Annotated in this window: 113 protein-coding genes and 1 pseudogene (2 of these 114 running past the window's edge); 45 read left to right on the top strand and 69 right to left on the bottom strand. The window is 60.4% G+C overall.

The annotated features are described in order from the left end of the window. On the top strand, positions 1-318 hold the end of the coding sequence (locus AAFN47_RS14985) for a tripartite tricarboxylate transporter permease (protein WP_499810052.1). It extends 1,182 nt beyond the left edge of the window; the window shows 318 of its 1,500 coding nt (coding positions 1,183-1,500); its start codon lies off the left edge, out of view; it ends in the stop codon at positions 316-318. Between the two features lie 10 nt (positions 319-328). On the opposite strand, the gene AAFN47_RS14980 is transcribed toward AAFN47_RS14985, so the two are convergent. From AAFN47_RS14980 to AAFN47_RS14970, 3 genes are read right to left on the bottom strand one after another with little or no spacing between them, the layout of a single operon-like run. Further along, positions 329-1,480: a hypothetical protein gene (locus AAFN47_RS14980; protein WP_499810051.1), complete on the bottom strand. Its 1,152-nt coding sequence runs from the start codon at positions 1,478-1,480 to the stop codon at positions 329-331. Between the two features lie 43 nt (positions 1,481-1,523). After that, positions 1,524-2,867: a FecR family protein gene (locus tag AAFN47_RS14975; RefSeq protein WP_499810050.1), complete on the bottom strand. Its 1,344-nt coding sequence runs from the start codon at positions 2,865-2,867 to the stop codon at positions 1,524-1,526. A gap of 37 nt (positions 2,868-2,904) precedes the next feature. Then, complete coding sequence (locus tag AAFN47_RS14970; RefSeq protein WP_499810049.1) at positions 2,905-4,209, bottom strand: hypothetical protein; 1,305 nt, start codon at positions 4,207-4,209, stop codon at positions 2,905-2,907. Positions 4,210-4,381: 172 nt separating this feature from the next. Here AAFN47_RS14970 and AAFN47_RS14965 point away from each other — a divergent pair, with 172 nt between their 5' ends. The 4 genes from AAFN47_RS14965 (at position 4,382) to AAFN47_RS14950 (ending at position 9,459) form a co-directional block, all read left to right on the top strand. Next, the gene (locus tag AAFN47_RS14965) at positions 4,382-6,580 is read left to right on the top strand and encodes a CHASE2 domain-containing protein (protein WP_499810048.1); all 2,199 of its coding nucleotides are present in this window, start codon (positions 4,382-4,384) and stop codon (positions 6,578-6,580) included. Between the two features lie 142 nt (positions 6,581-6,722). Further along, the gene (locus tag AAFN47_RS14960) at positions 6,723-7,505 is read left to right on the top strand and encodes a crotonase/enoyl-CoA hydratase family protein (RefSeq protein ID WP_499810047.1); all 783 of its coding nucleotides are present in this window, start codon (positions 6,723-6,725) and stop codon (positions 7,503-7,505) included. A 128-nt stretch (positions 7,506-7,633) separates the two neighbouring features. Further along, positions 7,634-8,140: a TRAP transporter small permease gene (locus AAFN47_RS14955; protein ID WP_499810046.1), complete on the top strand. Its 507-nt coding sequence runs from the start codon at positions 7,634-7,636 to the stop codon at positions 8,138-8,140. Then, entirely contained in the window at positions 8,137-9,459 is a 1,323-nt protein-coding gene (locus tag AAFN47_RS14950) for a TRAP transporter large permease (RefSeq protein WP_499810045.1), read from the top strand. Before AAFN47_RS14955 ends, AAFN47_RS14950 begins: the two co-directional genes overlap by 4 nt. A gap of 16 nt (positions 9,460-9,475) precedes the next feature. On the opposite strand, the gene AAFN47_RS14945 is transcribed toward AAFN47_RS14950, so the two are convergent. The 3 genes from AAFN47_RS14945 to AAFN47_RS14935 form a co-directional block, all read right to left on the bottom strand. Then, positions 9,476-11,320, bottom strand: a complete 1,845-nt coding sequence (locus tag AAFN47_RS14945; RefSeq protein ID WP_499810044.1) for a feruloyl-CoA synthase — start codon at positions 11,318-11,320, stop codon at positions 9,476-9,478. Between the two features lie 218 nt (positions 11,321-11,538). Then, positions 11,539-12,306, bottom strand: a complete 768-nt coding sequence (locus AAFN47_RS14940; RefSeq protein ID WP_499810043.1) for an SDR family NAD(P)-dependent oxidoreductase — start codon at positions 12,304-12,306, stop codon at positions 11,539-11,541. Further along, positions 12,296-12,793 carry a MarR family winged helix-turn-helix transcriptional regulator gene (locus tag AAFN47_RS14935; protein ID WP_499810042.1) on the bottom strand — a complete coding sequence of 166 codons (498 nt, stop codon included), beginning with the start codon at positions 12,791-12,793 and terminating at the stop codon, positions 12,296-12,298. The genes AAFN47_RS14940 and AAFN47_RS14935 overlap by 11 nt, the downstream gene beginning before the upstream one ends. A 111-nt stretch (positions 12,794-12,904) precedes the next feature. Between AAFN47_RS14935 and AAFN47_RS14930 the strand changes: the two genes are divergently transcribed. Then, positions 12,905-13,939 (top strand): isopenicillin N synthase family dioxygenase, encoded by a 1,035-nt coding sequence (locus AAFN47_RS14930; protein WP_499810041.1) that lies wholly within the window; start codon positions 12,905-12,907, stop codon positions 13,937-13,939. Positions 13,940-14,088: 149 nt separating this feature from the next. Then, on the top strand, positions 14,089-15,273 hold the full coding sequence (locus tag AAFN47_RS14925; RefSeq protein WP_499810040.1) for an alpha-hydroxy acid oxidase: 1,185 nt from the start codon (positions 14,089-14,091) through the stop codon (positions 15,271-15,273). Between the two features lie 6 nt (positions 15,274-15,279). Here AAFN47_RS14925 and AAFN47_RS14920 read toward each other — a convergent pair whose 3' ends face one another. Beyond that, on the bottom strand, positions 15,280-16,743 hold the full coding sequence (locus tag AAFN47_RS14920; RefSeq protein WP_499810039.1) for an ArnT family glycosyltransferase: 1,464 nt from the start codon (positions 16,741-16,743) through the stop codon (positions 15,280-15,282). 292 nt (positions 16,744-17,035) lie between these two features. Between AAFN47_RS14920 and AAFN47_RS14915 the strand changes: the two genes are divergently transcribed. Then, positions 17,036-18,304, top strand: a complete 1,269-nt coding sequence (locus AAFN47_RS14915; protein WP_499810038.1) for an outer membrane protein — start codon at positions 17,036-17,038, stop codon at positions 18,302-18,304. A 74-nt stretch (positions 18,305-18,378) separates the two neighbouring features. Here the strand turns inward: AAFN47_RS14915 and bfr are convergent, their stop codons facing one another. The 9 genes from bfr to AAFN47_RS14870 all read right to left on the bottom strand — a co-directional run bounded on the left by bfr (position 18,379) and on the right by AAFN47_RS14870 (position 25,680). Further along, on the bottom strand, positions 18,379-18,864 hold the full coding sequence (gene bfr, locus AAFN47_RS14910) for a bacterioferritin (RefSeq protein WP_499810037.1): 486 nt from the start codon (positions 18,862-18,864) through the stop codon (positions 18,379-18,381). Then, positions 18,830-19,141, bottom strand: a complete 312-nt coding sequence (locus AAFN47_RS14905; protein ID WP_258571260.1) for a (2Fe-2S)-binding protein — start codon at positions 19,139-19,141, stop codon at positions 18,830-18,832. The genes bfr and AAFN47_RS14905 overlap by 35 nt, the downstream gene beginning before the upstream one ends. A 428-nt stretch (positions 19,142-19,569) precedes the next feature. After that, positions 19,570-19,917, bottom strand: a complete 348-nt coding sequence (gene hmuQ / locus AAFN47_RS14900) for a heme-degrading protein HmuQ (RefSeq protein WP_499810036.1) — start codon at positions 19,915-19,917, stop codon at positions 19,570-19,572. A gap of 24 nt (positions 19,918-19,941) precedes the next feature. Then, positions 19,942-21,261 carry a cell envelope integrity protein TolA gene (tolA, locus tag AAFN47_RS14895; RefSeq protein WP_499810035.1) on the bottom strand — a complete coding sequence of 440 codons (1,320 nt, stop codon included), beginning with the start codon at positions 21,259-21,261 and terminating at the stop codon, positions 19,942-19,944. A 56-nt stretch (positions 21,262-21,317) separates the two neighbouring features. Continuing rightward, positions 21,318-21,725, bottom strand: coding sequence for an ExbD/TolR family protein (locus AAFN47_RS14890; RefSeq protein ID WP_499810034.1), 408 nt, complete (start codon positions 21,723-21,725; stop codon positions 21,318-21,320). A gap of 4 nt (positions 21,726-21,729) precedes the next feature. Beyond that, positions 21,730-22,119 (bottom strand): ExbD/TolR family protein, encoded by a 390-nt coding sequence (locus AAFN47_RS14885; protein WP_499810033.1) that lies wholly within the window; start codon positions 22,117-22,119, stop codon positions 21,730-21,732. Then, the gene (locus AAFN47_RS14880) at positions 22,109-22,825 is read right to left on the bottom strand and encodes a MotA/TolQ/ExbB proton channel family protein (RefSeq protein ID WP_499810032.1); all 717 of its coding nucleotides are present in this window, start codon (positions 22,823-22,825) and stop codon (positions 22,109-22,111) included. The genes AAFN47_RS14885 and AAFN47_RS14880 overlap by 11 nt, the downstream gene beginning before the upstream one ends. A gap of 85 nt (positions 22,826-22,910) precedes the next feature. After that, positions 22,911-23,360, bottom strand: a complete 450-nt coding sequence (locus AAFN47_RS14875) for a hypothetical protein (RefSeq protein ID WP_499810031.1) — start codon at positions 23,358-23,360, stop codon at positions 22,911-22,913. A gap of 205 nt (positions 23,361-23,565) precedes the next feature. Continuing rightward, positions 23,566-25,680, bottom strand: a complete 2,115-nt coding sequence (locus AAFN47_RS14870; protein ID WP_499810030.1) for a TonB-dependent receptor domain-containing protein — start codon at positions 25,678-25,680, stop codon at positions 23,566-23,568. Between the two features lie 241 nt (positions 25,681-25,921). Here AAFN47_RS14870 and hemP point away from each other — a divergent pair, with 241 nt between their 5' ends. From hemP to AAFN47_RS14845, 5 genes are read left to right on the top strand one after another with little or no spacing between them, the layout of a single operon-like run. After that, positions 25,922-26,101 (top strand): hemin uptake protein HemP, encoded by a 180-nt coding sequence (gene hemP / locus AAFN47_RS14865; RefSeq protein ID WP_499810029.1) that lies wholly within the window; start codon positions 25,922-25,924, stop codon positions 26,099-26,101. Positions 26,102-26,111: 10 nt separating this feature from the next. Then, positions 26,112-27,176: a hemin-degrading factor gene (locus tag AAFN47_RS14860; protein WP_499810028.1), complete on the top strand. Its 1,065-nt coding sequence runs from the start codon at positions 26,112-26,114 to the stop codon at positions 27,174-27,176. Between the two features lie 42 nt (positions 27,177-27,218). Further along, on the top strand, positions 27,219-28,082 hold the full coding sequence (locus AAFN47_RS14855; protein WP_499810027.1) for a heme/hemin ABC transporter substrate-binding protein: 864 nt from the start codon (positions 27,219-27,221) through the stop codon (positions 28,080-28,082). Continuing rightward, the gene (locus AAFN47_RS14850) at positions 28,082-29,185 is read left to right on the top strand and encodes a FecCD family ABC transporter permease (RefSeq protein WP_499810026.1); all 1,104 of its coding nucleotides are present in this window, start codon (positions 28,082-28,084) and stop codon (positions 29,183-29,185) included. The genes AAFN47_RS14855 and AAFN47_RS14850 overlap by 1 nt, the downstream gene beginning before the upstream one ends. Before the next feature lie 13 nt (positions 29,186-29,198). Next, a complete protein-coding gene (locus AAFN47_RS14845; RefSeq protein ID WP_499810025.1) occupies positions 29,199-29,987 on the top strand; it encodes a heme ABC transporter ATP-binding protein in 789 nt (262 codons plus the stop codon). On the opposite strand, the gene AAFN47_RS14840 is transcribed toward AAFN47_RS14845, so the two are convergent. From AAFN47_RS14840 to AAFN47_RS14820, 5 genes are all read right to left on the bottom strand, one after another. Beyond that, a complete protein-coding gene (locus AAFN47_RS14840) occupies positions 29,938-30,225 on the bottom strand; it encodes a hypothetical protein (RefSeq protein ID WP_499810024.1) in 288 nt (95 codons plus the stop codon). The two genes, AAFN47_RS14845 and AAFN47_RS14840, sit on opposite strands and share 50 nt — an antisense overlap. Beyond that, positions 30,222-31,376: an aromatic ring-hydroxylating oxygenase subunit alpha gene (locus AAFN47_RS14835; protein WP_499810023.1), complete on the bottom strand. Its 1,155-nt coding sequence runs from the start codon at positions 31,374-31,376 to the stop codon at positions 30,222-30,224. Before AAFN47_RS14835 ends, AAFN47_RS14840 begins: the two co-directional genes overlap by 4 nt. Before the next feature lie 101 nt (positions 31,377-31,477). After that, the gene (locus AAFN47_RS14830) at positions 31,478-32,371 is read right to left on the bottom strand and encodes a LysR substrate-binding domain-containing protein (protein ID WP_499810022.1); all 894 of its coding nucleotides are present in this window, start codon (positions 32,369-32,371) and stop codon (positions 31,478-31,480) included. A 79-nt stretch (positions 32,372-32,450) separates the two neighbouring features. Further along, a complete protein-coding gene (gene hutC, locus AAFN47_RS14825) occupies positions 32,451-33,140 on the bottom strand; it encodes a histidine utilization transcriptional repressor HutC (RefSeq protein WP_499810021.1) in 690 nt (229 codons plus the stop codon). A 3-nt stretch (positions 33,141-33,143) separates the two neighbouring features. Beyond that, positions 33,144-34,517: a formimidoylglutamate deiminase gene (locus AAFN47_RS14820; protein ID WP_499810020.1), complete on the bottom strand. Its 1,374-nt coding sequence runs from the start codon at positions 34,515-34,517 to the stop codon at positions 33,144-33,146. A 79-nt stretch (positions 34,518-34,596) separates the two neighbouring features. Here AAFN47_RS14820 and hutI point away from each other — a divergent pair, with 79 nt between their 5' ends. From hutI to AAFN47_RS14780, 8 genes and pseudogenes are all read left to right on the top strand, one after another. Next, positions 34,597-35,814 carry an imidazolonepropionase gene (gene hutI, locus AAFN47_RS14815; RefSeq protein WP_499810019.1) on the top strand — a complete coding sequence of 406 codons (1,218 nt, stop codon included), beginning with the start codon at positions 34,597-34,599 and terminating at the stop codon, positions 35,812-35,814. Between the two features lie 4 nt (positions 35,815-35,818). Next, positions 35,819-37,360: a histidine ammonia-lyase gene (hutH, locus tag AAFN47_RS14810; RefSeq protein ID WP_499810018.1), complete on the top strand. Its 1,542-nt coding sequence runs from the start codon at positions 35,819-35,821 to the stop codon at positions 37,358-37,360. After that, positions 37,357-38,169, top strand: a complete 813-nt coding sequence (hutG, locus tag AAFN47_RS14805; RefSeq protein ID WP_499810017.1) for an N-formylglutamate deformylase — start codon at positions 37,357-37,359, stop codon at positions 38,167-38,169. The genes hutH and hutG overlap by 4 nt, the downstream gene beginning before the upstream one ends. A gap of 28 nt (positions 38,170-38,197) precedes the next feature. Next, entirely contained in the window at positions 38,198-39,871 is a 1,674-nt protein-coding gene (gene hutU / locus AAFN47_RS14800; RefSeq protein ID WP_499810016.1) for a urocanate hydratase, read from the top strand. Between the two features lie 185 nt (positions 39,872-40,056). Further along, a complete protein-coding gene (xdhA, locus tag AAFN47_RS14795) occupies positions 40,057-41,529 on the top strand; it encodes a xanthine dehydrogenase small subunit (RefSeq protein ID WP_499810015.1) in 1,473 nt (490 codons plus the stop codon). Between the two features lie 2 nt (positions 41,530-41,531). Then, entirely contained in the window at positions 41,532-43,859 is a 2,328-nt protein-coding gene (gene xdhB / locus AAFN47_RS14790; RefSeq protein WP_499810014.1) for a xanthine dehydrogenase molybdopterin binding subunit, read from the top strand. Positions 43,860-43,862: 3 nt separating this feature from the next. Beyond that, positions 43,863-44,672, top strand: a complete 810-nt coding sequence (gene xdhC, locus AAFN47_RS14785; protein WP_499810013.1) for a xanthine dehydrogenase accessory protein XdhC — start codon at positions 43,863-43,865, stop codon at positions 44,670-44,672. Between the two features lie 147 nt (positions 44,673-44,819). Beyond that, positions 44,820-45,458, top strand: a pseudogene (locus AAFN47_RS14780) (MBL fold metallo-hydrolase); the annotation flags it as partial. Positions 45,459-45,551: 93 nt separating this feature from the next. Here the strand turns inward: AAFN47_RS14780 and AAFN47_RS14775 are convergent. Further along, positions 45,552-46,472, bottom strand: coding sequence for a LysR family transcriptional regulator (locus tag AAFN47_RS14775; protein WP_499810012.1), 921 nt, complete (start codon positions 46,470-46,472; stop codon positions 45,552-45,554). A 111-nt stretch (positions 46,473-46,583) separates the two neighbouring features. Here AAFN47_RS14775 and AAFN47_RS14770 point away from each other — a divergent pair, with 111 nt between their 5' ends. Both AAFN47_RS14770 and guaD read left to right on the top strand, forming a co-directional pair. After that, complete coding sequence (locus AAFN47_RS14770) at positions 46,584-47,825, top strand: urate hydroxylase PuuD (RefSeq protein WP_499810011.1); 1,242 nt, start codon at positions 46,584-46,586, stop codon at positions 47,823-47,825. A 2-nt stretch (positions 47,826-47,827) separates the two neighbouring features. After that, complete coding sequence (guaD, locus tag AAFN47_RS14765; protein ID WP_499810010.1) at positions 47,828-49,144, top strand: guanine deaminase; 1,317 nt, start codon at positions 47,828-47,830, stop codon at positions 49,142-49,144. A 275-nt stretch (positions 49,145-49,419) separates the two neighbouring features. Here guaD and AAFN47_RS14760 read toward each other — a convergent pair whose 3' ends face one another. The 5 genes from AAFN47_RS14760 to AAFN47_RS14740 are packed head-to-tail and all read right to left on the bottom strand — an operon-like array spanning position 49,420 to position 54,164. Next, a complete protein-coding gene (locus AAFN47_RS14760; RefSeq protein WP_499810009.1) occupies positions 49,420-50,772 on the bottom strand; it encodes a sulfatase family protein in 1,353 nt (450 codons plus the stop codon). A gap of 1 nt (position 50,773) precedes the next feature. Next, positions 50,774-51,589, bottom strand: a complete 816-nt coding sequence (locus tag AAFN47_RS14755; RefSeq protein ID WP_499810008.1) for an ABC transporter permease — start codon at positions 51,587-51,589, stop codon at positions 50,774-50,776. Next, positions 51,580-52,350 (bottom strand): ABC transporter ATP-binding protein, encoded by a 771-nt coding sequence (locus AAFN47_RS14750; RefSeq protein WP_499810007.1) that lies wholly within the window; start codon positions 52,348-52,350, stop codon positions 51,580-51,582. The genes AAFN47_RS14755 and AAFN47_RS14750 overlap by 10 nt, the downstream gene beginning before the upstream one ends. A gap of 36 nt (positions 52,351-52,386) precedes the next feature. Continuing rightward, a complete protein-coding gene (locus tag AAFN47_RS14745) occupies positions 52,387-53,367 on the bottom strand; it encodes an ABC transporter substrate-binding protein (RefSeq protein ID WP_499810006.1) in 981 nt (326 codons plus the stop codon). Positions 53,368-53,390: 23 nt separating this feature from the next. Beyond that, complete coding sequence (locus AAFN47_RS14740; RefSeq protein ID WP_499810005.1) at positions 53,391-54,164, bottom strand: helix-turn-helix domain-containing protein; 774 nt, start codon at positions 54,162-54,164, stop codon at positions 53,391-53,393. A 118-nt stretch (positions 54,165-54,282) separates the two neighbouring features. Here AAFN47_RS14740 and AAFN47_RS14735 point away from each other — a divergent pair, with 118 nt between their 5' ends. Then, positions 54,283-55,740, top strand: a complete 1,458-nt coding sequence (locus AAFN47_RS14735; protein ID WP_499810004.1) for a sulfatase family protein — start codon at positions 54,283-54,285, stop codon at positions 55,738-55,740. 9 nt (positions 55,741-55,749) lie between these two features. Beyond that, on the top strand, positions 55,750-56,712 hold the full coding sequence (locus tag AAFN47_RS14730) for a formylglycine-generating enzyme family protein (RefSeq protein WP_499810003.1): 963 nt from the start codon (positions 55,750-55,752) through the stop codon (positions 56,710-56,712). Here the strand turns inward: AAFN47_RS14730 and AAFN47_RS14725 are convergent. From AAFN47_RS14725 to add, 9 genes are all read right to left on the bottom strand, one after another. After that, positions 56,709-58,322 carry a cisplatin damage response ATP-dependent DNA ligase gene (locus tag AAFN47_RS14725; protein WP_499810002.1) on the bottom strand — a complete coding sequence of 538 codons (1,614 nt, stop codon included), beginning with the start codon at positions 58,320-58,322 and terminating at the stop codon, positions 56,709-56,711. The two genes, AAFN47_RS14730 and AAFN47_RS14725, sit on opposite strands and share 4 nt — an antisense overlap. Continuing rightward, positions 58,322-59,332: a ligase-associated DNA damage response exonuclease gene (locus AAFN47_RS14720; RefSeq protein ID WP_499810001.1), complete on the bottom strand. Its 1,011-nt coding sequence runs from the start codon at positions 59,330-59,332 to the stop codon at positions 58,322-58,324. Before AAFN47_RS14720 ends, AAFN47_RS14725 begins: the two co-directional genes overlap by 1 nt. Positions 59,333-59,478: 146 nt before the next feature. Further along, entirely contained in the window at positions 59,479-59,841 is a 363-nt protein-coding gene (gene uraH / locus AAFN47_RS14715) for a hydroxyisourate hydrolase (RefSeq protein WP_499810000.1), read from the bottom strand. After that, positions 59,842-60,333, bottom strand: coding sequence for an ureidoglycolate lyase (locus tag AAFN47_RS14710; protein ID WP_499809999.1), 492 nt, complete (start codon positions 60,331-60,333; stop codon positions 59,842-59,844). Then, positions 60,333-61,364, bottom strand: a complete 1,032-nt coding sequence (gene alc, locus AAFN47_RS14705) for an allantoicase (RefSeq protein WP_499810097.1) — start codon at positions 61,362-61,364, stop codon at positions 60,333-60,335. The genes AAFN47_RS14710 and alc overlap by 1 nt, the downstream gene beginning before the upstream one ends. Before the next feature lie 18 nt (positions 61,365-61,382). Then, entirely contained in the window at positions 61,383-61,877 is a 495-nt protein-coding gene (gene uraD, locus AAFN47_RS14700) for a 2-oxo-4-hydroxy-4-carboxy-5-ureidoimidazoline decarboxylase (RefSeq protein ID WP_499809998.1), read from the bottom strand. Positions 61,878-61,879: 2 nt separating this feature from the next. Beyond that, entirely contained in the window at positions 61,880-62,788 is a 909-nt protein-coding gene (puuE, locus tag AAFN47_RS14695; protein WP_499809997.1) for an allantoinase PuuE, read from the bottom strand. Between the two features lie 248 nt (positions 62,789-63,036). Continuing rightward, entirely contained in the window at positions 63,037-63,573 is a 537-nt protein-coding gene (locus AAFN47_RS14690) for a nucleoside deaminase (RefSeq protein ID WP_499809996.1), read from the bottom strand. 134 nt (positions 63,574-63,707) lie between these two features. After that, on the bottom strand, positions 63,708-64,691 hold the full coding sequence (gene add, locus AAFN47_RS14685) for an adenosine deaminase (RefSeq protein WP_499809995.1): 984 nt from the start codon (positions 64,689-64,691) through the stop codon (positions 63,708-63,710). Positions 64,692-64,930: 239 nt separating this feature from the next. Here add and AAFN47_RS14680 point away from each other — a divergent pair, with 239 nt between their 5' ends. The 7 genes from AAFN47_RS14680 (at position 64,931) to AAFN47_RS14650 (ending at position 72,863) form a co-directional block, all read left to right on the top strand. Next, positions 64,931-66,223, top strand: a complete 1,293-nt coding sequence (locus AAFN47_RS14680) for an NAD(P)/FAD-dependent oxidoreductase (RefSeq protein WP_499809994.1) — start codon at positions 64,931-64,933, stop codon at positions 66,221-66,223. A gap of 59 nt (positions 66,224-66,282) precedes the next feature. Next, entirely contained in the window at positions 66,283-66,603 is a 321-nt protein-coding gene (locus tag AAFN47_RS14675; RefSeq protein WP_499810096.1) for an ArsR/SmtB family transcription factor, read from the top strand. After that, the gene (locus AAFN47_RS14670; protein ID WP_499809993.1) at positions 66,600-66,803 is read left to right on the top strand and encodes a YgaP family membrane protein; all 204 of its coding nucleotides are present in this window, start codon (positions 66,600-66,602) and stop codon (positions 66,801-66,803) included. The genes AAFN47_RS14675 and AAFN47_RS14670 overlap by 4 nt, the downstream gene beginning before the upstream one ends. Before the next feature lie 43 nt (positions 66,804-66,846). Then, a complete protein-coding gene (locus AAFN47_RS14665; RefSeq protein ID WP_499809992.1) occupies positions 66,847-67,839 on the top strand; it encodes an efflux RND transporter periplasmic adaptor subunit in 993 nt (330 codons plus the stop codon). Continuing rightward, complete coding sequence (locus AAFN47_RS14660) at positions 67,836-71,033, top strand: efflux RND transporter permease subunit (RefSeq protein ID WP_499809991.1); 3,198 nt, start codon at positions 67,836-67,838, stop codon at positions 71,031-71,033. Before AAFN47_RS14665 ends, AAFN47_RS14660 begins: the two co-directional genes overlap by 4 nt. Positions 71,034-71,095: 62 nt before the next feature. After that, on the top strand, positions 71,096-71,854 hold the full coding sequence (locus AAFN47_RS14655; protein ID WP_499809990.1) for a class I SAM-dependent methyltransferase: 759 nt from the start codon (positions 71,096-71,098) through the stop codon (positions 71,852-71,854). A 70-nt stretch (positions 71,855-71,924) separates the two neighbouring features. Next, positions 71,925-72,863 (top strand): bifunctional helix-turn-helix transcriptional regulator/GNAT family N-acetyltransferase, encoded by a 939-nt coding sequence (locus AAFN47_RS14650; RefSeq protein ID WP_499809989.1) that lies wholly within the window; start codon positions 71,925-71,927, stop codon positions 72,861-72,863. A 46-nt stretch (positions 72,864-72,909) separates the two neighbouring features. Here the strand turns inward: AAFN47_RS14650 and AAFN47_RS14645 are convergent, their stop codons facing one another. From AAFN47_RS14645 to AAFN47_RS14620, 6 genes are read right to left on the bottom strand one after another with little or no spacing between them, the layout of a single operon-like run. Next, positions 72,910-73,572 (bottom strand): hypothetical protein, encoded by a 663-nt coding sequence (locus tag AAFN47_RS14645; protein ID WP_499809988.1) that lies wholly within the window; start codon positions 73,570-73,572, stop codon positions 72,910-72,912. Continuing rightward, the gene (locus AAFN47_RS14640; RefSeq protein ID WP_499809987.1) at positions 73,569-74,378 is read right to left on the bottom strand and encodes an IclR family transcriptional regulator; all 810 of its coding nucleotides are present in this window, start codon (positions 74,376-74,378) and stop codon (positions 73,569-73,571) included. Before AAFN47_RS14640 ends, AAFN47_RS14645 begins: the two co-directional genes overlap by 4 nt. Beyond that, complete coding sequence (locus tag AAFN47_RS14635; protein WP_499809986.1) at positions 74,378-75,874, bottom strand: tripartite tricarboxylate transporter permease; 1,497 nt, start codon at positions 75,872-75,874, stop codon at positions 74,378-74,380. Before AAFN47_RS14635 ends, AAFN47_RS14640 begins: the two co-directional genes overlap by 1 nt. After that, positions 75,871-76,362, bottom strand: a complete 492-nt coding sequence (locus AAFN47_RS14630) for a hypothetical protein (protein ID WP_499809985.1) — start codon at positions 76,360-76,362, stop codon at positions 75,871-75,873. Before AAFN47_RS14630 ends, AAFN47_RS14635 begins: the two co-directional genes overlap by 4 nt. Positions 76,363-76,374: 12 nt before the next feature. Then, entirely contained in the window at positions 76,375-77,367 is a 993-nt protein-coding gene (locus AAFN47_RS14625) for a Bug family tripartite tricarboxylate transporter substrate binding protein (RefSeq protein ID WP_499809984.1), read from the bottom strand. Positions 77,368-77,394: 27 nt separating this feature from the next. Then, a complete protein-coding gene (locus AAFN47_RS14620) occupies positions 77,395-77,970 on the bottom strand; it encodes a DJ-1/PfpI family protein (RefSeq protein ID WP_499810095.1) in 576 nt (191 codons plus the stop codon). A gap of 358 nt (positions 77,971-78,328) precedes the next feature. Between AAFN47_RS14620 and AAFN47_RS14615 the strand changes: the two genes are divergently transcribed. Then, positions 78,329-78,967, top strand: a complete 639-nt coding sequence (locus tag AAFN47_RS14615; RefSeq protein WP_499809983.1) for a LysE family translocator — start codon at positions 78,329-78,331, stop codon at positions 78,965-78,967. A 102-nt stretch (positions 78,968-79,069) separates the two neighbouring features. Further along, positions 79,070-79,879 (top strand): tetratricopeptide repeat protein, encoded by an 810-nt coding sequence (locus AAFN47_RS14610; protein WP_499809982.1) that lies wholly within the window; start codon positions 79,070-79,072, stop codon positions 79,877-79,879. Positions 79,880-79,934: 55 nt separating this feature from the next. Here the strand turns inward: AAFN47_RS14610 and phnN are convergent, their stop codons facing one another. From phnN to AAFN47_RS14570, 8 genes are all read right to left on the bottom strand, one after another. Continuing rightward, the gene (gene phnN, locus AAFN47_RS14605; protein ID WP_499809981.1) at positions 79,935-80,555 is read right to left on the bottom strand and encodes a phosphonate metabolism protein/1,5-bisphosphokinase (PRPP-forming) PhnN; all 621 of its coding nucleotides are present in this window, start codon (positions 80,553-80,555) and stop codon (positions 79,935-79,937) included. Further along, positions 80,555-81,694 (bottom strand): alpha-D-ribose 1-methylphosphonate 5-triphosphate diphosphatase, encoded by a 1,140-nt coding sequence (locus AAFN47_RS14600; protein ID WP_499809980.1) that lies wholly within the window; start codon positions 81,692-81,694, stop codon positions 80,555-80,557. Before AAFN47_RS14600 ends, phnN begins: the two co-directional genes overlap by 1 nt. A 29-nt stretch (positions 81,695-81,723) precedes the next feature. Next, on the bottom strand, positions 81,724-82,431 hold the full coding sequence (locus AAFN47_RS14595; protein ID WP_499809979.1) for a DUF1045 domain-containing protein: 708 nt from the start codon (positions 82,429-82,431) through the stop codon (positions 81,724-81,726). Positions 82,432-82,606: 175 nt separating this feature from the next. After that, entirely contained in the window at positions 82,607-83,953 is a 1,347-nt protein-coding gene (gene phnE / locus AAFN47_RS14590; protein WP_499809978.1) for a phosphonate ABC transporter, permease protein PhnE, read from the bottom strand. Between the two features lie 3 nt (positions 83,954-83,956). Further along, complete coding sequence (gene phnE, locus AAFN47_RS14585; RefSeq protein WP_499809977.1) at positions 83,957-84,820, bottom strand: phosphonate ABC transporter, permease protein PhnE; 864 nt, start codon at positions 84,818-84,820, stop codon at positions 83,957-83,959. Positions 84,821-84,890: 70 nt separating this feature from the next. Continuing rightward, on the bottom strand, positions 84,891-85,799 hold the full coding sequence (gene phnD / locus AAFN47_RS14580) for a phosphonate ABC transporter substrate-binding protein (protein ID WP_499809976.1): 909 nt from the start codon (positions 85,797-85,799) through the stop codon (positions 84,891-84,893). 58 nt (positions 85,800-85,857) lie between these two features. Continuing rightward, positions 85,858-86,682, bottom strand: a complete 825-nt coding sequence (phnC, locus tag AAFN47_RS14575; protein WP_499809975.1) for a phosphonate ABC transporter ATP-binding protein — start codon at positions 86,680-86,682, stop codon at positions 85,858-85,860. Positions 86,683-86,968: 286 nt separating this feature from the next. Continuing rightward, positions 86,969-88,369 (bottom strand): mechanosensitive ion channel family protein, encoded by a 1,401-nt coding sequence (locus tag AAFN47_RS14570; RefSeq protein ID WP_499809974.1) that lies wholly within the window; start codon positions 88,367-88,369, stop codon positions 86,969-86,971. A 214-nt stretch (positions 88,370-88,583) separates the two neighbouring features. Between AAFN47_RS14570 and AAFN47_RS14565 the strand changes: the two genes are divergently transcribed. From AAFN47_RS14565 to AAFN47_RS14555, 3 genes are all read left to right on the top strand, one after another. Next, positions 88,584-88,976 carry a hypothetical protein gene (locus AAFN47_RS14565; RefSeq protein ID WP_499809973.1) on the top strand — a complete coding sequence of 131 codons (393 nt, stop codon included), beginning with the start codon at positions 88,584-88,586 and terminating at the stop codon, positions 88,974-88,976. Positions 88,977-89,085: 109 nt separating this feature from the next. Beyond that, positions 89,086-90,105 (top strand): DUF1775 domain-containing protein, encoded by a 1,020-nt coding sequence (locus AAFN47_RS14560; protein ID WP_499809972.1) that lies wholly within the window; start codon positions 89,086-89,088, stop codon positions 90,103-90,105. A 5-nt stretch (positions 90,106-90,110) separates the two neighbouring features. Beyond that, positions 90,111-90,710 carry an SCO family protein gene (locus AAFN47_RS14555; RefSeq protein WP_499809971.1) on the top strand — a complete coding sequence of 200 codons (600 nt, stop codon included), beginning with the start codon at positions 90,111-90,113 and terminating at the stop codon, positions 90,708-90,710. 5 nt (positions 90,711-90,715) lie between these two features. Here the strand turns inward: AAFN47_RS14555 and AAFN47_RS14550 are convergent, their stop codons facing one another. From AAFN47_RS14550 to phnG, 7 genes are read right to left on the bottom strand one after another with little or no spacing between them, the layout of a single operon-like run. Beyond that, positions 90,716-91,327 (bottom strand): DapH/DapD/GlmU-related protein, encoded by a 612-nt coding sequence (locus AAFN47_RS14550; RefSeq protein ID WP_499809970.1) that lies wholly within the window; start codon positions 91,325-91,327, stop codon positions 90,716-90,718. Next, positions 91,327-92,034 carry a phosphonate C-P lyase system protein PhnL gene (phnL, locus tag AAFN47_RS14545; RefSeq protein ID WP_499809969.1) on the bottom strand — a complete coding sequence of 236 codons (708 nt, stop codon included), beginning with the start codon at positions 92,032-92,034 and terminating at the stop codon, positions 91,327-91,329. Before phnL ends, AAFN47_RS14550 begins: the two co-directional genes overlap by 1 nt. Before the next feature lie 4 nt (positions 92,035-92,038). Then, positions 92,039-92,815 (bottom strand): phosphonate C-P lyase system protein PhnK, encoded by a 777-nt coding sequence (gene phnK / locus AAFN47_RS14540; RefSeq protein ID WP_499809968.1) that lies wholly within the window; start codon positions 92,813-92,815, stop codon positions 92,039-92,041. Beyond that, positions 92,812-93,705, bottom strand: a complete 894-nt coding sequence (locus tag AAFN47_RS14535; protein WP_499809967.1) for an alpha-D-ribose 1-methylphosphonate 5-phosphate C-P-lyase PhnJ — start codon at positions 93,703-93,705, stop codon at positions 92,812-92,814. Before AAFN47_RS14535 ends, phnK begins: the two co-directional genes overlap by 4 nt. Further along, entirely contained in the window at positions 93,702-94,820 is a 1,119-nt protein-coding gene (locus AAFN47_RS14530) for a carbon-phosphorus lyase complex subunit (protein ID WP_499809966.1), read from the bottom strand. The genes AAFN47_RS14535 and AAFN47_RS14530 overlap by 4 nt, the downstream gene beginning before the upstream one ends. A 1-nt stretch (position 94,821) precedes the next feature. Then, positions 94,822-95,460, bottom strand: a complete 639-nt coding sequence (gene phnH / locus AAFN47_RS14525) for a phosphonate C-P lyase system protein PhnH (RefSeq protein WP_499809965.1) — start codon at positions 95,458-95,460, stop codon at positions 94,822-94,824. After that, positions 95,460-95,942 (bottom strand): phosphonate C-P lyase system protein PhnG, encoded by a 483-nt coding sequence (gene phnG / locus AAFN47_RS14520; protein ID WP_499809964.1) that lies wholly within the window; start codon positions 95,940-95,942, stop codon positions 95,460-95,462. Before phnG ends, phnH begins: the two co-directional genes overlap by 1 nt. A gap of 81 nt (positions 95,943-96,023) precedes the next feature. Between phnG and phnF the strand changes: the two genes are divergently transcribed. Next, positions 96,024-96,779: a phosphonate metabolism transcriptional regulator PhnF gene (phnF, locus tag AAFN47_RS14515; RefSeq protein ID WP_499809963.1), complete on the top strand. Its 756-nt coding sequence runs from the start codon at positions 96,024-96,026 to the stop codon at positions 96,777-96,779. A 150-nt stretch (positions 96,780-96,929) separates the two neighbouring features. Here phnF and AAFN47_RS14510 read toward each other — a convergent pair whose 3' ends face one another. Beyond that, complete coding sequence (locus tag AAFN47_RS14510; RefSeq protein WP_499809962.1) at positions 96,930-98,108, bottom strand: NAD(P)/FAD-dependent oxidoreductase; 1,179 nt, start codon at positions 98,106-98,108, stop codon at positions 96,930-96,932. Here AAFN47_RS14510 and mnmC2 point away from each other — a divergent pair. After that, positions 98,107-98,823, top strand: a complete 717-nt coding sequence (gene mnmC2 / locus AAFN47_RS14505) for a tRNA (5-methylaminomethyl-2-thiouridine)(34)-methyltransferase MnmC2 (RefSeq protein WP_499809961.1) — start codon at positions 98,107-98,109, stop codon at positions 98,821-98,823. The genes AAFN47_RS14510 and mnmC2 overlap by 2 nt on opposite strands. Here mnmC2 and AAFN47_RS14500 read toward each other — a convergent pair. The 4 genes from AAFN47_RS14500 to AAFN47_RS14485 form a co-directional block, all read right to left on the bottom strand. Then, entirely contained in the window at positions 98,820-99,677 is an 858-nt protein-coding gene (locus AAFN47_RS14500; protein ID WP_499809960.1) for an ABC transporter permease, read from the bottom strand. The two genes, mnmC2 and AAFN47_RS14500, sit on opposite strands and share 4 nt — an antisense overlap. A gap of 3 nt (positions 99,678-99,680) precedes the next feature. Further along, on the bottom strand, positions 99,681-100,949 hold the full coding sequence (locus tag AAFN47_RS14495; RefSeq protein WP_499809959.1) for an ABC transporter permease: 1,269 nt from the start codon (positions 100,947-100,949) through the stop codon (positions 99,681-99,683). A 71-nt stretch (positions 100,950-101,020) separates the two neighbouring features. Further along, positions 101,021-102,115 carry an extracellular solute-binding protein gene (locus AAFN47_RS14490; RefSeq protein ID WP_499809958.1) on the bottom strand — a complete coding sequence of 365 codons (1,095 nt, stop codon included), beginning with the start codon at positions 102,113-102,115 and terminating at the stop codon, positions 101,021-101,023. A gap of 104 nt (positions 102,116-102,219) precedes the next feature. Continuing rightward, positions 102,220-103,314, bottom strand: a complete 1,095-nt coding sequence (locus AAFN47_RS14485; protein WP_499809957.1) for an ABC transporter ATP-binding protein — start codon at positions 103,312-103,314, stop codon at positions 102,220-102,222. Between the two features lie 463 nt (positions 103,315-103,777). Here AAFN47_RS14485 and AAFN47_RS14480 point away from each other — a divergent pair, with 463 nt between their 5' ends. From AAFN47_RS14480 to AAFN47_RS14455, 6 genes are all read left to right on the top strand, one after another. Beyond that, complete coding sequence (locus AAFN47_RS14480) at positions 103,778-104,593, top strand: ABC transporter ATP-binding protein (RefSeq protein ID WP_499809956.1); 816 nt, start codon at positions 103,778-103,780, stop codon at positions 104,591-104,593. Then, positions 104,590-105,294, top strand: a complete 705-nt coding sequence (locus AAFN47_RS14475; protein ID WP_499809955.1) for an ABC transporter ATP-binding protein — start codon at positions 104,590-104,592, stop codon at positions 105,292-105,294. Before AAFN47_RS14480 ends, AAFN47_RS14475 begins: the two co-directional genes overlap by 4 nt. 12 nt (positions 105,295-105,306) lie before the next feature. Then, the gene (locus tag AAFN47_RS14470) at positions 105,307-106,299 is read left to right on the top strand and encodes a branched-chain amino acid ABC transporter permease (RefSeq protein WP_499809954.1); all 993 of its coding nucleotides are present in this window, start codon (positions 105,307-105,309) and stop codon (positions 106,297-106,299) included. Continuing rightward, positions 106,299-107,576 carry a branched-chain amino acid ABC transporter permease gene (locus tag AAFN47_RS14465; protein ID WP_499809953.1) on the top strand — a complete coding sequence of 426 codons (1,278 nt, stop codon included), beginning with the start codon at positions 106,299-106,301 and terminating at the stop codon, positions 107,574-107,576. Before AAFN47_RS14470 ends, AAFN47_RS14465 begins: the two co-directional genes overlap by 1 nt. 80 nt (positions 107,577-107,656) lie before the next feature. Continuing rightward, entirely contained in the window at positions 107,657-107,899 is a 243-nt protein-coding gene (locus tag AAFN47_RS14460; protein WP_499809952.1) for a type II toxin-antitoxin system Phd/YefM family antitoxin, read from the top strand. Beyond that, positions 107,899-108,339 (top strand): type II toxin-antitoxin system VapC family toxin, encoded by a 441-nt coding sequence (locus AAFN47_RS14455; RefSeq protein ID WP_499809951.1) that lies wholly within the window; start codon positions 107,899-107,901, stop codon positions 108,337-108,339. Before AAFN47_RS14460 ends, AAFN47_RS14455 begins: the two co-directional genes overlap by 1 nt. Positions 108,340-108,343: 4 nt before the next feature. On the opposite strand, the gene AAFN47_RS14450 is transcribed toward AAFN47_RS14455, so the two are convergent. The 7 genes in view from AAFN47_RS14450 to AAFN47_RS14420 are tightly spaced (at most 27 nt apart) and all read right to left on the bottom strand, a layout consistent with a single transcriptional unit that may run on beyond the window. Further along, on the bottom strand, positions 108,344-108,955 hold the full coding sequence (locus AAFN47_RS14450; RefSeq protein ID WP_499809950.1) for a flavin reductase family protein: 612 nt from the start codon (positions 108,953-108,955) through the stop codon (positions 108,344-108,346). A 27-nt stretch (positions 108,956-108,982) separates the two neighbouring features. Further along, positions 108,983-109,783, bottom strand: coding sequence for an SDR family NAD(P)-dependent oxidoreductase (locus AAFN47_RS14445; protein ID WP_499809949.1), 801 nt, complete (start codon positions 109,781-109,783; stop codon positions 108,983-108,985). Further along, on the bottom strand, positions 109,780-110,667 hold the full coding sequence (locus tag AAFN47_RS14440) for an amidohydrolase family protein (protein WP_499809948.1): 888 nt from the start codon (positions 110,665-110,667) through the stop codon (positions 109,780-109,782). The genes AAFN47_RS14445 and AAFN47_RS14440 overlap by 4 nt, the downstream gene beginning before the upstream one ends. Next, positions 110,664-111,227 (bottom strand): carboxymuconolactone decarboxylase family protein, encoded by a 564-nt coding sequence (locus tag AAFN47_RS14435; protein ID WP_499809947.1) that lies wholly within the window; start codon positions 111,225-111,227, stop codon positions 110,664-110,666. Before AAFN47_RS14435 ends, AAFN47_RS14440 begins: the two co-directional genes overlap by 4 nt. Further along, positions 111,224-111,871, bottom strand: coding sequence for a glutathione S-transferase family protein (locus tag AAFN47_RS14430; protein ID WP_499809946.1), 648 nt, complete (start codon positions 111,869-111,871; stop codon positions 111,224-111,226). Before AAFN47_RS14430 ends, AAFN47_RS14435 begins: the two co-directional genes overlap by 4 nt. Next, positions 111,868-113,178, bottom strand: a complete 1,311-nt coding sequence (locus AAFN47_RS14425; RefSeq protein ID WP_499809945.1) for a TRAP transporter large permease — start codon at positions 113,176-113,178, stop codon at positions 111,868-111,870. The genes AAFN47_RS14430 and AAFN47_RS14425 overlap by 4 nt, the downstream gene beginning before the upstream one ends. Next, positions 113,175-113,192 carry the 3' end of a TRAP transporter small permease subunit gene (locus AAFN47_RS14420; RefSeq protein ID WP_499809944.1) on the bottom strand. It continues 507 nt past the right edge of the window, so the window shows 18 of its 525 coding nt (coding positions 508-525); its start codon lies beyond the right edge, outside the window; it ends in the stop codon at positions 113,175-113,177. Before AAFN47_RS14420 ends, AAFN47_RS14425 begins: the two co-directional genes overlap by 4 nt.

Raw genomic sequence — 113,192 nt, 5'->3', positions numbered from 1 at the left:
CCGGCGATCCTGGCCTTTATCTGCGTCGGCGTATATTCCATCCGAAACTCGGTATTCGATGTGGTTGCGGCGACGATGTTCGGCGTTGTCGGACATTTCATGCGTCGTCTCGGCTTTCCGCCGGCGCCGCTGCTGCTGGGCCTGGTGCTTGGCCCCTTTCTGGAGCAAAACTTCCGCCGGTCGCTGATGCTGTCGCGCGGCGACATCATGACGTTCGTGGAGCGCCCCATTAGCGGCGGCATCGTCGCCGTGACGGTTCTCGTCGTCGTCTACATGTTCTGGAGCGATTTTCGCAGATCCCGCCGCAGCAAGGTTTGAACGCCCCTTTTCACTGCTCCGCGCCAAGGCGGAACTGAAAATCATCGAGCACGATGCGTTCGTAATTGCCTGAACTGAATTCCAGTCTCGTAATGCGCATGTAGTCAGCGCTGAAGAACACAGGCCCGTTGTCGCTGAGGCGCAACCGGTCGGAATAGGCGAGATCGGCGCCGCGCCACGCTTTGATAAAGACATCGTCCTCTTCGCCTCTCGGCCAGGCGACGCCGATATATGTTCCGATGAAATCAAACGGCTCCTCGCTGGCCATCCAGGCTGGAACGCCGGAACTGTTATAGGCGACATATTCCGAACTCGTGGTCAGGTTCACGTAACCGGAGCCGGAGTAGAAACGGTTGTGCACAGCGATCCAGTTTCGCCATTCGAGGCCGCCATAGCCGGTTGGAATCTCGAACAGGCTGTCGGAAATGACAAGATCGTCGAAACCGAGCTTTTGCGCTACCGAATCTTCCGGCGGCGGCATCTGCTGCTCCAGGACGCTTACCGACATAGTCACAGCCCCGTATTCCACGGCGACCGGCCTTAGCGAAACCGTTGCGCCGTCCGCGTCCCTTATTTCGACAACCCAATTGCCTGGTTCAGCGACAAAACGATAGTTCCCCTTGGTGTCCGTGGAGACCGCGTGGTAAGCGCCATCCGGTCCCAGAGCGAGCACCTCGTAATCACCAGCGTCAGCGTCGCCCTTGGCGACAAAACGACCACGAACCGACAAAATCGGCACGACGCCAATCGGCGCGCAGGTTTCCACCGGCGTCAATCCTCCACCGGCGTTCGCCCGTTCGACGAATTCGTATTGCTGCTGATCTGTGTCCGACAGCGATTTCCAGCCCTTGGGATAGATGGCACGCAAGCTGTAAACGCCCGCTTCGTAGATCTCGGCGTCCTTGTTTCCAATCGACGTAACGAAGTTGGCGAATCCGTCGATATTGGACCGCACTCCCGTAATGCTGCCATCGGGCCGCTCAAGTTCGATCGGCAGGCGTCCGTACGGACGATCGCCCATATCGAACTTTCCGTTCCGGTTCATGTCGCGATAGACGTAGCAGGAATGTTTCCAGGACTCCCGCGTCCCGGCCTCGGCTACCGGCTGAAGTGCGCCAGAACTCAGTAAAACAGCAAGTGCGGCGCCAGGTAGAGGCTTCATGGCGACTCGTGGCCGAAGCAAGACCGCAGAAACCTGTGCAACATCAGTCGGAAGAGCGATTGCGACCGCGACCGAATCCGCCTTCGAAGCGACCGCCGCCGCCGCCGAATCCGTCGAAGCCCCCGAAACCTTCGCCAAATTTACCGCGACGTCCGAAACCGCCTCTCCTGCCGAAACCTTCGCCGTTTGCTTCAAAACCGCCTTCCTGGCTTTGGAAGGTGTTGGGAGCATCATTGGCAGAGAGGCTCGGGACGTCGCTGATGATCACACCGCCATTCCCCTCGTTGCCCTCATTGCCGTAGTTTCCGTAATTACCTTCGTTGCCGTAGTTTCCGTAATTACCTTCGTTGCCGTAGTTTCCGTAATTACCTTCGTTGCCGTAGTTGCCGTAATTCCCTTCATTGCCTTCATTGCCTTCGTTGCCAAAGTTCCCTTCGTTGCCAAAGTTCCCTTCGTTGCCTTCGTTTCCAAAGTTCCCTTCGTTGCCGAAGTTGCCTCCGTTTCCGCCGCCATCGTCCTCGTTGACGGCCTGGGTGTCGAAAAACTCGTCGGCGAACTGATCGTTCAACGGAGAGCCAACATCATCCGGCGTATTGAAATAATCCTGCCCGGAAGCCTCCTCGCCGGAAACGTCGTTGCCGTCATAGGACGGTCCGTCTCCCGGACGCGTGCGCAGATACAGGTTGAGATAGGACAGGATGTCGCCGTTGATCTTGAAGGGACCGATCGGACGCAAACCCGGGCCTGGTACGAACACGCCATAATTCGGCGTCGAAATCGTCTTTTGACCAGCGCTGTTGCCCACCGTGATGATGCCGGTGCGGGTCAGCACATTGGTTCCGTGGCCCGGTCCGCGAAGAACCGCCAGAAAAGCTTTCTCCGGGTCGGCGTTTCCGACCGAAAGGCCGGAAAGCTGCGCAAGGTCGATCGCATCCTTGCCCACGATTCCTTCCATCATGGTGCCGCGGATTCCGATCGTGCCGGATGGAGTGGCGATGTTTGCATTGCTTGGATTTGCCTTGCCGATCTTGCCGCTCATGAAGCGGAAGGCGCCCTTGAGGACCCGACCGCTCATTTCGCCCGCATCGGTGTCCGGATCGAAAACAAATCGGTCGATGACCATTTCGCAGTTTTCACCCACCGTGAAAACGGACTGATCGAGAAGCAATATCTGCAACGCGCTCTGCTGTTTCGTCAGCACCTCGTCCTGCAGAAAGATGCTCTCCTCGACCGTCGCCCGGCGCTCGGCGCCGCCGCTCCGGACGAAGGCCCTGCCTGTAACGGCCGCGCTCACGCCAACCTTAGCTTCGGCAAGAGCGCTGGTCGCGAGACCGGGAAGGCACAGCACTGCGCCCGCCAGCAAACCCAACAAAGCCGTTTTGTACATCCGAAGCATTCGTTTTCCGCTTTCTCCCCGGGCCGCTCTAGTATTCAAACCGTTTGGTCAGCAGAACATCCGCCGAGAGACTGTTTGCGATGTAGTTCGGAATATTGGAGTCCTGGTCCAGGTAATTCACGCCGATCTGGAAATTGATGTCGGCGATGGCTTCCGGGGATTCCAAATTGACAAATTCAAGCAATGTGCCCACTGGCGCGCCGTAAGCGAGACGGGCTTTGAACAGTTCGTCCTGCTGGGCCATGAAGGGTGAATAAATCGGGTTCGCCTGCCGGTAGTCGAGCCAGCGATAGGACACGATGCCCTTGATATATTGCCCGCGTCCGAGAAGCCACGTGTCGCTCAGCACGAGTTCGAGGGCGTCATAGGAGTAGCTTTCGAAAGCGGCGTCCTTGAAGTAGCCATTCACCCTTGCGACCACTTTGTTGGTTTCGCTTGTCAGATAGCTGAAACCGGTCGACGCACGGGTGAGCCAACCATCGCGGGCGCTGCCGGCTGAATCCTCGGAAACCCGGTAATAGTCTTCATAGCCCAGACCTCCGCTGACGAACACATCCAACCGCGGAGTGACTGCGTAGCTGAACTGCAGATTTCCTCCGTACGATGCGCGATAAAGCTGCCCTTCAAGCGATAGGACGTCGGCGAAGCCGTTCGCAGTCACTTCAAGATCGCCGAAGAATAGCGTGGCGCCGAGTTTGGCCCCGCCATCGACGTAGTCCGCTTCAGAGACCTGAAACTGTTCGTTCAGATCGCCGGCGGCTTCAATAAATATGAAATTCCCGGCCCCTCCGGGAATGGTGTGCTCCATGCGAACGCCCGCATTGGCGACGAAGGCGACGTCGGTCTGCGAATTGTTTCCAAGCTGATTGCCGTTCAGGTCGACGACCGATTCCGTCGTCAGGTCCGGATTGCTGTCCACACGAAAACCGGTGGTGACATAGCCGAAGACGCGGGTTGTCTTGGATCTTGAAACGGCCTGCGCCAGATATTTCCTGACTTCCGACTGCTGGCTGGGGCTGAGCGGACGATCCTGAAGCAGTTCGAGTTCCCGCTTCGATCCTTGCATGTCGTCCAGCCGGAACAGAACGATTGCGTAAAACAGCCTCGCGTTATCGTAGTTCGGCTGCAACAGCAGGATGCGCTCGAGCGCGGCGGCCGCCTGTTCGAGATCGCCCTTCACAGCCTGTTGCTGCGCATACTGATAGTTGAGATCGATATTGTCCGGATCGTCCAAAATCTGCTCGTAGGTCACATCTTCCGCGAGCGCCACATTGACGGTTCCCGCCAACAATGCCGCGCAAATCAGGGCGTATTTCGGAAAATCCAGACTCATCCATACTCGCCAAGGGAGAATTAAGGTCCGGTGGACGTTACTGAAGCGAGTATGACAAGTAAAGATTCTGCAATTATGAGAAACTTGGATTTTCTTGAATCTTCGACTTATTCATGCAGATTCAAATGACCTGTGACGAAATTGCCTCAGTTCAAACGGCCTAGAATCGACATTGACCCTATCGAACTTCCGATTTTCCCGGCTGAACGCCGTTTATGCGGGCTTGTTTTCCATGGTCCTGCTGGGTCTGCTCGCCATGTTTGGAACAGAGCGTCTGTCATCTCTTATATTTGACGAATATCAACGCCTGAAGCCGCGTGAATACGCACAGACGCCGGTCCTTGTCGTCGACATCGACGAGGCGTCTCTGGAAGCGTTGGGACAGTGGCCCTGGCCGCGGTCGCAATTGGCCGAAATGGTCAACGTCCTTGCATCGAACGGCGCAGCCGCCATCGGTTTCGACGTCGCATTTCCAGAAGACGACCGGACGTCTCCGTCAAGATCGCTGGAAACCCTGCGAGACCTGGGAGCTGAAATCTCATTTCCGGATGGCGCGCCCGAACTCGATAATGATGTACTTTTCGCAAAAGCGCTGCAGCAGGCGCAGACCGTCATCGGATTCGCCCTCGCCGGCGATTTCGTTTCAAAGATACCGGAACCGAAAACCGGATGGGCCTGGCTCGGCCCGGACCCCCGGGACGTCCTGCAAAAATATCATGGCAGCATGGATGTGCTGCCGCTTATCGAGGAAGCAGCGCAAGGCCTGGGGTTCTTCAGCTTTCCCCCAACGTTCGACGGCGTTGTGCGTAAGGTGCCGATCATCGCCGTGTCGGAGGAGAACACTTATCCCAGCCTGGCTATGGAAACTTTGCGTGTCGCGCAACAAGCCTCCAATTACACTGTCAAGAGCACGGGCGCCAGCGGCGAAGCCGATACGGGACTGCCTGCGGTCGTCAGTGTGAAAGTCGGGGACTACATCGCGGAAACGGATGCGGACGGCAGTCTCTGGATCTACTATAGCGGCCGCGCAGGCGACAACACTCTGTCGGCGAAAAGTCTTCTTGATGGCTCTCTTGATCCGCAGCAACTCCAGGACCGTATCGCTTATCATATCGTGCTGATCGGCACGAGCGCCCTTGGCCTGCGGGATCTGGTGACGACCCCCCTCGCGTCCGGCTATCCCGGCGTCAACGTACACGCCGAGATCATCGACCAGATCATGTCCGAAACATTCCTGCACAGGCCGGACTACATGACAGGAATGGAATATGCCCTGGCGCTGATCGCGATTATTTTTATGGTCGTCGCCGTCAGGCCCGGGCGTTTTACGATCAGCGCCGTTCTGGCGATGCTCATGGTCGCCGGCGCCATTGGCCTGTCCTGGCACATGTTCGCAGAGCGACATATTCTGCTTGATCCCATTCCGCTGCTTTTTGCGATCCTGGTCAGCTATTTTTCGATCACGTTGCTGCAATATCTCGGCAGCGAGCAGGAAAAACGCTTCATCCGCAGCGCCTTTGGCCGCTATCTCGCGCCATCGCTAGTCGAGCGGCTGACGGAAAATCCGAGCGCGCTCAATCTTGGCGGGGAAACCCGGGAACTGACTTTGCTGTTCTGTGACATCCGGGGATTTACGACGATCTCCGAGGCGCTGAGCCCGCAGGAGCTGACCCAACTGTTGAACAATTTCCTGACGCCGATGACTGACGAATTGCTGAAATCCGAAGCGACGATCGACAAGTATATGGGCGATGCGATCCTGGCGTTCTGGAACGCGCCTTTGACCGTCGAGAACCACCGAGCAGCGGCGCTGGGAGCGACCGTGCAGATGGCGAACCGTCTCGACGCACTTAATGCTGAAAAGGGTTACGGTCTCAGGATGGGCGTCGGCTTGCACACCGGCCAATGTCTGGCCGGCAATCTGGGCTCAACGCAACGCTTTAGCTATTCGGTCATCGGCGACGCCGCCAACGTGGCCTCGCGGATCGAAGGCATAACCAAATATTACGGCCTGATGCTTCTGTTCGAACAATCGCTTCTCGAAGGAGAGACGACTATTCCCGAAGGTCATCGGGCGCTCGAGGTTGATCGGGTGCGCGTGGTCGGTCGCGACAACCCGCTTGTCCTCTATACGTTGATCGAAAAGAGCGCACTGAACGACGAGACCGCATTTTTCGAAACACATGACGCTTTTCTCGCAGCTTACCGCGGGGGACGCTTCGAGGAAGCCCAGGAAACCGTTTCCCGCCTGGCCGGCATGGCGCCGGATCGCATCAGGCCGATGTATGAGACATTCGCCAAACGTCTTTCCGGCTTTATCGCCACGCCGCCGCAAGTCTGGGACGGTGTGTTCGATTTCACCGAGAAATAGCGACGCGCGCGGGCTGGACCTTGGCGTCAATATTGTTGTAAGGGGGAACTGTTTACTGGAGTAACAAATTTTGCCGCGACTGGTCAGTCGCCGGCTTGATGGCTTTTTCTCCGAAAAGCAGGGTGGAGTGAAATACCAACAAATGCAGAAAGCAAGCGAAGCTCAGAATATCCTGTCCATAGAACAGGACGGGCCGACCGCCATACTGACAATGTGTCGTCCGGAACGACGCAACGCCATGAACGACGGCCTGCTTGAGAAACTGGATGATTTTTTCTCCAACCCGCCCGAGGGCGTGCGTGCGGTCGTTCTTACCGGCAGCCATGGTCATTACTGTTCGGGCCTCGATCTGTCGGAGCACGTGCAGCGCAGCGCAGAAGATACGCTCCACCACTCGCGAAACTGGCATCGGGTTATGGACGTCATCCAGTCCGGAGGTCTCCCGGTCGTCTCGGCAATGTTCGGCGCCGTAATTGGCGGTGGTCTGGAACTCGCCACATCCACCCATGTGCGTATTGCCGAACCATCGACGATCTACCAGTTGCCGGAAGGTCGGCGCGGCATCTTTGTCGGCGGCGGCGCGACCGTGCGCGTCGGCCGGATACTCGGCGCCGACCGGATGACCGAAATGATGCTCACCGGCCGCAAGTACAATGCGGAAGAAGGGCTCGACCTGGGCCTCAGCCACTACCTCGCCGAAGAAGGCAAGGCGCTGGAAAAAGCCGTGGAACTCGCCGGCAAGATCGCGAAAAACGCATCGCTGTCCAATTATTTCATGATCAACGCCATCAGCCGCATCAACGACATGAGCAGGGCTGACGGCCTGTTCGTCGAAAGTTTGAGCGCCGCGCTGTCCCAGACAGGATCGGACGCCGAGGAAGGTCTGAAGGCGTTTCTGGAAAAACGCGCGCCGGTATTCCGATAGCCGACAACGTCCGCTCCGCGTTTCCGCCGAATATGCCGCAATCAACACTTGCTACGGTCCGTAACCTCTGGTCATAGTCCGCCACAATTCGTATTCCGGTAGTTGATTAACAGGATCACGACGAACGCATGCACCGCACCTTGGACACAGTCGTCGACTTTCTCGCCAGATACACGGCGCTCGCGGGCGGTCTGGTGCTGATCGCCGTTGTCTTGATGGCGTGTGTCAGCATCGCCGGCCGCGCCATGATCGGCGTCGGCCTGGGACCGGTTCCGGGGGATTTCGAACTGGTCGAGATCGGCGTCGGCTTCGCGGTGTTCTGCTTCCTGCCGTGGTGTCAGTTCAAGAGCGGCCACGCCCGCGTCGATCTGTTCAAGCCAGTCTTCGGCGATGCGTTCAACCGGTTCATCGACTTCGTCGCCAACCTGTTGATGCTGATCGTCGCGTTCCTGATCGCCTGGCGACTTTGGCTCGGCATGCTCGACAAGAAGAGCTATCTGGAAACCACGTTCATCCTGCAGTTCCCGGTATGGATCGCCTACGCCGCAGGGCTTGTGGGAGCCGTGGTCTTCGTTGTTGTTTCCGCCTACTGCCTGCTCAGAACGCTTTTCGATCCCGCGGAGCGCCAGCCATGACGAATTTCGAAATCGGGCTCTGGTCGTTCCCCGTTCTGCTCGCCTTGATATTCCTGCGTATCCCGATCGCCATCGCGATGCTCGTCGTCGGCTTCGGGGGCAACTATCTGGTGACAGGCTCCACGGGCATGGTGTTTTCGCAACTCAAGCACACTACCTACGGCACCTTCTCCAGCTATTCCTTTTCCATTATTCCGCTGTTTTTGCTGATGGGGCAGTTCGCGACCCTCGGCGGCATGTCGGCTGCGCTCTTCAAAGCCGCTGAAAACTGGCTGGGGCACAAACGGGGCGGCGTCGCCATGGCCGCTGTCGGAGCCTGCGCCGGTTTCGGCGCCATCTGCGGCTCATCGCTGGCAACAGCCGCCACCATGGGACAGGTCGCCTTGCCCGAACTGCGCAAATACGGCTATTCAGGACCACTTGCGACCGGTGCGCTGGCGGCAGGCGGCACGCTTGGCATCCTCATTCCACCCTCCGTCATTCTGGTCATCTACGCCATTCTGACGGAACAGAATATCGCGAAACTATTCGCGGCAGCCTTCATACCGGGCATTTTGGCCGCGATCAGCTATATGATCGCCATTTCAATCTACGCGCATTTAAGCAAGGATTCCGGACAGCTTCGGGAGAGGCTGCCCTACGGTGATCGGTTGAAGTCGCTGATTCCGGTCTGGCCGGTCATGCTGATATTCCTGCTGGTGGTGGGCGGCATCTACGCTGGCATATTCACGCCGACGGAAGCCGCTGCGGTTGGCGCCGCAGGCACGGGCGTCGTCGCCGTCCTGGCCGGCGGCATGACCTTCAGCAAGCTTAAGGAAGCGATTTTGTCGACGGCCAACACCACGGCCATGATCTTCCTGATCATACTGGGCGCCGGCTTCTTCAACAGTTTCCTGGCGCTGACGCAACTACCCCAGGAGATGGCGGCCTTTGTCGCCGAGCAGAGCTTCAGCCCCTGGCTTGTGCTGTTTCTTGTACTTGTGCTCTATCTCGTCTTCGGCTGCGTCATGGACAGCCTGTCCATGGTTCTGCTGACAGTGCCGATCTTCTTCCCGATCATGATCGCGCTCGATTTCGGCCTCTCGCCGGACGATTTCGGTTTGTGGTTCGGCATTCTTGTGCTGATCGTCGTCGAGGTCGGGCTGATCACGCCGCCGGTGGGCATGAACCTGTTCGTCATCAACGGCATGGCGCCAGAGATCCCGATCGGTCAGACCTTCCGCGGCGTTCTTCCTTTCGTTATCACCGACATCGTTCGGGTGGCCATTCTCGCGGCCTTTCCGGCTATCACACTGGGTCTCGTCTGGCTCATGTATTGACAGCCGACGAGCACGCTCAGGCTTCAATCACGTCCGGCCGTCCATCATAAAGCGCGTCAACAAGCTCCGGTCGGTTGCGCAGAACCGCACGCTGGTTGATCGATCCCTTGTCCGTCAGTTCGCCCTTGTCGAGGTCCGGCGGATCGGCCATAGCAATCATGCTCATGATGCGCGTTGAGGAGCCTGTCGCGGATTTCGCGAGGCCAGTCAGCTTTTCCTGAAACGCAGCGCGCGCGATATCGCTGTCGAGAACTTCCGCAAGGCTTTTGCCCTCGAAATGGTCGGAAGCAAGCTCCCGGACATGCTGTTCATGGGGAATGGCGAGCGCTGCAAGGTAATGGCGGTTTTCGCCGACGATGACCACGTCCTTCACCAGCCCGGAGAAATGATCGATAAAGCCCGCCCGGAGAGCGCCGACAGCCACCCAGGTTCCGGTCGACAGCTTGAAGTTTTCCGCAATCCGCCCGTCGAAGAAGAAGCCCTTGGTAAAATTTTCGGGATCGGCCGGACGCAACGCGTCGCCAAGACAATAGAAACCTTCCTCGTCGAAGGCCTTCTTTGTCTGTTCCAGGTCATTGAGATAGCCCGGTGTTATGGACGGCCCTTTGAGACGCGCTTCCAGCTTGTCCTCGTTGGGAACGAGCTTCAAGACAAGTCCGCGGGAAGGAACGCCGATATTGCCGGCGGATTCCTGCGCCTCCATGCACATGAGCGCGAAAGGCGCGGTCTCGGTTGCGCCCAGTCCGGCGGCCAGCAACACGTCGTGACCGGTCGTCTTTCTCGCAAGTTGCTTTAGCTTGTCCCAGGTGTGCTGGGCCATTCCGGCGCCCGCATACATCATCATGCTCAGATCACGGAAGAAACTGGCGCAAAGCGCATCGTCCGCTTCAAAAGCCTTGGCGAGCATGTCGTAGCCGACCGGAACATTGAAGTACCATGACGGCGAGATTTCCTTAAGGTTCCGGATCGTTTCCTGAATGCCGACAGGCGTGGGCTTGCCGTCGTCGATGTAGAAGGTGCCCCCGTGATACAGGATCATGTTGAAAACCTTGTTGCCGCTGGCTGTATGGTTCCAGGGCGCCCAGTCGACGACAACCGGCGGCCATTCTCTCAGAAACGTATAGCAATCGGCGACCATCACCTGATTTGAGGTCATCATCCGTTGCGTGTTGATGACTCCCTTCGGACTGCCGGTGGAGCCGGAGGTGAAGAGATATTTGGCGACGGTGTCAGCATTGACGGCGCGACAGGCGTCTTCGGCTTCTTGTGACGCCTCTGTCTTAAGGACGTCGTCAAAAAGCACGCTATCGCCGCCAGACGGCCCCGGTTCGCAGACAACAAGATGCATTCCGGGTTTGAGGATCGCCTTGATGGCGGCTGCGAATTTTTCGCCGTCGTCGGCAAAGACAAGGCCAGGCTGAAGATTGGCGACGAGATCCGAAAGCTTGCCGTGGTCACTGGAAATCAGGGAATAGGCCGGCGAGACAGCCGCCGACGGAATGCCGACATATTGCGCGCCCAGCGCCATCAGCGCGTGTTCTATGCTGTTTTCGGACAGAATGAGAACCGGCCGTGATGCGTCAAGGCCAATCGACAGCAGGTAGCTGCCGATGGAACGGACAGCCGCCAGTGCATCGCGGTAGTTGATTTTCCGCCAGTCGCCGCCTTTCACGCGACGCGCAAGGTATGTCCTGTCCGGTTGCTCTTCAGCCCATCGCAGGAGACAATCCGTCATCTTCTCGGGATATGAATCCAGCGGCTCCGTCTGCTCCATGAGTATAGAGCCGTCGCTTCGTTCCTCGATCCTGAATTCGGGCTTCCATGGCGTAAACGACCGACGCGGCTTTTCCGGTTGCAACATTATCCTCCCATAATGGTCTGTGACCACAACTCCATCCCGATATTGCCACGGGAAGTCCCGTACTGTCTACATTGAAACAGTTCGGTGATAGAACTAATATTCCGTTTCCGATGGGAACCGGACGGTCGATCTCGACAGCTTCAAGGCTTTCGTTTTGGCGCTGGTTTCGATCCACTTGCGAACGCTAAAACGCACGTTCGACGCTTTCCTGGTATGCGTCAGCGCGGCGCCATGCGAATGGCGCCGTCCAGCCGGATAACCTCGCCGTTCAGCATCGAATTCTCGATGATCGATCGCGCGAGCATCGCATATTCCACCGGCAGACCCAGGCGCGAAGGAAACGGAACCTGCGCGCCAAGCGACGCCTGAACTTCGTCCGACAGACCCGCCAGAAGCGGCGTCAGGAAGATGCCAGGCGCAATCGTCATGACCCGGACGCCAGAAGCTGCAAGATCGCGCGCCATCGGCAGCGTCATGCCGACAATGCCGCCCTTGGACGAGGAATAGGCGACCTGCCCTATCTGCCCGTCATAGGCGGCGACTGAAGCGGTGTTGATGATAACGCCGCGCTCTCCGTCCTCGTTCAACGGCTCTGCTTCGGCCATGCCGGCGGCCGCCCGCGAGGCGCAAAGAAACGTCCCCATCAGATTTATGCGTATGACCTTCTCATAGAGCGAAAAATCGTGAGGCTGCCCCTTGGAGACCGTCTTCATCGCTCCGCCGATACCAGCGCAATTGACGAATATGTTTTCCTGCCCCTGGGCGGCCCGCGCCGCCTTGAATCCCGCTTCCACGCTTTCAACGTCGCTGACGTCGACCTTGATGAATTCGCCGCTGATTTCCGCGCCCAGCGCCTTCCCCTTCTCTTCGTTGAGGTCGAAAAGGCAGACCTTGGCGCCGCTACCGGCGAGGTTGCGCGCAACCGCCTCGCCCAGTCCCGAAGCGCCGCCCGAGACAATGGCCTTTGTACTTGAATCAATCCTCACCCTGATTTCCTCCCTTATCCACCATGTGAATCCGGCGCAGCAGCGCCATCAATGCCTTCCTGTCGTTCTGACTCAGGTCCGACAGGATCCGGTCTTCATGATCGGCGATCCTCTTGATGGCCTTTCGGTAGAGCGCCTTTCCCGCATCAGTCGCCGCCAACGCATAGGCGCGGCGGTCGCCAGGCGCTCTCTCCCGCACGACGAGTCCGCGCTCCTCCAGCTCATCCACTATGACGACCGTTCCCGACCGTTCGATGCCGAGCGTGCGCGCCACCTCGATCTGGCTGATATTCGGGTTTTCGATTACCAGAGACAGAACGGAAAACGTCCGCTGGCGCAATTCGAATTCGGCGAGGTTCTGCTTCAGATCCTGATAGAACAACATGTAGGCGCGCTTCATGTTGTAGCCGATCAGTCCAAGGAGATCGGCCTGGCCGATTTCCCCGTCAGAATCTTCCTCGCCCGCATTAACGTCCGTTTGATTCACGACTACCCCCGCGCATCGTTGCTAATTGTTCTATATGGTAACAATCCCGTGATGTAAATCTCGCCAGCCCCGTGCAACGCTCGGTCTGTCTATTGACAGGCACTGGAGCGTATGATCACGCTTTCGATCGAATTTTCCAGACTGGAGCGCCTGATGTCCAAAGCCTTTCCCGTATTCGATCTTGCAGCCTTCGAGACAGCGGATCCGCAAACGAGAAAGACGCTTGGCGAGGATGTGGACCGGATTTGCAGTGAGACCGGATTTCTGGCCGTCGGCAATCATGGCGTCCCGCAGGAAATCATCGACGCAGCGTGGGGCAAGGCGCATGAATTCTTCGACCTTCCCGCCGAGGTGAAACAACAGGCGCGCGCACCCTATGACGGCTATCCATATGGCTATCTGGGACCGGAAAAGGAGGCGCTCGCCAAATCGCGCGGAGACGACACGCCGCCGGACCTGAAAGAAAGTTTCAATGGCGGACCGCTCGCGACGCCAGCGGATGTTTCCGATCCCGACGCCTTGTCCTTCTGTTACGCAGACACGATCTGGCCTGGCGAACCTGATGGCTTCGTGGACGCCTGGAAGACCTATTACCGGTCGATGGAGGATCTGGCGTCTCGCATCATGAAGGTGTTCGCCGTAGCGCTGAATCTGCCGGACGACTTCTTCGAATCCTTCATCGATGAACCGATAAGCGCCCTACGGGCGCTCAACTATCCGGAACAGACCAAGGCTCCGGAAGCCGGCCAGCTTCGCGCCGGCGCCCATACTGACTACGGCAGTCTGACTATACTGCTGCCGCAGGCGGGCTCGCGGGGTCTCGAGATCCTGTCTCCGGAGGGCGTCTGGATCGCCGTGCCGCCGGTGCCGGGCGCCTTTGTCATCAATATCGGCGACCTCATGGCGCGATGGACAAACGACCGTTGGGTCTCGACGCTGCACCGCGTCGTCAATCCGCCGCCGGAGGAAGGCGGCATGGATCGCAGGCAATCCTTTGCATTCTTCCACCAGCCCAACTGGGCGGCGTCGATCGAGTGTCTGGAATCCTGCCGCGCAGAGGACGGAGAAGCGAAATACGCGCCGGTGCTGTCCGGCCCCTATCTCATGTCAAAATTCCAGGCGACGACAGTGTCAAAGGCTTCGTGATCCTTTAACGCTAAGCGCAATCGAATCATTGTGTTCGCAGCATATGTTGCGCATTTGATTTACCGGCCGCTTCCGCTTGTAACAACGCTCTGCGTGACTATGATGGCGCGACCTGCCGGCGCCATCGCCACCCTCTCTGGAGACACTAAATGAGTCCTGTCCTCGAAATCGCCGATCTCAAGCGAATCGCGCGGCGGCGCGTCCCCAAGCTGTTTTTCGACTATGCGGATTCCGGATCCTGGACAGAAAGCACCTACGCGGCGAATGAAGCCGATTTCCGGGAGATCAAGCTACGGCAACGCGTCGCTGTCGACATGACGAACCGCTCGGTAGCGACGAAAATGATCGGCCGCGACGTTTCGCTTCCGATCGCGCTTGCCCCGACAGGTCTGTGCGGCATGCAACGGGCCGATGGCGAAATCCTGGCGGCCAAGGCGGCGGAGGAGTTGGGTATCCCCTTCACGCTGTCAACGATGAGCATATGTTCAATCGAGGATGTCGCCGAACACACCAAGGCGCCGTTCTGGTTCCAGCTTTATGTCATGCGCGACAGGGACTTCGCCCGGAGTCTTATCGATCGTGCGCGGGCCGCCGGTTGTTCCGCCCTTGTGCTGACCCTCGACCTGCAGATCCTGGGGCAGCGCCACAAGGACCTGCGCAACGAATTGACCGCGCCTCCGCGGCTGACGCCCAAGCATCTTTGGCACATGGCGACCTCGCCCTACTGGGTCGCAGCCATGGCGAAAACAAACAGACGCACTTTCCGCAACATAGTCGGCCACGCCCAGGGCGTCTCCGACTTGTCCGCCCTGCACAGCTGGACCGCCGAGCAGTTCGACCCGAAGCTGTCATGGGACGATGTCAAATGGATCAAGGATTATTGGGGCGGGCCGCTCATCCTGAAAGGCATTCTCGACCCGCAAGACGCCAGGATGGCGGTCGATACGGGCGCGGAAGCCATAATCGTCTCCAACCACGGAGGACGCCAACTCGACGGCGCCGCGTCTTCCATCCGGGTCCTTCCGGAAATTGTGGAGGCCGTCGGCGACAGGATCGAAGTGCATTTTGATGGCGGCATCCGTTCCGGCCAGGACATATTGAAGGCGAAATGCCTTGGCGCGAAAGCCACCTATGTCGGACGCCCGTACCTCTATGGGCTCGGCGCTTTCGGCAAGGAGGGTGTCCACAAGATGTACGACATCCTGAAGAAGGAACTCGACATCACCATGGCGCTGTGCGGAGAGCGCGACTTCGAGAATACGGGCCGGCACAACCTTTACTCGGTGTTCGGAGAAAAGGTCGATCACAGTTCCCCGGCTGGTTCAGCAGCCTGAAAAAGGCTATTGCTGATTTGACATCCCGGCCCGGACAAACGCCGCGGTAAACGGACGCGCGTCGCCGCGGAAACGGTAGGCAGCCGAAAAGGACGTCTTGTCGCCAGGCGCGTATACGTCTTTGAACTGTTCGTTGAACGCCCTCGCCGTCGCACCCGCAAAAGGACTGTTTTCCGGGCTCCAGACAAGAACGAATTCGTCGGGCAGTTCGAAACCGCGCGGAATGCGGTCGGGCGTAAGAACCGTCCATCCAGGCTGCTCATAGGCGATGTTGCCGGCAAGCCAGCCATTGTAGGAATAGACGAAGCGCGCCTGCGGGTATTCTTCTGCGATCCGCTCCGTCAAGGCCGCGATCGGAGCAGCGCTATAGGAGGGCTTGCGCGGCGTCCCGTAAAGCATGTTCACCGGCAGCGCCACGAGCACAACGAGGGCCAACACGGCGACGATCTGCGCCAGGCGGATGTGTCCAAGAGCTTTCAATCTGGGTAGCGTCCACAACACAAGAGCCGGCGCTGCAAGCACAAGGACCGGCTGCAGCCAGCGATCCTTCACGTTGGTTACGCCGGAAAACAGCACCAGGGCGAGCGTCAGCGCCGCAGCGATAATGACCATTCTGACGAGAAGCTTCAGCAAGAGCGTCGGCTCAGCCGCATCACCTTCCGGCCGTACCCCGTATCGCAGACGCAGCAGGCCAAGCACGACCAGGGCCAGAATCAGGAACAGAGCCGTCGCCAGAAAATATTCCGATACTCCGGAAAGAGCGGTCGAAAGCACCCCGTGATCCTGCTCGATATCAAATTTCCGGGTGGACGAGAGCGCCAGATCGCGGTTTGCAAGCATCCATGCAGCCGGTTTGAGGAGAACCAGCGCGGCGACGAGACCGCTGACGGCCAGCCGCCAATTGGCGACGGTCGCACGCATTTCCGGCAAAGAGAGGCCGGCGAACAGCAGCGCCACCGGAATCATCACATAGTTGAACTTCGACAGGCACCCCAGCCCAACGGCAAGCCCGAACAGGACGTACCAAAGAAGACTGCGCCGCTCATTGAGAAACCAGAATATAAGCGCCGTCACCATCACCGATGTCGTCGCCATGACGGAATGAGTCAGCGCGCGCTGACTTTCCCAGGCGATTTGAGGCAGCAACAAGAGCGAAATCGTCGCAAGGCCCGCCTGGGTCCGGTCGAAGGTCGTGCGCAGCAGCGCGTAGAGGCTGAGATAGGTCAGGCACAAAAGGGCGTTCTTGAGAAGCGACAGCGAAAAGACGCTTTCCCCGATGACAAGAAAGACCGTGTGCTGCAGCCAATTGAATAGAGGCGGCTGCGGTCCGTAACCCCAGGCGTATTCCCGCGAATCAAGAATAGCCTGCGCCTCGTCCAGACCCAGTGCGCCGCCTATCAGAGTGCGCAGCAGAACCTGCGCTGCGAAATAGCCAATAATGATGATAGGCCATGAACGATCGAGCCGCATATCGTGTCCGCTTGTTTCCCGTCCCTGCCGCCTAACTAGCTTGCGGTCAGGTCTCTGGCAAGCGCCGGATCAAGTTCTGGAGAGCCGAAACGCGGCAAGCGGCGCCGGTTTCTCATTAGTGGGAAATCGCATTTGATAATTTGTTAACCACGAATAATCATAGACAGATTCGAGATTGATGCGGCTTTGCTCGGCTCTGTTGCAAAGCAGCAACAAATGGTTGTTCCAACGTTAATTGTTTGAGAGTAAATGGGGAGACAGATTATTTATTTCCTTTGAAGGAGTGGGATAGATGAAAAGAACACTGGCAGGTTTCGCCGCAGCGCTCGCACTAACAAGTTCGGCCTATGCAGCAGACCTCGTCGTTCCGGTTGTCGAGCCGGCGCCTGTCGGCGTCAACATGTACAACTGGACAGGGTTCTACGTTGGTCTCGGCGGCGGCACCTCCAACAGCGTTGCGGAACTCGGCAGCCCGGTGCTCGGCAACGCCAGCCTGAACGGCATCGGCGGCTGGGGCGTTTTCGGTGAAGCGACCGTCGGTTACGACTACATGTTCCAGAACCGAATGGTTCTCGGCGTTTTCGGCACGGCCCGCTACGGCTACTCCGGTCCCAAGCTCGACGTTCCCGCTCTTGGCTTTAGCGCAGAAGCAACCGCCGATTACGGTTTTGACGCGCTGGCCCGTCTCGGATACGCCGTCACCCCGGGCACGCTCGCCTATGTCCTTGGCGGATACAGCTGGCAGCACTTCGACCTGTCCAGCAGCCCCAGCGTCCTGTCAGCCGACTGGGACAGCAACGGCTGGGTCGTTGGCGTCGGTGTCGAGACCGTCCTGAACAACAAGTTCACGATAAAGTCCGAGTACCGCTACAACCAGTATGGCACGTACAGCCCCATGGGGCCGTTGCTGAACGTCGATACGTCCATGCACACGTTCCACACGTCCCTGGTCTACCGCTTCAACGGCGGCTATACAGGTCCCGCAATGACGCCGGTCGAATTTGACTGGAGCGGCGTAAAAATCGGCGCGGCCTTCGGCGGCGGCGTGCTCAATCACGACACCTCGGTTCTGGGCGGAGCCGCTTCGCTTGACAGTCTTGCCGGCCAGGGCGTGTTGGGCGATGTCACGCTTGGGTACGACTACCAGTTTGCAAACAATGTCGTCGCCGGTGTGGTCCTCGGCGCACGCTATACAAGCATCTCCTCTGACGCCGGCGTCGCGGGCTTCAGCGGTTCGGTAGACGCCGACTACGGCTTCGATGCAATGCTGCGCCTCGGCTACACGTTTGGCTCGCCCTCGACCCTCGCCTACGTGATCGGTGGTTACAGCTACCAGCACTTCGATCTCAGCACCACGCCCAACGTGTTGTCCTATGATTGGGGCGCAAGCGGCGCTACGCTCGGCACCGGCCTTGAAGCCGCCTTCAATGATCGGCTGACCGGCTTCCTCGAATACCGTTACACCTGGTACGAATCCGAAGATTTCGGGAGCGGCGGACTGGTCGAGGTCAGTCCCACTGACCACACTTTCCGCGTTGGTTTGAAATACAAGCTTTTCTAGGCTGCTGAAATACGGACATTAAAAAACCGGCTTCCCTGGGAGCCGGTTTTTTGTTTCGGTTTGTTCCCGTGGGATCAGTCCGCATCCTCCGCAGACTGCGCATTCAGCAAACCGTAGTTCTTTTCTCCGATGGATTCATACAGATCGATCTGGGTTTCCAGAAAATCGATATGTCCTTCCTCGTCCGTCAGCAGTTCCTCGAAAAGAGCCATCGAAACGTAGTCGCCGAGTTCCCTGCAGATCTCGCGAGATTCCTTGTAGGCGGCGCGGGCGTCATACTCGCCCGCCAGATCCGCTTCCAGAACTTCCTTCACGTTCTGACCGATGCGCAATGGCGCAACGTTCTGAAGATTGGGATGTCCTTCCAGGAAGATGATGCGATCGATCAATCGATCGGCGTGGTTCATCTCTTCAATGGATTCTTCGCGCTCTTTCTTTGCGAGCTTCTTGAAGCCCCAGTCGTCGCAGAGTCGATAATGCAGCCAATACTGATTGACGGCGCCGAGTTCGAGGAACAGCGCCTCGTTAAGCCGCTCGATTACCTTTTCGTGGCCCTGCATTGAATTCTCCCAAATAGTGATTGCGCAATCTGATCAGTTTCTCCCGGAACACAATCAGATCCGCGCCGCTGTTCTGGGCGTGCGCGTGATACTGCTCGGTCGTCCGGATGATGATATCAACCACATTGGGGAAGCACCGGCAACACTTACCGCGCTTCTCGAGAGCATGGTAAACCTTGATCGGAACGATCAATTGCCAGCAATCTTCGTCGAGAAGTCGCCAAACCGTCTCTTCGATTTCACGTTCAGTAATGATGTTGCAGTGACAGGTAATCATACTCGTTCGTACATTTCTGCTGGGTCAGGCAATAAAACCCTAGCCTCGCCTTCGCAAAGAAAAATGATAAGCGCGCAAAGAATTGTCAATAACAAATGTCAAATTATTCTGTAAAAACAATAGTTTAGAATAATTCTAATTCTAAATTGATTTCAAACTTGCGGCGTATGCCTCCAGCGCAATCCGAGTTTTATGAATCTGAACCTGAAAAAGCAGGTTATCATAGGCTCCGCGGCGTCGAAATCTAGAGTAAAAACCTCAATAATATTATATACTTGTCTTAAATCGCGCGGTTTTATCTCACCGATTTTCGCCGAAAAAACCTGTTGAAATTTTCGTTACCAAGGCCTGCAGAATGCCCGATCCCGCATGCCGGGTGGAATCACGGCCCAAACCCGCATGAGGTGTATTCGTCTTTGCCAATCAATTTACGCCTTGGCGCCTGCTAGCTCAGATTTCAGCCATGTGCCTTCAACTGTCTCAAATGTCTCGAGTTCCGGGTGGCCCAGATAGGACACTCTGGTCTGGCCGGCGTTGGCGTGCGATCGGCGGAACTGTTCGGATTTTGTCCAGGCGACGAAGTTGTCCCGACTCTCCCACAGTGTATGAGAAGCGAACAGCGTGTAGCCGCCCTCCTCGTTGACAGGTCCGCGAAGCAACTGGAATTCGATGAACCCCTCCAGTTCGTCAAGCCTGCTTTCGCGATTTCGCCAGACGTCTTCGAATGCTTCCTCGGAACCTGTCTTTACCTTGAATCGATTCATTACAACGTACATCAACACTACTCCCTGGATACGTACTCAACGGGGTCTGAACTCAAGCGGGACCGTAAATTGCCAACTGTTGCGATTGGTCCCGGGTGGGAATTTCGGGAACGGCGCAGCCCGCCTGACCGCATCGAGCGCGCGCGCGTCGATTTGGCTGGATCCCGATCCACGGACGACTCTGACAGACGCCAGACCGCCGCTGGATGTGACGCTGAAGCGCACCGTGACGACAGATCGGCGAGAAAGATTGCGAGGCGTTCTGACGCTGCGCATGATCTTCCGGCGCACCTTACCCGCATAATTGGCGATCGCCGCATTGCCTGACGGTCCCAGATTCTTACCTGCGCGGTCCTCGCCCGTCACCTTTTGCCCCTTGCGGGCGTTCGCGCTGTTCTGTCCGCTTTTCCCGCTCTTCTTGCGAGTCGGCTTTGTCACCTTCTTAGGAGGATCCGGACGCGCGGCAGCCGCAGCAGCAATTTCCTGGCGGCGCTGCTTGATTTCTTCTGGCATCTCCCTCGGCACCGGAATCTCAGTGACGTTTTCATGCGTCTCGCTGCGCTCCGGCTGAAGTACTTCCGGCGCGGCGCGCTCAACAGGATCGACGCTGGCGACCTCCACCGGCTTCACGGAATTTTGCTGATCCACAATTTTCGCCTGGAGCGACTCGACGGCTTCATCAGGCGCCTTTTGCTGTGATTGCTCTGCAGTCTCTTTTTGTCCCTGTTCAACCGGGTTTTTCTGTTCAACTGGCTTCACAGGCGCCGTTGGTTCGACAGCCTCGGTATCAGCGCGTTCCTGCTGACGTTCCGTCGTCTCGGCTTCCACCTTCCGGGTCTCCGGTGGCGGGGTCATCTCCTCGGCGGGCTTTTCGGTCACTTCCGCGGGTTTTTCCGGATCTTGCAGAGTGCTGGCGTCATCCGATTGCAGGCGAGCAGTTTCCACCGCATCGGGGCGCGGCGACTCGGTTTGAGCAATCTGTTCCGCTAGTTCGGCCGGCGCCGTCTCGTTGTCCACCTCGCTTGCGGCAAGCAGCGGCGATGCGGTTTCACTTTGCGGAATTGCTATTGTACGCGCCTGGGCCGGCGACGGCGCCGTTTGAGACAGGGTGATGGGGGCAACGCTTTCAACAGGCCGCGCGGTATTGGCCGTTGCAACAGGAGCAACCTTGGCGGACTGCACTGGCTGCGGGTTTTGTTTGACAGCCTGCTCTGATGTCTCCTCGACGACCTCCTCCACCTCCTCGCCTTCCGCCAGAGCATCAAACTGGACATCGCTCACGAACACCATGGCGGCATTGCTCACACCAGCTTCGAGGATCGGTTCATCATTGTCCTGCATGGCGATATCCACCATGCCGTGAATCGCCAGCGACACCACAAGAGCCAGAGCAAAATGCCACCAGCGCAATGTCAATTCATCTTCCTTTCCGTAATCACGGTTATCTTGCCGGCCCCGGCAGCGCGAAGACGATCGATCGCATCGATAAGTTGGATTGCCGGCAGCGTGCTATCGGCGGCGATTTGGGCGTGCAGGCCGGTTTCATCCACAGCGGCGCCCGTATCTTTCAGCCTGGCCACATAATTCTCGACTGTGATCGTCTTGCCCTCATAAATGAGTTCCGCCTCTGCGGTAATGAACAGGGCGCGCGGCGGTTCCACAGGTCGTGAATCGGACGTCTCGATCAGATCGATGTCCTCCATAGGCGGAGCAAGCGTGCCCGCGATCAGGAAAAAGATCAGCATGAGAAACACGATATTGATCAGCGCGATCGTGTTCTCTTTCTGAGGCTTTTCGGCTGGTCGCGGCAATGTCAGCATCGGGTTACCCTGCCACCGAGACGTTCAGTTTCAAATTCTTGGCCAGGAGTTCCAGCGCATCGACGAGTTCCTGGGATGTGACGTCCTCCCGCACGACGATGACAGCTGTCTTCGCGCCTGCCTGCTCGAGACGCTGTAGTTCCGTCACGGCAACTTCCTGCGGAAGCTCCGCCCCGTTCACCTTCCAGGAATTGTCTTTGCCAAGCCTGATGAAAACATCGGGCATTTTAGACGTGGAGACCTGCTGGCCGGCCCGTCCCGCAACGATGTCAACCTCAGAGAAGCGCGTGAATGTCGATGACAGCATGAAAAAAAGCAGCAGGAGGAAGATAACATCGATAAGCGATGTCAGGGACAGTCCGCGTCTCTTGACTGCAACCCTGCTAAACTGCATGGCTCTGCCGTCCGGAAAAATCGACGATGGATTCGTCCTCCAGGCTGGCTACCCTGATCTGCTGTTCCGCCATTAGTTGGGTGGCCATCGTCTCAATCGCGACACGCTCGTTCTCCACCCGGCTTTCGAACCATGTCAGAATCAAGGATACCGGCATTGCGACCGCAAGACCGGCCGCCGTCGTCAGCAGCGCCACCCAGATGCCGCCGGCCAAAATCGAGGGATCGACGGCGTTGCCGGCGCTCTGCAACGTCTGGAATGCCTCGATCATGCCGAGAACAGTGCCGAAGAGCCCGAGCAGCGGAGCTATCTGTGCGATCGCGTCGAGCGCGCGAAACCCGCGCTGCAAGTCATAGAGGCGCGAAAGCGCAATGCGCCCAACTTCTTCTTCGATCACGGATTTCGAGATGCGCCGATCCGCGCCCAGCCGCATCGCTGTCAGCATCACAGCCGCGACGGCTGATTTGTCATTTCTGAGAAGGGAAAGGGCTTCTTCGGATTTACCGTGGGTCCAAAGATGCAATGCAGTGCGGGCGTTCTTCCGCGATCCGACTCCGGAATGGAAGAACTGCACAAATTTGAGGATGATCAGCGCCAGCGCAATTACTGACAGCCCCAGCAATATCGCGACAACCGGACCGCCCAGTTCAACCAGCGACGAGGCCGTCGCGAACAGCTCATTAAACAAGCTGGAGAAATCTGTCATTGCTTAATGCGGGCGCCACGCTTCGGTGATCCGCCCGCCCTTTCAACTCTTTATGGTCATTCTGCGAGGCGTCTACGCCCCTGGGTCAGCTACCGAATTCTATTTCGGTACGGGTCGTCGTTTCGAGCGCCCGAATACAGGTTCCGTCTGCGACGTCCTGGCCCGCGCAGGACGCGGCGTCATTGATCAGCACCCGCGATACGTCAGGACAGGAAATCCCGTCCAGATCGAACTGGCGAACCCGTGTCTTGTTTTGCACGAGGGGACTGAAGTCGAGCACGATCATGCGGTCCACAAGTCCCTTTCCGTTGAAAAGAACTACCTCATAGGCCAGTTGATCAAGGGCAGCGTCGAGACTGTTTCTCACCATGAAAGTGACAAGGCATCCCACTTCGCTCGGTGAAAGGTTGTTGAGTTCAAGAGTGATTTTGGTGTCGTCCGCCGCGTCTTGAGCGCCCGCAGGTAGAGCCGCAGTCGCCAACATGACAGCCGACGCAAGAGGCGCCAGAAATTTCTGGAAGATATGATTTCTCATGGTGATTTCAGACCGCAGAACTGTTGATGCAACCGTCAGTTTGCCACGTAAAACATGACAATTTTCGTCCATTATTCATCACGTTTACAATTTCGGGTCAAGGAAGAATCCTTAATAATTCCGTCTGCAAGCCGCTCGTCACCAGTACTTCAAACGCTTGGCGCGATCCGTGGCCGATAAGGCCACGGATACCGCTTTCGACAGCCTACCAGCCGAACTGCTTGACGAGCGAAACCTTGAAGGTCCGCCCCTTGCTCGGGAAGCCTTCCAGATATTCCTGGTACTGCTCATTGAAAATGTTGTCGACCCGGAAGCGGGCTTCCCAACCCAGCATCGGTCCATCCTGGGGTATCCAGTTGAGATAGATGTCGTGGACGTTGAACGCTTCGGACGGATCACGGGTGTCAACTTCATCCTGGGCGGCCACGAAACGGCTCGTCCATCCGAAGTCGATACCATATTCGGGCATGCTTTTGCCTATCGTGAAGAAGAATTCATCCGGCGCAACGTCGTTGAGATAACCGTCCGTGGTCAAATTGTTGCCGCGAACGAGCGAATAGCCCGCGTTCGAGTAGAAGAGATCCGAGGTGTAGGAGAGTTCCACTTCCACGCCATAGATTTCGGCCTCATCGATATTTTCGTACCGTGGAAACGCGTCACGTCCATTGTCCGTGATCAAGTCCTGAATATCGTTGTAGAAGCCGGTAGTCTTGAGCTGGAAGGAATCGCCGGCCTGCAGGAGATCGTATTTCGAAATCGCGAAACCGGCTTCGTAGTTGAGAGAATTCTCGACACCGAGGCCGATATGCTGCGGATCGAACGGATCCGGGCCAATTGTGTCATACACCTCGTCCAAGGTCGGGATACGCTGCGTTTGTGCGATCGACCCGAAGACGCCGAAATTCTCGTTGAACTTGTAGAGCGCCGCGATCTTCGGAGAGAAGGCCCAGTTGTCGTAATCGGGCACGCCGAAGGGCTGCACGTCGTTGATCGCTGGCGTCAATTCGCGATAGTCGACGCGGGCGCCGGTAATGACGGTCAGCTTTTCGTTCCAAATGAATTCGTTTTGGGCGTAGAAGCCGGTGGTGAAATCGGTTCCTTCCGGATGGGTGCCGGAATCGGAACCGTCACGGGTGCGCTCCTGCTTGATCGTCTGGGAGCCGATCGTCAGGTAATTCTCGAAATTCTCGCCGATATATTCAAATGTATTGTCGATATTGAACTGGAACGACTCATATCCGAATGTCGAGTTGAAGAGATCGCTGCCACCATCCATCGACTGTTCGTTGGTGATGTCGGAGTAGGAGAACTGGATGTTCAGATCCAGCCAGGGATTATCACTGGCGACATTCTCGTAGGCGATGATCGCGGTCTTGTCGGTGATGATTCGTTCGTCGATGTCGCCAAAGGCCGGCTGATCGAATGTCTGCGAATAGGCCTGGTCGGTAGCACCGCCGGTATATTGCTGATACGAGATCCGCAGTTTCTGCTCCATGTTCTCGCCGAAGGTGAACGTTCCCTTGGCAAGCCCATTGGGCGCTGCGACCTCGAGACCCTCGACTTCCATTCCGTCTCCTGTCTCGTAGTCGCCGGTACTGCGGTAGTTGCCCATCAGCAGGATTTCGGCGTGCTCATTGAAGCGATGCGCAAGGATCGCCTGACCGAGATAATCGCCGCCATTCGTCTCGTAGGAGCCTTTCAGACGAAGAACCGTGTTCTGGTCCTCGCCAATGAAGTCCGAAGCGTCCTTCGTCACGAAGTTGATGACGCCGCCCAGTGCGCCGGCCCCGTACAAGGTCGATGACGCGGGACCACGAAGAACTTCAACCTGCTTGTAGAGCTCCGGGTCGGTAAACAGACCGCCCATGCGGTATTGCTCGAAATATTTGCTGACGCCATCGACATTGATGATGATGCGCCCTTCCTCTCCGCCCGACTCAGGCGCGCCGATACCACGAATGTTGAAGGCCTGACCGAGCGCTCCGGTGCCGCCTGTCGCATTAAGGCCCACGACATTGTCGGCGATGTCGGTGATTTCCGTCGCCTGCAGATTGTCGAGGTCTTGCTGATTGACGACCGTTACCGATTGCGGCGTGTCGATAGCGACCTTCTCGACGCCGGCGCCGACGACGATCCGCTGCAAGGCGGTCATGCCGCCGGTCGTTTCTTCGACGATGACCTGTTGTGTGTCATCGACCGTCTCTTCTTCCGTCGTCGTTGAAGCGTCCTGCGCCCACGCGAATCCGGAGCCCGACAGAACCGCCAGCGCCGCACTGCCCAACACTATTTTTCTGAAATGTTCCAGAGTCCCCAAAGCCATATACCTCTCCATACTGATTACTTGCTGGCTGGCCGGAGAGCTTGCTTGCGGACTGCCTTCGATCGAAGGCCTGACTGGATAACGTGGCGCACCCTAGGGACGTCGATATAACTTGACAATCACTTTCCACTATTGCATTCACAGCTAAGTTGATTTTTCTAATCAAGTTACCGAAATGCAACACCTTTGCCGCCAGGCGCCGGTTTGCAATGACATGAATGGCAAAAGAGACCGGACTGACATGATGACATCCGAAGAGACGGAAAACCGCCAGGACAACGCAACGACGGAAGAAGGCGGAATGCGGGTTCTCAACAGCCGCGATCTATTCAAAGGCGCCAGAGAGCTTTGCATCAGGCACGGCGAATTCATCTACCGCCTGCGCATCACGCGCCAGGGCAAACTGATTCTCAACAAATAGGTCATGCACAATGACGAGCAGCGCCGTTTCCAGCCTGGTTGAACCGGGCAATCTCACGCCCGCCGATATTCGCCGGGCGCGGGAAGACAATCCCAAAATACGCGAGCGAGATCTTGCGGCGATGCTCGGCATATCCGAAGCAGTTTATGTCGCAGCATGGTGCGGGATGACCGCGACCCGGATCGAACCGCGCGTCGCCGACCTGCTGACCGGACTGGAAGCCCTCGGCGAGGTCATGGCTCTGACCCGCAACGACAGCGCAGTTCACGAAAAAATCGGGGTCTATGATGGCGTCAAGGTCAGCGAACGCGGCGTTATCATTGTCGGCGAGATGATCGATCTGAGAATCAGATCGCAAGCCTGGTTCCATGGATTCGCCGTGGAAAAGCAGGCCGGGGACAAGATTTCGCGCAGCATCCAGATTTTTGACGCCTGCGGCGACGCTGTGCACAAGGTGCATCTGCGGCCAGACTCGAATATCGACGCCTACCAGAGGCTGGTTGCAAAGCTGACTAGCGAAGATCAGTCGCCGTCCGTCGAGATCGCTCCAAAACCTGCGCCCGTTCCATCGCCGGCGTTGAGCGATGCAGACGTTGTCCGGTTTCGAGACAGCTGGGCAGCCCTGTCGAACGTTCATGAATTCAATGCGTTGCTGCGCGAATTCGGATTGAACCGACACGCTGCCCTCCTGCATATAACGGACGAATTCGGCTGGCGTCTCGACAACGACGCCCTTGCTGCGATGATGAAGCTTGCCGCGAGCGAGCAAACGCCTGTCATGTGTTTCGTCGCCAGTTCCGGCGTTACCCAGATTCATTCGGGGTCGATGGTTGAGATCAAGGAGATGGGGCCCTGGATCAATGTCCTCGATCCGACCTTTCATCTGCATCTGAGGCTTGACCACGTCAAAGAGCTCTGGGCGCTGCGCAAGCCCACCGGAGACGGCCATGTCACGTCGATCGAGGCCTATGACGGAAATGAAAATCTGATCATTCAATTCTTCGGCCTGCGACACCGGGGCGAATCCGAACGCAACGACTGGCGGTTCCTTGTCGAGAACCTGCCACGTCTTTGAGCCTCATCAGACAGGCCAACCACACACGGTTTGGAGACATACATGACTTTGCAGACATTCGCGCGCGGGACGGTTCTGGCGATCGGACTGACGGCTTCACTCACCGGTCCTGTCGCAGCACAAGATCAAAAGGGCGGCGTCGTCGCGATCGGCGGCTCGGTGACCGAAATCATATATGCGCTCGGCGAGCAGGATCAGCTGGTCGCCAGGGACACGACCAGCATGTTCCCGCCAGAGGCTAGCGAATTGCCGGATGTCGGTTACATCCGCGCGCTGTCGCCGGAGGGCGTGCTTTCCGTCAATCCGAAGAAGATCGTGGCGCTTGAAGGCTCCGGACCACCCGAGTCGCTCGATGTCCTGAAAAAGGCCAGCGTTCCGATCGTGATGATCCCCGAAGGCTACAGCCGCGAAGGTATCGTCAACAAGATCAAGGCTGTCGGCGCGGCTGTAGGGGCTGAAGACAAGGCCGCCGATCTCGCAAAGGCTGTCGAGGTGGATGTCGCTTCGGCCGAAAGCAGAGCAGCGGAACCGCGCGACCGCAAGCGGGTTCTCTTCATTCTCAGCATGCAGGGCGGCCGCATCATGGCGGCCGGCGACGGCACCGGCGCCGCAGCAATCATAGAAATGGCCGGCGGCGCCAACGCCCTTTCCGGCGTGGAAGGCTACAAGCAGGTCAGCGACGAAGCCGTGATAGAGGCCGCGCCTGAGGTGATCCTCATGATGGATCGCAGCGGCAACCACGCCGCCGACAACGGCCAACTGTTCGCCCATCCGGCGCTTGCCGGATCACCCGCAGCCGAAAGCAACAGCGTCGTTCGCATGAGCGGAGGCTACCTGCTCGGCTTCGGGCCGCGGACAGCATCGGCCATCGAAGAACTTTCCACCGCCTTGCAGAACGCAGACTGATGCTGCTGCAGACGGCCCGCGCGACGCGCTTCGACACCGGTCGGGCCACGGAAGGCGACCGCGCCGGCAGGGCGCGGATGGCTCTCCTTTTTCTGTTCCTGCTGCTGGTGGTCACCGCTGCATTCAGTCTCGCGACGGGAGCATCGGACGCCTCCGTCCTGTCGATAATCAGAAGCTGGTTCGGCGTGTTCTCCGGAGACGAAACGGCGCTTAGCGCTCGCGACGCGATCATCATCTACGACATCCGCCTGCCGCGCATGGTTCTGGGCGTCCTGATCGGAGCGAGCCTCGCCGTCAGCGGCGCGACAATGCAGGGGCTGTTTCGCAATCCGCTCGCCGATCCAGGCATCGTCGGAGTGTCTGCCGGCGCCGGTCTCGGCGCGATCTGCATGATTGTTTTAGGGAGCACGATTTTCGCGCCGGTGGTCGGTCTTTTCGGCATTTACGCGCTGCCGGTCGCAGCTTTTGGCGGCGGTCTCGCGACGACCTTTCTGCTCTACCATATCTCGACCCGTCAGGGACGCACTTCGGTCGCGACGATGCTTCTCGCAGGCATTGCGCTCGGTGCGCTTGCAGGCGCGTTCACCGGCATTCTTGTGTTTATGGCTGATGATCAGCAACTGCGCGACCTGACCTTCTGGGGTCTCGGTTCACTTGCCGGCGCGACCTGGACCAAGATTATGTCGGCCGGGCCGATTATCGCAGCCGCCCTGATGGCAAGCCCGTTTCTCGCCCGCGCGCTGAACGCCCTGACGCTTGGAGAGGCGACGGCGCATCACATCGGCATATCGGTGCAGAAATTCAAGCGTCTGGCTATTGTGCTTGTCGCCGCCGCTACGGGAGCCTCGGTGGCAGTCAGCGGCGGCATCGGTTTCGTCGGCATTGTGGTGCCGCATCTGCTGCGCCTGTCGATCGGCCCGGATCATCGCTATCTGTTGCCGGCCTCCGCGTTGCTGGGCGCGAGCCTGTTGTTGCTGGCAGACGCCGTCGCGCGCGTCATCGTTGCGCCCGCGGAACTGCCCATCGGCATTGTCACCGCCGCAGTTGGGGCGCCCTTCTTCCTGTGGATCCTGCTCAGCCGTCGCGGCATGCTGGACATGTAACGCGGACGCTCAAATGATCGAAACAGAAAATCTCGGCGTCAAAATCGGCCCCAAGGAAATCGTTGCAGGCGTCTCGTTCCAGGTCGAACCTGGTAGTGTGACGACGATCATCGGGCCAAACGGCAGTGGCAAGACGACAGCGCTGAAGGCGTTGTCCGGCGATCTCGCCTATTCCGGCGCGGCGCGCATTGCAGGCCGCGACATCAATCGCATGAAAGCCTGGGAAATGGCGTCCGTCCGCGCCGTTCTGCCACAGATTTCACACCTCTCGTTTCCGTTCACGGTCCGCGAGGTTGTCCGCATAGGCCTGACCTCCGGCTATTCGGGCGCCTCCGACCGTGATGCAGACGAACTCTCGGAAGAAGCCTTGCGGCGGGTTGACCTCGACGGTTTCGCCGGGCGTTTCTATCAGGAATTGTCAGGCGGCGAGCAGCAGCGCGTCCAGCTTGCGCGCGTTTTGTGCCAGGTCTGGGAACCCGTGGCGGACGGCGAGCCCCGCTACCTGTTTCTGGATGAACCGATTTCCAGCCTCGATATCCGTCACCAGCTGGCGATCATGGATATCGCCGTCGACTTCGCCAGCAGAGGCGGCGGAGTGCTGGCGATACTGCACGACCTCAATCTCACAGCCATGTATTCCGACCGCGTCGTGATCATGCATAGGGGACGATGCATGGGCTTTGGACCGCCGGATGAGGTCCTGCGCGACGACCTTCTTCAGGAGGTTTTCGGATGCCGTTTGCAGGTTGGCGTTACGCCGCCGGTTGGCGCGCGATTCGTGCTTCCGCAATCTGCCCGCTAGGCGTCTCCTCGCGGCCGTTGGCAATCAGCCGTTCTCTCAACGCCGCCGATTGATCGAGCCCCGCTTCAAGCGCAAAAACATAGGCCTGGGTCAGAAAGAAACAGGCGGCGTCGACATCGCCCTGTTCGTCCTTGAAGGCGGCGGCTGCTTCGTAGAGCCAGGCAAGCGCTTGCCCGTCGCTACGTTCATGCGCGGCGAGCAGTTCCGCGTCGATCCGCTCGATGGCGTTCGCGCTCACAGCGCCCGCTTGAACTGGGACGCCACCCAGTGGTGAAACGCATGGGTCGGGCCGTCCATGACAGGAGAGAAGCGCCCGCCATCGAACTTCATCGCATGCCTGCCCTTCTGCATGCCCTCCACGACGAAAATATCCTCTTCAAAAACACCTTTCCAGAGCTCCGCGTTTCGCCGCCGCATGTCGGCCATCGAAGCGTCCTGCATAGCCGGCGAAGCATAATAGATCGCGACCCGCTCCAGCGTCTGCTCCATCGAGGTGGGCACGAGGATGATCGCGAATGTCTGATCTCGGTGAACGCCAAGCAATACGTTGGGATACAGGGCCACGTACTCCGCGCCGGTGGTCCATTTTTCGCCGAGCCCGTCAAAATCGTCGAACTTCTCACCCGTCTTGCTGAGCATCGGTCGATAAACCAGCGTCCCCTGCCCCGAAAAACAGCCGGGCTCGATGATGTTGTAGTGGTCCTCGAGCCGCGAATAGCTGTTCAGGCCAGGATGCACCCAGGGCAAATGATAGCTCTCACAGTAATTTTCGACGGCGAGTTTCCAGTTGGTCGCCGCGTCAAGCTCGAAAGCGCTTTCCTCGCCGCCGAACCAGAACGGTTGTTCGAACTCGCTCCAGCGTTTGATCAGGCTCGACGCATAGTCCGTGAAAGATGGCGCGGCGCCGGACATATTGACGAAGACGATATCCTGCCAGACATGGGAGCGGATTTCGATCAGTCCGAGGCTTGCTCTGTCGATGGCGTCATGGGTGTTGTGACCGGGTCCTCCGACATGCGGCGTCGTGTGCAGCGCTCCTGAATGGTCGTAACACCAGGAATGATAGGGGCAGCGAACGACGCCGGGCAAGCGCTTCTTCTTGTCCACAAGAATCATGCCCCGGTGGCGGCATACATTCTGGAAGACCCTTATGACGCCGTCGCGCCCGCGAAGGACGAAAAGCGGCTGGCTAAGCGCCTCAATGGGCATCGCGTCGCCCGGCTCGGGCGCGTCCTTGCCGAAACACAGGGCCATCCAGTTGTCGAAGAAGACATGTTGCTTCTCGGCCTCGTGGAGAACGGGATCTGTGTAATGTTCGTTAAGTAACCCGCGCGCCTGTTCAACCGGTTGTGTCACCTGATCGAGCGAAAATTGCTGGAAGTGGTTCATGGCTCTCTCCCGAGGCAATGAGAACGGTTCCAGTCTGCGCGCGCCTGCTCGTGGTTTCAATATGAATTCGATTTTACATCGGGTGAGTAGAATTCACGTATTCACGCGGCGTCAACAAGCCAATTGCGCGTCAATTCTTCCGCCGCGCTCAAGGTCCGGTCGCTGTTCCAGGTCAGGTAATAGGCGCTCGGCGCATCGACGCTGGCGTCGGTGATCGGCACAAGACGGTTGGCGTCCAGATAGGTGCGGATCAGACGCCGCCAGCCCAGGACAACGCCAGCGCCTTCTTCAGCCGCCTGAAGCGCAATCGTGTAGTTGTTGAAAGTCTTGTTCACAGGTGCGTTTTTCTTGACCCCGCACAGGCGGAACCACTCGTTCCAGCTCATCCATCCGACATCGATCGCCTGGAGTTGCAGCAGCGGCAGGTCGACAAGGTCCGCCGCATCGCGCACCGGATGATGTTTTGCAAAATCCCGACCGCACACTGGCACGATGACGTCGGCGAACAGCTTTATCGCCGTTGCTCCCTGCCATTTGCCGTCACCGTAGCGGATTACGAGATCGACGTCGGAGCCTTCGAGATCGCTTGCAACATCGGAGACCCGGTGGTTGATATGAATGTCGGGATGCCTTTGCCAGAGCCGCGCAATACGGGGTATCAGCCACAAGCTGGCGACCGCAGTGGAGGCTCCAATTGTTATGGCGCGGTCCGAGTCCGGGGCGCGTATCCGCTCGATCACCGCTGCCGTGCGGCTGAACGAGGTGGCGAGCGTGGCGTAGAGTTCCTCGCCTTCCGGCGTGAGGACAACGCCGCGGTGGACCCGCAAAAACAGTGCAATGCCGATTTCCGCTTCCAGCGCTTTGATCTGGTGGCTTACCGCGCCGGGAGTCACGTTCAACTCCTGGGCCGCGTGCTTCAGACTGAGATGGCGAGCCGCCGCCTCGAAAACCGCAAGCGCCGTCAGGGACGGAAGTCGATAGTGTCGCCGGGTCAAGGTTTCTCCTGTGCATTCAGAAGATCGTCAATCGGCAGATTCGTTCTTTTAAAAGGTAAGGTCAATCGAATTGAAAAGGTCAGTCTCGCGTCACGATGCGAAATCCGTCCGCCGGATGAGACATCCTGACATGGGTGACCGTCTGGCCGTCGAGCCAGGTTGTGCGCTCGATGATAAAAACCGGCTCGTTTGGACCGAGATCCAGATGCTCCGTTTCTTCCGAACCGGCGGCGGCCGCGCGAAAGACATGCTCCGCATTTGAATAGGGCACCGTCTGCAAAAGCCATTCGTTCGGGCTGACCGTCTCGAAACTCTCATCCCCCGCCTGTGGAACGACGTCGAGATTGATCCACCGATTTTCCAGCTGAAAGGGTTTGCCGTCCGCAAAATGCAGGCACATGACATGCAGCGCGCCGGTTTCGGCGGCAAGTCCGAGCTCCGCCTGAATAGCCTGCGGCGGCCTTTCAACGCGGCGGCTGACCAGCAGATAGCTGTAGCGCCTGCCGCTCTGCTCAATTTCGTCCCTGACAATCCGTATGCGGACATGCGCGTCGCGCGTCATGCGCTGGACAACGCGCGTTCCGGCCTTGCGCCGGCGTTCGACAAATCCGTCCTCGGCGAGCGCCTGCATGGCGCGGTTCACCGTGACGCGGGTCGTGCCGAATTCGCCGGCAAGTTCAGCCTCCGGCGGCATCAGCATGCCGGGCTTCCATTCTCCGCTCTTGATACGGTCGAGTAAGGCGCTTTGTATTTCCTTGTATGTCGGCATCAATCAGAGCCTTTCCCGCAAACTGCGCGCCGCCGACCTGAAGGCGTTTTCGACGGCTTCGCGCGCGATGTGACGCCCTTCCCTCACCATATGGCGGCCCGCCGACCAGACATCGCTCACCACGTCGTCATTTCCCGCAAAAAGCCACCCATCGATCAGTTGATCTTCGCGAAGTTCCGCCAAGGCTGCATAATCCGTGTGGATTGCGACAAAATCGGCGAGCCGGCCAGATTCGAGCGCTCCGGCGTTACGCTGCAAGGCCTGCGCCCCGCCGGCAGTGACCGCCTTGAAGAGTGTCGTTCCCGTCGACTGCCCGCCAGCCACCATGACATTGCGCATCCGGTGCTTCAGACGCTGGCTGTATTCGAGCTGGCGCAACTCCTCCGACAGCGAAATACGGATATTGGAGTCCGAGCCGACGCCGAAACGCCCTCCGGCGCCGAGGAAGGTTTCGCCGTTGAAGACACCGTCGCCGAGATTGCCTTCCGTTATCGGACACAGGCCTGCGACGGCTCCGGACGCGGCCAGTCCCAAGGTTTCTTTCCCGGTCATCTGCGTCGCATGGATAAAGCACCAGCGATCGTCAACTGCACAATTATCCAGCATCCAGGCGACCGGGCGCTGGCCCAGCCAGGCCTCGACGTCGCGCACTTCCTTTTCCTGTTCGGCGACGTGCATATGGATCGGCCCATGTGTGAATTCATTAGCGACGAAGCTCAGCAGCTCCGGCGATACGGCGCGCAATGAGTGCGGCGCGACCCCGATGGAGCAATCCGAAGGCAGGGCGCGCAACGCGCCTTTGGCCGCCTCGTAAAGGCGCGAAAAACGCTCGCGGTCACATCCGAAGCGCAACTGCCCTCCGGCCAGAGGCGCCTCGCCCGCGCCGCCATAGGCGTAGAGGACAGGCAGGTGCGTGAGTCCGATGCCGGTCTTTTCGACGGCCGCGAATATGCGCTCCGACAATTCGCCGATATTTTCATAGTCTCGCCCGCCGGTTTGGTGATGCACATAGTGAAATTCGCCGACAGACGCATAACCCGCCTCCAGCATCTCAACATAGACCAGCGCTGCGATCGCCTCGATCTCTTCCGGGGTCAGAATATCGAGGAACCGATACATGAGCGTGCGCCAGCTCCAGAAATCGTCATGTGCCGCCGAGCGATATTCCGTCATCCCGGCCATGGCGCGCTGAAAGGCATGGCTGTGCAGGTTGCCCGGCGCCGGTAGCAGCAGGCGAGAAGACAGAACCTCATCGCCCGGCTTCACGGATGCGCCCTTTTCCACGGCTTCGATCTGACCATCGCCGGCGATGGCGATCCGGACATCGCGGACAATACCTTCGGGAAGCAGCGCCAGGGGTGAAAAAAGGGTTGTCATCAGGCATCCGTATTTGTTGACATAATCTTATTATGAATATACATAATAAATCAAAAGAAGCAAACGGGAACCGAGCCTGATGGCTGACTTCGTCCTCAAGAATGCGCGCATCGCAACGATGACCGACAACGGCGCGCCCTATGGCCTGATCGACAATGGCGCCGTCGCAATAAAGGACGGACGCATCGCTTGGGTTGGCCCGTCGGATGCAATCCCCGCAGACTATGCCGGCCTGGAAACCGAAGAACTCGACGGGCGGCTCGTTACGCCTGCCCTCATCGACTGTCACACCCATATCGTCGCCGGCGGCAATCGCGCCAACGAATTCGAAATGCGGCTGAACGGAGCAAGCTACGAAGAAGTCGCGCGCGCCGGCGGCGGCATTGTTTCGACCGTCAAGGCCACCCGCGCCGCGAGCGAAGACGAACTTCTGGCAGCCGCCCTGCCCCGCGTCGATCAGTTGATCGGCGAAGGCGTCTGCATCATTGAGGTCAAGTCCGGATACGGTCTCGACCTCGAAACGGAACTTCGGATGCTGCGGGTCGCGCGCAGGATCGCTGATGCCCGAGAGATCCGGATACGCACCAGCTTTCTCGGAGCGCACGCAATACCACCCGAATACCGCGATCGGGCCGACGCCTATATCGACGAGGTCTGCATTCCGGCACTGGAACAGGCCGCCGCGGAGAGTCTGGCGGACGCCGTCGACGGCTTTTGCGAATCAATCGCCTTCAATCCTCAGCAGATCGCTCGAGTCTTTGACGCCGCCAGACGTCTGGGCCTGCCGGTCAAGCTTCACGCCGAGCAATTGACCGATCAAGGCGGCGCGAAACTCGCTGCAAGCTACGGCGCCTTGTCCGTCGATCACCTGGAATATGTGCGGGAAGACGGCGTGACCGCCATGAGGGATGCAGGAAGCATCGCCGTCATGCTGCCCGGCGCCTTCTACACATTGCGCGAGAGGCAATTGCCACCGATCGACCTGTTCCGCAAGCACGGCGTCCCCATGGCGGTCGCAACTGACTGCAATCCCGGCTCGTCCCCGCTGTCCTCCTTGCTGACGGCGATGAACATGGCGTGCACGCTCTTCCGCATGACCCCGGAAGAGGTTCTGGACGGCGTGACGCGGATCGCCGCGCAGTCACTCGGCCTTTCGGACGCCGGGATGATCAAGCCGGGCTTCCGGGCCGACATCGCGGTCTGGAATGTCGAAAGCCCGGCGGAACTGGCCTACCGCATCGCCTTCAACCCGCTTCAACGCCGCATCATGGCGTCCAAATCGTCAAAGGAAACATGAACCCGTGAGCAGCCCGATCCTCACTCCCGGCGCAACGACCCTGCGTCAGCTCGAAACCATTTACTGGCAGGATTTGCCGGCGAGGATTGACCCTGCCTGCAAAACCGCAGTCGATCGCGCCGAACAGATTATCCTTAAGGCGGCCGCCGGCGACCAGCCCGTCTACGGCGTCAACACCGGCTTCGGGAAACTCGCAAGCGTCAAGATCGCGGCGGAAGACCGGGTCAAGCTTCAGCGCAATCTCATTCTGTCCCATGCATGCGGCGTCGGTCCGGCGACGCCGCCCCGCGTCGTCAGGCTGATGATGATCCTTAAAATGCTATCTCTCAGCCGCGGCGCATCGGGCGTACGCTGGGGTCTCATCAAGCTGATCGAGAGCATGCTTGAAAAGGGCGTCACACCGGTTATCCCCGCGCAAGGATCGGTCGGCGCGTCCGGCGACCTGGCGCCGTTGGCCCACATGACCTGCGTCATGATCGGCGAAGGCGAAGCCGAGTTCGAGGGCGCGGTCATGAATGGCGCCGATGCGCTGCGCAAAGCCGGCCTCGAACCGCTCGTCCTGCAGGTCAAGGAAGGCGTCGCCTGCATCAACGGCACGCAATTCTCCACCGCCTATGCGCTTGCTGGCCTGTTCGAATCCTGGCGCCACGCGGAGGCGTCCCTTGTCTCCAGCAGTTTGTCTACGGACGCAATCATGGGATCGACCGCGCCAACCCGCGCGGAAATCCATGAACTGCGCGGCCACAGGGGACAGATCGAAACCGCTGCGGCGATCCGGCAGCTCATGGAGGGTTCGGAAATCCGCGAAAGCCACCTCGAAAACGACAGCCGCGTGCAGGATCCCTACTGCATCCGGTGCCAACCGCAGGTCACAGGCGCCTGTATCGATCTGCTGCGGCAGGCTGGCCACACGCTGGAGATCGAAGCCAACGCCGTGACCGACAATCCGCTGATCCTCGACGAGAACAGTATCGTCTCCGGCGGCAATTTTCATGCGGAACCCGTCGCTTTCGCCGCCGACCAGATAGCCATAGCGATCGCCGAGATCGGCGCCATATCGCAGCGTCGTATTGCGCTGATGGTCGATCCGGCGCTCAATTTCGAACTTCCGACGTTTCTCACGCCGCGGCCCGGCCTGAATTCAGGCTACATGATCGCCGAAGTCACCACGGCGGCGCTGATGAGCGAAAACAAGCATCTCGCCAATCCCTGCAGCACGGATTCCACGCCCACGAGCGCGAACCAGGAAGACCACGTCTCCATGGCCGCCCATGGCGCGCGGCGGCTGGAGCGGATGAACTACAATCTCGCCCACATACTCGCGGTCGAATTTCTCTGCGCCACGCAGGGCATAGAATTTCGCAAACCTTTGAAGACGAGCCCTCAATTGCAGAAAGTCGTCGCCCGCATCCGCGTCGATGTACCGACCCTGGAAGACGATCGCCACATCGCAAAAGATCTCAAAGACGTCGCGGAACTGATACAGTCGAGACGCCTGATCCGGGAAAGCGGGTTGGAGCCGTTCATTCATCTGGGGGAAGCATGATGGATCCTGTCGAAGTCGTCCGTGGAAGCGGGCCAATCGTTTTTGGGATGCCGCACACCGGCCTCAACGTGCCCGACGATATCCAAAAAACTCTGAACGCCACCGGCCGTCGGCTGACAGATACGGACTGGAACATTCATCTGCTCTATGACGGGCTGCTCGACGATGTAACGACCGTGCGCGCGACATTCCACCGCTACGTGATCGACGCCAATCGCGATCCGTCCGGCGAAAGCCTCTATCCCGGACAGAACACGACCGGGCTCTGCCCGACCACGGATTTCGACGGCAAACCCCTGTACCGCGAGGGAATGGAGCCCGACGAAGCGGAGGTGGAACGGCGCCTGAGCGCCTTTCATCGCCCCTATCACACCGCCCTGAAGGCGGAACTGGAGCGCGTTCACGCAAAACACGGCGTCGCAATCCTCTATGATTGCCACTCGATCCGCTCTCATATTCCCTTTCTGTTCGAGGGCACACTGCCTGATTTCAACATCGGGACGAACCGTGGAACGACCTGCGACATCGAGATCGAACGCATTGTCGCCGCCTGCTGCAACAGCGCCTACGGCTACACATCGGTGGTCAATGGCCGCTTCAAGGGCGGCTGGACGACGCGCCACTACGGCAAGCCGGAAAACGGCGTCCATGCGATCCAGATGGAGCTCGCGCAGAGATCACACCTAAAGACCGAGGCAGCCCCCTTCGACCTGGATGAGCGCAATGCGAACGCCCTGCGCCATCATCTCGGCGAAATCCTGCACGCTCTCGACACATGGGCGCGCGAGCGGACCTCCGGATCCAAATGAACCATTAGAACTCTACAGGTAACCGACCATGACCAATTCCCGCCATAACCTGCGCGACGTCTACCCGCCGACCGGGCCTGAACTGAACGCCAAATCCTGGCTCACCGAAGCGCCAATGCGCATGTTGATGAACAATCTGCATCCGGATGTCGCCGAAAACCCGCATGAGCTCACCGTCTATGGCGGCATCGGCCGCGCAGCGCGAAACTGGGAGGCCTTCGATCAGATCGTCGCCTCTCTCAAGACGCTGGAAGACGACGAAACCCTGCTTGTCCAGTCCGGAAAACCGGTTGGCGTCTTCAAGACCCATGCGGATGCGCCGCGCGTGTTGATCGCCAACTCAAACATCGTCCCGCACTGGGCCAACTGGGACCACTTCCACGAGCTCGATAAGAAGGGCCTGATGATGTACGGCCAGATGACGGCCGGCTCCTGGATCTATATCGGGAGCCAGGGCATCGTGCAGGGCACTTACGAAACCTTCGCCGAGGCCGGCCGCCAGCATTTTGACGGCAACCTCAAGGGCAAGTGGATCCTGACCGGTGGCCTTGGCGGCATGGGCGGCGCGCAGCCGCTTGCCGCCACAATGGCCGGCGCGAGTATGCTCGCGGTTGAATGCAATCCCGACAGCATCGATTTCCGACTGCGCACCCGCTACCTCGACGAGCGCGCCGAGACACTGGACGAAGCGCTGGCGATGATCGACCGCTGGACAAAGGCCGGCGAAGCCAAGTCTGTGGGCCTGCTCGGCAACGCCGCAGACGTCTTTCCCGAACTGGTGCGTCGCGGCGTGAAGCCGGATATGGTCACCGACCAGACCTCCGCCCACGATCCGCTCAACGGATATCTGCCGCAGGGCTGGACGCTCGCCGAGTGGCGCGAGAAACGCGAGAGCGATCCGAAGACGGTCGAAAAGGCGGCGCGCGCCTCGATGAAGGTGCATGTGGCAGCCATGGTCGATTTCTGGAACATGGGCATCCCGACGCTCGACTATGGAAACAATATTCGCCAGGTCGCCAAGGAAGAGGGTCTGGAAAACGCCTTCGCCTTCCCCGGTTTCGTGCCGGCTTATATCCGGCCGCTCTTCTGCCGCGGCGTTGGCCCGTTCCGCTGGGCTGCCCTGTCAGGCGATCCGGAGGACATCTATCGCACCGACGAGAAGGTCAAGGAAATCATTCCCGACGACCCGCACCTGCACAACTGGCTGGACATGGCGCGCGAACGGATTTCCTTCCAGGGCCTGCCTGCCCGTATCTGCTGGGTCGGCCTTGGCCAACGGCATCGCCTCGGCCTCGCCTTCAACGAAATGGTCCGAAACGGCGAGTTGAAGGCCCCTGTCGTCATCGGTCGCGACCATCTCGATTCGGGATCGGTGGCCTCTCCCAATCGCGAGACTGAAGCAATGAAGGACGGATCTGACGCCGTGTCCGACTGGCCGCTCCTGAACGCGCTCCTCAACTGCGCATCGGGCGCCACCTGGGTGAGCCTGCACCATGGCGGAGGCGTTGGTATGGGATTCTCCCAGCACGCCGGCATGGTGATCTGTTGCGACGGCACGGAAGACGCCGATGCGCGCATCGGTCGGGTGCTTTGGAACGACCCGGCCTCCGGCGTGATGCGCCACGCCGACGCCGGCTATGAAATTGCCATCGACTGCGCGAAGGTCAACGGACTGCGTTTGCCGGGCATCCTCGGAAACTGAACCTCACGCGCTCCTGCACCCTGACGCCAGCCAATGAGCCGGCGTCAGGCAGCCCGGTCTAACGGTATATTTTCTGAAGACTTTGAAGTTTCCATTGAAAGACTTTTCGGGAAGCAACTGGTACTTTTTCGCAAAAGCGAGATAGGATAGATTCAAACCGTTCTATTTCAGCGTCAGGAGAAAGTATGAGCGTACCCGTCCGTAAGCAGATCCGCTTCATCCTCAATGACCGGCCGATCAGTCTCGACGATATCGCTCCCGACTTCACCCTTCTCGATTTCCTTCGCATCGACCAGAGACTGACCGGCACGAAAGAAGGCTGCGCCGAAGGCGATTGCGGCGCCTGCACGGTGCTTGTGGGTCGGCTCGGCGTCAGCGGCCTTGTCTACGAAACCGTCAACGCCTGCATTCGTTTTGTCGGCTCGCTCGACGCATGCCACGTCGTCACGATCGAGTATCTGGCCGCCGCTGACGGCGCGCTTCACCCGGTCCAGCAGGCGATGGTCGACCGGCACGGCTCGCAATGCGGGTTCTGCACGCCCGGCATCGTCATGTCGCTTTACGATCTGTGGCTCGAAACGTCCGACGCGACGCCTGCGGCGATAGAAAAGGCGCTACAGGGCAATCTTTGTCGTTGCACCGGATACGAGACCATCATCGAGGCGGCGAAAGCGGCGAGCAGCGTCGCAAGCGACGACGATCGCCTCGTCGCCGGCAGGGCGGCCATGGAAGCCAGGCTGAGCGAATTGCGCGACGGCGCCCGCGTCGAAATCGAAACCGGCAAGGGAACGATATTCGTTCCGGCTACCGTGGACGATCTCGCAGATATTCTGGAAGCCAATCCCGAGGCGACAATCGTCGCTGGCTCCACCGATGTCGGCCTGTGGGTCACAAAAAAGTTCCGCTCGATCACGCCGGTGGTCTTCATCAACAATCTCGTCGAACTGAAGCAGATCACCGAGACAAGCGAGGGTCTGACGCTCGGCGCCGGCGTTAGCTACAGCGACGCCTTCGAGGCGATCGCAAAACGCTATCCGACAATGCTCGGCTTCTGGGAGCGCATCGGCGGCGAACAGGTGCGCAACATGGGCACCGTCGGCGGCAACATAGCCAATGGGTCTCCGATTGGCGACACCCCGCCGCCGCTCATTGCGTTGTCGGCGCAGGTGACCCTGCGCAAGGGCGCAAGCGAGCGCACATTGCCGCTTGAGGACTTCTTCATCGACTACGGGAAGCAGGACCGCCAGCCCGGAGAATTTGTTTCGGCGGTCCATATTCCGGCGCTGGACGCATCGCGCATTTTCGCCGCCTACAAGATCTCCAAGCGGCGAGACGAGGATATCTCGGCTGTCTGCGGCGCCTTCAACGTCAAGATCGCGTCGGGTCGCGTCTCCGATGTCCGCATCGCCTTCGGCGGCATGGCCGCAACGCCGAAACGGGCGTCCGCCGTCGAAGCGGCGCTCAAGGACCAGCCCTGGAACGAAGCCACGATCGACACCGCCATGGGAATGTTCGAAAAAGACTTCCAGCCGCTCACCGACTGGCGTGCGACTGCGGACTACAGGCTTCTGGTTGCGAAGAACCTGCTCAAGCGGTTCTTCCTGGAGACGGAAGGCAATTCGGTCGTCATCGAACGGTACGAAACGGCGGGAGCATGACCATGGAACAGACATCCGCCAGCAGCACGGAAATCTCCGGCGGCGTTCACGCGCCGCGCCGACATGATTCCGCCCACAAGCACGTCACCGGAACGGCTGAATATACCGACGATATCGGCGAACCGATCGGCACGCTGCACGCCGCGCTCGGCATGACCGATCGCGCCCATGCGAAAATCGTCTCGATCAATCTCGACAAGGTGCGCGATGCTTCCGGCGTCGTCGACGTGCTGACGGCGGACGACGTGCCGGGCGTCAACGACATCAGCCCGAACGGTCTCGACGACGAGCCGATCCTGATCACCGACACTTGTCTCTATCACGGCCAGCCGATCTTCGCCGTGATCGCCAAAACGCGCGAGCAAGCCCGCAGGGCCGCGACCCTCGCTGAAATCGAGTATGAGGATCTCCCCTTCGAGACCGACGTCGTCGGCGCCATGAACGCCGGATACAAGCACGTCACCGATCCGCTGAAACTGCAATACGGCGACGTGGACACGACGCTCGCCAATGGCACAAACCGCTTTTCAGGCGAAATGCGCGTCGGCGGACAGGATCATTTCTATCTCGAAGGCCAGATCTCGCTGGTCGTGCCCGGCGAGGACGACGAAGTCACCGTCTACGCATCGACCCAGCATCCGAGCGAGATCCAGCACATGGTGTCGCACGCGCTCGGAACCTCATCCAACGCAGTCACCGTGAATGTCCGCCGCATGGGCGGCGGTTTCGGCGGCAAGGAGACCCAGGGCAACATCTTCGCCGCCATCGCCGCCATCGCGGCCAAACGGCTCAAGCGACCCGTCAAGATCAGGCCGGACCGCGACGAGGACATGACCGTCACCGGCAAGCGGCATGATTTCCACATCGCCTACGACGTCGCCTACGATAATGACGGCCGGATCGAGGCGCTTGAGGCGACCTTCGCCGCCCGCTGCGGCTTCTCCTCCGACCTGTCGGGACCGGTGACTGACCGCGCGCTCTTCCATGTCGACAATTGCTATTTCCTGCCGAACACTCGCCTGACCTCCCGGCCGATGATGACCAATACGGTCTCGAACACCGCCTTTCGCGGTTTCGGCGGCCCGCAGGGCATGATCGGCGGCGAACGGGTGATCGAGGAAATCGCCTACCGGCTGGGCAGGGATCCGCTGGATATCCGCCGGGTCAACTTCTACGACGAGGACAAGCGCAACGTTACGCCCTACCACCAGAAGGTGGAAGACAACATCATCGCGCGCATCGTCGACGAGATCGAGGAAAGCTCCGATTATCAGGCGCGGCGCAAGGCGGTCATCGACTTCAACCGGACGAGCAAGATCATCCGCAAGGGGATCGCGCTCACGCCCGTCAAGTTCGGCATTTCCTTCACCGCCACCTTCTTTAACCAGGCGGGCGCCCTCGTCCATGTCTACCAGGACGGCTCTGTCCATCTGAACCATGGCGGCACCGAGATGGGCCAGGGTCTCAATACAAAAGTGGCCCAGGTTGTCGCGGACGAATTCCAGATCGACCTGGAAAATGTACGCATCACGGCGACCCACACCGGCAAGGTGCCGAACACGTCGGCGACCGCCGCTTCTTCCGGCTCCGACCTCAACGGCATGGCCGCAGCCAATGCCGCGCAGCAGATCAAGACGCGGCTGGTGATGTTCGCTTCCGAGCAATACGGCGTGCCTGAAGAACAGATCGATTTCGTGCCGAACCACATGCGCGTCGGCAACCAGTTGATCCCGTTCGCCGACATGATCAAGCAGGCCTATATGGCGCGTGTGCAGCTGTCGGCCGCCGGATTCTACAAGACGCCGAAAATCCACTGGGACCGCGACAAGGGCCAGGGCCGACCGTTCTTCTATTTCGCCTACGGGGCTTCAGTTTCCGAAGTCAGCATCGATACGCTGACCGGCGAGTATCATGTCGACCGTGTCGACATCCTCCACGACGTCGGCAAGTCGCTCAATCCGGCGATCGACCTTGGACAGGTTCAGGGCGGTTTCGTGCAGGGTATGGGCTGGCTGACGACAGAAGAACTATGGTGGGACGACAAGGGCAGGCTGCGCACCCACGCGCCGTCGACCTACAAGATACCGCTCGCTTCCGACAAGCCGAAGACTTTCAACGTGACGCTCGCCCAGTGGTCGACCAATCGCGAACGCACAATCCGGCGCTCCAAGGCTGTCGGCGAACCGCCGTTCATGCTCGCCAATTCCGTACTCGAGGCCCTTTCGATGGCCGTCGCCAGTGTGGCCCATTACCGTGTCTGCCCGTGCCTCGACGCACCGGCGACACCCGAACGCATTCTCATGGCCGTCGAACGGATGAAGAAGGCATGATCCATGGCGCGACCGCTCTCGCCGATTGAACTGCTGGACGCCGGCGAGCCGCTGATCAGGATCACCGTCGCCAATGCGCGCGGCTCCACACCTCGCGAAAAAGGCACGTGGATGCTCGTTTCAGCCCTGGCGCAGGCCGGTACGATCGGCGGCGGTCAGCTTGAGCTTGCGGGCATTGAAAAGGCCCGCGAACTGCTGATTTCCGGAGTGACTTCGGCGCATCTTGACATCCCGCTCGGACCCGAGATCGGCCAGTGCTGCGGCGGCAATGTCGCGCTTTCGTTCGTCAGGCTGGACGCCGCAAGCCATGACGCCCTGAGAGCCGAATGCCGCAAGGAAGAAGACGCCCTGCCCTGCGTCTACGTCTTCGGCGCCGGCCATGTCGGCAAGGCGCTCGCCGAAGCGCTCTCTTTGCTGCCTGTGCGCACCGTGCTCGTTGAAAGCCGCAAAGCGGAGTTGGACGGCGCGACCGACAGAGTGGAGAAACGCCTGACCGCAGTGCCTGAAAGCGTCATCGCCGATGCGCCGGCAGGCTCCGCCTATGTGACGATGACCCATGAACATGCGCAGGATTTCATCATCATCGAGCAGGCGTTGCAGCGCCATGACGCCCCCTATGTCGGGATGATCGGCTCGAAGACAAAGCTCGCCCAGTTGCGAAGCTGGCTGAAGAAGGAAGGCGGCGGCGCCGACCCGACGCGGCTCGTATGCCCGATCGGCGGCTCGCAGGTCCGTGACAAGCGGCCGGCCGTAATTGCAGCGCTCGTCGCCGCCGAACTGGTGACCGTACTTGGCAGTCATTCTCAGTCGTAAAACCCGCAACCCGTACACATAAAAGCTTGACGACGGCCCGGTTCCTCTTTGGCTTTTCGATATGTGCAAATATTTTCGATATGCGAAAATTATATCCAAATGGAATGAGGAATAGTTTTACATGTTAGTCGCGACGTCGGAAAACCCATGCTGAAGATTACGCTGCTGGGAACCGGCATTCCGAACCCAAGCGTTCAGGCGTTCGGAACATCCACCCTTATTGAAGCGGGCGAACAGCGCGTCCTGATCGATTGCGGTCGCGGCGCGGTTATTCGACTGTCGCAGCTCGGACTTCCCGTCGGATATGTCGATACGATCATCCTGTCGCATTACCATTCCGACCACTATAGCGGCATTTTCGATCTCCTGATGTCGGGCACCATCCGGCAGGCATGGGCGGGGAGAGGCGGTCCTCTGCACGTCTACGGCCCGGAAGGCGTGCAGTACCTCGCCGAAGGCGCCTGGCTTGCGACGAAACCCGATCGCGACATCCGCGTGGCCGACCATGAGATCGACCCGGAGGACATGCGCATTATCCCGCACGTCTACGAAGAAGGAGTCGTCTATGACCGCGGCGGATTGAAGATTATCGCCATTCTGGTCGATCACGGCGACAACATACCGACAGCCTTCGCATTTCGCGTCGAATATGGCGATCATGTCTTCGTGCACTCCCACGACACGCGTTACAACGAAAACCTGATATCTCAGGCGCACGGCGCCGATGTCTTCATTCACGAAGTCGCCGCAGCGCGGCAATCGACCCTCGACAACTATCCGAACATCAAGATCGCGATCGACCACCATTCTTCGCCGACCGACGTCGGCCGCGTGTTCGCGCAGACCAGCGCCGGAATGGCGGAAAGCCGCCTTTTGGCGTCAATTCCCGTTCAGCGCTTCCAGAATCATTTTCTGGCATCGCGCGGTCATGAAATCGATGAACAACCGCAGCTTGGGGTCCTGGAAATCCTTGTGCGGATAGATTGCGGCGAGTTGGGCGGGAACCGGCGGCGTATCTTTCAATACTTCGACCAGTCGCCCCTCCTCAAGATAGGCCTGCACTTCAAAGCGTGGACGGTTCGCGATGCCGTGGCCTTCCAGCGCCCAGGCCAGAAGCACGTCGCCGTCATCGGAATCGAAAACGCCGCGCACATCGATCTTGCTGACGCCCTCCGGCGTCTGCAGCGTCCATGCATGTTCGGTGGAGCCGGGAAACCGCAAAAGCAGGCAATTGTGATTTCCCTTGGCCAGTGCATCCGTCGTCGCCGGCGCGCCGTGTTTCTTCAGATAGGCGGGCGATGCGCAAAGCACCCGCTCGCACTCCATGATCGAGCGCATGCGCAGGCTGGAGTCCTCAATCACGCCGAGGCGGAACGCAAGGTCGATCCGTTCCTTGAGGATATCGACATTGTGGTCGGAGAGCCGCAGACGCACCTCGATGTCGGGATAAAGGTCGTGAAACGCCGGTATGCCGGAGGCGATGTAACGCCGTCCGAAACCGAGCGGCGCACTGACCCGGATCGTTCCCTTAGGCTTGCCGGAGACAGACGCAATTGACGCCTCGGCGTCGTCCACCGCCTGGATGATGCGGTTGGCGCCCTTGTAGAAGATCTGCCCGTGCTCGGTCGGTGTAAGCTGTCGCGTGGTGCGGTTGAAAAGGCGAACGCCGAGATATTTCTCCAGTTCCTTGACGCGGTTGCTGGCCACGGCCGGCGAAATACGCATGTCCCGACCCGCCGCGGAGAGATTTCCAAGTTCGACGACGCGGACGAAGACCTTAAGATTTTCAAAGTATGACATGGTTAGACCATATGATTTAACAGATTTTTTTGAAAGTCATCATTCGACTTTCCTCTTTTCAAGAGCCTCGCTGCCCTGCACAATAAACAAAACTGCCGGGGACGATATTTCATGTACGATTTCGCCGTCACCTGGGAATGGCTTGCTTTCGCTGCGCGCTGGCTGCACGTGATCACCGCCATTGCCTGGATCGGATCTTCCTTCTACTTCATCGCGCTCGATCTCGGGCTGCAGCATCGACCAGGTCTGCCGGAAGGCGTCAGCGGAGAGGAATGGCAGGTGCATGGCGGCGGCTTCTACAATATGCGCAAATATCTGGTCGCGCCGCCGGAGATGCCCGAGCATCTGACCTGGTTCAAGTGGGAGTCCTACACGACGTGGCTGTCGGGCTTCGCGATGCTGTGCATCGTCTATTACGCCGGGGCCGATCTTTACCTCATCGATCCGAACGTGATGGATATCTCGATACCGGTCGCGATCCTGATCTCGCTCGCTTCCATCGCTTTCGGCTGGATCGCTTACGACCTCATCTGCAAGACCTTTGTCAACTACAGCAACACGATCCTGATGGTGTTCCTGTACGTTTTGCTGGTGGCGATGGCCTGGGCCTATACGGAAGTATTCACAGGACGGGCCGCGCTCCTGCATCTGGGCGCCTTCACCGCCACCATCATGAGCGCGAACGTCTTCTTCGTCATCATCCCGAACCAGAAGATCGTGGTCGCCGACCTGATCGCGGGCAAGACGCCTGATCCGATCTACGGCAAGATCGCCAAGCAGCGTTCGACGCACAACAACTACCTGACCCTGCCGGTCATCTTCCTGATGCTGTCGAACCATTATCCGCTGGCTTTTGCGACGGAATATAACTGGATCATCGCATCCCTCGTCTTCCTGATGGGCGTCACCATCCGCCACTGGTTCAACACGCGCCACGCCCGCCAGGGCAGCCCGACCTGGACCTGGCTGGTCACGGTGATCATCTTCATCGTCATCATCTGGCTGTCCTCACCGCCGAAGCTGAGCGATATGGACGCAGAAGGCGAGACTTCGGTTCCGGCCACCTATCAGCGTTTTGCGGACAATGCGCATTTCCCGGCGGTGAAAGACATTGTGCTCTCGCGCTGCTCCATGTGCCATTCAAACGATCCGGTCTGGCAGGGCGTCAACTTCCCGCCGAAGGGCGTGCTTCTGGAAAGCGACGCCGAAATCGCCGCCCATGCGCGCGAAATTTATCTACAGGCGGGCCGCACCAACGCCATGCCTCCGGCCAACGTCACCGAAATCGCACCGGACGAGCGCGAAATCCTCGTCGCCTGGTTCGAGACTTCGGTTCACGGCGACAGGAACTAGACGTGACCGAAAAGCTCATTCGCGCGCGGTTGCTGTCATTCAAGCGGCAACCGATGTCCGTCGACGACGCCGAGGCCTATACCTATCAAGAAGACGGAGCGCTGCTGATCCGCGAAGGCCTGATCGCCGCCGCCGGCGATTACGCGGACGTCGCCGGGAGCGCGTCGGCTGACACTCCGGTCATCGATCACCGGCCCTGTCTCGTCATGCCGGGGTTTATCGACCCGCACATTCACCTGCCGCAGATGCAGGTTATTGGCTCCTATGCGCCTGCGCTGCTGGAATGGCTCAACACATACGTCTTCGTCGAGGAGCAGCGTTTCCGCGATCCGGCCCACGCGCAGCGCATCGCGGCGCGTTTTCTCGACGAACTCACCCGCCACGGGACCACGACCGCAGTCGCCTATTGCTCGGTGCACAAGGAATCGGCCGAGGCTTTCTTCGCCGAAAGCCACCGCCGCAACATGCGCATGGTCGGCGGCAAGGTGATGATGGACCGCAACGCGCCGCCTGAACTGCGCGACACGCCGCAGAGCGGCTACGACGACACGAAGGCGATCATCGAACGGTGGAACGGCGTCGGGCGGCAGCACGTCGCCATCACGCCGCGCTTCGCAATCACCTCGACGCCGGAACAGATGGAGATGGCCGCGGCGTTGCGGCGCGAATATCCCGATCTCCTCATGCAGACGCATTTGTCGGAGAACATTGCGGAAATCGAATTTACGAAGGAACTCTATCCGGCTGCGAAAGACTATTTCGACGTCTACGAACACTACGGCCTTGCCGGCGAGAAGAGCCTGTTCGGCCACTGCATACACCTGAGCGAGCGCGAGTCCGACGCCATGGCCGAAAGCCGCTCCGTCGCCGTGTTCTGTCCAACCTCGAACATGTTCCTCGGCAGCGGGCTGTTTCCGTTAAAGACGCTGGACGAACGCGAGAAGCGCGTGCGCATCGCCATCGCGACCGATGTTGGCGGCGGCACAAACTATTCAATGTTGAGGACGGCCGACGAAGGCTACAAGGTTTTGCAACTGCAGGGGCAGAGAATAACGCCGCTGGAAAGCTTCTGGCGGCTGACGCGCGGCAATGCAGAGGCGCTTTCCCTCGACCAGCAGATCGGATCGCTGGAACCCGGTCACGACGCCGATCTCGTGGTACTGGACGCCACAGCTACGCCGGCCATGAAGCTGAGGATGGAAACAGTCGGCACGCTGGCGGAAGAACTGTTCCTGATGCAGACGCTCGGCGACGACCGCGCGATCGTCGAGACCTATGTCGCCGGAGAACCGGCGAAGAGCGTTCTCGCCACACAGTGACCGATTTCGTAGGCGGGCCTGTTTATCAGACCCGGCAAATCAGCTACATCACACGACACATATGTCGGAGCGATTGGGCGCACAGTGGCTGCGGTCCGCACCCGGCAAAATAATCCTGGCCTCGTCACGGCAATCGTCCTTTTTCTGCCGCTTTCGGCCTGGATCTTCGCTGTCCAACCGGCGGGCCATGCCCAATATCTCACCGCGCCGTTCTCGTCATCGCTCTGCACGCTGCCATCGCATTCCGGGCGACGCAGCCTGCGCGGTAAGCTGAACTACAATACCCAGGGAGAAGTTTCGTTCGTGGGCTCTGGCCCGCCCGGCCGAGCGCCGGAGTGCTCCGGCGTGCTGAAACGCTCGTAGTAGACCGCGATGAGATCGCTCAAAGACCGGCAAAGCTCCGGGTGATCGCCGGCGATATCGGTCTCTTCGCGCGGATCGGCCTCAAGATCGAAAAGACGCGCAGTTCCGGTATCAAGCCATTCGACGCATTTGTAGCGACCGCCTCTTGCCATGCGCGTTGTTCCGTATTCGCAGAACTGCATGTCACGCCAGGCAGACGTGGCTTCGCCCCCGAGGAGACCCAGACAGGAACGGCCGGCATAGTCGACGTCCGTCGGGGGACTGACCTTTGCGACATCAAGTAGCGTTTGAAACAGGTCAAGGTGATCGACGAATTCGGTTCTTCTTTGCCCCTTCGCCACGCCTGGCCCAGAAACAATCAGGGGAATGCGGATCGTCTCCTCCACCATGTTGAGCGGTAAGGTGCCGTTGCCCTTGCCCCAAATGCCGTGATGGCTGCAATTCAGACCGTGATCGGACGTATAGACGATCAGAGTGTCTTTGCCCACGCCAGCGGAGTCGAGCGCATCCAGCATCCGGCCAATACCCTCGTCGATCGCCGTCACCGAGGCGTAATACTGAGCCAGCGCCTCGCCCTGTTCCGAACGATCGATCAGATCTCTGGATTCCAGGTTCTGCACGCCGAAGGGATAGGATTTGTCCGTTGGCAGTTCCGCAAAATCATGGCTGCGGTAGCGATCCACCAGACGCTCCGGATGGCCTTCCCACGGGCTATGCGTCGAGACATGCCCCACCACGAGGAAAAACGGCCTTTCCGCGTCGCGCTTCTTGAGAAAGTCGATCGCGGCGTCAGTGATCACGTCAGCCTTGGAGCCGGCGATGGTCACGATCTCGCCGTCCTTGCAGTAGCGCGCCGGGCCGGCTGCGTCGATCGGGTAGTCGCCCGCAAGTGCGCCCCAATGCTCGAACCCCCTCGCCGGTTTCCTGTCGTTTCCCAGATGCCACTTGCCGACCAGCCCCGTCTCATATCCGGCCGATTGCAGCAGTTCGGCCGCTGTTTCCTGGCCCTCCAGCCAATCCCGCCCGAAACGCGCCGGCGCGTTGTCGAGATAATCATGCACGCCATGCTGCGAGGCAGTAAGACCTGTCAGTAAGCAGGCGCGCGCCGGCGAACAGACCGGCGTCGGCGTGAAGGCGTTTTCCATCACCGCGCCCGTGCGGGCGAGGTAGTCGAGATTGGGCGTCTCGAGCACCGGATTTCCCGATGAGCCGAGCGCCCACTGGCCGTGATCGTCGGTCAGGAATACGATAATGTTCGGCGCCATGTCAGTAGTTGGCCGTCTCGCGGACATAGCGGCGCAACCAGTGCCGTCCGAGCATTTTCCAGGCGTAATCGGTCAACAACCCGAAGAAACCCAGCAGGAAGATCCCGACGAACATCCAGTCGATCCGGAAATAAAGTTTCGACGTCCAGATCAGGTAGCCGAGGCCGGATTCCGCCGCGAGCATTTCCACCGCGACGATGACGAGGAAGGAGCCGGCGAGCGCCAGCCGCATGCCGACATACATCGAGGGGACAGCCGCAGGCACGGTGACAAACCAGAAGATCTGCCAGGTCGAAGCGCCCAGCGTCTCGGCTGCGAGTTTCTTGTTCTTGTGCGTTGTCACCACGCCGGTGGCAGTGTTGATGACGACGATGAATCCCGTCGAATACATCACCAGCAAGATTTTCGAGACCTCGCCCACCCCAAACCAGACGAGGAACAGCGTGGTCAGCGCCAGCGCCGGGATGAAGCGCAGGAAGTGGATGTAGGGATCGAAGATCTGCCGCACCGGCATGTAGCTGCCGATGATCAGTCCGAGCGGTATGGCGACGAAGCTACCGAGGATAAAGCCCGTGAGGATACGGAAGAGGCTGATGGCGATATGCTGGAACAGCAAGCCGCGCTCGATCAGCTCCACAGCGCCTGCGACGATGGCGCTGACAGGCGGAAGAAAGAACGGATCGATGAAATTGCGCGCGGCGATCTCCCAGACGATCAGTCCGAAGACGACCGACAGGAAGGAGATCCAGAAGCCGGTGATCAAGCGCCCGAACGGCGCCTTTTTCGGAGGCGTTGTTTCTGTTGTTTCTACGACCATACCTTGGTCACCTCTTCCTCGATATCCTTCGAAAGCCGGTCCAGCAGGTCGATATAGGTCGGATCGGTCTGGTCGCGGGGATAGGACAGCGGAACCTCGTATTCGTGCTTGATGCCGGCGCGCGGTCCCGCCGACATGAGCAGTATGCGTTGACCGAGATTGAGCGCCTCGCGAATGTCGTGCGTCACGTAGATCGCCGTGCGCTTGACCTCCGACCAGATGGTGACGAGTTGGGTCTGCAACATCTGGCGCGTCTGGGCGTCGAGCGCTGCGAACGGCTCGTCCATCAGCATGATTTCGGGACGCATGGCGAGCATCCGGGCGATCTGCACCCGCTGTTTCATGCCGCCTGACAACTCGTCGGGCAGCTTGTCGACATGGCCGGAAAGGTTGACCATGCGCAATGCTTCGTCGGCCTGCCGTTTGCGGTCGGCGTCGGAAACCTTGTTCATGCGCAGACCGAATTCGACATTGCCCCGAACCGTCAGCCACTGGAACAGGGCGCTGTCGAGATCCTGGAAAACCATGCCACGGTCCTTGCCCGGACCCGTCACGGTCTTGCCGGCGACCTTTACCTCGCCGGTCGTCGGCTTGTCGAAGCCGGCGATCAGCTTCAGCAAGGTCGACTTCCCGCAACCGCTCGGCCCGAGCAGGATGAGGAACTCGCCGTCGGGCACGGTGAGATCCACATCCGCAAGGACCGGAAGGCCGCTTGTCCCGCCATGATAGGCGAAGGAAACTTTGGTCATTTCAATCGTCATTCTTTGTCTCCGACGGGACTGTTCTGCAGGCTCGACTTACTTCTGAAGCATCGGATCGACTTCGACGCCCGGAACTGCTTCCGACAGGGCGCCGGCGTCAAACTGCGCGGTGAAGTCGTAGGGCTCGATCTTTCCGGCGGCGACCAGGAAGTCGTACTTCGCCTTCAGGCTGGACATCGGCGCGCCGCCGAAGCTCAGGCCGTAGCGCTGCTGCTGGACGACGTTCTTGATCTGCGCCGCGTCGCCGCCCACGCTTTTCGCAATCAGCGCGACCGCTTCGTCGAGGTCGGACTCCATGTATTCGGAGGCCTTCTGGAACGCGCGCAGGGTCTTGGCGACCGTGTCCTTGTGGTTTTCGTAGTAGTCTTTCAAGACAACAAGCGGCGCGCTGGTGCTCTGGTTGACAATGCTGTCGTCGGCGATGAATTTCCAGCCGTCATCGGCGTCCATGGTCGGAACGCCCTCACCCCAGATCCAGGCTGCGTCCAGTCGTCCGGCCTTCATGGCGCCGACGATCTCGAAAAGGCTCGTGAAGCCGACCATGTTGACGTCTTCTTCGGGGTTGAGGCCGTTGTCGGAGAGGTAGGTGCGGGTGACGAATTCCTGCGCGGTGCCGGTAGCCACTCCGATATCCTTGCCTTTCAGGTCGCCGGGAATTTCGAGATCGGCCTTGGTGTAGAGCTTGTGCCAGCCCGGAAGCGGCTCGGCGATGATCGCCGGAGACATCAGCTTGCCGGCGGCGAAGCGTGTGAGGAGCGGAAAGTCGATGATAACGCCGAAATCGGCGTTGCCCGCAAGCACGGCGTCAACCGTGTCGACACCGTAGGAATAGGTCTGAACAACAGGCTTGATGCCTTCTTCTTCCAGGAAGCCCTTTTCGGCTGCCACGATTGCAAGCGAGCCCATTCCGTAGCCGTCAGTCGCATAGCGAACGACTTCCTGCGCGTGCGCCGAGACATTGAGTGCGACCGTTGCGGCGAGCGCCACCGCGGCGCCGAGTACTTTGCTTTTCAACATGCCATGTGTTCCTTCTGGTTGGTTTAGATTTCAGATTGTGCAACTGGTGTAAAAGGTCGACCCGCCAGCCCGCTCGAAGCCTTCTTGGCCGCGAATTCGAGTTTGGACAGGATTTCGGTCTTGTTGATCGGATGCGCATTCAGCGCCGCCACCGACACGACATTGCGAACTATTCCCGATCCCTGCTGATCCAGCCCCATGACGAAACGGGTGATCGCGCCCTCGGTGCGAACCAGCAGGCCTGTCTTCCTAATTGCCTCGAAACCGTCCAGGTGCTGCTGCGGAACTTCCAAACCGAAGATATCGCGATAGATCCGCTCGACGTCCGCTTTCGGTTGATAAGCAAGCAGGAACTGGCCCATGCCGTTCTGAATCCAGTCCGTATTCGGCGCGAAGATATCGATGAAATGGTAGCAATTGTGCAGTTCGGTCTTGGCGAGCAGCACAAAGCAGTCTCCATGATAGGAGGCGATACAGGCCGAATGTCCGGTCTGATTGGCCAGATTGGCGACGGTTCCCTGCACCTGCGCGCTTTGCAGAACCTGCGCGCTTTGCAGTCCGAAAGAGCGCAAGGCGTCGCCCAGTTGCAAGGTCCGGTACCCGACTGTGTAGTGACCGTTCGACTGGCGCTGACGAATCCAGTTCTCTTCCACCAGCATCTTCAGAAGACGCGTCAGAGACGCCCCGGACAGATCCATCGCCTTTGCGAGATCGGAGAACGACCGCTCGTAAGGGTACTCCGCAAGATGTTCGATCAGCCGCAGGGAGCGGCGACCGGCAGCCAGTGGGTTAGCCATCATTTACTTTCAAAAATGAAACTTATTACTTTCACTATTGACAGTCTTGCGGATCGACGTTTTTTTGTCAATGGGCTCTTTTCAACGATCGAGTCCCGGCCTTTAAAGGAGACCTGGCTTGAGTGACCGTCCGAATATCCTGATCGTCTGCACCGACCAGCAGCGCGCCGACACGCTGGGTTGCTACGGCAACGATCAGGTGTCCACGCCCCAAATCGACCGTCTGGCCGAAGAGAGCGCCCTGTTCGAAAACGCCTTTGTACAGAGCCCGATCTGTTCGCCCAGCCGCGGCAGTTTCATGACCGGGCGCTACCCGCGCACGACCGGCCTGCGCCAGAACGGCCAGATCATGCCGCCGGACGAGAAACCGGTCTCGAAGCTGCTGGCCGACGAGGGCTATCTCGCCGGCCTCGTCGGAAAATTCCATTTCGGACCCGGCGACCCGGCGATCGCCAAGACCACGGAGCCGCGCATCGATGACGGCTTTTCCGAGTTCAACTGGGCGCAGTCGCCGATGGATATGTGGGGCATGAATTCCGACTATACGCGGTTCCTGAAAGCGCGCGGCCTGCATTACGAAACCACGCCGCACGAACGCTCCCCCTGGGTGCGCAACGGCATGCCGGAGGACGCGACGGAGGCGGCCTGGTGCGGAACCCGCGCCTGCGAGTTCATCGAACGAAACGCATCCGGCGACGCCCCGTGGTTCTACGTCGCAAACATCTACGCGCCGCATCATCCTTTCGATCCGCCGCCCTCGTTCATGGACCGCTGGCTCGACCGCCTCGACGACGTCCCGCTTCCGGCGGCCATGGAGGACGATCTCGAATCCAAGACCCGTTATCAGCGTGTCGATGCCGACGGCGCCTACGGCCAGGTGAAAAGCTTCATCGGCGGATACGGCCGAAAGGAGATGCGCGAGGTCGACCACAAGATGGTAAAGGCGGCCTACTGGGCGATGTGCGAACATGTCGACCAGCAGATGGGCCGCATTCTCAATGCGCTCGAAGACACCGGTCAGAAAGACAACACAATCGTTGTCTTCATGTCCGACCATGGCGAAATGATGGGCGATCACAACATCTATCTCAAAGGCCCCTATTTCTACGACGCCGGCATCCGCGTGCCCTTCATGATCCGCTATCCCGGCAAGGTTCCGCCCGGTCGGCGTCGCGAACTGCTGGAACTGGTCCATCTCGCGCCGACGCTCATGGACGCAGCCGGCGCTACGCCCTACGCCGGCATGCAGGGCCGTTCGCTCCTCGGCTGGTTGAGTGGGGACGAATCGGCGCAGAAGGGCGACGATTCCGTCTATTGCGAGTACTACAACGCCATGCCGTATCATGTTGATCCGACAGCGCAATTGACGATGCTGCGGACCGAGACGCACAAGATCATCGTCGATCATGCCCATGACGACGGCGAACTGTACGATCTCGTCGCCGACCCGCTGGAGATCAACAATCTATGGCGCGATCCGGCCTCGCTATCCCTCAAGGCGGACATGCTCACCAAACTCACGCACCGCATGGCCTTCACGATCGATCCGTTGCCACCGCGTCTGTCGGAGTGGTAGCGTCCGGCAATGAATGAACGGGACGACGCGAAAGGCTGCTGCACGCCGTCGCGCGGCAGTGGCGAGCCGTCGCGAAACGCGCCCGCATTCGCGCCTCAAGAACAGCCGTCACAGGAGAACATGCGCCACATTCCCGGCGGTTCGTTCGACATGGGCGGCGAGGACGCGGACGGCTTTCCGGCCGACGGCGAAGGCCCGGTCCGCTCCGTTGAAACAGCACCTTTCCTGATCGATTCGTGCGCCGTGACGACGACCGAATTCGCCTGCTTCGTGGAGCGGACCGGCTATGTCACGGATGCGGAACGCTACGGCTGGTCGTTCGTGTTTGCAGCCGCCGTCCATCCGGCCGCCTTTGACCACATCATGGATGATCGGCTGCCCGGAACCCCCTGGTGGTTGGCCGTGAAGGGCGCCTGCTGGAAATGTCCGGACGGGCCGGGGTCAGACTGGCGCGAAAGACCCGACCACCCTGTCGTGCATGTCTCCTGGAACGACGCGCAGGCTTTTGCGTCCGCCAGTGGAAAACGACTTCCCACCGAAGCCGAGTGGGAAAAGGCCGCGCGCGGCGGGCGCGTCCAGTCGCGGTTTCCATGGGGCGACGAACTGGAACCCGACGGTCGGCACATGTGCAATGTATGGCAAGGCAGGTTCCCGACCGACAACACCGCCGCCGACGGCTTTTTGATGACTGCGCCGGTACGCTCGTTCGAACCGAACGGCTACGGGCTTTACAATGCCTCCGGCAATGTCTGGGAGTGGTGTCATGACGGATGGAGCCCCGTCTGGCATGTCGAAGAAAGTACAGCCACCCGGATTAATCCAGTCGGTCCGTCGAATGACGAGGCGAAGGTTATCCGCGGCGGCTCCTATCTCTGTCACGCCTCCTACTGCAACCGTTACCGGCTGTCGGCGCGCACCTTCAATTCACCCGACTCCAGCACTGCAAACACCGGCTTCCGCTGCGCGCTCTAACCCCGATCATCGATCATCGCGGTCAGCGTCTCCAGCCGGTCCGCCTCCATCGGCAGCTTGTCCTGACGCAATCGCGAGATCCGCGGAAAGCGCATCGCGACGCCCGACTTGTGGCGCTTTGATCGCGCGATCCCTTCAAAGGCGACTTCAAGCACGAAGCCGGACTGCGGCTCCGCCCGCACGGCGCGCACCGGCCCAAAGCGGTCCACCGTATTGTTGCGCACGAACCGGTCGAGGATTTCGAGTTCGGCGTCTGTGAAGCCGAAATAGGCCTTGCCGACGGGCACCAGAGCCTCGGCGCCCGGTTCCCCCATCCATACGCCGAACGTAAAGTCGGAGTAATAGCTCGATCGTTTGCCGTGACCGCGCTGCGCATACATCATCACGGCGTCGATGATGTGCGGTTCGCGTTTCCACTTGAACCAGGGCCCCTTGACCCGACCCGCCTGATAGACGCTGTCGCGGCGTTTCATCATGACGCCTTCGATCACCGGATCGTGCGGATTCTTGCGGAGGCCGTCGAGTTGCTCCCAGCTTTCAAACCTGACCAGCGGCGAAAGGTCGAACCGGTCCCGCGCCGCTGTCTCGATCACCTCCGAAAGTCGCTCCCGCCGATCCTCCAGCGGCTCCTCCCGGATGTCGCGATCCTTAAGGAACAGCAGGTCGTAGGCGCGAATGAACGCCGGATAGTCGGTCATATGCTTCTGCGTCACCGTCTTGCGGTTCAGCCGCTGTTGCAGATCGGAAAAGGTCAGCGTCGGCGAATTGGTGCGCGCTGTGCCGCCGATCAGCAACTCGCCGTCGATCACGCCTTCGAAATCGACCGCCTCCAGAATGTCGGGAAAACTGCCCGAGATGTCGTCGCCGCTGCGCGAATAGAGCCTGCGATGGGCGTCGTCGGCGGACAGCTGAACGCGGATGCCATCCCACTTCCATTCCGCCAGATAGTCGGCCGGGTCGAGCTTTTCGAGGTCACTGTCGGTCGCGGGATGCGCCAGCATGACGGGATGGAAGATCGCCGGCGTCACCAGCTCGGGCCTGCCGCCCCTGCCTTCCAGCCAGGCGAACAGGCTTTCGTAAGGCGGCTCGAGCCCGTGCCAAAGCGTCTCGATATCGGACACGTCGACATCGCCCATCAATGCCAGCGCCTGCTTGGTCAGGCGCGCCGACACGCCGATCCGCAAGCCGCCGGTCGCCAGCTTGATCAACGCATAGCGCCCGCTGGTGTCCAACCGGTCGAAGAGCGCGCGCACATGCGCCGCCACGTCGCTGCGGCCGAGCCCGTTCAATTCCTCGACCACCTCGGACAGGCGCGGCTCATAAGCCTCGTCCTCCACCGGCGCTTCCCAGACAAGCGAAATCGTCTCGGCGAGATCGCCGACATAATCGTAGGAATAGCGAAACAGCGTCTCGTCCATCCGCTCCAGCACAAGTTCGCGCAGCAGCGCCGGCTTGACAAGCCTGATGTCCAGCGTTCCGGCGAGCGCAGCCAGCGCATATCCGCGATCCGGATCCGGCGTCGCCGAAAGATAGTCGACCAGCAGTCGCAGTTTCGCGTTTCGCTGTGGCGTCAGCGTCAGGCGGTCGAGCAGACGGGAAAAGGCTCTCATCAGTCGCCCTCGTCCTCGTATCCGATAAGGTGGAGTGGCTTCGCCGGAATGCCCTCCAGTTCGCACCAGCGCACCAGCGCCTCTTCGCGCCCGTGCGTCACCCACACTTCGCCCGGGCCTACGTCCCTGATCGTGTCCGTCAGTTCGGGCCAGTCGACATGATCGGAAATCACCAGCGGCAGTTCGACGCCGCGCTGCCGGGCGCGTTGGCGGATCAGCATCCATCCGGAAGCGAATGCCGAAATCGGGTCGGCGAAGCGCCGCGCCCAGCGGTTGGCAAATGAGGATGGTGGGCAGACGATGACAGCGCCGCGATAATCGTCGCGCGCCGATTTTTCCACCGTCGCCGGCAGGAGTTCGCCGAGATCGACGTCCTGGCTCTCGTAATAATCGCAAAGCTTCGCCAGAGCGCCATGGATATAGATCGGCCTGTCGTATCCCTGCTTGCGCAGCAGCGCGATCACCCGCTGCGCCTTTCCCAGAGCGTAGGCTCCGACGAGGTGGCTGCGCTCCGGAAACGTCTCCAGAGATTTCAGTAATTTGCCGATTTCGGCTTCGGGGTCTGGATGATGAAACACCGGCAGACCGAAGGTCGCCTCGGTGATGAAGACGTCGCAGGGAACGGGTTCGAACTGTTCGCATGTCGGATCCACGGAGCGCTTGTAGTCGCCGGAGACGACGATGCGCATGCCGTCAATTTCAATGGCGATCTGCGCCGAGCCAAGCACATGTCCGGCTGGATGGAAGGTCACCGTCACGCCGTTGACGTCGATCGTCTTTCGCAGATCGGCGGTCTGTTCCTGTCCGCAAAAGTCATCGCCGTAGCGGATGCGCATGATGTCCAGCGTCTGCCGGGTCGCCAGAACCGCCTGGTGGCCGGCGCGCGCATGGTCGGAATGGCCATGCGTGATGAGGGCGCGCTCAACCGGGCGAACCGGATCGACGTAAAAGTCACCCGGCGCGCAGTAGAGACCTTCCGGCCGCGGACTCAGCAACGCTTCGGCTTTCATGGGAACTCAACCCCGACAAACAAACCTCAACGCCATGATCTGCTGCACGTTCCGGAAAATGCAAGTTTTCTTTGATGCTGGAACGAAGACGCTGCGCGACCGGCAGCCGCCACGCGTCCGCGTTGCAATAGACAACAACCGTCCGGTCAACTCCCCCGGTAGGTCGAATAGCCGTAAGGCGAGATCAGCAGCGGCACGTGGTAGTGCGCATCCGTGTCCGCAATGCCGAAGCGGATGGGGATGACGTCGAGAAAAGCGGGTTCCGTAAGGTCCCCGCCGGTGCGCTTGAGATAGTCTCCAGCGTGAAAAACCAGTTCATAGACACCGGTTTTCATTTTGTCGCCGCTCAGCAGCGGGCCGTCGCAGCGGCCGTCATGGTTGGTCACGACCGAACCGATCACATGAAAGGTTTCGTCCGCGCAGACCTCCCGCAGCTCGATCTTGAGGCCAGCGGCCGGACTTCCTTTCGCCGTGTCCAGCACGTGGGTCGTCAGTCGTCCGTTGGCCATCTACTTGCTCCAATTTATTTCGAAAGGGTCCGGATAATCAAACTCTTCCAGATTATTGCCCTCGCCCTCGCGGTCAACCACCAGAAAGTCGCTCACGTCGTCCAGCGCCATCAACGGATGATGCCATATATTCGCCCGATAGTTCACCCCTTGGGCGCCTGAGGCCAGAAAAACCTCAGGAGAACCAGGCCTGCCGTCCACATCCTGCGCCACGACGATAAGCCAGGGCCGATTCTGCAGGGGATAGAAAGCCTGGCTGCCAAGCGGGTGGCGCTCCATCATCGTCACGGAATAGGGAAATGACCGCGGCTGGCCTCGAAAGATGCTGACGATCGCTGCGCCCTCACCTGTCTGCGCTTGCGCCAGCGCATGAAAACGCTCGGTGGTTCCGCCGTTGATCAGCCGCACTTCAGCCCCTTCTGTCTCGATGACGTTGCCGAAGGGCTCGAACGCTTCTTTCGTCAGTTTCCGGACCTCGAGCCGAACCGTCATCAGGCCTTGTGTCCCATGACGCGCACCCGGCTCACGCCGCCGTCTGGATGGATATTCAGGCGGAGATGTGTGAACGGCCCCCGGTCGAGAATGGTGTCGGCATGGAATTCGTGGATGTGGTCCATTTGCAGTTTGCGGTCCGTCAGGATCGGCGTCCAGTCTGCGGAAGCGACGATATCCTCATCCAAAAGGCTTCCCGCATGCTCCGGCATGAAAGCGCCCAGCAGGTCGAACCGGTCGGGATAGTTTCCCTTGAAATGTGCGGTGTCGACAATGACCCTGTCGACTGTGCCCGCATGGCCCAGCTTCAGGATCGCCCAGTCGTGGCCAGGTCCGCGCCGACGGGCGGTTTCCCATCCGTCGCCCATATTGACGCCGCGACCCGGCGAAATCAGCTTCGCCGGAAAGCCGTAATGGGCGTCCGACCAGGCGAGCGCCCGTCCGCCATGGAAGATATAGGCGAGATCGACTTCCTCTTCGGCCGTCACCTTGGACCAGTCGAAATACGCTTCTCCATACACCCGCAGGCGCGCAATGCCGCCATCCGGATAGATATGAATCCGCAAATGAGTCCAGACGCGCTTGCGCATTTCAGCGTCCGGGACCTGTTGGAAATGATGTTCGTCTGGTTCGAGATATGTCTGCGGCAGGATCTCGACCCAGTCCGATTCATCGTCGGGATCGCCGTCGTCCTCGAAAATGGCTTCGATGCTGGCCGCCGGCGGATAGTTTCCGGTAAAGAAACTGGTGTCGATGTCGAACCCGTCTATGCTGCCCGGCACTGCGAGACGGATAACGGCCCAGTCATGCCCCGGGCTACGCTTGCGGCGCGATTCCCAGCCGTCCATCCATTTGCCGTGATCGTCATACTTGTCGTCGATGAAAACCGCCGGATCGTCGTTGAGCATGCGCTCCACCGGCGCGAAAAACTCGTCGGTTGAGTAGAGCGCAGCGGCGCCCAGACGCGCCGAGGCGAGGTTGACCTTTCCGCGCGTGAATTCCGGCGCCCTGATTTCCTGCTTTGTCGTTATCGCCACGTCCATCTCCACTTACTCCGTTATTATTGTCTGCAGCCGCAGGCGGGCTATTTTCTCCACCTGCTCGCACGCGGTCCGGAACTCCGCTTCGCTGCTGTTGTGAACACGCCTTCGGAAGGCATCCAGAATATCCGACTTGTCCAGTCCCTTGACCGCGATGATGAAGGGAAACCCGAACTTGTCTGTATATTCGGTGTTCAGACGCGTGAACTCGGCGTGTTCGTCCGGCGTCAACCGGTCGAGGCCGGCGCCTGCCTGCTCGTTTCTTGAATCGTCCGTCAGTTCGCCGGCGATCGCCAGCTTGCCGGCAAGATCGGGATGCGCGCGCAGGACGGCGAGCCGCTGCTCGGCGCTCGCTTCGCGAAACGTCTCGCACATTGCGGCGTGAACGTTTTCAAGCGCCAGCGGCTCGCCGATCTGGCCTGCGTCCCAAGCCTGCTCGGCTATCCAGGGCGAATGTTCGAAGACTCCGCCGCACGCCTCCAGAAATTGATCGCGCGTCGTCATTGTCAGGCGCTCTCCGGCTTGTGATGTTCACGCCAGTGGCGCGCGATGTCGATGCGCCGCGGTATCCAGACCTTGTCATGCGAGCCCGCGTAGTCGAGGAAACGCGCCAGCGCCGCGGCCCGATTGGGGCGTCCGACAAGCCGGCAATGCAGGCCGACCGACATCATCTTCGGCGCGCCCTCGCGGCCTTCCTCGTAGAGATAATCGAAGCCGTCCTTCAGATAGCTGTAGAACTGGTCGCCCGAATTGAAGCCCTGCGGCGTCGCAAACCGCATGTCGTTGGCGTCCAGCGTATAGGGTATGATCAGATGCGGACCGTGCGGCCCTTTGATCCAGTAAGGCAGATCGTCGGCATAAGCATCGGATGTATAGAGGAACCCGCCCTCTTCCATCGCCAGGTCAGTGGAATGGATGGACGACCGACCGGTGTACCAGCCAAGCGGACGTTCGCCGGTCACCTCGGTGTGCAGGCGGATCGCCTCCATAACGTCGGCGCGCTCGGCTTCCTTGTCGTAGTCCTTGTATTCTATCCATTTCAGGCCGTGCGAGGCGATCTCCCAGTCGGCCTCCTTCATGGCCGCCACCGCTTCCGGATTGCGCTCCAGCGCCGTCGCGACGCCGTAGACCGTAACCGGCAGGTTGCGGCTGGTGAACATCCGCCAAAGCCGCCAGAAACCGGCTCTCGACCCGTATTCGTAGATGGACTCCATATTCATGTGCCGCTGGCCGATCCAGGGCTGCGCGCCGACGATTTCCGAAAGAAAAGCTTCCGAGGCCTTGTCGCCATGCAGGACATTGTTCTCGCCGCCTTCTTCGTAATTAATGACGAATTGCAGGGCGATCCTGGCGTCTCCAGGCCATTTCGGGTCGGGTGGCGTGCGGCCGTAGCCAATCATGTCGCGTGGATACATGGAGTTTTCCGGACTGTTTGTGGTTGCGTTGAAAAATAGCATTCGGGGCGCCAAAACTCGACGCCCCGTAGCCCATTGTTTTCTTGAAACTGCCTATTGTAAAACTTTAAAGGGCTCAGTCCCGCAAGTTCTTGAAAAATAACGATCCGATCAGCCGCAACCGCGTTGCATCGCGGCAGTGAGCAAAAGCGGCGCTGAAGACGCGGCGCCTTTACGGTTTATGCTACAACAGGATCTTGAGCTGTTTGCTAGGTATTTGTCCCGACGGTTTCAGGACGCGTCGGCGCCTCGTCCCACACGCCTTCATGCAGGGCCGCGCCCTCGTCTTCGAGCATCGGACCCGTCACATCCACCTCGCGCTGGCCGGAGGCGAAGACGATGCGGCAGGAAAGATCAAGCGTGGGATTTTCGGGATGGTTGCCCGTAATAGTCTTCAGGCGCGCCTCGCTCAGTCCGTAGACAAGGCGTCCAAGTCCCGCCCAGTAGGCCGCCCCGGCGCACATGGCGCAGGGCTCGGCCGAGGTGTACATGGTGCAGCCCTTCAGGAATTCCGGATCGTAGGCCTGCGACGCCCGCGTCATCAACACCCGTTCGGCATGGCCCGTCATGTCATGGTGCGGCAGAAACGCGTTGCCCTGCTCCATCAGCACCGCGTCATCCGGCCCCACGAGGATTGCGCCGAACGGATGACTTCCCTCATCAAGCGCCCTTTTGGCGACCGCGAAAGCCATTCGCATGAACCGGACGTCCCGCTCTTCCGCCGATTCTTCCTTGCCTGATGCCACTTGCTGTTTCCTGTCTTGGTGATTGCTCGATCCGCATCGACCTGCAAATGTGTCCTGATTTCACATTCCAATTGCTGCATGTGCAACCATTACACAATAACCATCAACCAAATGCAGCACATTTCTTAATCGCTCTACCAGGCGTCGAGGTCCTTCAGGATACCAGCCTTGAGGTCGTCATTGGCAAAGGAGGCGCGCACGGAGTTGCGCGCGAGTTCGCGGACCGTCTCCTTGTCCCAGCCATTGGCGCCCGCCATATTGGCGTATTCCTGTTCGAGGCTGAGACGCAGCGGAGCCGGGTCGTCCGTGTTGACGGAAACCGACACGCCGGCCTTGCGAAGCTTCTCGAAGGGATGGGCGGCGAAGTCTTTGTATAGACCGAGAGTCAGGTTCGATGACGGGGTTATGCCGAGCGCGATGTCGTTGTCGATCAGCAGGTTCATGACCTCGTCGTCCTCGATGGCGCGCACCCCATGGTCAATGCGTTCGGTCTGAAGCAGTTCAATGGCGTCGCGCACGCCGTCCGGACCGCTCGATTCGCCGGCGTGGGCAGTGCGACGCAAGCCCCCTTTCGCCGCCCGCCGATAGGCCTCGGCAAAACGCGGCCCGGTGCGCCCGGCCGCAGTCTCGTTCCCGTCGATCGACAGTGCGACGACCCGCGGATGTTTCAGTTCAACGAGCAGGTCAACCAGTTCGATGCCTTCCTCAGCCGTCTGCTGCCGCAATAGACTGATGCAAAGCATGGACGGTTGGCAGCCATCCTGTTCGGCCTCGCTGAACCCGGCGTGCAAGCCGTCCAGCATGCCTGGAATGTCCTTCTTCCAGTGCTCCCAATGCGTCGGATTGACGATCACGTCGCTGTAACGCACGCCAGACATGCTCTGCCGCTTTGCGAAGGCGTAGGCCGCTCGCGCCAGTTGGTCGCGGGTGCGGACAAGCCCGCAGGTCCAGTCCAGGAATGCCAGGAAATTGCTGAGCGATGACACGTCGTAGAGTTCGCTCGGCGGACGCGGCAGTTCTTCGCCCGCTTCCGCAGCCAGCGCGGCGATATCGTCCGGCTCGAAACATCCTTCCAGGTGAATATGTATTTCCGCCTTTGGCAGCGCGCTAAAATCCACGGACCAGTCCTTTCTGTTGCTGCGTCCCAGTCTGCCCATGGTCAGCGCGGTGACAAGGAGAAAGTTGCGCCTGCTATGTGCGCGAAATCGCAACGCTCGTCCAACCGCTGAAGAAACGGTCGCACAGTCCTTTTTCAGCCATTGCACTTTCTCCTTGCATTTATTTTAGTAATTACTAAATTAGCATTCTCTAATTTAAATATTCGCCCCCCCCCTTTGGGGTCGAGAAGGAGGAGAAAATGAAAAACATTGTGGTTCTTGGCGCCGGTCTCGGCGGCGTAATCATGGCTTATGAGATGAAGGAAAAGGTGGGGAGCACGGCCAACGTTACGGTCATCAACGAAGGCTCCACCTATTCCTTCGTTCCGTCCAACCCGTGGGTCGCGGTTGGGTGGCGCGACCGGGACGACATTTCCGTCGAGCTGGAGCCGGTATTCTCCCGACGCGACATCGCCCTCAAACCGCAGGGCGCGAAGAAGGTCCATCCTGAAGAAAACCGGATCGAGCTCAATGACGGCGAGATGGTCGATTACGATTATCTGATCATTGCGACGGGTCCGGATCTCGCCTTCGACGAAATCGAAGGGCTCGGACCGCAGGCCTGCACCGAATCCATCTGTCATATCGATCATGCGATGGACGCAAAGCAGTCCTTTGAAAAGCTGGTCGAGAAGCCTGGTCCCGCCATTATCGGCGCCGTTCAGGGCGCCTCCTGCTACGGCCCGGCCTACGAGTTCGCCTTCATCGTCGACACCGCCCTGAGGCGCGCAAAGAAGCGCGACCAGGTTCCGATGACCTTCGTCACGCCGGAACCCTATATCGGCCATCTCGGACTTGACGGCGTCGGCGACACCAAGTCGCTGCTGGAGAGCGCGCTTCGCGATCAGCACATCAAGTGGATCACCAACGCGCGCGTCAGACAAGTCGAAGAAGGCGTCATGCATGTCGAGGAGGTCAACGAAGACGGCAGCCTGAAAAAGGCCCACGAACTGCCCTTCTCGTTCTCGATGATGCTGCCGGCCTTTCGCGGCGTCCCGGCCGTCTCCGGCATCGAAGGCCTGACGAACCCGCGCGGCTTTGTCACGATCGACAAGCACCAGCGCAACGACAAATACCCCAACGTCTTTGCGATCGGCGTCTGCGTGGCGATCCCGCCCGTTGGCAAAACCCCGTTGCCCGTCGGCGTGCCGAAAACCGGATTCATGATCGAATCCATGGTGACTGCGACCGCCGAAAACGTTTCCGCGCTGATCAAGGGCGACGAGCCCCGCGCCGTCGCCACATGGAACGCGATCTGCCTGGCCGATTTCGGCGACAAGGGCATCGCCTTCGTCGCGCAACCGCAACTGCCGCCGCGCAACGTCAACTGGTCGTCGCAAGGCCGCTGGGTGCACGCCGCCAAGATCGGCTTCGAGAAATATTTCCTGAGAAAGGTCCGCAGCGGCAAGAGCGAAACGTTCTACGAAAACCTCGCTCTCGATGTGCTCGGCATCAAGAAGCTCAAGGAAATCCACATGGAAGACGCCGGTTGAAACAGCTCCGCCAGATAAAGGAAGCCGCCACGTCGGATACGGACGGCAAGCTTGGCGACATCGGTCCGCTCATCGAACGGTCACACGAGGTCGCCCGGCTCCTGAAGCTTCTGTCGAACCAGAAACGGCTTCTGATCCTGTGCCGGCTGGCGGCCTCGGGTGAGTGCGCGGTCCACGAACTGGCCGAGTATGTTGATCTCAGTCAATCCGCGCTGTCCCAGCATCTGGCAAAGCTGCGCAAGGAAGGTCTGGTGACCTTCCGGCGCGAAAGTCAGGTTCTCTACTACTCGATCGGAGACGCAAACCTCCGATACCTGCTCACCACCCTCAAGGAAATCCACTGTCCGGACCCGGACCTGAAAAAGGAGAAAGAAAAATGAACATCGATCGCGCTGTCATGGCCTTTGCAGGCGTTGTTATCCTCGTATCCGTTGCGCTCGGCCACTTCGTCTCGCCCTGGTGGTTTCTGCTCACCGCCTTTGCCGGCCTGAACATGATCCAGTCTTCCTTCACGGGCTTTTGCCCGGCTGCTATCGTGTTTAAAAAGCTCGGTATCAAAGCGGGCAACGCATTTTCCTGACCGCAACTATAACGGGCCGTCGAAGCCTGAAAGGGATCAAACGATGAGACGCCAATTCACCGCACTGACGATTGCTGTCGTTTTTGCGACTTCCGCCTCTGCCGCCGACTTTGTGCTCGAACCAACAACGTTTCCGGTCATGAAATCAGTGTTTGGGCAGGTCCAGAGCCGCGACACGCTTCCGGCGCGCGCGCGGATCGGTGGAACGGTCGTCGAAATCCTCGTCGATGAAGGCGACGCGGTCCAGTTCGGCGACGAGATCGCCAATGTGGTCGACGAGAAGATCGCGCTTCAGCTCGACGCGATCAACTCCCGGCAATCCGCCATCGAAGCGCAACTCGAAAACGCCAGAACCAATGTAGAACGGGCGAGACAGCTCTTTGAACGCGGCACGGTGGCCAAGACGCGCCTCGACGAGCAGCAGACCGCCTTCGACGTCCTCCAGAACCAGCTCGACGCCATCGAGGCCGACAAATCCGTCATCGTCCAGCAGGCGAAGGAAGGCACTGTGCTCGCGCCGGCCTCCGGTCGTGTCCTGTCCGTGCCCGTATCACAAGGATCCGTCGTTCTGGCTGGTGAAACCATCGCCCGGATCGCCGGCGGCGGGTATTTCCTGCGGCTGTCGCTTCCCGAACGCCACGCCGCCGGGATCAAACAGGGCGACGAGGTGACCGTCGGGGCCCGCGGGCTTACTCCCTTAGACGATGGCGAAATGCTGACCACCGGCCATGTGGCGAAGGTCTACCCGGAGATTTCCGACGGCCGCGTCACGGCCGATGTCGAAGTCGACAATCTCGGCGATTTCTTTGTCGGAGAACGCACCCTCGTCACCATTCCGATCGGTTCGCGCGAGGTGCTTGTCGTTCCGCGGCAAGCCGTTGAGACCCGCCACGGCATGGACTATGTCAAGGTTCTCAAGGGCGACGAGGAAACCGAAGTCACGGTCATCCCTGGCGAGTCCTTCACGATCGACGGCGAGGATTTCGTTGAAATTCTGACCGGTCTGCGCGCCGGCGATACGGTGGTCGCGCCATGAATCTCGGTATCGCAGGCCGCCTGACACAGGCCTTTATCACCTCTCCGTTGACGCCGCTTTTGCTGCTGGCTTCTTTCGCGGTCGGGCTGATTGCGCTGATGACGCTGCCGCGTGAGGAAGAGCCACAGATTTCCGTGCCCATGGTCGACGTCCACGTCCAGGCCAACGGCCTGAAAGCGGACGACGTCGTCAAGCTGGTGACGGAGCCGCTGGAGACCATCCTCAAATCCATTGACGGCGTCGAACACCTCTACTCGCAGACCAATGATGACCAGGTCATGGTCACCGCCCGCTTCGAGGTCGGAACAAGCTCCGACGCCGCAATCCTCAGAGTGCACGACAAGATCCGCGCCAATTTCGACCGCATACCGACCGGAATACCCGAACCGCTGATCGTCGGCCGCGGGATCGACGACGTGGCGATCGTCACCATCACCCTGTCTCCGGATCCGGAAGCGCCAGGAGAATGGACTGCCAACGACCTGACGCGGCTTGCCCGCGAGGTTCTGGTAGAGGTCACCAAGCTGGAAGATGTCGGCTTCACCTATATCGTCGGCGACCAGCCGGAAGAACTGCGCATAGAGCCCGATCCGGAAAAGCTGTCTCTCTACGGCGTCACGCTGCAGCAGTTGGCCGGAAAGCTGTCGGGCGCCAACCGGTCGCTTCAGGTCGGACAGGTGCGCGAAGGCCAGGAACAGGTCGGACTCGTCGCCGGCCAGACCCTGCAGGGCGGCGTTCAAATCGGCAATCTGCTGGTGACGGCGCGCGACGGCAGGCCGGTCTATGTCCGCGATCTCGCCAATATCGACCTGATCACCTCGCCGAACGAAACCTACGTGTCGCACATCGCACGAGACGGCGATACGCTGTCGCGCGTGCCCGCCGTCACCATCGCCATCGCCAAGCGGCCAGGCTCCAACGCCGTGGTGATCGCCGAGAAGATCCTGCACCGGTTGGAAGCGGTAGAGGCCGAGCTTGTTCCTGAAAGCGTCGAAATGACAGTGACGCGCAACTACGGGGAATCGGCGAACGAAAAAGCAAACGAACTGCTGTTCCACCTCGGGCTGGCGACCATCTCGATCGTCCTTCTGGTCGCTTTCGCCATTGGCTGGCGGGCGGCGATCGTCGTCGCCATCGTCATACCCACGACCATTCTGCTCACCCTGTTCGCGGCCTGGATCATGGGCTACACGCTGAACCGCGTCAGCCTCTTCGCGCTGATCTTCTCGATCGGCATCCTCGTCGACGACGCCATCGTCGTCATCGAGAACATTGCCCGACACTGGGCGATGAATGACGACCGTCCGCGGGCGCGCGCTGCGATCGAGGCGGTCGCCGAGGTTGGCAACCCGACCATCGTGGCGACGCTCACTGTCGTCGCCGCGCTGCTGCCGATGTTGTTCGTCTCCGGTCTGATGGGCCCTTATATGAGCCCGATACCGGCGGTGGCGTCTGCGGCCATGATCTTCTCCTTCTTCGTGGCCGTCATGCTGACGCCGTGGCTGATGATGCGCATCGCGGCCAAGACCTCCGCCCATGGCGGCGAACATCACGAGACAATCGGGGCGCTCGGCCGTATTTATATCGCCGTCGCCCGGCCGATCCTGAAAACCCGGTTCCGCTCCTTCGTCTTCCTGATGCTGGTCGGGATTGCGACGCTGGGCTCGCTCGCAGCCTTCTATACTCAGCACGTCACGGTGAAACTTCTTCCGTTCGACAACAAGACCGAATTGCAGGTCGTCGTCGACATGCCGGAAGGCACGTCGGTCGAGGAGACCAACCGTGTGCTCGAGACCGTTAGCCAGCGGCTCGCCGATATCGATGAAGTCACGTCTTTCCAGACCTATGCCGGAACGTCCGCCCCGTTCAACTTCAATGGTCTGGTGCGGCACTACTATCTGCGCAGCATGCCCAATCAGGGCGATGTGCAGGTTAATCTGGTCACGCGAGAGCATCGCGATCGCACAAGTCACCAGATCGCCCTCGACATCCGAGAGCGCCTCGCCGATCTCGATGTCCCCGAAGGAACGTCCATCAAGGTCGTCGAACCGCCCCCCGGCCCGCCGGTACTCGCAACGCTGCTCGCCGAAGTCTACGGCCCGGACGGCGAAACTCGTCGCGCCGTTGCGGAGAAGATCCGCGAAGCCTTCCTGAAGGTGCCTTATGTCGTGGACGTCGATGATTCCTTCGGCGTACAGGCGCCGCGGATCCGCATGCTCATCGACGAGGACAATCTGGAGTTCTTCGGCGTCGAACACAGCGATGTCTTCGAGACGATCTCCGCCTGGTTCGGCGGGCAGACCGTGGGCTATTCCCATCGCGGCGAAGGTCGGCATCCGATTGCCATCACCGTCGCGCCGTCCAAGAGCGACAGGGTCGTCGACGAACGGGCGCTTGCAACGCCGGTCGCCGCCAACCTTCTGCCGGGCAACCGCAGCATCGTGGAGCTGGGCGATGTCGTCACTATTCGCGAAGAGAAGTCGAGCTACCCGATCTTCCGCCACAACATGCGCTCCACGGAGATGGTCATGGGCGAGCTTGCGGGCGAGTTCGAGGCGCCTGTCTACGGCATGATCGCCGTCGCCAAAGCGCTGGACGAGATCGACTGGGGCGACCTGCCCAAGCCGACGATCAAGCTCAATGGTCAGCCGGAAGACGAGAGCCAGCCGGTTCTACTGTGGGACGGCGAGTGGGAAGTGACGTGGGTCACCTTCCGCGACATGGGCGCAGCCTTCATGATCGCCCTGGTAGGCATCTATATCCTCGTCGTCGCCCAGTTCGGCTCGTTCAAGGTGCCGCTGGTCATCCTGACGCCGATCCCGCTCACCTTCATCGGCATCATGCTCGGCCACTGGCTGTTCCATGCGCCGTTTACGGCGACGTCGATGATCGGCTTCATCGCGCTCGCCGGCATCATCGTTCGCAACTCGATCCTGCTTGTCGACTTCGTCAAGCACACGCGAACGCCGGATCGCGAACTGATCGACGTGCTCCTGGAAGCCGGCGGCATCCGCTTCAAACCGATCCTGCTGACGGCGCTCGCCGCCATGATCGGCGCCGCCGTCATCCTGACCGACCCGATCTTCCAGGGTCTGGCGATCTCGCTGCTGTTCGGGCTCGCTTCGTCGACGGCGTTGACCGTTCTCGTGATCCCGGCGATCTACATCTTGTTGCGCGGCGGCCGTCGGGCGTAGAAACCATCCACCGGCTGCAGCCTCCGTCATGACGACGGGGGCGGCCGGCGAAGGATCACACGATGAGCAGCCGCAACGCCGGAAATAACCCCTTCGATAAGGGTGGATCGGACTACGCCCGTTTCCGGCCAACCTATCCGCAGGCGCTGATCGACGCCCTGGCGGATCTGTGCGGATCGACCCGCCATGCCCTTGATGTCGGCTGCGGCAACGGACAGTTTTCCTGCCTGCTCGCCATCCGCTTCGACAGGGTCACGGCCACGGATCCGAGCGCGGAGCAGATCGAGAACGCGTTTCAGGATCCGAAGGTCGACTACCGGCAGGAGAGCGCCGAGACAATCGGCCTTACCGACGACAGCGTCGATCTCATCGTCGCCGCGCAAGCGGCGCACTGGTTCGATCTCGACGCTTTCTACGCCGAGGCGAAACGCGTCGCTCGTCCCGGCGCCGTTGTCGCGCTTGTATCCTACGGGGTGCCGGAGCTCGACGGTGAAGTCGGGAAGCGCTTCCACGACTTCTACTGGACGGAAATCTTCGACTACTGGCCGGCGGCGCGTCGCCACGTCGAGGACGGATACGCCACAATGCCCTTTCCCTTCCCCGAACTTGCCCTGCCCGACATCGCGATCGAGCGCCAATGGACGCTCGGCGAGCTGCTCGGCTACATTTCGACATGGTCGGCCGTGAAGGCTGCAAGGAAGGCCGGCGCGGATGCCGTGATCGACGCCTTTGCGAAAGATCTGAAACGCCTCTGGGGGCCGGAAGAAACCCTTCGCACCATTCGCTGGCCTATCAATGGCCGGGTCGGCCGAATTGAATAAACCGGCTTTCCAAATCGATGTTTTTGCCATATGTTGCCTAAGGCAATATTAAATTGTTATTGGCAACTCCATGTCGAACCACGATGTTTCCGCAGAAGACATAGCGGCCATGCGCCGCTTCAACCGCTTCCACACAAAGCTGGTCGGCGCTCTTAACGACCGGCTGCTTTCTTCCGAATTTTCGCTTCCGCAGATGCGCGTTCTCTACGAGGTCGCCAATGCGCCCGCCAGCGGCCGGGTGTCCGCCGCCGATCTCGGCCGGGACCTGGGGCTCGATGCCGGCTATCTCAGCCGACTTGTAACCGGCCTTGAAAAACGCGGGCTGCTCACCCGCCTGCCCTCGAAAGAAAATGCGAAGCGGCTGGATCTGGAACTGACGGACAAGGGCCGGATCACTTTTGCGAAGCTCAACGCGGCGTCGGCGTCGGAAGTCGCGGATCTGCTCGGCAAGCTCATCCCGGCCGAACAGCGTCAGGTTGTCGGCTCCATGCGCCGGATCGAACGGCTGCTGGGCGCGAACAAACCGGACGCAATCTTCACGCTCCGCGATCCCGAACCCGGAGACCTTGGCTATATTGTCCATCGCCAGGCCCGGCTGTACGCAATCGAATATGGCTGGGACTGGACCTTCGAGGCGCTGCTTGGCGAGATCGTCTCGAAATTCATCACAAAATTCGATCCCGCGTGGGACCGCTGCTGGATCGCCGAAATCGAGGGCGAGATCGTCGGCTCGGTTTTCGTCACGCGGGATGACGACGAGACCGCGAAGCTGCGCATGCTTTACGTCGAGGAAACGGCGCGCGGCATGGGTCTCGGACGGCGTTTCGTTGACGAATGCATTCGCTTCGCCAAAGCGCGAGGATACAGCCGCATGGTGCTGTGGACCAACGATATTCTCGTCTCGGCCCGGCGCATCTACGAGGCCGCCGGCTTCACCCTGTACGAGGAGGAGCCGCACCACAGTTTCGGCAAGGACCTTGTCGGCCAGATGTGGGAGCGGGATCTCTGATCCTGATTCAATTCAAAAGGTTGGTCGCAGAGGCTGAGTTTCCGATTCAATTCGGATGGTCTTCCTCAACAGAGCTTTGCATCATGAAATCCAGCCGGTACAGGCCTGTCGCCGTCACTGGCGGCGTGTCGCCTTCCGGCGACGTCAGGATGGCGTCCACGGCCGCCTTCAACGGCTCGGCCATTGGCCCCTCGGCCAAAAGGATTGCGCGCGAGGTCTCGTCCTTCTTGCCGCGCATGGCTGATTCAGCCGTTTCGAGCACCGCTTCGCCGCCGCGCTCCAAAAGGTGTACGGCCGTCAGGTTCTTCGATCGGATGAGCGCCGTGGCGACCGGGGCTGCAAGGTCAGCATTGCAATCGAGCCGCAAAGCAAGCACGAAGCCGGCGACTCCATGGCCTGTGCTCGCAACCACCCGGCAGGGCGTCCGCGAGAAATCCGTGAAATGGGGCACGACCCGGCGCGTCCATTCCGTCGGGTCATTCAGCCGGGAAAGATAGGTTTCGGAGAAAAGGACGTCCGGCGTTTCGGTCTCGTAGAAATTGAAATACGCCGGTTGACCGTCCACCGCCGTATAGCGCCGCGCGCGCAGGAAACCCGGAACCGTCAACCGCTCGGGAATGTGCTCGTGCACATGCCATCGGATGAATTCCGCGTCGTGACCTTCCTCGATGCCATTCCAGATGGCGAGCACGCCTTGTCCCGGGATCATGCCGCCCCCTGATCCGGCACATCTGTGTCGAGATGAATCTTGATTGGCCAAAGTGACGACAGGCGTTTTGCCGCGGTCATGACGCGAGGCGCGACTTCCGCGATGCGGCCCGGCGTCATGCGTGCGCTCGGACCAACGACGATAACCGAGCCGACGACCTTGTCGGACGCCACGCCCTCGAAAATCGCGGCCGCGACGGCGTTGACGCCGATGGACGCCTCTTCCATTGCGGTCGAATAGCCGCGCAAGCGTATCGACTCCAGCTCGTCCTGCAACGCCCGCATGGTGCGCAAGGCGTTGGGGCCCACATCGACGGCTTCGGGGAAACCTTGCGCGAGAACCACCCGCGCGGCCTCCTCGTCGGTGAGCGTTGCAAGCCAGGCCTTGCCGGCGGCGGTCGCGTGCAGCACCGCCTGCCGTCCGAGATTGCCGTCGTAGCGCAGGCCGTCGCGCGCGCCCTGCGCCTCGGCGACCCAGGCCATGCTGTCGCCGCCCACCACCACGGCGAGGCGAACAAGCTCGCCCGTCTCCTTGGCGAGAAGCCGCATGTCCGGATGGCAGATGTCTCGTATGCCGGTGGCGTTGAGATGGGCGAAGCCGAGAATGGCGAGCTTGAGCGTGGCGCTGTAGCGCTGAACGTCCTCCTCCTGCTCGATATAGCCGCGCTTTACCCACACCTGCAGCAGGCGGTGCGCCGCCGATTTCGGCATGTCGAGCTGGCGGGCGATTTCGACCAGACCAATCGGCCTTTCCGCCTCCTGGATCAGTTCCAGTATATCGATCGCTCTCCGGAGTTGTACGGACATTACTGGTTCCTGGCCTGCTGGCTTTTCACTTGCAAATTCCGGGGACGTCGGCGAACGCCGGCGAAGATCGCGACCAGACAGACAGCGACCAGCACGAGCGCAATCGGTCGGGTGAAAACCTGCATTGGATCCCGATCGATCAATTGTAGCATGCGGCGCAGATTCTGGTCGACCATGCCGCCGAGGATGATGCCGAGTATGAGCGGGGCCATCGGATATCGCATCAATCGCATGGCGAGCCCGAGAAGACCGAAAGCAAGCACGACATAGATATCGAAAATGCGTTGCGTCAGGGCATAGGGCCCAAGCAGGCAGAGACAGAAGATCACCGGGGTGAGAAATTCCCGCGGGACCTTGAGCACCAGCAGCAGCGGCCGCGACAGGGCGAGCCCCATAACGGCCATGGCGATGGTCCCGAAGATGACCATCCAGCACACCGCGGCGACGAAATCCGGGTTCTCGATCATGATCATCGGGCCGGGTCGCACATTGTGTATGAACATGGCCGCAAGCAGTACGGCGGCCGGGGCGGAACCGGGGACGGCGAGCGTCAGCGCCGGAATGACGGCCGAAGGCAGCGCGGCGCTGTTGGCGGTTTCGGCGGCTATCAGCCCGTCATCAGACCCCTTCGTGAATTCATCCGGTGTTTTCGAGGCGCGCCGCGCGGCGCCGTAGGAAATCCAGGCGGCGACATCCTCGCCGACGCCGGGAATTACGCCGATGGCGATGCCGATGAGGCTCGAACGGATGACCGTGATCTTGCGGCGGATCATGTCCCGGAAATTCGACAGGAGCGGCGTCGCCTGCATGGGCGCGTCGACCATGCGCGCCTTGCCCGAGCCCAGCGACATCAGCAGCTCCGAAATCCCGAAGGCGCCGACCATGGCCGGAATCAGCGCAATGCCGGCGGCGAGATTCAGACTTCCGTAGGAAAAGCGGGGATAGGCGTGCATCGTCTCCTGACCGACCGTCGCGATGGCGAGGCCGAGAAATCCGGCGATCCAGCCCTTCAGCGGATCGTCGGCGGCTGTCATGCGGCCTGCGACGACGATGCCGACGATGCCGAGCAGAAAATACTCGGTGGAGCCGAAGCCGAGCGCGAGTTCGGCGAGCAGCGGCGCGATGAGCGCCAACGCGACGCCGCCGATAAGACCGCCGGTAAGCGAAGCCACGGTGGCGAGACCCAGAGCGCGATGGCCCATGCCGGCCTGCGCCATGGGATGGCCGTCGAGCGCGGTCGCGGCGTTGGCCGGCGTGCCCGGAATGTTGAGCAGGATGGCGCTGCGGCTGCCGCCATAGATCGAGCCGATATAGAGGCAGATCAACACGAGAATCGCCTGCTGGCCGGCCATCGCGTACGTGAGCGAGGTCATCAGCGCCAGGCCCATGGTTGCGGTGAGGCCGGGCAACGCCCCGATCACGATACCGGCGAGCGTCGCCCAGAGCACGTTGAAGAGCGTGGTTGCGCTGGCGAGGGCAAGAAAGGCGTCGATCATGGCAGCCGGATCAGGAAGACATGCTGGAAGGTCATCGGGATAAGCACGGCGACGACGAGAACGACGATGGCCATTGCGCCGGCCTTGCGGACGATCTCGGCGCGCGCGCCGCGCCAGGACACGAAAATCGCCGCGAAAGCGACGCAGAAACCGGCAATGAGAAGCTGGAAATTAATACGGCCGACGAGAACGATCGCGATCGTCATGAGTGCGAGGCCGGTCAGCAGTGGCCGCCACGCCACCCCTTCGCCGGTCGGCAGTGGCGCTGGCTGACGCAGGGTCCGCGCTGTAAGCAAGGCGCCCAGAGCAAACAGGATGATGGCGATGAAGCCGGGGAAGATTGCGGGCGCCGTCAGCACCGTGCCGCGATCCGCATAGGTAGGCATGGCGATTGACGCGACGAACATCGCCGCGCCAAGGAGAACCAGTATCGATCCTGTTGCGAGATCGGCGACGTGCAGCCGCCGACCGTTGAGTTCACTCACCATTGCGCTTTCGCTTTACGGGCGTGCAATGCCCATCTCTTCCGGTGACATCTTCGCATCGCCGCGATCATACAGTCCCCATGCTGCGGCAGCGATGGCCGGATTGGCCGATTTCATCGCCTCGTCTCCGGCGACGGGTTTCACGCCGCAACCGCGCGAAGTGCACAATTGCTGCAGCCCCTTGGACCCGGACAGGGTCTCGGTCCACACGGCTTCCAGCGTGTCCAGCACCTCCTGCGGCACGCCGTCGGGCAGGTAGATTCCGACGAAGTTTTCCGCGGGCGGCAGGTTCGGCAGCTGCGCGGTGATTGGCGGGATCGACAGATCGCCGAGCTTGATCTCGGTGGTGCCGATGGCCGCCAGCGGCGTCAGCCGGCCGGCGCGGATCATTTCCGCCTGTTCCAGCGCGAGCTGGGTGGTGGCCTGCGCCTCGCCGGACACGGTGGCGAGGATAGCCGGATTGCCGCCATCATAGACGATCTGCTTGGGGTCGATATCGGCGGCCGTCGCAATCGCGGCCAGTCCCTGACCGCCGGATGAATTCGGTCCCGCCGTCGCGATCAGCAGCTTGTCCCCGTCGGACTTCACCCGAGCGATGAAATCCTCGACGGTGGTGATGTCCGTGCCGGGATTGACCGAGAGTAGCGACGACATGGAGGCGATGATGAACGGATGCCAGTCATCGAAGGTCGTGTCGATCATTCCCATGATCTTGTAGGTGCCGATGTCGCGCACCCCGCCGGAAAGCCACGTGTAGCCGTCCTTTGGCGCATCGAGCACGGCTTGCGTGCCGACGGAGCCGTTGGCGCCGGGCTGGTTGACGACAACAAGCTTCTGACCGAGGACGGGCTCGAGATCCGCCGCTACCGCGCGGACCGCGAGATCGGTCACTCCGCCGGGCGGATAAGGCACGATGACGGTGACCGGCTTTTCCGGTTTCCAGTCGGCCATTGCGACGCCGGCGGACACGGTGAGCGCCAGCGCGGCCATAATCATTCTGTTTATCATGGGTTCCTCCCTTAAGTGATTGTCAGTTCAGCGCGCCGCGGCTGCGACCGCCTGCTTTCCCCCCGCCTGCCACTCCTCCAGCAGCCGGATCCATGGGCCGACGTAGTGGCCGTGATCGTGGAATGTCCGCCCCGAAACCAGGTTTGCGTCGATGACGCAGGGCGCATTCACATAGACGCCGCCGCAGACCTCCAGGTCGAAACGGCACTTGGCGACCGTCGCCATGCGGCGTCCGCGGACCCGGTCGGCGCGCGCGGGGATCTCCACCCCGTGGCAGACGCTGGCGATCGGCTTGTCGGCGTCGAAGAAGTGCTGCGTGGCGCGGATGAGGTCTTCGTCGTCGCGGATATATTCCGGCGCGCGACCGCCGGAGAAGAACACGCCCGCGAAGTCTTCCGGATCGACGTCTGCGAACGCGACGTCTGCGGCGAGCTGGTAGCCTTCCCACTCGCGCGTGATCGTCCAGCCGGGGCGCACCTCGTGCATGACAAGCTGGTAGATACGTTTTTCAGGCGCGGCCACAACCGGCTCGAAACCGGCTTCCTGCAGCCGATAGTAAGGATAAAGCGTATCGACGGTTTCCGACGCGTCACCGATCGGCATAAGCACTTTGTTGCCTGAATTCTTCATTTTTTGAACGCTGTTCTAAAATTGATTGATGGATCAGTATCACTGCGAAGAGGCGAGATCAAGCCTCGGACTGCGACATGGTGTGGACAATGGCGAAGGGCTACAACACGGTCTGGGAAAGTAACTTGTCGGTCAGATGTCGGAGTTTTCCAACTCGCTGCAGTTGGCGGGTTATCCGAACGACCTGTCTTCATGGTTGCGTCACCGCAATCGAGACAATACTCTTCTCAAGACGAGCGCGCGTCATTGCATGCCAACGCCGTGCGTTTTTCGGTCTGACTATCGCATCCTCCTGCTGAATGTGAAGCGGCGTCATCGGAAAGGCTCCCTCATGCTTGCAATCTTCGCAGTGACATTGGCCGGCGTGCTTGCCGCCCAGATATCTCCGGGACCAAATCTCGCCGCGGTCGCGTCCATCGGCCTTGCGCAGGGTCGGCGGCCGGCGCTCTTCGTCGTCGCCGGCGTCGCCTCGGGAATGCTTGTCTGGTCGCTGGCGACCGCACTCGGCCTCGGCGCGCTCATCGAGGCCTTTCCCGCATCGCTGCTGATCCTGAAGCTGGCCGGAGGCGGCTACCTGCTCTATCTCGGTCTCAAGGCTGCGCGCGCGATCATCCGGGGCAGCGGGAATGCGAAGATAAAGCCGGATGAGCGCCCGCTGGGCAATGCTGCGGCCTGGCGGCGCGGCGTTCTCGTCGTCCTGACAAATCCCAAGGCGGCGCTGATGTGGGCCGCGGTGGCTTCGTTCCTTTTCGGACAGGGGTTGGGCCCACTCCAGGTTCTTGCTTTCGGTCCGCTGGGCGCCTTTTCGGGTCTCGTGATTTACGGCGCCTACGCGTTTCTGTTTTCCACCGGACTGGCGATGCGCGGTTACGCGCGCTTTTCCCGATGGTTCGAGGGCGTGTTCGCCGCGGCGTTCGGCACGATGGGCGCGAGCCTCCTGTGGTCGGGACTGCGCGACGCACAAAGGTAAGTCCAGGGCGTGTCCGCGGGAGACCTAAGGCCGCCGTCGTTTCTTGATCGACCATCGATCACCCTGATAGGTTGCTCTGCAAAATCAGGATGGGGATTCCGTATGCGTTTTATATTTCCGGCAATAGGCTTGTTGGCGCTGCTTTCTACATTCGCCTCCGCACAGGCCAGCGACTGGGACGACTGCGCACAGGAACGCGACCTGAAGCTCAGTCTCGCCGGTTGCACCAAAGTCCTTGATGCGGGTAAGGTCTCCGGCAAGCGGCTGGCGACGACCTACTATTATCGCGGGAATGTAAACCGCAGGCTTGGAAACCTCGATCAGGCAGTGGAGGACCTAAATCACGCCCTCGAACTCGATCCGAATTACAAGCATCCCTTTATCGACCTTGGCCTGGTGGAGAGGAATCGTAAAAACTACGAGCAGGCCATCGCTTATTACGACCGGGCGCTGGAGATCGATCCGGAATTCGCGAAAGCCTATTACAATCGAGGCAACGTATACTGGTTTCAGGAACGATATGATCGGGCGGTAATGGACTACGACCAAGCGATCGATATCGATCCGGACTACTACTTCCCCTATGTCGGTCGCGCCTGGGCGTTGTACGCCTTGGGTCACGACGCGTTGGCGCTCCAAAACGCAAACAAGGCGCTGGAACTCCGTCCAGGGGACGGACACGCCCACAATATCCGGGCGCTTGTCCTCAGCGTGTTGGGTCAATGGCAGGAGGCTCTACCGGAACTCGATGCTTTCATTATTAAGGAAAATAAGCCGGCTTTAGTGAAGAGGCTGCAGACCTCACTGGTCGAGATGGGGTATTTTGACGGTCCGGTTGATGGCAAGTACGGCCCGAAAACGCGAAACGCGCTGGAAGCCTGCCTGAAAGAAAGATGCCGCCTGTTGAATTGACTTTCCGGCGACCACGGAACGATCGCTCAAACGACAGACCTACCGGTTTTTACAATCATCCTGTCTGCGCAACTGAACGACTGATCGCTTCGATCGCATCGACCAGCGCCCTGCCCGCCTCTTCCAGCGCGCCGTTGTTCTCGATGACGACCGCGTCGGCCATTTGCGCATCGCAATCAGGCTGGCGCTTTAGACGCCTCAGGATCTCCGCCTCGCTCTCGCGACCGCGGCCGGCGAGCCGCCGGGCCAGAACATCAGGCCGCGCCGTCAGGTTGATGACGGTGAAGTTCGCATACCGGGCGCGCAGGCCGTCGAGCGCGCCGCGCGATCCGTTGCAGATCGCGATGCGCCCGGAGCGCACGACGTCGTCGACCGAAACCGGCACGCCGTATTTCAGGCCGTGCGCGTCCCACCAGTGGGCGAAACCACCGCGCCCCAGTTCGGCTTCGAAATCGGCGTCCGTGACTGGCCGGTGATCTTCGGTCTCGCCGTCTGCCGAACGGGTGATCGCCCGCTGCACGAAGACGAAGCGCTCGTCGCCGTCAAGCGCGTTGCGCGCATGATTGAGAAGCGTGTCCTTGCCGGCTCCGCTTGGACCGACGACGGCGATAAAGGCGCCGCCGCCAATATTCGCGCCCGCTGCGCCTGCCGGGTCTGCCCCGTCGCCAGACCCCATCAAACCACACGCCGGCCTTCGCGCCAGACGGTGCGCACGATCGGGATCGCATGATCGACGCCGACCCGAACAAGGTCTCCGCGCTTGCCGATCGCGATTTCTCCGCGGTCGTCGAGACCGCAGGCTTTCGCGGGGTTCCTGGACACCATCTGTATCGCCTGCGGCAGGGAAATCGCGTCCACTTCGTTGTCGAGATGAAAGGCCGACTGGATCAGGCTGAACGGGATGTAGTCCGAGGACAGGATATCCAGCAGACTGTTTTCAGCGAGTTCGCGCGCCGCGATATTGCCCGAATGGGATCCGCCGCGCACGACGTTCGGCGCGCCCATCAGCACCGCCATGCCGGCCTCCTTCGAGGCCCGGGCCGCCTCCATGGTGGTCGGAAACTCGGCGACATGAATGCCCTGCTGCACGGCTTCCTCGACATGCTCCAGCGTTGCGTCGTCATGGCTCGCCAGCACGATTCCACGATCCTTGCAGGTCTCTGCGATGACGCCGCGATTCCGGTCGGAATTGGCCTCAGACTGCGCGATGCGAAGCTTGCAGAAATCCTGGAACTCCTGCTCCGTCATTTTCAGCTTGCCGCGATAATAGACGGCGTATTGATCAAGGTCGCGAAACTGCCGCTGGCCCGGCGCATGATCCATCAGCGACGCCATGCGGACGCGCGGATGCCCGTCGAATCCCCGGAACTGCTCGTGGCAGTTGGGCGCGGAAACCTCGCAGCGCAGATGCAGGAAATGATCGGCCCTCAGGCTGCCCTTCTCCGAACTGTCGTCGATCGCGTTGGCGAGTATCTGCATTTCCTCGGCTGTCAGGTCCGCATCATGGTCCATGCCGACGCGCAGGGCGTCGAGAACGGTGGTGATACCGGACGAGCAGATCTGTGCGTCATGCGCGAGCACTGCGGCGAGCGGATTCCAGCGGACCTTCGGGCGTGGCGCGTAATGGCCTTCCAGATGGTCGGTGTGCAGCTCCACGAGACCGGGTATCAGGTAGTCATTGGCGAGATCTTCGGCGGAGGAAACCGAGGTGTCGGTCGAGATATCGGCAATCTTGCCGTCGTGCACGACGAGCGTTCCCTTCACGACTTCGTCGTCAAGGACAATTCTGGCGTTCTTCAGTATCAGTTCGGACATGTTTCTTTTTCTACTCTTGCAAATCCCGCTCAGGCGGTCCGGCGCTGATCCAGTCGCCCCAGCGGATGTAACGAATGGACCGAAAATGGCGCGCCCGCTTCGTCCTCCACGAAAAGAGCGATATTCTCGACTTCGACAGGCTCGCTCAGCACCGGATCGAAAAACGCATGCAGCGCCTGTTCCACCCGGTCTCTTTCATCCCGGTCTACCGGCCCTGAAAGCGTCATGTGAAATCGGAATTCCTCGAAGACGTACGGATAGCCCCAACGATGCAGGTTTTCCAGCTGGGCAACGGTCAGCCTGTCGGGATTCCGTCGCTCCAGTTCCGCCTCGCTGGGCGGCGCGCGGAATTCGTCGAACTCCCTTACGACGCGCGCTGCGAGATCATGGAGATCGGGAATCGGCTCGCTCGGCGTGAGCGCGAAGAACGGGCCTATCCTGCTGATTTCCATGCGCGGAATCTCGAATGGTTTAACCGAATCGGAAAACCGCATCAGCGTCCTGAGCAGGTCCTCCTCCGTCCGGCCTTCGGCCAGCACGAACGGCGCTTTCAGCGTTCCGTGAAAGCCGTATCGTCTGGGAGCTGCGGTATGGAACGCGATCTCGGCCGAATTGAGACCCGTGATCGCCGACGCCTCGACCGTCTGTCCGGTGAAGACATCACGGCCGAGCCAGTTCGTCGCGACCCTGTTCAGAGGGTCGTTCATTGGCGGGACAAAATAGATTGCATATCGCATTCTGTCTTCCTCGAATGACGGTGATTCCGGTGGATGAGCGATCATCTACCCGATTTGCATGACAGTTTCATGCAAAGGTAATCCATCGCCGAACCGGCGCCTGCGGCCGAAGCGGATTATTATCATAAATGCGGGATATTCCAACTCCGGTTTCAACTGGCCCTGCGACCGGTGTTCATCCCCCGTTGCCGCCAATCAGACGCTTGCGCAGCCATCCGGAAACCGTATCCATGATCATCACCATCAGGATGATCAGCACGATGTAATAGGTCACCTCTTCCCAGTCTTTCTGGGTGTTGATCGCCTGGGTCAGCATCAGTCCGATGCCACCGCCGACGATCGCGCCGATGATCGTCGCAGAACGGGTGTTGCTCTCCAGATAGTACAGGATCTGTGAAATCAGAACCGGAACGATCTGGGGAATGACCCCGAAGCGATAGCGCTGCAGAGGTTTTGCGCCGGTCGAACGCACGCCCTCGATCTGCTTGTCGTCGACATTTTCCAGCGCCTCGGAAAACATCTTGCCGAATGTTCCGGTGTCTGTCAGCAGGATGGCCAGCGATCCGGTCAGCGGGCCGGGCCCGAACGCTCTGGCCAGCACGATCGTCCAGATCAGCGCGTCGGTGCCGCGAAGCAGGTCGAACAGCCGGCGAAACCCGAAACGGATAGTCTGGAGCGGCGTAAAGTTCGACGCCGACAGAAAAGCCAGCGGTAACGCCATCATCGCCGCGCCCATTGTTCCGAGAAACGCCATAAGAATGGTTTCGAAGATTGCCCAGAACACCTCCGCGTGCCGCCACATGGGGTTGTAGAGAAAGTCGTCGACCATCGCCGCGATATTGCTCTTGCCCTCAACCAGCCGGTCGGAGGAGAAGGCCGTCGACAGCAATTCCATCGGTCCCATGCCGTAAAACGGACTGTCCAGCGAGAACCAGAACAGCTCCCAGCCATAAAAATAGCGGAACACTTCGATCTTGGATCGAGTGACGGACATCCGACCGTTCGGCGTAGTAACGGCCAGTCGCGTCCTGGAGGCGTTGATCCAGTCCGGGACTTCGTCGCCCGGAAGGGTCGTCTCGATGCTGCGGCCGGCGACCCTGGCGTCAATTTCGCCATAGCCTGGAACCGTGAAAACGGCGTGGTTTTTGTTGATGACGACGCTGTATCCGCCCAGCAGGTCGACCGTCGCCTGGTCACCGTCGATCGTCACCCAATCGGGCGTCTCCCCTGCGGGATAAGCCCCTTTCTTTTCGCCCTCTATGGCGAAGGAGAAGCTGTCGGTGCGATTGTCGAGGGTGACATGCGTCTTGTAACTGTAGGCGTCGCTGACCAGCGTTGCGGCATTGTCCAGCCGGAACCGATCCGAAAGCGAGGCGATATCGAAAGCGAAGAAGATATAGACCAGGTAAAGCAGAATGGCGACCGGAAGGCCGAATGAAAGCAATCGCTTGCGGCGAAACAACTGCTCGATCTCCTCCTTGCGGCCAAAGCCGACGTTATCCAGGGTGTCGCTCACGGCCATGGTTTACTTCCCCGTAACGAGCTTGTGCCGGAAATGGCTCGAGATCTGGTCGAACACGACGATAGTCACGAACAGCAGAATGAAAATCGCCGCGGCCTCGTCGTAACGGCCCTTGCCCCAGCTCATCGCGTTCTTCAGATCGTAACCGATGCCGCCCGACCCGACGAACCCGAGAATGGCCGAGGCGCGGATATTGATCTCGAAACGCAGCATGCCATAGCTGAGATAATTGGGAGCCACTTGCGGGAAAATCCCGAACCACATGCTCTGACTCCAGCTTGCCCCAACCGATGTAAGCCCCTCATTGGGCTTCAGGTCCACATTTTCGTTAACCTCGGAAAACAGTTTCCCAAGCGCGCCTGCGGTGTGAAAGGCGATCGCGATCATCGCCGGAACCGGCCCGCCGCCCATCACGAAAATAAGGACAAGAGCGACGACGATCTCGGGGATCGCACGCATGATGTCCATGGATCGCCGCACCAGTGGAATGGCCATCGGCCAGCGCGCCAGTCCCCGTGTGGCGTGCAACGACAGGACAATCGCCATAAGCGCGCCTACGAGAGTCGCGACCGCGGCAATGTTGATCGTTTCGAGGAGAGACGGCAGAAACTTCACGAGAAGACCCGGCAGTAGCGCCGCCTTCTGTGACGCTTCGGATATGACTTCGCTCGGAAAGTCGAAAATCTGCGATAGGCCGGCCAGAAAGCCGCCGGCGTTGCGACTGTTGGCCATCTGGAACCCGGAAACCAGCAGCGCCACGAAAATCAGCATGAAGATGAAGCTGTAGAGACGCTTGCGCTGGACCATCGCAAGATAGTCGTCGCGAAGTCTGTCTTCGGGCGTGGTTGCTGCGGATGTTACGGCCATGTGGAAGCGTCCGGTGATGCGTCCGGGCCCCGCTTTCCGCGAGGCCCGGACAGGTCAGATGGCGGTCGAACTATTCAGACTTGCTTTTGCGTGCGTCGATGATGCTCTGGTAGTCGTCATGGTTGATCGGCTGGAAACCGAGCGCCTCGCCGGCCATGAAGCTGTAGGCGCAGTCCGGCGCCATGTAGGGCAAGGACGCTGTGAGCGTGGTTATATCGATCTTGACGCGCTCCGGCAGCGACTTGCGCAGCACGATCGGGCCTTCCGGGATCGGTTTCGACTTCCAGATCTCGACCAGGTCGTTCATGTCGACAAGACCGGCGTCGACGGCCTTGCGCAGGGCGCCGGAATTGTAACCGTCTTCCCACTCGCCCATGCCGTCGGCCCAGGTGACGCCGGCGTCGACGTCGCCATTGCTCACGGCAACGATTGTCTGCTCATGGCCGCCGACGAACTTGACTTCACCGAAATACGCTCCGGATTCCATGGAGGAACCTGTTTCCTGCGGAATTTCGATCGACGGGATCAGGTAGCCTGAGGTCGAGTTGGGGTCGCCGAAACCGAAAACCTTGCCTTCCATGTCTTCCAGTGAAGTGATGCCACTATCCTTCCTTGCAAAACCGATGGAATGATAGCCGTAGGACTTGTCAAGATTGGTCTTGACCATGATCGGCTCGATAGCCTCCGGATCGGTCAACCAGGCCTTGGCGTAGGCGGAAGCGCCGAGCCAGGCCATATCGATGGTTCCGCCGAGAAGACCCTGGATGACGCCGTCATAGTCGGACGGCGTAAATACCTTTACCGGCACGCCGAGCAGTTCTTCCGCCATGACGCGGTAGCATTCGTTGGAAGCCATGCGATCCTGGGCGTTCTCGCCTCCCAGAATGCCGATGCGGAATTCCGCGATTTCCTCGTCAGCGGCAAAAGCCGTTCCGATGAAAGCGGTTGTCGCCAGAAGGGCGGCGATGAGTGTCTTCATGATGGTGTCTCCTGAATGGATGAAGTTCTTGCCTGGAAATAGCAATGCAAGCCGGCCCTCAAACGGCCGCTTCGGCAATCCGTATTTCCTCTTCCGCCACTGTCCCCAAACTCTCGATGCTGGTGGACGTGGAAGCCTCGCTGAAGTTTTCGTCAGCCCCGTAGATCTCGCGGGCGACGTCGACGGTCAGTTCTTCCGGCTTGCCGTCGAACACGACGCGTCCGTCGCGCATGCCGATGACCCGGTCGCAGTAGCGCCGTGCGGTGTCGAGCGTATGAAGGTTGCAGACGACCTGCCGACGATCCTCCTCGTGGATGCGCCGCAGCGTGTCCATCACGACCTGCGCGTTCATCGGATCGAGCGACGCGATCGGCTCGTCCGCGAGAATGATCTTGGGGTCCTGCATCAATGCGCGGGCGATAGCGACGCGCTGCTGCTGGCCGCCGGACAGGGCCTCGGCCCGCTTGGCGGCGTTTTCCCCGATCCCGAGCCGCTCGAGAATGTCGATGGCGCGGTGGATGTCCTCTTTCGGGAAAATGTTGAACATCGTGGCTATCGTCGACCGGCTGTTGAGCGTGCCGAGAAGAACGTTCGACACGACGTCGAGACGCGGCACCAGGTTGAACTGCTGGAATATCATCGCGCAGTCGCTCTGCCAGCGACGCAGCGCCTTGCCGCTCAGTTTTTCGATTTCGAGTTCGCCGAAACGAATGGTTCCCCTGTTCGGCGCAACGAGCCGGTTGATCATGCGCAGGAGCGTCGATTTGCCGGCGCCCGATCGGCCGATGATGCCGACCATCTGGTCTTCGAGGAGCGTGCTCGTCACCGAATCCACGGCGGTATGCTTCCCGAATGTCTTGGTCACGCCTTTTAGCTGCAGCATGTAGAGCCCTTCATTTGCGGGTACGCCCGGTCAAGCACCGGTTAGAGGGTCGACGTGAATGCTGCGTGTCAGATTTGTTACGGAAATATTACAATCCACAACGCTGCCTGTTTACCGGCGCGTTGATGAGCAGAACACCGGCGAATGTCCGGATTTTGAGCGAGCGGAGTCGTGGGTCGTCAGGCAGGGTGCTTGCCAGCGTTCAAAACAACCGGGAGAACGATTCCCGCTCTTCGCGGCCTCTTTCAGGTATTGCCGAGGAATAACGCGCCCGCTGCGGCCCGCATCACGTATCCTTGTCTTCAACCTGCGCGGGGCGGCGGATGTGAACGTCCTGCTGCGGATAGGGAATGGAGATTCCGTTCTCGTCGAAGCGTTCCTTGACCTGTTGCGTCAGGTCCCAGAAGACCGTCCAGTAATCGGACGTCATGGTCCACGGCCGGCAGACGAAGTTCACCGAACTGTCGGCGAGTTCGTGCACGCGGATCACCGGTTCAGGGTCCTTGAGAACCAGTGGATGGCTTTTCACCGTCTCTTCGATCACGCGCGCGGCCAGCGGTATGGAATCCTCGTAGGAGATACCGAACACAAGGTCCACGCGCCGCGTCAGGCTCGCCGTGACATTGGTGATGACGTTGCCCCATACATTCTTGTTAGGAATGACTATGATCTGGTTGTCGGGCGTGGCCACCGTCGTCGCAAAAATGTTGACCGCCTGGACCGTTCCGGCGACGCCGCCGACATCGACGAAATCGCCCTGGTCAAACGGCTTGTTGATCATGATCATCATGCCGCTGGCGAGATTGCCGAGCGTGTCCTGAAAGGCGAAGGCGAGAATAAATGACGCGCCGCCGATAAGGGCGAAAACAGGTGTGATGTCGACGCCAAGCGCCGAAAGCACGACCATCAGTCCGATTGCAAACACCACCCAGTAGATGACGGCGACGAGAAAGGCCTGCAGGAGTTTCGACAGGTTCGGCACGTGGCCGATCCAGCGATTGGCGACGCCCCTGGTTACGCGCGAGACGAAAAGCAGGCCCAGAACCGCTGCTGCCAGGATCAGCAGGTTCATGCCGATCTTCAAACCGCCATCCCAGTCGAACAGCCAGGCCCTTGCCTGCGACACAAGCGTCTTGAAGTCGGCCTGGCGCGTCTCCTCGACGATGATCGCGTTCTGGTAGGCGCGGTAGCCGGAGATCGCGTCGGGGTCGCCGCCTTTCTTTTCCCAGGCGGAAAGGACCTTTGAATATTTGTCGAAGAGAGCTCTTCTTTCGTGCGTCAGGTCCGTCAGCTTCTCTCGTGCCGCGCTTTCGACGTCGCCGTCGGTTCTGGATATCGCGATCTGGGCCGCCATGACCTCCTCGGTCTTGCCTTTCACGATTGCGAGCCATTCCTCTGCGAGGGCGGCGAGTTCATCCTTCGTCAACGGCACCAGACGGTATTCCAGTTCGGCCGTTTCTATTCCTGGTGTGGTGATGTGCGACGAAAGACCGGTTTCGGCGTCCTTGTCGTTCGGATCGGTGTTATGCTCCACGATCGCGTCGACAACGCGCTCCTCGACGACGCCGCCGTCGTCAGTGTTGTTTGTCTGGGCCAGGCTGGCGCCTGCAGCCAAAGCGAGGCAGATTGTGAGGACGACGCCTGTTGCAACGAAAAACCCTGCGCCGCGAAAAAATCTGGAAATCATGAGCCTGTCACCTTTCTTGGTTTTTCTGCGCGCCCAGGCAGCAATGCCGCAGTTGGTATAGTATTTCTATGTTCGCACTGTACGAACGCAAGCATCTTGCCTCGATACTGCATTTTGGACGCCGGCATCCGGGCCGCGACCCGCTGATGAATTGATCGCCGGACCGACTTGTCGCATTGCCTATCGCCGCAAATTCCACTAATCGCTTTCCATAATGATCACGCAATTCGCCAATCGGGATATCAAGCTGCCGGCAATGTTCATTGCCGTCGCCAGCATCCTGTTCCTGCTGGCCTGGCCGATGATGCCGCGCACGGTTCTGGTCACGAACAATGGCGAAGTCACGGATCTTTCAGCCTATGTGCTGCCCGACGGCTCGCTGCCGTTTTTCTGCGCGGCAACGGGCGACGACGATCCCGCAGGCGGATACCGCGCGCATTGTCCGCTCTGCACGCTATCTAAAATCCTTGGTCCGACGCCGCGCGATCCCTCCATCGTACGCTTGGCGCGTTTTGCCCGCGTCGCCCCGCCGCTCTACAGCGAGCCGTCCATCGCGATCCGTGTCGTCACGGGACTGGGCTCCCGGGCGCCGCCCTCCATCGTCTGATCGACGTCGACGGGGCTTGAAGCCCTGTGATCGTCAGCCGAATTTTCTTCAAATCGAAAATGACATTGCTGCCGATGCGCCGCATGCGCATGCAGCATGGAGGTATAAGATGAAACTGACACATTCCGTCATGGCGGTCGCCGCCACCCTTTTCGCCCCGACCGTTGTCGCCTCGCTCGTCCCCTCGTTCGCACATGCGCACGCGACGCTCGAGCAGGGTGAAGCTCCCGTCAACAGCTACTACAAGGCCGTAGTGCGCGTTCCCCATGGATGCGACGGTCAGGCGACCCTGAAAGTCCGCATTACAGTTCCGGAAGGCATGATCTCGACCAAGCCGATGCCGAAAGCAGGCTGGGAACTGGAAACCGTCAAGGGGGATTACGAAAACACCTACTCCCTTCACGGCAGCGACATTACGTCCGGCGTGAAGGAAATCATCTGGACCGGAAAGCTGGAGGACGATTACTTCGACGAATTCGTCTTCCAGACACGGCTCACCGACACGCTGCCGGCCGGCGAAACCGTATACGTTCCGACCGTCCAGGAATGCGCAGACGGCGAAGTGGCCTGGATCGAAATACCGGCGGAAGGCCAGAATCCTCATTCGCTGGCGCATCCAGCGCCTGGACTGAAACTGATCGCTGCAGCAGGGGGCCATGGTGGCCACGACCACGGCGCATCACATGGGGACCACGCCATGAAACCCGTCAAGGTCGGCGATCTGGAGATTGTCCAGCCCTATGCCCGCGCCACGCCGCCCAACGCGCCGGTTTCCGGCGGATACATGGCCATCAGGAATTCCGGCGCCGAGGCCGATCGTCTCATCGGCGGTTCGGTCGACTTCGCCGACCACGTCGAGGTCCATGAAATGAAGATGGACGGCGACGTCATGAAGATGCGCCAACTCTCCGACGGTCTCGAAATTCCGGCCGGCGGCGAAGTCGTGCTCAAACCCGGCGGTTTCCACATCATGTTCATGAAGATGAAAGAGCAGCTCAAGCCCGGCGAAACCCGCACAATCACGCTCGAATTCGAGAAGGCGGGGACCGTGGTGTTCGAAATTCCGGTTCAGGACATGAAGGGCGGTCACGGATCGCACGACCATTCCGGCCACTCTAGTTCGAACTGATGACCTTGCGCACCATCAGAATTGCGAGTTGGACGGCGGTCGCCGTCCTTCTCGTGACGCTGATCGGCGTTTACATTTTTCAGTCGGTGTTCGGCAGGACAAACGGCCCGATTTCCGCCGGCAGTTCGATCGGAGTTCCGTTCACATTGACGGACCATGACGGACACGCCATCACTGAAAAGGCGCTCACAGGACAACCATCCGCCGTCTTCTTCGGTTTCACCCATTGTCCCGAAGTCTGCCCCACCACACTCTACGAGTTGTCGGTCTGGTTCGAAGCGCTTGGCGATGAAGGCAATGACCTGCAGGCTTATTTCATCACCGTAGACCCGCAACGGGACACGCCGCAGGTGATGAAATCCTACGTGGAGAACTTCACTGACCGGATCACCGGCATAACCGGAGATCCCGAAACCGTCGAGCGGGTCGCCCGGGCCTGGAACATATACTGGAAGAAAGTCCCGCTGGACGACGGCGACTATACGATGGACCACACAGCGTCGATTTTCCTCGTCGACGCGAAGGGCAATTTCCAGGGCACGATCGCCTATGGCGAGGAGAACGAAACCGCGCTCGCCAAGCTCAAGCGACTGGCGAACGGATAAAACACTCAGGCGTACTTCGCGACAAAGGCTTCCGCGTCAAGCGCGCGGAAGTCGGCAAGCGCTTCATGTAGCCGGTCGTGGTCCCAGTCCCACCAGGCGAGGTCTTCCATCGCCGCGCCCGTCGTTGCCGAAAAGCGCTCGCGGATGAGCTTGGCGGGCACCCCGCCAACAATCGTGTAGGGCGCGACATCCTTCGAGACGACTGCTCCGGCGCCGACAACGGCGCCATTGCCGACGGTGACCCCCGGCAGCAGGGTTGCGCCGTGTCCGAGCCATACATCATTACCAACGGTTACGGAGTTCTCGCGCCGCCAGTTGAAGAAGTCGTATTCGTGCTCGGCGCCTTCGAAATAGTCCCCGGCCCGATAGGTGAAATGGTGCAGCGTCGCCCGCCAGGTCGGGTGGTTGGTGGCGTTGATGCGCACATGGCTCGCAATATTGACGAATTTTCCGATGGTCGCGCTCCAGATCTCGCTGTCGCGCATCACGTAGGAGTAGTCGCCCATCTCGCATTCGGCGATCTGACAGCGTTCGTCCACCTCCGTATAGCGGCCAAATGTGCTGTCGCGCACCCGTGCGGTTTCGTGGATCTTCGGTTCGACGGACAGCTTCTTCATCAGGCGGCCTCCCCGACGGCGCGGAATTCACTGACGTCGATCGTGCGGTCGGCTACTGCTTCGCGCACTTCGGCGTCGTGGAAGATGCCGAGGAGCGCCACGCCGGCCTCTTTCTTGGCGCGGATGAGGTCGATGACCACGGCGCGGTTCGCCGCGTCCAGCGACGCCGTCGGCTCGTCCAGCAACAGCACCGGGTGACTGGTGATGAAGCCGCGAGCGATGTTGACGCGCTGCTGCTCGCCGCCAGAGAAGGTCGCCGGCGGCAGCGACCAGAGGCGTTCCGGGAGATTGAGTTGCGCCAGCAGTTCTCGCGCCCTCGTCAGGGCCGCCACTTGGGAGACGCGCTGCGCGATCAGCGGCTCGGCCACCACATCGACGGCGGCGACGCGCGGCACGGTGCGCAGAAACTGGCTGACATAGCCGATCACGTCGCGTCGCAAGGCCAACACCATGCGCGGATCAGCGCTGGCGATGTCGACGGTGCGATCGCCATGCGTGATCAGGATCTGCCCCTCGTTCACACTGTAGTTTCCATAGAGCATCTTGAGAATGGAGCTCTTGCCGACGCCTGACGGCCCGCCGAGCACGACGCATTCGCCGGCGGCGACGGAAAAATTGACATTGTCCACCACCGGCAGCTTCACGCCGCTGCGCAGATGCATGGTGAAACTCTTGGAGACTTCCGAAACAACCAAAGGCGTAGCCATGTCTCTAAACCTGCAGAATGGAGGAAACGAGGAGTTGCGTATAAGGCTGCTGCGGATCGTCGAGCACGCGATCCGTCAGCCCGTGTTCGATCACGTGGCCGTCCTTCATCACCAGCATGCGGTGGGACAGAAGACGCGCCACGGCGAGATCGTGGGTCACGACGATCGCCGACAGGCCGAGATCGGCGACCAGCGAGCGCACAAGGTCGAGCAGGCGCGCCTGGACTGACACATCAAGACCGCCGGTCGGCTCGTCCATGAACACCAGCCGCGGTCCGGTCACCAGGTTGCGGGCGATCTGCAGACGCTGGCGCATGCCGCCGGAAAAGTCGCGCGGCTGATCGTCGATGCGATCGACGTCGATCTCCACCCGGCCCAGCCAGTCGCCGGCGGCGGCGCGGATTTTCCCGTAGTGGCGATCGCCGACCGCCATCAGCCGTTCTCCGACATTGGCGCCGGCCGAAACCGTCATCCGCAGACCGTCGGCCGGATTCTGGTGAACGAAGCCCCAGTCGGTGCGCATCAAAAGCCGCCGCTCCGCTTCGCCCATGCGGTAGAGATCGCGCATTTGGCCGTCGCGCATCCTGTATTCCACCGTTCCGGACGTCGGCGGCAGCCGCGTCGAAATGCAGTTGAGCAACGTCGTCTTGCCGGAGCCGGATTCGCCTACAACCGCAAGCACTTCGCCCGGCCACAGCGAAAAGGTAACGTCCTCGCAGCCGATTCGGCCGCCGTAAAATTTCGTCACCGCGTTGACGCGCAACAGGGGCTGGTCGCTCATGAGTGCATCTCCGGAGCTTCGGCGGCAAGCGGCCCGCGATGGCCTTCCTCGCGGCGCTTCTCGCAATGGTCGGTGTCGGAACAGACGAACATGCGCCCGCCCTTGTCGTCGAGGATCACCTCGTCCAGATAGACGCCTTCCGCGCCGCACAGCGCGCAGGGCTGGTCGAATTTCTGGATTTCGAACGGGTGGTCCTCGAAATCGAGGCTGACGACCTCCGTATGGGGCGGCAGGGCGTAAATCCGCTTCTCGCGCCCGGCGCCGAAGAGCTGCAGCGCCTCCGACATGTGCATTTTCGGATTGTCGAATTTCGGCGTCGGCGACGGGTCCATAACGTAGCGCCCCTCCACCTTCACCGGATAGGCGTAGGTTGTGGCGATATGGCCGTTGCGCGCGATGTCCTCGTAGAGCTTCACATGCATGAGGCCGTATTCCTCGAGCGCATGCATTTTGCGCGTTTCGGTCTCGCGCGGCTCCAGATAGCGCAGCGGTTCGGGGATCGGCACCTGGTAGACGAGCACCTGTCCTTTTCCGAGGGTTTCCTCCGGAATGCGATGCCGCGTCTGGATCACCGTCGCGTCCTTCGTGTGGGTGGTCACGGCGACATTCGCCACGCGCTGGAAAAAGGCGCGGATCGATACGGCGTTCGTCGTATCGTCGGCGCCCTGGTCGATGACCTTCAGCACGTCGTCGGGCCCGAGAATCGAGGCCGTCACCTGCACGCCGCCTGTTCCCCAGCCATAGGGCATCGGCATTTCACGGCTGGCGAACGGCACCTGATATCCGGGAATGGCGATCGCCTTCAGGATCGCGCGCCGGATCATGCGTTTCGTCTGTTCGTCGAGATAGGCGAAATTGTAGGTCGCCATGTCGGTCTGCTGCATGGTCATTCGGCCGCCTCCAGTGTGTCGCCGCCGTTTCCTTCCTGCTTTTTCCGGTTCGCCTCGTATTCCGCGCGCATGCGCCGCACGAGATCCAGTTCGGCCTGGAAGTCGACATAGTGTGGCAATTTCAGATGTTCGACGAAGCCCGTCGCCTGAACATTGTCCGAGTGGGAAATGACGAACTCCTCGTCCTGCGCCGGCGCCACGATATCCTCGCCCAGTTCTTCGGCGCGCAATGCGCGATCGACCAGCGACATCGCCATCGCCTTGCGCTCGCTCTGGCCGAAGACCAGCCCGTAGCCTCGCGTAAATTGCGGCGGGGATTTCGCCGACCCCTTGAACTGGGTCACCATCTGGCATTCCGTCACCTGGATTTCGCCGAGGCTGACCGCAAATCCCAGTTCAGGGACTTCAAGCAGAACCTCCACCTCGCCGATGCGGATCTCCCCGGTAAACGGGTGCGTGCGGGCGTAGCCGCGCTGGGTCGAATAGCCGAGCGCCAGCAGAAACCCTTCATCGCCGCGCGCCAGCGCCTGGAGCCGGATGTCGCGCTCCATCGGAAACTCCATCGGCTCGCGCGTCAGGTCGCCGGTTCGGTGATCCACCGGCAACTCGCCGTCGCTTTCGATCAGTCCTTCATTGGCGAGGATTTCGGACACGCGCGGCGTGCGCCCGGTCTCGGCTTCCGCCGCTACGCCTGCTTCCACTTCCCCCTCCGCCATCAGATCGGGATCGAGAAGCCGGTGAGTGTAGTCAAAGGTCGGCCCCAGGAGCTGCCCGCCGGGCAGGTCCTTGTAGGTCGCGGAAATCCGGCGCTCGATGCGCATCTTCGATGTGTCGATCGGCTCGCTGTAGCCGAAGCGCGGCAGGGTCGTGCGATAGGCCCTGAGCAGGAAGATCGCCTCGATCATGTCGCCGCGCGACTGTTTCATGGCGAGCGCCGCCAGTTCACGGTCGTAGAGCGAAGCTTCGCTCATGATCCGGTCGACGCCGAGCGCAAGCTGTTCGACGATCTGCTCAAGGCTGACAGCGGGGACCGACCGGTCGCCGCGTCTTCTGTCCGCCAGCAGCCGATGGGCGTTGTTGATGGCTTTCTCGCCGCCTTTCACTGCCACATACATGTCAATTTGCCTCCTTTACGCTGGCGATCGCTTCCACCCGGGTGGTTCGCGGCAGACCGATGATCGCATCAGGCCCGGCCAGCACGAGATCGACCCCGCGCGGAAACTTGCCCTCGTTCGCCTTCCAGAGCGCCGGAAAGGCGTCCGGCAATCCGGTAGGACGAATGACGGCGCGATCCTTGATACCCGGTCCTGTCAATTCCAGCGCCGGGCCGCCCTGCAGCGAGGGTAGTTGCACGATGAGGGTGGTGGAGCGATCGGGATATTCCTGCGTGCCTTGCGCAAAATTCTCGAAGGATGAAATGTGTCCGGGATCGGCGAGGATCGCGAAATGCGCGTCCAGCGCCTGGTCCGTCAGCGGCGCCGAGGTGTGAAAGGCGAGCCAGGAGCACGCCTTTTCTTCCCGTGCGATGACAGGCCCCAGCCAGATGACGGTGTCGTGGTCGAACAGGGTTGCCGCAAGCGCGCCGGCGACCGCGGACAGCGGCGTGGGCGGCGCAACGTTCGTCTCGATCGCGTGAAGTACGCCGGGATTGGCCATTGCGTTCATCAGCTGGCGGAACACTGCCTGCGCTTCGAAGACCGGATTGGCGAAGCCGCCGGTGATCGCCTGCGCCGCATTCGTCTGTGTCGCCGGCATCAGTCTTCTCCCCTGACCATCGTGAAGAAATCCACCTTGGTTGCGGCCGCTTCGGCGGCCCGGCTGTCGGTGCGCGCCTGTACGCGTCTGCGCACTGGCTCAAGCACCGCGTCCTCGACATGGTCGCGCGTCAGCTCGTCCTGCCACAGCGCGTCAAAGATCGCTGCATAGCGGACCTTGCCCTTCGCCGTGCCGAGCGCATAGGCGTGACCCACCTGCCCCGTCGACAGGCGCACCGTAGCGCGGGTCACCGTCGCCTCGCCGAAATTGAAGGGTGATCCGCCGCCACCGATCCGTCCTCTCAGCATGACGAGGCCCGTCTCCGGCCCTCTCACCGGCTCCACCCCGGGCTTGTCCCGCCAGTCGTTCCACGCCGTTTCAAGCTCTGCCTGCGTGGCCCGGGCCAGAACGGCCATCGCCTCGCTTCTTGATGTTTCATCCATCGCGGTTTCGCTGGCCGCCATGTTTTCCTGCTTTGTCATGTCAACAATCAACCTGTCTATTCATCTAGACAACTAGACATTCTCTGTGTATAGCAGATAGCGACAGAGGATGACAGCCTTGTGACAGCAGAAACGATTGAACGGCGCAGCGGCATTTCCGTATGGCGACAGATCGCCGACCGGATACGTATGGCCATCAGCGCCGGGGAATTCGACGAGACCGGAACCCTGCCCGGCGAGATGGCGCTGGCGCGGCGGTTTCAGGTCAACCGGCATACGGTGCGAAGCGCCATCGCCGCGCTGGCCAATGAAGGCGTGCTTCGCGTCGAACAGGGGCGCGGCACATTCATCGTCAGGCGATCGCGACTGAAATATCCGATCGGTCGACGCACGCGCTTCACCGAAGGGTTGGCCGGTCAGGCGCGCGCCCTGGAAGCGCGGCTGAAAGCCGTCCAGAACCAGTCCGCCGACGCCGAAATCGCCCGCGCGCTGGAGCTGGAGACCGGGGCGTCGGTCACCTGCCTTGAAACCCTGCATTACGCTGACGGCGCGCCGGTCTCGTCAGCCCGCAACTGGTTCGACGCAACACGATTTCCGCAGATCGGCGATCTCTATCGGGAGCTCGGCTCGGTCACAGCTTGCCTGAAACGTCTCGGCGTCGCCGACTATGTGCGCATCTCGACGCGTGTTTCTGCGCATCACGCCGAGCCGGAACTGCTCGATGAGCTCAATCTTTCCGCCGGGGCAGTCGTATTGAAGACGGAAGGCGTCAACGCCGAAATGGACGGAAGACGGCTCGAATATTCCGTCACCTGCTTCGCCGCCGACCGCATAGAGCTCGACATCGACCACACGGCGCGCCAGTTCAGCAACTGATGGTGCGATGTAAACGTGACCGCTGTGACACGCATATTCACCCGACTTCCACACCAGATGTTGCGCCTGCCATTTGACGGACCTCACCTCCCGCCCTCATCGCGGACTTGATCCGCGATCCAGCCAGCGCCGCGTCCGCGGCGCGTAAGATCAGTTGTTTCCCGTTTTGCTCTTGCCGCTTTTCAAATGAGAGGACAGCCAGAAGCTTTCCGGCAGCTCCGGCGCACCGCCCGTCGCAAGGTCGATCACGCATTCCGCCATCTTGTGGGCAATGCCGAAGGTAATCTTGAAACCGCCTGTCGCAACGACGATGTCCGGATGGTCCGGGAGCACGCCGATCATCGGATTGCGGCCAATGGCGCGCGGGCGCAGGCCCGCCCAGCGCTCGATGACAGGCGCGTCGGCGATCGCCGGACAAAGCCGCCTCGCCTTGTCGAGCACTGTGTCCAGCGCCGCATCCGTGGAAAAAGGCGCGTCGAACCTCTGCTCGCTGGTGCTGCCGACCGCCACCCGGCCGCCATCATGCACGATGACATAGGTCCCGTCGTGGAAAACCAGAGGAAGATCGTCGTCAAGCTCCGCCTCGAGCAACGCCGCCTGCCCCTTGACCGGACGGCCGTAGGAAGCAGCGTCGCCGCCCAGCATTTGGCCGAGAATCGGGAAGGTCTCGTATCCCGACGACAGCATTGTCCGAGCCGCCATGATCCGTTTGCCGGCCGATGTCTCGACCACGCCGTCGGCGCAGGCAACAAAGGCTTCGCCTTCAATGATCCGGACGCGGGATTCAATACTCCTGCGCAGCGCCGCCAGATAGGATCGCGGATCGATGCGCGCCGCCAGCGTGTCGACGACAAGCCCGAGCGGCATGGCGTCCGCCGCCGGCCAGCCCTCGCTGGGCGGCCGCTCGACGATCTCCCAGGTAAAGCCGGTTTCCGACGTGTTCCAGTTCTGCTGCGCCGCAGCTGTCTGTTTTGCGGCGATGTCCGCGAAACTTTCCTTCCAAAGCGGCATCAAGCGTCCACAACGGCGATAGCCGCAATCGAGCCCGGTCTCCTCCTCGACTGCCCGCACGAGGCCGGGAAGCGACGAAAGGGCTTCAAACTGGAATTTCTTCTTGGCGTCCCAGCGTTCCGGCAGATGCGGGATGAGCGCGCCAAGCAGCCCGCCGCTGGCGCCCGAACCGACCCGATCCTTCTCGATCAGGATCGTATCGAGCCCCCTTTGGGCGGCGTGGCGCGCGATCCAAAGGCCGAAAACCCCGCCGCCAACAACCAGCAGGTCACATGACAAGTCGGCAGTTCGGGGACTATAGGTGCGGGGCGCAGTCATGAGAGGCGGATCAGTGGGCAATAGCGAAAGCAACAGGGGGCTGGAATGGCATGCGGGTGATATGCCCTACTCCACTCGCTTTGGCGACCATTTTTACGCCCGCAGCGACGGCCGCGCCGAATGCGCGCATGTCTTCATCGCCGGCAACGGACTGCCGGATCGCTGGCGCGGGCGCGACGCATTCACGATTGCCGAACTCGGCTTCGGCACGGGCCTGAACTTCCTGGAGACCTGGCGGCAATGGCGCGTACACCGCCATCCCTCGGCGCATCTGTGCTTCGTCAGCTTCGAGGCCTTTCCCATGCGCGCCGCAGAAATGCGTCGCGCACTCGGACCCTGGCCGCAGATCGAACCGCTCGCCAACGCTCTCACCCGCGCCTGGCCGGACAATCCGCCGGACAGGATCGCGCAGGATTTCGACGATGGCGTTCGTCTGGAAGTCCATATCGGAGAAGCCCTCGATCGGGTTTGCAACTGGCGGGGAACGGCGGACGCCTGGTATCTCGACGGCTTCGCGCCATCGCGCAATCCCGACATGTGGTCGCCGGAACTGATGCAGGCGGTGTTCGATCACACGGTTCCCGGCGGCGGCTTCGCCACCTATTCCGCGGCGGGCTGGGTCCGCCGCAATCTTGCAGCGGCCGGATTTGAAGTGAAGAAGCAAGCCGGCTTCGCAGGCAAGCGGGATATGAGCGTCGGCGTCAGACCCGCCTAACCCGGCGTCACGCCGCGCAGGCGTTCGGAGCGCCGACGCAGCAGTTCGAGCGTCGTGAGCAGTGCAATGGATATCACCACCAGCAGCGTTGCGACGGCTAGGATAGTCGGCGATATCTGCTCTCGAAGTCCGGTGAACATCTGCCATGGCAGCGTCTTTTGCGCCGCCGATCCGAGGAACAGAACGACCACCACCTCGTCGAAGGAGGTGATGAAAGCGAACAGCGCGCCGGAGACGACGCCCGGCAGGATCAGCGGCATCTGAACCTTGAAGAAGGTTGTCACCGGATCGGCGCCGAGATTGGCGGCGGCCCGCACGAGGCTCTGGTCGAATCCGACGAGCGTCGCCGTCACCGTAATGATGACGAAAGGTGTGCCGAGAGCCGCATGGGCCAGGACAACCCCCATATAGGTTCCCTGCAAGCCGATGCGGGAATAGAAGAAATACATACCGGCGGCCGAAATAATCAGCGGCACGATCATCGGCGAGATCAGCAACGCCATGACGGCCGAACGGAACGGCATGTTGGATTGAGACAGGCCGATGGCGGCAAGCGTGCCGAATGCGGTGGCGAAGATAGTCGCGACCGGAGCAATCGAAAACGAGTTCCACATCGCGGATTGCCAGTCCGGATTTGTGAAAAAGTCGCGATAATGCTTGAGCGAATAGCCTTCCGGGTCCAGCGCCAGCATTTTCGGCGTGAAGGTGAAGAAATCTTCCGCGTTGAAGGACAACGGGATGATGATCAGGACCGGGAAGATCAGAAAGAAGAAGATCAGCCCGCAAATGACCCGGAACGAGTAGAACCAGGCGCGTTGTCCGGCGGAAGCATAGGGCGGAAGTGCGGAAGCCATGATCTATCCCAGTTTAACGTTGTCGATGCCGACGATCCGGTCGTACAGCCAGTAGAGAACCAGGACCACGGTCAGCAGTATCACGCCGAGCGCCGCCGCCAGTCCCCAGTTGAGCGAAGACGAGATGTGGTATGCGATCCGGTTCGAGATGAATATGCCGGACGTGCCGCCGACCAGTTCCGGCGTGATGTAGTAACCGATCGACAGGATGAAGACGAGAATGCTGCCGGCGCCGATACCTGGCACCGTCTGCGGGAAATAGACCCGCCAGAAGGCGTACCAGTCGGAAGCGCCCATGCTCTTGGCGGCCCGCATATAGGTAGGCGAAATCGTTTTCATCACCGAGAACAGCGGCAATATCATGAAGGGGAGCAGGATATGCGTCATCGCAATCACCGTGCCCGTCTGGTTGTTGATCAGCTGCAGTCTTGAATCGTCGGCGACAAGGCCGATCCACACCAGTGTGTCGTTGATCACGCCTTGCTGCTGCAGGAGCACCTTCCAGGCCGATGTGCGCACGAGAAGCGACGTCCAGAACGGCAGAAGCACGAGAATCATCAGCAGGTTCGACGTTCGCATCGGCAGATTGGACAAGAGGAACGCGATCGGATAGCCGAGCAGAATGCACATCACCGTGATGGTCACGGACAAAAGCATGGTCCGCCAGAACAGGAACAGATAGATGCGTTCGTCGGACGGCTTGAACTGGAGCCCGTCTTCCGGCGTCCGCTCAGCGTCGACAGCCGCGAGGAAATAGCCTGCGGTAACCGGCGAACTGAACTGCTTGATCACCTGCCAGGTCTTGGTCGTTCCCCAGTCTTCGTCGATAGCGATGAACTGTTCGGTATAGTTGCCCTCGTCCATGCGCTTGACGCGCCGACCGGTTTTACGAAACAGACTGGACATGCCCGAGTTTTCGTAATTCAGGCGCGATCCGAGACGCGTATGGGTTTTTTCCGCGGCGGCGATCTCGAGGTCGCGCACCAGCGCGGCGAACACGTCCTCATTCGGAATTTCACCCGAACTCTCATCCCAGGCTTCCAGCGCCACCACGGTCTCGGGCAGAGTTTCGGAAACGATGTCGTTTTCCACCGAACGATAGAGCATATCGGCGATCGGAGCGGTGAAGGTGATGAGGACGAATAGCAATAGCGGCGTAACGAGCAGGAAGGCGCGCAATTTCTGGCGGCGCGTGGCGCGCGCTATACTGACCTTCAGCGGGACTCCGTCCTGGGTCGTCAGCATTGGGCTTGTCTCTGCCGTATCCGTCATCGTTCCGCCTGAAATCTCTAGAATTCCGATAGGGGAGAGGACGGGGAAGCCCCCGTCCTCCATTGGTCAGTTTACTGGGTCAACCAGGCCTGGAACTTCGCATCCAGGTCGTCGCGATTGTCAGCCCACCATTCGTAGTTATACAGGAAGGTGTTCTTCGCGTTGTTCGGATCGGTCGGCATATGCGGAGCCATCTCGATTCCGAGATCGGCGTGCTTGCCGACGAGCGGAGCGGAAGACTTGCGGGCCGGACCGTACGAGATGTACTTGGCCTGGTCGGCAAGGCGCTGCGTGTCGGTTGCGAAGTAGATGTAGTCCTTGGCTGCCTTCAGACGATCTTCCGGCAGGCCGGCGGGAATGATCCAGCCGTCCAGGTCGAACACCTGTGCGTCCCAGAGCATGGCGACCGGTTGATCCTGCTCCTCGATGACCGAGAACAGGCGACCGTTGTAGGTCGAGCCCATGACGACTTCGCCGTCAGCCAGAAGCTGCGGCGTTTCGGCGCCGGCCGACCACCAGATGACATCGTCCTTGATGGTGCCGAGTTTGGCCAGAGCCTGGTCGACGCCTTCCGGCGTGGACAGCACGTCATAGATATCTTCCTTCGCAACGCCGTCGCAAAGCAGAGCCCATTCGACGTTGTTGATGGGTCGCTTTTCAAGCGAACGCTTGCCCGGATACTTCTCCGTATCGAAAACCGCGCAAATATCCGTCGGCGGCTCGTCGCCAACCTTGTCCGTGCGGTAGCCGAAGGTCGTCGAATAGACGATCTGCGGAATGAAGCACTCGGAAACCAGCAGGTCGCCAAAGTCTTCGGAAGCAGGCGTGCCGTCCGGAGCCGGAGCCAGATCCTTGTCCGGGTCGATCTCGACAGCCAGGCCTTCGTCGCAGAGACGGATGGCGTCGGATGCAACGACGTCAACAACGTCCCAGGTCACATTGCCGGCTTCGTTCATGGCGCGAAGCTTGGCGACCGCCTCGTTGGACGATTCGTCGTTGATGATGTTCACATCCGGATGCATCGCCATGTAAGGCTTGTGATAGGCGTTGTTCTGGGAATCGGAATATGCGCCGCCCCAGGATACGATCGTCATATCCTCTGCAAATGCCGCCGGAACGCTCATAGTGAGCGCCGTCGCGGCGATCAGAAGAGATTTGAGTTTCATTTCATGCTCCCTTTTTTGGAATTGGTCCGGGCCTATGGGTGATCCGGACGCATATACGGGCATTGATTTTGTCCCAATGCCCAACTTGTGGCCATGCAAATGGCCTAACCGACCGGATCGAGCGCTTTGCAATCGCGCGCATACCAGCCGATGTTGATGTCCTGGCCCTCGGAAAGCTTGCGCTCGCCGGACCGGTTACGAACTTTGACGATGAATTCGTTATTGCCGGCAACATTCATCCGGACGCGCAGATGGTCTCCGAGATAGATCATTTCCTCGATCTTGCCAGGCACGATGTTTTCCATGGCGTCGTCAGGAACCGTCTCGATGCGCTCCGGCCGCAGCGAAAGCGTGGTGCGGTGTCCGACGCCCTCGACATTGACCCTTTCGGCCTTGAGTTCGGTTCCGTCGTCCAGTTTGACGTCGCAGACATTGTCGTTGATCGCCGTGACCGTGCCGTTCATCTTGTTGTTTTCACCGATGAACTGGGCGACGAAGGAGTTCTGCGGCTCCTCGTAAAGCAAATCCGGCGACGAGAGTTGCTGGATCACACCGTCGTTGAACACGGCGACCCGGTCCGACATGGTCAGCGCCTCGGTCTGGTCGTGCGTCACATAGACGACGGTCACGCCGAGGCTCTCGTGGATGTGCTTGATTTCATATTGCATCTGCTCGCGCAGCTGCTTGTCGAGCGCGCCGAGCGGTTCGTCCATCAGCACCAGATCCGGTTCGAAGACGAGGGCGCGCGCGACGGCGACGCGCTGCTGCTGACCCCCGGAAAGCTGCGCCGGCCGGCGCGAGCCGAATTGCGGCAGTTCGACCATCTCCAGAGCGCGCTTGACCTTTTCCTCCTGCTCGGCGCGGCTCATGCTGCGCACCTGAAGCGGAAAGGCGAGATTTTCCGCAACCGTCATGTGCGGAAACAGCGCATAGTTCTGGAACACCATGCCAACGCCGCGCTTGTGCGGCGGCACGTTGTTGATCGGCTTGTCGTTGAGGTAGATTTCGCCGTGGCTGGCGGGCTCGAAACCGGCCAGCATCATCAGACAGGTTGTCTTGCCGGAGCCGGACGGTCCGAGCATGGTCAGAAATTCGCCCGCCTGGATGTCCAGATTCAGGTCTTTCACGACAAGCGAAACGCCATCATAGCTCTTTTGCACCTGATCAAAGCGTACGCTCGCGCCTCTTTCACCTGTCATTCAGCAGTCCCCTCGAAGATTTGTCCGCGTCCATGACAGACACCGCGCAAAATGGCGCCGGCGCCCGGACCGGACCCCCGTTTGATTTTGTTTCGGTTCGCGCAAAGCATGTCGCGACAAACCTGTTTGCAGCTGTGGAAATTTCCCGCGACCGGGAGCGGGCCCGGACGTGAATATTGCAGAATTCGCGTTTCCGGCGCACACCCATGTTCGGTGTCCGGACAACTGGCGGTATCATGCATTCCCCATTAATCGCCTTGGTGGCGTTTATTATCATGTGGACATAGCATGTTCATTTTTGCGGCGAGATCAACCCGCAAACAAGACCTGAATTTCTCTATTTGCGTCAAAATTGTGCACTGATCGTATTTTAGCACCCGCCGCGACACTTCCCATCCGCCGCCGGCGGTGATAAGTGGACGAAAAACTGGTCCGGCGAGATCAAGAAGAATACCGGGGAAGCATGACGAAGATCATCGATGTCAGAAACGTCACCAAGCGTTTCGGTGGGTTCTATGCGGTCGACGATTGCAGCCTCGCGGTTGAAAAAGGCTCCATCACCGGGTTAATCGGGCCGAACGGCGCAGGCAAGACCACGCTGTTCAACATCGTCGCGGGCGCCTTTTCCCCAACATCCGGCCAAATTCTGCTCGACGGCGAGGACGTCACCGGCCTGCCGGCGCATGATCTGTTCGGCCGCGGCCTGCTCAGAACCTTCCAGATCGCGCACGAATTCTCGCACATGACCGTTACGGAGAACCTGATGATGGTGCCTGAGCATCAGCCGGGGGAACATCTCGCCTCGGCCTGGTTCCGGCCGGGCGCTGTCAACCGGCGCGAAGCGGACGTGCGCAAGAAAGCCGAGGAAGTGCTCGATTTCCTCAAGATCAGCCATGTGAAGAACGAGCTTGCGGGCAATCTTTCCGGCGGCCAGAAGAAGTTGCTGGAGCTTGGCCGCACCATGATGGTCGACGCCAAGGTCGTTCTCCTCGACGAGATCGCCGCCGGCGTCAACCGGACGCTGCTCAACGACCTGGTGGACAACATCGAACGCCTCAACCGGGAGTTCGGCTACACCTTCTTCGTGATCGAGCACGACATGGACATGATCGCGCGGCTCTGCGATCCGGTGATCGTCATGGCCTCCGGCGCGGTGATGACCCAGGGTCACATCGCCGAAATCCAGCGGAACGAGGCGGTGATCGAGGCCTATTTCGGCGGCTCGCCCACCGGCAACGCCACCACCAGCGCTGACCACGCAGCGGGCGCCGGGTCATGAGCCTCCTGAAGATTTCCAACCTGCATGCCGGCTACGGCCAGATGTCGATTCTGAAAGGCGTCGACATGACGCTGGAAGAAGGCGAGATCGGTGTCATCGTCGGGCCCAACGGCGCCGGCAAGTCAACGACGCTCAAGGCCATCTTCGGCATGCTGAATATCACCGAAGGCTCGATCGAGTTCGACGGCGAAGACATCACGGGCATTCGCTCCGAAGAGCTCGCCGCCCTCCGCATCGCCTTCGTGCCGCAGGAAAGCAACGTGTTCCACACGTTGACGGTGCACGAGAACCTGGAAATGGGCGCCTACATCAGGCGCGACGATTTCAGCCGGGTCATGGACCACGTCTACGAGATCTTTCCGCCGCTGAAGGAAAAGCGCCGACAGCCGGCCGGCGAATTGTCGGGCGGCCAGCGGCAGATGGTCGCCTTCGGTCGCGCGCTGATGATAGAACCGAAACTCATCCTGCTCGACGAACCGACCGCCGGCCTTTCGCCGATGTTCATGTCGCAGATCTTCGACCGGGTGATCGCGATCAACAAGACCGGCGTCACCGTCGCCATGGTCGAACAGAACGCCAAACAGGCGCTCGCCATCGCGCACAAGGGGTTCGTGCTCGCCAATGGCGCCAACTCATTCACCGATACGGGCAGAAATCTCCTCGAGAACCCCGAAGTCGCCAAAAGCTTTCTTGGCGGATAGCGGGAGGACCACGTGAACGATCTCGTCTTTTTCATCAACAAGGGCCTCCTTTCCGGGATGATCATCGGTTCGATCTACGCCATGGGCGCGATCGGCGTGACGATGATCTTCGGCATTCTGCGCTTCGCCCATTTCGCGCATGGCGACCTGATGACGCTTGGCGCTTTCGTAACGCTGATCATCGCCGCGCTGCTGGCGTCCGCCGGCGTTGTCCTGCCGTTCCCGATCGCCTTCGCGGCGATCATTCCGGCGATGGCCGTCACCGCGGTTCTCGCGATCGGCCTCGACAAAATGTTCTACAAGCCGCTGCGCAACGCCGGCGCCCGGCCGGTCGTCCTCGTTATGGCCTCGGTCGGCGTCACCCTCATGCTACAGGGCCTGATTCGTCTCTTCGCCGGCGTGCGCGCCCGCGACATGTTCATCGACCAGCCGAAGGACATCTTCCAGATCCCCTTCCCCGGCGCCACGCGGGCGATGATCCTGACGGAGCCGCAAATCGTGTTGATCGGCTTCACCGTCGTCGCGGTGCTGGCGCTTCATTTGTTTCTCACGCGCTCGCGTCTCGGCAAGGCGATGCGCGCCGTCTCCGACAATCCGGAGCTCGCCCGCATCACCGGCATCAACACCAATCACGTCGTATGGGCCACCTGGATCATCGGCGGCGGGCTCGCCTGCGCCGCCGGCTCGCTTCTGTCCATGGACGTGACGCTGAAGCCGGACCTGTCCTTCAACATCCTGCTGCCGATCTTCGCGGCGACCATCGTCGGCGGCATCGGCCAGCCCTATGGGGCGATCGCCGGCGGCTTCCTCGTCGGCTTCTGCGAAACCCTCGCCGTCTTCAACTGGTCGGTGCTCCTGCGGCCGATCAAGGACAGCCTGTGGTTCGAGCTGCCGCGCAACATGGCGCTGGTGCCCACCGAGTACAAACTCATGGTGCCGTTCGTGATCCTGATCATCGTGCTGATCTACCGCCCGACAGGTATCTTCCGCGGGAGGGTCCTGTAATGGAAGGCAACCTGTTCGAGCGCAACCGCCGCGACCTGACCCTGTTCGCCGGCCTCGCACTTCTCGTCGCGATCATCTTCCTGACCCAGGGCAGCGTCTACTCGCTGCGCATGCTGGTGGAAGCCGGCTGCTATGCGATGATCGCGCTCGGGCTTACCATCCAGTGGGGTTACGCGGGTCTTTTCAATGTCGGCGTCATGGGCTTCATCGCCGCCGGGGCCGCCTCTTCGGTGCTCATCACCTTCCCCACCAATCCGGATTTCTGGAATTCCAATGGCCCGCAGCTGGTCGCCATGTTCCTCGTCAAGCTGGCCTTCAGCGCAATTCTGCTGTGGCTCGCCAATGTTTCCGGCCGGTTCGGCGTAGGCCGCCGGCTGCGCGGTTTGCTGATCGTCATAGCCATTGCCGTCGCCTATCTCGTGCTGTCGGCGCACATGACGACGATGGCCGAGCAGATTGAGGAGAACAGCGGCTGGATCGGCGGGCTCGGCCTGCCCGTTCTTGTCGGCTGGATCGTCGCCGGCGTCGTCGCCGGCGTCATCGCCTGGTTCGTCGGCAAAATCTGTCTGGGGCTACGCTCGGACTATCTGGCGATCGCGACGCTGGGCATCGCGCAAATCATCAAGCACTTTCTGAAGAACGCCGACTGGCTGACCCGCGGCACCCTCACCGTCTCGCCGCTTCCATGGCCGGTCGAAATGCCAAGCGGCGGCGAATTCATCATGGCGCGCGCGTCCTATCTCAGCCTGGTGGCGATCGCCGTCGTTATTATCTATCTGCTTCTCGAGCGCGCCTACAATGCGCCCTGGGGCCGGATGATGCGGGCGATCCGCGACAACGAGACCGCCGCCGAGGCGATGGGCAAGGACGTCACCAGCCGTCGCATCGAGATCTTCGTGCTCGGCAGCGTGCTGATGGGCTTCGGCGGCGCGATGCTCATCCACTTCGCCTCCATCTACGATCCGTCCGGCTTCCTCGATCTCAACCACACCTTCCTGATCTGGGTGATGGTGATCCTCGGCGGTTCGGGCAACAATCGCGGCGCCATTTTCGGAGCGATCTTCGTCTACATTGTCTGGGTCATGTCGGAGCCGATCACGCTTGCCCTGTTCGACGTCATCCGAACCTACGGCGTCGCCTGGTTCGACTGGGAGCCGCCGTCGGATTTTAACAGTCGGGCGCTGCAGATGCGCGTCTTCGTCATCGGCCTGACTATCACGCTGGTGCTGCGCTTCGCGCCCCGCGGCCTGCTCCCGGAGCGCCAGGCGCGGCACTAAGCGCCTCCCGCTCTCTGAGACCTTGAAGAAAGCGCCAAATTCGCATATATGACTAGAGTGGTCATATACGAGACGCGCACATGAAAGAAATCCAGCTCAAAGACGCCAAGGCTACCTTGTCGGCCGTCGTGGATCAGGCCGTTCTGGGCCGCCCCTCCGTCATCACAAGGCACGGCAAGAAGCAGGCCGTCGTCCTGTCGTTCGACGATTACGAAAAGCTGTCGCACGTCCCGAGCTTCGGGCGGCTTCTGGCGGCGTTTCCCGGCGAAGAAGGCGATATTGCGGACCGCAGCGAAAAACCCGCCCGAACCGTCGATCTCTGATGTATCTGGTCGACACCAACGTCATCTCGGCGCTGGCCCCGTCCAATCAGGGTCCCGCTTCCAAACTCATTGAGTGGCTTGATCGGGCCAGCCCGTATCTTTTTCTGTCGGTCATCACCGTTGCGGAAATCCAGTCCGGCATCGCCCGGGCGGACCGCATCGGCGCGAGCGCGAAAGCGACAAGACTGCGTGAGTGGTGGGGGGCGATTGAATATCTGTACGCCCAAAAGCTGCTGGATTTCGACCTTGGATGCGCTCACATCGCCGGCAGAATTCTCGACGAATCCCGAGCGCACCGGCCGGGATTCGAAGACATCGCGATAGCCGCGACCGCCCGGGCGCACGAGTTCACGGTTCTGACGCTCAATTTGCGGCATTTCGAACCTTTGGGGGTTCCAGCCATCGATCCGTTCGCCGCCCTGCCGCCTCTGCCCGAATAAACGCTCAACCAGTCTTGGCGTCGTCGGGCCGCATCAGTTCCCAGGCTTCCGTCACCGTTGAATAGTCTCGATATCCCATGCGCGCGATGGGACGGGCGCCGGCCGTGTCGAACCGGCCGTCACGAATGTATTCGTCGCGAATGTGGGTGTGCACGACCTGGCCGATGACGAAAAAGCGGTTGATCGGATTGCCGTCCTTATCGTTCAGCCGGGTTGCGGACACCGTGATGCATTCCATCGCCGCAGGGCTTTCGGCGACGAAGGGCGTCGAAATCTCGACCGGTTCGCCGTGCGTGAGACCGGCCAGCGCGAATTCGTTTGCCCCGTCGGGAACCGACCCGGAAGATATGTTCATGGCGTCCGCAAGCGCTTCCGTGGCGAGCGAGATGGTGAACTCGCCGCGGTCACGGGCGTTCGTGTAGGAGTGCTTCGCACCTTCGCTCGAAAATCCGACCATGTTTGGCGTGGTTCCGAGACCGGCGAAGAAGGAATAGGGAGCGAGGTTGGGCACGCCGTCGGCGTTGCGCGTCCCGATCCAGCCGATGGGTCTCGGCGCGATGATCGCCTTGAACGGATCGAATTTGAGCGCCTCCGGGCGCTCGTCGCCATAATGCATGTTCGGTCTTTCCTGCTCGTGGTCCCTTTAGTCGCAGCGCACGGTCATCCCGCCGTCCACAACAATTTCGGTCCCGGTGATGAATCGGGCTTCATCGGAAGCGAGAAATAGCGCCGCATTGGCCGTATCCCGTCCGTCGCCCATGAAGCCCAAAGGAATACGCTTCAATCGCGCGGCAAGCAACGCATCGACATCGCCGCCTGCGCGCTGGCCGGCGAGACGGGCCTCGACCATCGGCGTGTGAAGCTGTCCCGGCACGACCGTATTCACCCGAACGCCCTTCGGCGCGTATTCGATGGCGACCACGCGCGAAAACTGGATCACGGCGGCTTTTGTCGCCGCATAGGCGCTTTGCGCCGAGCCGGTCCACCGCAGACCCGACGTCGAAGACGTGTTGACAATCGCGCCGCTTCTGCGTTCGGCCATATGGGGAAGAACGGCGCGAGAGGTAAGGTAGACGGATTTGAGATTGAAGTCGACCTGCCGGTCCCAGACCTCTTCTTCCATGTCCACCGGGCCGCCCCTGGCGGATCCGCCGACATTGTTGACCAGAATATCGACCTTGCCATAGCGCGCGATACAGGCGGCGGCCATTGCCTCCACCGAGCTGCGATCCGTCACGTCGCAAAGATGTGGCTCTATGTCTCCGCCGGCGTCGCGCACGCGCTCAAGCGTCTCTTCCATGGTTTCGGCCTGCAGATCGACCGCGAAGATCCTGGCGCCTTCCTCGGAGAACCGGACACAGGCCGCGCGTCCGTTTCCCCATCCCGGGCCAACGCAACCTGCGCCCGTGACAATGGCGACCTTGCCTTCCAGGCGGCCGGTCATTGCCGAGCCTTGTCTTCGCCAAACGCATAGAGCCGCTGTGGATTGTCGACGAGAAGCGCCTGCCTTGCGTCTTTCGAAGGGGCGAATTGCGCTATCAGGTCCACCAGAACGCCGTCGTCAGGCGGGTCGGCCCGGAAATTGGGATGCGGCCAGTCAGTTCCCCACAACACGCGTCCCGGAAAAGTCTCGACGAGCTTCCTGGCGAAAGGAACAGCGTCGGCGTATGGCGGATCCATCCGCGACGCCCGCTCGCATCCTGAGACCTTGACCCAGACATGCTCGTTTTCCAACAGCTTGAGCAATTCCGTGAACGGCGCCTGATCGATGCCTTTCGAGGCGTCGATGCGCCCCATGTGATCGATAACGACAGGCACGGGCAGCGCCGCAAGCACCGGCGACAGTTCCGCGATAAGGCGGTCTTCCATGTGAATCAGCAGATGCCAGTTCGCGTTCGCCAGACGCTTCGACAGGGCGCGAAGCGCGTCCGGATCGGCGCCGGGTGCAAGATGCGACATGTAGTTGAAGCGCAATCCCCGGAAACCCTTTTCAGCAAGTTCGGCAATATGGCTGTCGGGAACGTCAGGCGGCGCAAGCGCGACGCCGAGATAGCGCCCGGGGCGATCGGCGATCGCGTCGGCCACCACCATATTGTCGAAGCCATGGCAACCGGACTGAACGATGACGCAGCGCTCGATTCCCAGCATGTCATGCAGTTTAAAAAGCTTTTCCTTCGGCGCATCGCCCGGCTTGAAGCCGCTTTCCGGCGCATAAGGGAAGCGGTCGACGGGACCGAAGACATGGCAATGGGTGTCCGTGGCGCCCGCCGGCAGCTTCATTTGCGGCGTGGAAGGCGACGGATTCCAGGTGATTGGCGCGTCGTTCATGTCAGCTCTTTCGGCGCATCGGATGGTGGCGAAATGCGGAAGATGTTCAGCGTCAGCGAAATCAGGCTGTAATAACCCAGGACGCCGACCAGATCGACGAGCCGGTCCATGCCAAGGGTCTTTTCTGCTCTTGCGTAAAGGGCGTCGGTCACCTGCCTTGTCTCCATGGCCGCACTCGTGAAGGCATGCACGACTTCCTCCTCATCGCTCGCGAAAGGCGGGTCGGTCCGGTTCCGGATCGCTTCGACCACCGTTTCGGAAAGACCGGCGTCGAGCGCATGTTTCCTGTGGGCGTACCACTCATATTCGGCGTCCCAGATCCGGGCGATCGTCAGGATCGCCAGTTCCGAAAGCCGCGGCTCGAGCTTTGAATCATAGCGGCAGTATCGACCGAGTTCCTGCGCGCGCGCCGCAAGTTCCGGACGATGCAGCCAAACCGCAAGCGGCCCACGGACGCCGCCTCTCGGGCCGGACGCGATCGCTTCGTGAATTTCCTTCTGGCGCGCGTCGTAACGGGACGGATCAGGCGCGCCCAGTCGCTGTTCTGGCCAGTCGGTCATTTTGGGGGCTCCGTATTGTTGAACGCCGGCTCCGACGCCGCAAATGCATCCAGCCATTCGACGAGCTGCGGCCACCGGGCGCGCCAGTCGACAGGCTTTCGCCAGTCGAGATAGCCGAGCGCACAGGCAAGTGAAATCGAGACCAGGTCGGTATGCGTCGGATCCGGAGGGTTGTCTGACAGATCGCCGAGCCCTCTGGCAAGCTTCCCGTGCTGATGGTCGAGCCAACGGTCCGATTTCTGGGATTCGTCCCGAAAACGCCCCTCATAGACGATCAGCAGCGCCGCATCGGCAACCCCGTCGGCGAGACAGGACCGGGTCAGACAGACGAAACGGTCAATCCCGCCTTTGGGGCAAAGCCGCCCGCCGCCGCCTAGCATGTCGAGATATTCAAGGATAACCCGGCTGTCGTAAAGAACGGTGTCGTCCACCAGCAGGCACGGCATCTTGCCGAGAGGGTTCTGCAGGCGCAGATCGTCCTCTGCGTCGAGCGTGTCGGCCGGCTGGATATCGATGGTATCCGCCAGATCGAGCACCTCGGCGGCCATACGCACCTTTCGCCCGAATGGCGACGTCAGGGTCGAGCGGAGGACCGCGCGACTGGTCGGCTCGCTGCCGGTCAATGCATTCAGTGTGCTGGTCATCTCATCGTTTCAGGTAGGAACAGGGCGATCTGCGGGAACAGGCACAAAAGGATCAGCATGGCGAAACCGGCAAGAACGAACGGCACGAGACCGCGAAAGATCTGCTCCAGTCTCACCCGGCCTTCCGACGCCGCCTGCACCACGAAACAGTTGATGCCGACCGGCGGCGTCACCGCTCCGATCTCGACCAGGAGAACAACGAATATGCCGAACCAGATCGGATCGAAGCCGAGCGACATCATCACCGGATGGGTGATCGGCAGCGTGATCGCAAGCAGCGCCGGCGCATCCATCATCATGCCAAGTGCAAGATAGATCAGTGACACCAGAACCACGATGACCCAGCGATTGACCTCCAGGCCGGTCAGATATCCGCCAACAGCGTTAGCGACGCCGGACAACGCCAGAAACTTGGAAAACAGCAACGCGCAGATCAGGATGGCGAAAATCATCGCCGACGTGCGAATGGTCTCCAGCAACGTCTTCTTCAGTTCGACGCCCTTCAGGCCGCGATGTCGGATGATCGCAAGAAAGAAGGTGAACGCTGCGCCGATCGCGCCGGCTTCGGTGGGTGTGAATATGCCGAGATACAGCCCGGCGACGATCACTATGATGACGAGAACCAGCGGGCCGGCGAGGCGCAGGGACGCCAACTTCTCGCGCAGGGTGAAATGCTGATGCTGCAGCGGCGCGAGCTTCGGGTTTCGAAAGACGGTCAGCCAGATTGCGATACAGAGCACGATCGAAAAAACGACGCCGGGAATGAAACCGGCGATCAGCAATGAACCGATCGAACTGTCCGTCAGGATTCCGTAGACGACGACCAGCGCCGATGGTGGAATCATCACCGCCAGTGTGCCGGCGATCGCGATGGACGCCGAAGCGAGGCTCTTGTCATAGCCGCGATCCAGCATCTGGGGGAGCGCCAGTTTTGTAAACACCGTCGCCGTGCCGACCGAGGATCCGGACGCGGCCCCGAACGCAGCAGCGCCGAGTGTCGTCGAAATGGCGAGGCCGCCGCGCAGATTGCCGAGCCATTTGGTCGTCGCCTCGAACAGGTCCTCGCCCAGCCCTGCGCGCATGGCGAAGAAGCCCATCAGCAGGAAAAGCGGGATGACCGAGAAATGGAAAGAATGGGTGGTGTCGAAGAAGACCGTGCCGAGGATGGCCGTCGCGGCATTGAATCCGACGAGGGAGGCGAGACCGAAAGCGCCCACCAACCCGAGCGCAACCATGACATTGACGCCGAGCAGGATCGTGCCGAACAGCGCGACAACGCCAAGCATGCCGATCGAGAGCGAACTCATTGCGCTTCTCCCGC

The sequence above is a fragment of the Hoeflea sp. CAU 1731 genome (assembly GCF_039888615.1).
Taxonomy (GTDB): domain Bacteria; phylum Pseudomonadota; class Alphaproteobacteria; order Rhizobiales; family Rhizobiaceae; genus Flavimaribacter.
This window is presented reverse-complemented; position numbering and strand designations above follow the sequence as displayed.

Bases quoted from the DNA above. Each gene is read 5' to 3' on its own strand.
- AAFN47_RS14980 (WP_499810051.1), bottom strand. From the start codon at position 1,480: ATGAAGCCTCTACCTGGCGCCGCACTTGCTGTTTTACTGAGTTCTGGC.
- AAFN47_RS14975 (WP_499810050.1), bottom strand. From the start codon at position 2,867: ATGTACAAAACGGCTTTGTTGGGTTTGCTGGCGGGCGCAGTGCTGTGC.
- AAFN47_RS14970 (WP_499810049.1), bottom strand. From the start codon at position 4,209: ATGAGTCTGGATTTTCCGAAATACGCCCTGATTTGCGCGGCATTGTTG.
- AAFN47_RS14960 (WP_499810047.1), top strand. From the start codon at position 6,723: ATGCAGAAAGCAAGCGAAGCTCAGAATATCCTGTCCATAGAACAGGAC.
- AAFN47_RS14955 (WP_499810046.1), top strand. From the start codon at position 7,634: ATGCACCGCACCTTGGACACAGTCGTCGACTTTCTCGCCAGATACACG.
- AAFN47_RS14950 (WP_499810045.1), top strand. From the start codon at position 8,137: ATGACGAATTTCGAAATCGGGCTCTGGTCGTTCCCCGTTCTGCTCGCC.
- AAFN47_RS14945 (WP_499810044.1), bottom strand. From the start codon at position 11,320: ATGTTGCAACCGGAAAAGCCGCGTCGGTCGTTTACGCCATGGAAGCCC.
- AAFN47_RS14930 (WP_499810041.1), top strand. From the start codon at position 12,905: ATGATCACGCTTTCGATCGAATTTTCCAGACTGGAGCGCCTGATGTCC.
- AAFN47_RS14925 (WP_499810040.1), top strand. From the start codon at position 14,089: ATGAGTCCTGTCCTCGAAATCGCCGATCTCAAGCGAATCGCGCGGCGG.
- AAFN47_RS14920 (WP_499810039.1), bottom strand. From the start codon at position 16,743: ATGCGGCTCGATCGTTCATGGCCTATCATCATTATTGGCTATTTCGCA.
- AAFN47_RS14915 (WP_499810038.1), top strand. From the start codon at position 17,036: ATGAAAAGAACACTGGCAGGTTTCGCCGCAGCGCTCGCACTAACAAGT.
- bfr (WP_499810037.1), bottom strand. From the start codon at position 18,864: ATGCAGGGCCACGAAAAGGTAATCGAGCGGCTTAACGAGGCGCTGTTC.
- AAFN47_RS14905 (WP_258571260.1), bottom strand. From the start codon at position 19,141: ATGATTACCTGTCACTGCAACATCATTACTGAACGTGAAATCGAAGAG.
- hmuQ (WP_499810036.1), bottom strand. From the start codon at position 19,917: ATGTACGTTGTAATGAATCGATTCAAGGTAAAGACAGGTTCCGAGGAA.
- tolA (WP_499810035.1), bottom strand. From the start codon at position 21,261: ATGGTGGATATCGCCATGCAGGACAATGATGAACCGATCCTCGAAGCT.
- AAFN47_RS14890 (WP_499810034.1), bottom strand. From the start codon at position 21,725: ATGCTGACATTGCCGCGACCAGCCGAAAAGCCTCAGAAAGAGAACACG.
- AAFN47_RS14885 (WP_499810033.1), bottom strand. From the start codon at position 22,119: ATGCAGTTTAGCAGGGTTGCAGTCAAGAGACGCGGACTGTCCCTGACA.
- AAFN47_RS14880 (WP_499810032.1), bottom strand. From the start codon at position 22,825: ATGACAGATTTCTCCAGCTTGTTTAATGAGCTGTTCGCGACGGCCTCG.
- AAFN47_RS14875 (WP_499810031.1), bottom strand. From the start codon at position 23,360: ATGAGAAATCATATCTTCCAGAAATTTCTGGCGCCTCTTGCGTCGGCT.
- AAFN47_RS14870 (WP_499810030.1), bottom strand. From the start codon at position 25,680: ATGGCTTTGGGGACTCTGGAACATTTCAGAAAAATAGTGTTGGGCAGT.
- hemP (WP_499810029.1), top strand. From the start codon at position 25,922: ATGATGACATCCGAAGAGACGGAAAACCGCCAGGACAACGCAACGACG.
- AAFN47_RS14860 (WP_499810028.1), top strand. From the start codon at position 26,112: ATGACGAGCAGCGCCGTTTCCAGCCTGGTTGAACCGGGCAATCTCACG.
- AAFN47_RS14855 (WP_499810027.1), top strand. From the start codon at position 27,219: ATGACTTTGCAGACATTCGCGCGCGGGACGGTTCTGGCGATCGGACTG.
- AAFN47_RS14850 (WP_499810026.1), top strand. From the start codon at position 28,082: ATGCTGCTGCAGACGGCCCGCGCGACGCGCTTCGACACCGGTCGGGCC.
- AAFN47_RS14845 (WP_499810025.1), top strand. From the start codon at position 29,199: ATGATCGAAACAGAAAATCTCGGCGTCAAAATCGGCCCCAAGGAAATC.
- AAFN47_RS14835 (WP_499810023.1), bottom strand. From the start codon at position 31,376: ATGAACCACTTCCAGCAATTTTCGCTCGATCAGGTGACACAACCGGTT.
- hutC (WP_499810021.1), bottom strand. From the start codon at position 33,140: ATGCCGACATACAAGGAAATACAAAGCGCCTTACTCGACCGTATCAAG.
- AAFN47_RS14820 (WP_499810020.1), bottom strand. From the start codon at position 34,517: ATGACAACCCTTTTTTCACCCCTGGCGCTGCTTCCCGAAGGTATTGTC.
- hutI (WP_499810019.1), top strand. From the start codon at position 34,597: ATGGCTGACTTCGTCCTCAAGAATGCGCGCATCGCAACGATGACCGAC.
- hutG (WP_499810017.1), top strand. From the start codon at position 37,357: ATGATGGATCCTGTCGAAGTCGTCCGTGGAAGCGGGCCAATCGTTTTT.
- hutU (WP_499810016.1), top strand. From the start codon at position 38,198: ATGACCAATTCCCGCCATAACCTGCGCGACGTCTACCCGCCGACCGGG.
- xdhA (WP_499810015.1), top strand. From the start codon at position 40,057: ATGAGCGTACCCGTCCGTAAGCAGATCCGCTTCATCCTCAATGACCGG.
- xdhB (WP_499810014.1), top strand. From the start codon at position 41,532: ATGGAACAGACATCCGCCAGCAGCACGGAAATCTCCGGCGGCGTTCAC.
- xdhC (WP_499810013.1), top strand. From the start codon at position 43,863: ATGGCGCGACCGCTCTCGCCGATTGAACTGCTGGACGCCGGCGAGCCG.
- AAFN47_RS14775 (WP_499810012.1), bottom strand. From the start codon at position 46,472: ATGTCATACTTTGAAAATCTTAAGGTCTTCGTCCGCGTCGTCGAACTT.
- AAFN47_RS14770 (WP_499810011.1), top strand. From the start codon at position 46,584: ATGTACGATTTCGCCGTCACCTGGGAATGGCTTGCTTTCGCTGCGCGC.
- AAFN47_RS14760 (WP_499810009.1), bottom strand. From the start codon at position 50,772: ATGGCGCCGAACATTATCGTATTCCTGACCGACGATCACGGCCAGTGG.
- AAFN47_RS14755 (WP_499810008.1), bottom strand. From the start codon at position 51,589: ATGGTCGTAGAAACAACAGAAACAACGCCTCCGAAAAAGGCGCCGTTC.
- AAFN47_RS14750 (WP_499810007.1), bottom strand. From the start codon at position 52,350: ATGACGATTGAAATGACCAAAGTTTCCTTCGCCTATCATGGCGGGACA.
- AAFN47_RS14745 (WP_499810006.1), bottom strand. From the start codon at position 53,367: ATGTTGAAAAGCAAAGTACTCGGCGCCGCGGTGGCGCTCGCCGCAACG.
- AAFN47_RS14740 (WP_499810005.1), bottom strand. From the start codon at position 54,164: ATGGCTAACCCACTGGCTGCCGGTCGCCGCTCCCTGCGGCTGATCGAA.
- AAFN47_RS14730 (WP_499810003.1), top strand. From the start codon at position 55,750: ATGAATGAACGGGACGACGCGAAAGGCTGCTGCACGCCGTCGCGCGGC.
- AAFN47_RS14725 (WP_499810002.1), bottom strand. From the start codon at position 58,322: ATGAGAGCCTTTTCCCGTCTGCTCGACCGCCTGACGCTGACGCCACAG.
- AAFN47_RS14720 (WP_499810001.1), bottom strand. From the start codon at position 59,332: ATGAAAGCCGAAGCGTTGCTGAGTCCGCGGCCGGAAGGTCTCTACTGC.
- uraH (WP_499810000.1), bottom strand. From the start codon at position 59,841: ATGGCCAACGGACGACTGACGACCCACGTGCTGGACACGGCGAAAGGA.
- AAFN47_RS14710 (WP_499809999.1), bottom strand. From the start codon at position 60,333: ATGACGGTTCGGCTCGAGGTCCGGAAACTGACGAAAGAAGCGTTCGAG.
- uraD (WP_499809998.1), bottom strand. From the start codon at position 61,877: ATGACGACGCGCGATCAATTTCTGGAGGCGTGCGGCGGAGTCTTCGAA.
- puuE (WP_499809997.1), bottom strand. From the start codon at position 62,788: ATGTATCCACGCGACATGATTGGCTACGGCCGCACGCCACCCGACCCG.
- AAFN47_RS14680 (WP_499809994.1), top strand. From the start codon at position 64,931: ATGAAAAACATTGTGGTTCTTGGCGCCGGTCTCGGCGGCGTAATCATG.
- AAFN47_RS14670 (WP_499809993.1), top strand. From the start codon at position 66,600: ATGAACATCGATCGCGCTGTCATGGCCTTTGCAGGCGTTGTTATCCTC.
- AAFN47_RS14665 (WP_499809992.1), top strand. From the start codon at position 66,847: ATGAGACGCCAATTCACCGCACTGACGATTGCTGTCGTTTTTGCGACT.
- AAFN47_RS14660 (WP_499809991.1), top strand. From the start codon at position 67,836: ATGAATCTCGGTATCGCAGGCCGCCTGACACAGGCCTTTATCACCTCT.
- AAFN47_RS14655 (WP_499809990.1), top strand. From the start codon at position 71,096: ATGAGCAGCCGCAACGCCGGAAATAACCCCTTCGATAAGGGTGGATCG.
- AAFN47_RS14650 (WP_499809989.1), top strand. From the start codon at position 71,925: ATGTCGAACCACGATGTTTCCGCAGAAGACATAGCGGCCATGCGCCGC.
- AAFN47_RS14645 (WP_499809988.1), bottom strand. From the start codon at position 73,572: ATGATCCCGGGACAAGGCGTGCTCGCCATCTGGAATGGCATCGAGGAA.
- AAFN47_RS14640 (WP_499809987.1), bottom strand. From the start codon at position 74,378: ATGTCCGTACAACTCCGGAGAGCGATCGATATACTGGAACTGATCCAG.
- AAFN47_RS14635 (WP_499809986.1), bottom strand. From the start codon at position 75,874: ATGATCGACGCCTTTCTTGCCCTCGCCAGCGCAACCACGCTCTTCAAC.
- AAFN47_RS14630 (WP_499809985.1), bottom strand. From the start codon at position 76,362: ATGGTGAGTGAACTCAACGGTCGGCGGCTGCACGTCGCCGATCTCGCA.
- AAFN47_RS14625 (WP_499809984.1), bottom strand. From the start codon at position 77,367: ATGATAAACAGAATGATTATGGCCGCGCTGGCGCTCACCGTGTCCGCC.
- AAFN47_RS14620 (WP_499810095.1), bottom strand. From the start codon at position 77,970: ATGCCGATCGGTGACGCGTCGGAAACCGTCGATACGCTTTATCCTTAC.
- AAFN47_RS14615 (WP_499809983.1), top strand. From the start codon at position 78,329: ATGCTTGCAATCTTCGCAGTGACATTGGCCGGCGTGCTTGCCGCCCAG.
- AAFN47_RS14610 (WP_499809982.1), top strand. From the start codon at position 79,070: ATGCGTTTTATATTTCCGGCAATAGGCTTGTTGGCGCTGCTTTCTACA.
- phnN (WP_499809981.1), bottom strand. From the start codon at position 80,555: ATGGGGTCTGGCGACGGGGCAGACCCGGCAGGCGCAGCGGGCGCGAAT.
- AAFN47_RS14600 (WP_499809980.1), bottom strand. From the start codon at position 81,694: ATGTCCGAACTGATACTGAAGAACGCCAGAATTGTCCTTGACGACGAA.
- AAFN47_RS14595 (WP_499809979.1), bottom strand. From the start codon at position 82,431: ATGCGATATGCAATCTATTTTGTCCCGCCAATGAACGACCCTCTGAAC.
- phnE (WP_499809978.1), bottom strand. From the start codon at position 83,953: ATGGCCGTGAGCGACACCCTGGATAACGTCGGCTTTGGCCGCAAGGAG.
- phnE (WP_499809977.1), bottom strand. From the start codon at position 84,820: ATGGCCGTAACATCCGCAGCAACCACGCCCGAAGACAGACTTCGCGAC.
- phnD (WP_499809976.1), bottom strand. From the start codon at position 85,799: ATGAAGACACTCATCGCCGCCCTTCTGGCGACAACCGCTTTCATCGGA.
- phnC (WP_499809975.1), bottom strand. From the start codon at position 86,682: ATGCTGCAGCTAAAAGGCGTGACCAAGACATTCGGGAAGCATACCGCC.
- AAFN47_RS14570 (WP_499809974.1), bottom strand. From the start codon at position 88,369: ATGATTTCCAGATTTTTTCGCGGCGCAGGGTTTTTCGTTGCAACAGGC.
- AAFN47_RS14565 (WP_499809973.1), top strand. From the start codon at position 88,584: ATGATCACGCAATTCGCCAATCGGGATATCAAGCTGCCGGCAATGTTC.
- AAFN47_RS14560 (WP_499809972.1), top strand. From the start codon at position 89,086: ATGAAACTGACACATTCCGTCATGGCGGTCGCCGCCACCCTTTTCGCC.
- AAFN47_RS14550 (WP_499809970.1), bottom strand. From the start codon at position 91,327: ATGAAGAAGCTGTCCGTCGAACCGAAGATCCACGAAACCGCACGGGTG.
- phnL (WP_499809969.1), bottom strand. From the start codon at position 92,034: ATGGCTACGCCTTTGGTTGTTTCGGAAGTCTCCAAGAGTTTCACCATG.
- phnK (WP_499809968.1), bottom strand. From the start codon at position 92,815: ATGAGCGACCAGCCCCTGTTGCGCGTCAACGCGGTGACGAAATTTTAC.
- AAFN47_RS14535 (WP_499809967.1), bottom strand. From the start codon at position 93,705: ATGACCATGCAGCAGACCGACATGGCGACCTACAATTTCGCCTATCTC.
- AAFN47_RS14530 (WP_499809966.1), bottom strand. From the start codon at position 94,820: ATGTATGTGGCAGTGAAAGGCGGCGAGAAAGCCATCAACAACGCCCAT.
- phnH (WP_499809965.1), bottom strand. From the start codon at position 95,460: ATGCCGGCGACACAGACGAATGCGGCGCAGGCGATCACCGGCGGCTTC.
- phnG (WP_499809964.1), bottom strand. From the start codon at position 95,942: ATGACAAAGCAGGAAAACATGGCGGCCAGCGAAACCGCGATGGATGAA.
- mnmC2 (WP_499809961.1), top strand. From the start codon at position 98,107: ATGAGAGGCGGATCAGTGGGCAATAGCGAAAGCAACAGGGGGCTGGAA.
- AAFN47_RS14510 (WP_499809962.1), bottom strand. From the start codon at position 98,108: ATGACTGCGCCCCGCACCTATAGTCCCCGAACTGCCGACTTGTCATGT.
- AAFN47_RS14500 (WP_499809960.1), bottom strand. From the start codon at position 99,677: ATGGCTTCCGCACTTCCGCCCTATGCTTCCGCCGGACAACGCGCCTGG.
- AAFN47_RS14495 (WP_499809959.1), bottom strand. From the start codon at position 100,949: ATGACGGATACGGCAGAGACAAGCCCAATGCTGACGACCCAGGACGGA.
- AAFN47_RS14490 (WP_499809958.1), bottom strand. From the start codon at position 102,115: ATGAAACTCAAATCTCTTCTGATCGCCGCGACGGCGCTCACTATGAGC.
- AAFN47_RS14485 (WP_499809957.1), bottom strand. From the start codon at position 103,314: ATGACAGGTGAAAGAGGCGCGAGCGTACGCTTTGATCAGGTGCAAAAG.
- AAFN47_RS14480 (WP_499809956.1), top strand. From the start codon at position 103,778: ATGACGAAGATCATCGATGTCAGAAACGTCACCAAGCGTTTCGGTGGG.
- AAFN47_RS14475 (WP_499809955.1), top strand. From the start codon at position 104,590: ATGAGCCTCCTGAAGATTTCCAACCTGCATGCCGGCTACGGCCAGATG.
- AAFN47_RS14465 (WP_499809953.1), top strand. From the start codon at position 106,299: ATGGAAGGCAACCTGTTCGAGCGCAACCGCCGCGACCTGACCCTGTTC.
- AAFN47_RS14460 (WP_499809952.1), top strand. From the start codon at position 107,657: ATGAAAGAAATCCAGCTCAAAGACGCCAAGGCTACCTTGTCGGCCGTC.
- AAFN47_RS14455 (WP_499809951.1), top strand. From the start codon at position 107,899: ATGTATCTGGTCGACACCAACGTCATCTCGGCGCTGGCCCCGTCCAAT.
- AAFN47_RS14450 (WP_499809950.1), bottom strand. From the start codon at position 108,955: ATGCATTATGGCGACGAGCGCCCGGAGGCGCTCAAATTCGATCCGTTC.
- AAFN47_RS14445 (WP_499809949.1), bottom strand. From the start codon at position 109,783: ATGACCGGCCGCCTGGAAGGCAAGGTCGCCATTGTCACGGGCGCAGGT.
- AAFN47_RS14440 (WP_499809948.1), bottom strand. From the start codon at position 110,667: ATGAACGACGCGCCAATCACCTGGAATCCGTCGCCTTCCACGCCGCAA.
- AAFN47_RS14435 (WP_499809947.1), bottom strand. From the start codon at position 111,227: ATGACCGACTGGCCAGAACAGCGACTGGGCGCGCCTGATCCGTCCCGT.
- AAFN47_RS14430 (WP_499809946.1), bottom strand. From the start codon at position 111,871: ATGACCAGCACACTGAATGCATTGACCGGCAGCGAGCCGACCAGTCGC.
- AAFN47_RS14425 (WP_499809945.1), bottom strand. From the start codon at position 113,178: ATGAGTTCGCTCTCGATCGGCATGCTTGGCGTTGTCGCGCTGTTCGGC.